This window comes from Paraplanobispora siamensis (genome assembly GCF_016863175.1).
GTDB classification, from domain to species: domain Bacteria; phylum Actinomycetota; class Actinomycetes; order Streptosporangiales; family Streptosporangiaceae; genus Planobispora; species Planobispora siamensis.
In genome coordinates this window covers 1-82,517 of record NZ_BOOJ01000048.1, presented here as the reverse complement: position 1 = coordinate 82,517, position 82,517 = coordinate 1, and the positions used below count along the sequence as shown (strand labels likewise).

The window sequence follows — 82,517 nt, the reverse complement described above, 5'->3', positions numbered from 1 at the left end:
GCCCGTCGCCGCTCCTCCGGCGGCCGTGTGCGGGGCCGGGACGAGAACGGTGCGCCGTGCTCCCGTGGGGGAAGGAGAGCACGGCGCACCGGGAGGGAGCGCCCGGGGTCAGGAGACCCCGGCCTCGCGCATGTCGCGGACTTCGCGCTTGAGCTCCTTGATCTCGTCGCGGAGGCGAGCGGCGACCTCGAACTGCAGGTCGGCGGCGGCCTGGTGCATCTGCTCGGTGAGGGACTCGACCAGCGCCTCCAGCTGGGCGCGGGGCATCTCGCCCGCGATCGCCTTGGCGTGCTGGCCCGCCGCCTGCTTGGTGCCGAACCCGGGGACGGGAGCCTTGCCGCGGGACTGCTGGCGGCCGCTGCCGCCCAGGAGCTGGGCGGTGTCGGCATCCTCGCGGTTGAGGGAGTCGAGGATGTCGGCGATCTTCTTGCGGAGCGGCTGCGGGTCGATGCCGTGCTCCTCGTTGTAGGCGACCTGCTTGGCCCGGCGCCGGTTGGTCTCCTCGATCGCCCGCTCCATCGAGGGGGTCACCCGGTCGGCGTACATGTGCACCTGGCCGGAGACGTTACGGGCGGCGCGGCCGATGGTCTGGATCAGCGAGGTCTCCGAGCGCAGGAAGCCCTCCTTGTCGGCGTCGAGGATGGCCACCAGCGACACCTCGGGCAGGTCGAGGCCCTCGCGGAGCAGGTTGATGCCGACCAGGACGTCGAACTCGCCGGTGCGCAGCTCGCGCAGGAGCTCGATGCGGCGCAGGGTGTCGACCTCGCTGTGCAGGTAGCGGACCCGGATGCCGAGCTCCAGGAGGTAGTCGGTGAGGTCCTCGGCCATCTTCTTGGTCAGCGTGGTGACCAGGACCCGCTCGTCCTTCTCGGTGCGCAGGCGGATCTCGTGGACCAGGTCGTCGATCTGGGACTTCGTCGGCTTGACGATGACCTCGGGGTCGACCAGGCCGGTCGGGCGGATGACCTGCTCGACCACCTCGCCCTTGACCCGGCCCAGCTCGTAGGGGCCGGGGGTGGCCGACAGGTAGACGGTCTGGCCGATCCGCTCCAGGAACTCCTCCCACTTCAGCGGGCGGTTGTCCAGGGCCGAGGGCAGCCGGAAGCCGTGGTCGACCAGGGTGCGCTTGCGGGAGGCGTCGCCCTCGTACATCGCGCCGATCTGCGGGACCGTCTGGTGCGACTCGTCCAGGACCAGCAGGAAGTCCTCGGGGAAGTAGTCGAGCAGGGTGTTGGGTGCGCTGCCCGGGGCCCGGCCGTCCATGTGGCGCGAGTAGTTCTCGATGCCGGAGCAGGTGCCGATCTGGTGCATCATCTCCAGGTCGTAGGTGGTGCGCATGCGCAGCCGCTGGGCCTCCAGCAGCTTGCCCTGACGCTCCAGCTCCTCCAGCCGCCCGGCCAGCTCGGCCTCGATGCCCTGAATCGCCCCGGCCATCCGCTCGGGACCGGCGACGTAGTGGGAGGCGGGGAAGATGTAGAGCTCCTCGTCCTCGGTGATCACCTCGCCGGTCAGCGGGTGCATGGTGGACAACCGCTCGATCTCGTCGCCGAACATCTCGATCCGGACGGCGAGCTCCTCGTACTTCGGGATGATCTCGATCGTGTCGCCGCGCACCCGGAAGGTGCCGCGGGTGAAGGCGAGGTCGTTGCGGGTGTACTGCATGTCGACCAGGCGGCGCAGCAGCTGGTCGCGCTCGACCTCCATGCCGACCTTCACCCGGGTCATGCGGTCGACGTACTCCTGCGGGGTGCCCAGGCCGTAGATGCACGAGACCGAGGCGACCACGATCGTGTCGCGCCGGGTGAGCAGGGAGTTGGTCGCCGAGTGCCGCAGCCGCTCGACCTCGTCGTTGATCGAGGAGTCCTTCTCGATGTAGGTGTCGCTCTGCGGTACGTACGCCTCGGGCTGGTAGTAGTCGTAGTAGGAGACGAAGTATTCGACCGCGTTGTTGGGCATCATCTCGCGCAGCTCGTTGGCGAACTGCGCGGCGAGCGTCTTGTTGGGCTGCATGACCAGGGTGGGGCGTTGCAGCCGCTCGATCAGCCAGGCGATCGTGGCGGTCTTGCCCGTGCCCGTGGCGCCGAGCAGGACGCTGTCCTTCTCGTCCGCCCGGACGCGCCGCTCCAGCTCGGCGATGGCCGCGGGCTGGTCACCCGAGGGGGTCATGTCGGTGATGACCTCGAAGGGGGCCACCTTACGCTGCAAATCTGTTACCGGCCTCACCTGTTCCACTGTAGGCGGCGGGACCGACAATCTTTATTCAACCGTTCGGCAAGCGGCTCGCAAGCCCGATGCTCTTGAATCCCACACGTACCCCGTCTCACCGAGAACCACATGAGCCACATATCGGGCTTTCAGCGCATAACTACCTCGGAGGTGTGATGTCCCGGCCACGAGAGGCCGTCCGGCAGTCGGCCATGGCGGCCGCCCAGGCGATCGCGCAGGGAAACGACCCGCGGCAGGTCATCGGGCAGGCCGTGGGGCAGATCGCCGGGCAGATTCCGGGACAGGCCCCCGGAGACAAGGGCTTCGCCCTCAACCCGGCCGACTTCCTCGCCGCCCGCGACCAGGGCGTGTCCACCGGCACGATCATCGAGGCCCGCAGCGCGTCGCTGAACGAGGCCGGCGAGATCGTCAACCGCAGCTTCAGCGAGCGCGGTGAGAACGGCGAGGCGGTCCACGTGATCTCCCCCGTCGTGATCCCCAAGGGGACCACCGCGCGGGTCGTCCTCCCGCTGATCCTGCTGGCCGCGCTCGGCGTGGTCGGCCTGGTCGCCACCGGCCTCCCGGACAGCGCGCGGGTGCTGTTCGGCGTGCACTACTGGGTCGTGCTGGTGCTGGCCGCCACCTTCCTGTGGTGGCGGCGCAGCGTGGTGATGGTGCCGGAGGGCTGTCAGGCCCTGATCACCAAGTTCGGCAAGCTCGTGCACACCGCCGACCCGGGCCGGGTGACGCTGTTCAACCCGTGGAAGCGGGTCAGCTACATCGTCAACACCACGCGCGAGTACCCCTTCAACGCCCCCATCCGCGAGGCCCCGACCCAGCAGGGCGTCAAGGCCAGCGTCGACCTGTTCCTGCAGTTCCGGATCGAGAACCCGGCCGAGTTCATCTTCGTGCTCGGCTCGGTCAGCGGCTTCCAGGCCAAGCTGCAGAACGCCATCAGCGAGGTCACCCGCTCCCTGATCTACTCCCAGCGGGCCGAGGAGATCTACGACCTGGTGGGCGAGAGCACGCTGGGCATGCTGGAGAGCCTCAACCAGCAGTTCCTGCCCGCCGTACGGCTCACCGACGTGAACATCACCCACGCCGAGCCCTCCAGCCAGGAGTACCGGATGGACCTGGCCGCCCCGGAGATGATCCGGGTGGCCAAGGAGGCCTACACCTACGAGTACGAGCTCCAGCTGCGCAAGGAGCAGAACGAGGGCGACCTGGTCAAGGAGCTCGCCGGGCTGCAGGAGCAGCTGTCGGCCATCCACGCCGAGATCGCCGGCTACCAGGCGCGGATGGACACCGCGCTGGAGCGGGCCTCCCACCAGGCCAAGGCGCAGGCCGGCCAGAGGCTGGTGGAGGCCGAGTCGACCGCCAAGGCCAACGCGGCGCTGCTGGAGGCCCAGGCGCTGGACATCCGGGCGCTGAGCGCCGCCGAGGCGCCGGAGATCCTGGACTACCGCTTCCAGCAGGACATGCTCGACAAGCTGGAGGCCGTGGCCTCACACCTGCCCCGCATGGTGCAGGTCGGCGAGACCGTCGACCTCGACCTGCTGGCGCTGGCCCAGCAGCTCGTCGGCAGCCGCGAGACGGCGCTGTTCTCCGAGGCCGACATGGCCGCGATCCGCGCCAGGGTCGCCGAGATCGGCCAGCGGGTCGCGTCCCGGGAGGCGGAGATCTCCGCCCTTCTCAACCCGGTCGCCGACCCCGCGGCGTCCGCCGCTCCCGCTGCTCCCGCTGCTCCCGCCGTACAGAACGATGACGAGGTGAAGGACGTGAAGGACCTGTGAGCAGGGAATTCTCGAAGATCAAGGAATCGCTCGCGGCCTGGTCCGACATCCGCCAGCTGCTGCGCGGCGGTGAGGCCGGGCAGCTCGTCCCGGTGGTCATCCCCAAGGACCGCCGCGGCTTCGCCTGGGTGACGCTGCTGTTCCTCGCCCTGTACCTGGCCGGCACCGCGGTGTTCGCCGACGGGTTCCTGCGCACCCTGGCCGCCGCAGGGGCGGTGTTCTCCCTGCTCGCGGCGGCCGTCTGGCTCTGGCGCCGGGCGATCATCGAGATCGAGGAGGGCACCACCGGCGTGCGCAGCCGCTGGGGCGCGATCACCGGCACCCTGCCGCCGGGCCGGCACTACCTGTGGCTGCCGTGGGACCGGGTCGACGCGGTGGTGGACACCTCCACCGAGATCCCCTACTCGGCGCCCATCGTCGCCTGCCCGACCGCCGAGAACGTGCCGCTGAAGTCCATCGAGTTCTTCCTGAAGTTCCGCATCGTCGACCCGGTCGCCTTCGTCCGGACGATCGGGGCGGGCAACTTCGACCTCGTGCTCAGCAGCGCCGTACAGGACGCCATCCGCCAGCGCAGCCGCCGGGTGAACACCGAGCGCGCCTACGACCTGCGCGGCTCCGACGTGGACGACATGCAGGACGCGCTGAACAACCAGCTCGGCCGGTACGGCGTGCGCATCACCGGCGCCAACATCCCCGACGTCCAGCTCCCCGACACCTACCAGCAGCACCTGGCCACCCGCGAGAAGGTCGCCAAGGAGATGTCGGCCTTCGAGCGCGAGTGGGAGCTGACCCGCAAGCGGCGCATCGACACGCTGCTCATGGAGATCGAACGTTCCAAGAAGACGCGGGACGCACGTATCGTCGAGGTGAGGGCGGCCGCCAACACCGCACGCAAGGACGTGGCCCGCATGCTGGAGGAGCACGAGACCGAGGCGCAGCGGGTGCGCTGGGAGATCGAGGCCAGGGGAAGGGCCGAGCTCACCTCGGCGGAGAACGAGGCCAAGGCGCTGCGCCGCCTGGCCGAGTCCTACCGTGACAACCGGGCGGTGCTCAAGTACGAGCTGGCCCGCCGCCGGCTGGACGTGGGCGCCCGGCTCGCCGAGAGCGCGCCGCGGCCGGTCGTCGTTCGCACCGCCGGCGGGCAGGGCGATTCGTCGGCCCTGTCCACCCTTCTCATGGCCCAGCTCCTTCCGCAGCTCGGCGGCGGGAACGGCCGGCTGGAGCCCTCCGTTGGTAACACTGAAACCCACTGAAACCTTCTCTACCTCTGGGAGTCTCCCGATGGTGTTCCGTAAGCTGAAAGCCGCGTTCGGCGCCGGTGTCGAGGTCGACACCGTCCTGCAGAACTCCAACGTCCGGCCCGGCGAGATCCTCCGCGGCCAGGTCAACTTCCGCAGCAGCAGCTCCGACTACCAGGTCGAGGGCATCTTCATCGACTTCACGGCGGTCGTGGAGGTGGAGAGCGGCGACAACGAGTACAAGACGACCTACAGCTTCCTGCGCCAGCAGGTCGCGGGGCCGTTCCACCTGCCCTCCGGCGCCGCCCAGTCGGTCCCCTTCGAGATCCCCGTCCCGTGGGAGACCCCGATCAGCGCGATCGCCGGCCACCCGCTGCGCGGCATGCAGCTGGGCGTCGCCACCGAGCTGGCCCTGGCCGGCGCGCTCGACAAGGGCGACCTCGACCCGCTGTTCGTCAACCCCCTGCCCGCCCAGGACCACGTCCTGGCCGCGCTGGACAACATGGGCTTCCGCTTCAAGAAGGCCGACCTGGAGCGCGGCACCCTGCACGGCTCGCGCATGCCGTTCTTCCAGGAGATCGAGTACTACGCGGGCCACGAGTACGCCCGTCACTTCAACGAGCTGGAGCTGACCTTCATCGCCGGTCCCAGCGCGATGGACGTCATCCTGGAGGCCGACACGCGCGGCGGCTTCCTGAACTCCAGCCACGACACCTACAACCGCTTCACGGTCCACTACAACGACCACCCCGGACAGGTGGAGCAGTCGCTGCGCGCGGGCCTGCACGCGATGGCCCAGAAGCGCGGCTGGTTCTAACCCCCGCTCCCGCCGTACGGCACGCGCGGCCCGGTCGTCCCCGACGGCCGGGCCGCCGCCGTTCACGGGGCCCTGCGGGAGGCACGGCCCGCAGCGGGCCCGGCCCGCGGGAGACGCGGCCCTGGGAGACGCGGCCCTGGGAGACGCGGCCCTGGGAGACGCGGCCCTGGGAGACGCGGCCCTGGGAGACGCGACTTGCCCGGCTACGGCGTGGCGGCCGACAGCCGTCGCCAGACCTCCTCGACCCGGGCCTCCAGCTCCTCCAGGGAGCCCTCGTTGGGGATCACGATGTCGGCGATCGCGAGACGCTCCTCCCGGCCCGCCTGGGCGGCGATCCGGGCCCGGGCGTCCTTCTCGCCCATGCCGCGCACCCGTACCAGCCGCTCCAGCCGCACCTCGTCGGACGCGTCGACGACGATCACCACGTCGTACATCGGGGCGAGCTTGTTCTCGGCCAGCAGCGGCACGTCGTAGACGACGATCGCGTGGTCGTCGGCCTGCTCCTGCAGTTCGGCGACGCGCCGCCCGACCAGGGGGTGCACGATGCCGTTGAGCGCCGCCAGCTTCTCGGAGTCGGCGAAGACGATCGAACCGAGCTTCTCCCGGTCGAGCGAGCCGTCCTCGCGGAGCACCTCCTCCCCGAAGACCGCGACCACCCGCGCCAGTCCCTCGGTCCCCGGCTCCACCACCTCACGGGCGATCTTGTCGGCGTCGATCACCACCGCGCCCCTGGCCGACAGCCGCCGCGACACTTCGCTCTTGCCCGACCCGATTCCGCCCGTCAGCCCCACCTTCACCATGAGCGGCAGCATACGGGTACGGAGCGCCCCGTGGCGCGGCCCCCGTGACGGGGTAGTCAGGCCGAGGGTCATCTCGCGCCGGACGCAGCGGCGGGACGGCTGATGCGGCCGACGCGGATCCCGGGAGGCGTCAGACCCAGCGGCGCAGGTGCACCAGGGTCAGGTGGTCGCTCATCCGTTCCCTGCGGGTCTCGCGGTAGCCGTGACGACGGTAGAGCCTCAGGTTGCCCTCCGACAGGTGCCCGGTGAACAGGTCGAACGCCAGGGCGTCGGCGCTCTCCTCGTGCAGGGCCGTCAGCAGCGCCCCGCCGATCCCCCGCCCCTGCATGTCGGGGGCGACGACCAGGCGTCCCACCAGACAGGTCGTCCCGGACAGCCGGCCGCGGACCGCCCCGACGACGCGGCCGCCGTCGCGGGCCACGAGCACGGTCCCGGTCTCGACGACCTTGCGGACCTGCTCCACCGACTCGACCAGCGGCGGGATGAACGGGTCGCCGTACAGCTGCGCCTCGCTCACGTAGGCCGCGCGCTGCACGGTGAGGATCTCACCCGCGTCCCCGGGCTCCGCCCGCTCGATCGCCGTCACGGGACCACCTTAGGGCCTGCCGTGCACGTCCTGGGCGCACCCCCGCGGTGGGCGGAAACGCCGAGGGCCCCGCCGTGGCGGGGCCCTCGGGTGGAACAGATGGTGCTCGGCAGGCCCGTCTCCGGGCGCTCAGAGACTCAGCTCCGAGTGCTCCGGAGACGTGCTCCGTCGCTCAGAGGCTCAGCTCTGGCCGCCGGCGAGCTTCTCGCGCAGAGCCGCGAGGGCCTCGTCGGAGGCGAGGGCGCCACCCGCCGGAGCGGAGGAGCCGCCGGTGCTGCTGCTGGAGGCCGGGGTCTCACCGGAGTAGGACGTCGGGGCGGCCTCGCCCGCCTCGGCCTCGGCCTTGCGGGCCTCCTCGACCTGGCGCTTGTGCGCCTCGAAGCGGGTCTGGGCCTCGGCGTACTGCCGCTCCCACTCCTCGCGCTGACGGTCGAAGCCCTCGAGCCACTCGCCCGTCTCCGGGTCGAAGCCCTCGGGGTAGATGTAGTTGCCCTGGTCGTCGTAGGTCGCCGCCATGCCGTACAGCGTGGGGTCGAACTCGACGTCGGAACCGATCGCGCCCTCGTTGGCCTGCTTGAGCGACAGCGAGATCCGGCGACGGTCGAGGTCGATGTCGATGATCTTCACGAAGATCTCGTCGCCGACCTGGACGACCTGCTCGGGGATCTCGACGTGGCGCTCGGCCAGCTCGGAGATGTGGACCAGGCCCTCGATGCCCTCCTCGACGCGGACGAACGCACCGAACGGCACCAGCTTGGTGACGCGGCCCGGCACGACCTGGCCGATCTGGTGGGTGCGGGCGAACTGCTGCCACGGGTCTTCCTGGGTCGCCTTGAGCGACAGGGAGACGCGCTCGCGCTCCATGTCGACGTCCAGGACCTCGACCGTGACCTCCTGGCCGACCTCGACGACCTCGGACGGGTGGTCGATGTGCTTCCAGGACAGCTCGGAGACGTGAACCAGGCCGTCGACGCCGCCGAGGTCCACGAACGCACCGAAGTTGACGATCGAGGAGACGACGCCCTTGCGGACCTGACCCTTCTGCAGGGTGTTGAGGAAGGTCTGGCGGACCTCGGACTGGGTCTGCTCCAGCCAGGCACGGCGGGACAGGACCACGTTGTTGCGGTTCTTGTCCAGCTCGATGATCTTGGCCTCGAGCTCACGGCCGACGTACGGCTGCAGGTCGCGCACGCGGCGCATCTCGACGAGGGAGGCCGGCAGGAAGCCACGCAGGCCGATGTCGAGGATGAGACCACCCTTGACGACCTCGATGACGGTGCCGGTGACGATGCCGTCCTCGTCCTTGATCTTCTCGATCGTGCCCCAGGCGCGCTCGTACTGGGCGCGCTTCTTGGACAGGATCAGGCGACCCTCCTTGTCCTCCTTCTGGAGGACCAGGGCCTCGACGTGCTCTCCAACCTCGACGACGTCCGCCGGGTCGACATCATGCTTGATCGAGAGCTCACGCGAGGGGATGACACCCTCGGTCTTGTAGCCGATGTCGAGCAAAACTTCGTCTCGATCGACCTTGACGACGGTGCCCTCGACGATGTCGCCGTCGTTGAAGTACTTGATGGTCAGGTCGATCGCTGCGAGGAACTCTTCCTCGGACCCGATGTCGTTGACCGCTACCTGCGGGGTGCTCGAGGTGGCCTCAGTGCTGCTCGTCATGTGTGGAATTGCTCCGAACGCGGACAGATGTCGATGTGGGCGAACGCGCAGCAGGCCTCTTATCGTTCAGCCGAAGGAGTTTTGACATCGACGTGATCGAGCGCGAGCCCACTCCGTCCGAGACACGCGCGAGCCCACAGCGCAGCGATCAGCATATGAGACTGGACGGGCCTGGTCAATCCGAAGACGGCAGGCGCCACGGGACGCACAGGGACGAAAACGACGGCAGGAACGGCTAATAGGCGTTGACCTGCTGCCTCCGCTTGGAGCTGATATTACCCCGAAGTTTGCCCGGTATGGAGATGCGCTCCGGATCCCCGTCCGCCGTGTACAGCTGATCGGGGTGCCTGCGGAGCCATTCGAGCCAGTACTGCGAGCACCATCTGCGGCACTCGCCCTTCTTGCCGTTGCTCTGGATCCGCTGGATCGAGCGCCAGTCGTAGGACTTGTCGAAGGGCGAGACCGACGGCTGCGCGCCGGCCAGGAAGACCCCCTTGAACCCGAACCGGGTCCCGTCCCACTTGCCGTGCTGCACGGTGGACCTGGCCCGCGGCATCCCGCCGTACGGCAGCGCCAGCGTCTCGGAGGGGCCCAGGCCGAAGCTGCCCAGCATGCGCTCGACCCGGACGAGCTGCTCGGCGATCCGCTTCCTGGACAGCGACGGCAGGAACGGGTGGCTCCAGGTGTGGTTGGCCACCTCGAAGCCTCGCGAGGCCAGCCACTGCACGGCGCGCGCCTGGTCGTCCCGGTCCTTCAGGCCGAACGGCTCGCGGTTGACCCAGAAGGTGGCCACCGGACGGAACTCCGGATACTGGCGCGCCACCTCGTAGATGATCCCGACGGCGGTGTCGCGCGCCGGCATGCCCGTCTCGTCCAGGGCGAAGTGGCTGGGGTGGCCGTCGTCGAAGGTCAGCACGACCGGGTGCTTGCCGGCCGGGATGTTGATCTGCCCGGTGGCGAACTCCCTGGCGGTGATCGGCACGTAGCCGTCCCTGGCCAGTTTCTCCATCTCTCCGCGCACCTGGCTGGGGGTGCGGTCGATGGAGGCGGTGCGCTTCTTCACGATCCGGTGGTACATGATCACCGGTACCAGTCCCAGCTCGTTGGCCCCCACCTGCCGGGCGAACTCGGGCGTGGCGATGACCGCAGGGGGCAGCTCGGAGGAGGGCAGCTCCACCTTCGCCGGCGCCGGGCTCCCGCTGGGTTCCACCGCGGCCGAGGTGTGCCGGGCGGGCTGCTCGTCGGGGGTGGGAAGCAGCAGCAGGACCCCGAGAGCGATGACGATCACAACGGCGTTGGCCACCATGAGGATCCGCGTGAGAAGGGTTGGACTCCGCACAAGACTCCCACTGCCCGTCGAGGTGTCGGCTGCCTTCCAACCCTAGAACAGACCCGGACAAGCCTGGTCACTTCCCCGGCCATGCCCACCAGCGGCCATGCACCCCCGCGAACCCTCCGAAAGGTTCACCACCTCGGCGGACGCCCACGGCACGCACGCCGGCGGAGGCCGCCTCCCACCCGCCGCAGACGGCCTCGACGAATAAGCCCTGAGGCTGCAAGCGGGTACGGCGGTGCATGGCGGGCCGGGTGTCGCCCACCCGTGGGGCGCCGCACGACAGCCGAGCCCGCCCCCGCCCGCCACGCACCGCCGCTCCCGCCTCCGGACGGCGTTCTCCGGCCGCGTGGACGCCGTTCGCGACGGCCCCCGGGGGGAGGGGCGGTCAGTGGCCGGCGTCCTCCCACGTGCGGCCCACGCCCACCGAGACCTCCAGCGGGACGCGCAGCGAGTAGGCGGCGTTCATCCGGTCGCGGACCAGCTCGCGCAGGGGCTCGAGCTCCCCCGGGGCCACTTCGAACACGAGCTCGTCGTGGACCTGCAGCAGCATCCTGGAGGCCAGGCCCGCCTCTCTGAGCGCCTTGTGCACGTGGAGCATGGCGACCTTGATGATGTCGGCCGCCGAGCCCTGGATCGGCGCGTTGAGGGCCATCCGCTCGGCCATCTCGCGGCGCTGGCGGTTGTCGCTGTTGAGGTCGGGCAGGTAGCGGCGGCGGCCCATGATGGTCTCGGTGTAGCCGTCCTGGCGGGCCTGGGCGACGATCGCGTTGAGGAAGTCGCGGACGCCGCCGAACTCCTCGAAGTACTCCTCCTTGAGTGACCTGGCCTCCGCCACCGGGATGCCCAGCTGCGCGGAGAGCCCGAAGTCGGACAGGCCGTAGGCCAGGCCGTAGTTCATCGCCTTGATCTTGGCGCGCATCTCGCCGTTGACCTGGTCGGGCGCGATGTCGAAGACCCGCGCCGCGGTCGCCTGGTGGAAGTCGTGCCCGGACTCGAAGGAGGCGATCAGCGACTCGTCGCCCGACAGGTGCGCCATGATGCGCAGCTCGATCTGGCTGTAGTCGGCCGTCAGCAGCGTCTCGTAGCCGGAGCCGACCACGAAGCCCTGCCGGATCCGGCGCCCCTCGGCCGTGCGGATCGGGATGTTCTGCAGGTTGGGCTTCTCCGAGCTCAGCCGCCCGGTGGCCGCCACGGTCTGCTTGAGGGTGGTGTGGATCCGGCCGTCGTCGGAGATCTCCTTGATCAGGCCCTCGACCGTGACCCGCAGCTTCTCCTGGTCGCGGTGGCGCAGCATGATGGTCGGCAGCTCGTGGTCGGTCTGCGTGGCCAGCCAGGCCAGCTGCTCGGCGTCGGTGCTGTAACCCGTCTTGATCTTCTTGGTCTTGGGCAGCGCCAGCTTGGTGAACAGGATCTCCTGCAGCTGCTTGGGCGAGCCCAGGTTGAACTGCTCGCCCACGGAGGCGTGGGCCGCCTCGACGGCCTGCCTGACCGCCGCGCGGAACTCGGCCTCCAGGCCCTCCAGGTGGGCTCGGTCGGCGGCGATGCCGTCGCGCTCCATCTCGGCCAGGACGGTCACCAGCGGCAGCTCCACATCGCTCATCAGGTGGGCGCCGCCGCGCGGCTCCAGGAAGGCCTCCAGCGCCAGGGCAAGGTCGCGCACGGCCAGGGCCCGCAGGCCGAGGTCGCGGGCCGCGTCGGCCTCCTGGTCGTCGAACAGGCTGACCTGGCCGTCGCCGGCCCCGCCGCGCAGCTCGCGCTTGAGGTAGACCTGGACGAGGTCCTCCAGCGGGAAGGACTTCTGGCCGGGCGTGGCCAGATAGGCCGCCAGAGCCGTGTCACAGGACAGCCCGCGCAGCTCCATCCCCTGGGCCCACAGCCCCAGCATCGGCCCCTTGGCGTCGTGCACGACCTTGGGCCTGGACTCGTCGGCCAGCCAGGCGCGCAGCGCCGCCTCGTCGCCCTCGGTCAGCTTCGCCGGATCGACGAACGCCGCCCGGGGTCCGCCGTCCGCGCCGTCCGGAGCGGCGATCGCGATGCCCTCGACGCGGCCGGTGCCGCTGCCGTAGGCGCCCGTGAAGGCCAGGCCGACCCGGCCCTCGGGCAGCTCGCCCAGCCAGCCGGACACCTCGTCCGCGCCCAGCACGACGACCTCGATCTCGAAACCGTCGGCGGCCTCGGGCTCGGGCGCGCCGAGGGTCTTGAAGAGCCGGTCGCGGATCTCGCCCCGGAACTCCAGGGCGTCCAGGATCTTGTCGATCTCCTCGCGGTCCCACTGGCCGACCTTCAGCTGGGAGACCTCCTGATCCAGCGGGACGTCCCGGATCAGCTGGGTGAGGCGGCGGTTCATCAGCACCTGGTCGAGGTGCTCGCGGAGCTTGTCGCCGACCTTGCCCTTGACCTCGTCGACCCGGTTGACCAGCTCCTCCAGCGAGCCGAACTCGCGGATCCACTTGGCCGCGGTCTTCTCCCCCACGCCGGGGATGTTCTTGAGGTTGTCGCTGGCGTCGCCGCGGATCGCGGCGAAGTCGGGGTACTGCGCCGGGGTGAGCTCGTACTTCTCCAGCACGACCTCGGGCGTGAACCGGGTCATGTTGCTGATCCCCACCCGGGTCATCAGGACCGTGATCCGCTCGTCGACCAGCTGCAGCGCGTCGCGGTCGCCGGTGACGATCAGCACGCTCATGTCCTGCGCGGCGGCCCTGGTCGCCAGCGTGGCGATCAGGTCGTCGGCCTCGTAGCCGGGCATCGACAGGTGCGGCACGCGCAGCGCGTCGAGCATCTCGTGGATCAGGCTCATCTGGCTGCGGAAGGTGTCGGGGCTGGCGCTGCGGTTGGCCTTGTAGTCGGTGTACTCCTCGTGCCGGAAGGTCGGCTCCGACCGGTCGAAGCAGACCGCCACGTGGGTGGGCTGCTCGTCACGGAGCACGTTGACCAGCATCGACGTGAAACCGTAGATCGCGTTGGTGGTCTGCCCCGTCGAGGTGGAGAAGTTCTCCTCGGGAAGCGCGTAGAACGCCCGATAGGCCAGTGAATGCCCATCGAGGAGCAGGAGACACGGACGAGTGGGGGTCGCTTCGCTCTTCGGCACAGCAGAAGCCTAGTCTCCTGGTGCGACAGAAAACCCGACCTCGCACGACAGGAGACGCCCCCTTGACTCTGACCGGCCCCGATGACACCACCCGCCTGGAGGAGCTGATGGGCGCTTCGTACAAGAACAGCCTCGTGGAGCGGATGGGTATCGAGATCACCGAGGCGAGCGCCGAGCGCGTCGTGGCGACGATGCCCGTCGACGGCAACACCCAGCCGTACGGCCTGCTGCACGGCGGCGCCTCCTGCGTGCTCGCCGAGACCATCGGCTCCACCGGGGCGGCGCTGCACGCCGGCCCCGGCCGCATCGCCGTCGGCATCGAGATCAACGCCACCCACCACCGCTCGGCCACCGCCGGACGCGTCACCGGCGTGGCCACCCGCCTGCACGGCGGCCGGACGGTCGCCACCTACGACATCGAGATCACCGACGAGCGGGGGCGCCGCGTGTGCACCTCCCGGCTGACCTGCATGCTCCGCGACGCCTGACCCGTCCCGCCACGCATGGCGAGACACTCATGCGCGAATGCCCTCCGGATCACGGGCGGCATGCTTATAGTGGGACCGAAATCCTCGCCGCGTGGGCGGGAGGAATCGCGAAAACTCAACCGCGATGCGGAGGATTCCCGCTCCGTGAAGAGGGGTAGGGGAATCAACGCGAGTGGCTCCGGCGTCCGTGGGGAGACCGAGTAGAAAACGTACAGGGTCGGGGAAGCTCTGTACGGCGCCAAAGGCTCCCTCGGATCCGGGGCCCACTCGTGGAACCGGGACCACAGACCTCGCACACGCCAGTGCCGGGAGGGTGGTCCCGGTTCTTTCGTATCTCCGGGTGCCTTTCGCAGCCCCGTCTCGCCGTGACCCCGACTCCGGCCCCGGCCCCGGCGCCGTCCGCCCCCGCACAGCCGTACGGCCCGCGCCGGGCGGGCGCGGGCCGTACGGGAGCGGACGGCGAGACCCCGGGACGGCACGGCGCCCCGGCAGGGATCAGACGTCGGTGTGCGTCGGGTCGAGCACCCGGCGCAGGAACGACTTGGTCCGCTCGTGCTGCGGCGCGCCGATCACCTGGTCCGGCGGGCCGTCCTCGACGATGACGCCGCCGTCCATGAACACCACCCGGTCGGCCACGTCACGGGCGAAGGCCATCTCGTGGGTGACCACCAGCATGGTCATGCCCTCCTCGGCCAGCTTGCGCATGACCGTGAGCACGTCGCCGACCAGCTCCGGGTCGAGCGCGGAGGTGGGCTCGTCGAAGAGCATCAGGGAGGGGCTCATGGCCAGCGCGCGGGCGATCGCCACGCGCTGCTGCTGGCCGCCGGACAGCTGCGCCGGGTAGGAGTCCGCCTTCTCGCTGAGGCCGACCCTGTCCAGGTTCTCCCGCGCGATCCGCTCGGACTCGGCCTTGCCGCGCTTGAGCACCCGGCGCTGGGCGATGGTGACGTTCTCCAGCACCGTCATGTGGGGGAACAGGTTGAACTGCTGGAAGACCATGCCGACCCGGCGGCGGGCGGCGTCGATGTCGACGTCGATGTGGGTCAGCTCGACGCCCTCGACGAACACCTTGCCCGAGGTGGGCTGCTCCAGCAGGTTCACGCAGCGCAGCAGGGTGGACTTGCCCGACCCGGACGGGCCGATGACGCAGACCACCTGGCCGGGCTCGACGGTGAAGTCGATGCCCCTGAGCACCTCCAGCCTGCCGAAGTGCTTGTGCAGATCGCGAATCTCGACCGCGTGGTTCACCGGGGTCACCGTCCCTTCCCCTGACGCTTCTCCAGCCGGGTCGCAAGATAGCCCAGCGGGATGGTGACGAGCAGGTAGGTCACGCCGACCACCAGGATGGGCGTGGCGTTCGCGTACGTCGAGGCCAGGTCGTTGCCGAACTTCGTCAGCTCGACGTACTCGCCGGAGACGCCGAGGAACAGCACCAGCGACGAGTCCTTGAGCAGGGACACGAACTGGTTGGTCGTCGGCGGGATCACGATGCGCACGGCCTGCGGGATGATGATCGAGATCATCGCCCTGCTGTACGACATGCCCAGCGAGCGGGCCGCCTCCATCTGCCCCTTCGGCACCGCCTGCAGACCCGCGCGGAGCGTCTCGGCCATGTAGGCCGAACCGACGATGGTCAGGCCCAGGATGCCCTGGCCGTACAGGCCGCCGGGCACCTCGAAGCCGGGCAGCGCCAGCGGCAGGAACAGGATCATCAGGAAGATCAGCAGCGCCGGCAGGCCCCGGAAGATCTCGATGTAGGCCAGCGACAGCCAGCGGTACGGCCGCACCGACGACAACCGCATCAGGGCCAGCACGAGACCGATCAGGAACGCGAAGACGAACCCGCCGATCGAGTAGATGAGCGTGTTCTTCAGCGCGATCGTGAACAGCTCGGGCAGCGTCTCCTGGGCCACCTCGGGCTTGGCGAAGTTCTGGGCCAGGCTCGCCCAGTCGACGAACAGCACGACGGCGAGCGCCGCGACCACCAGGATGACGTACTGGACGGCCCGGCTGATCTGCTGCCTCTTACGGGGACTGAACCGGGCCCTGGCGGGAGGGGGCCCGCCAGGGCCGGAGGGCTCAGTCGCGGTTGACTGGTCGGTCATGGATCAGCCGAGCTCGCCGGGCTTCTTGCCGAACCACTTGACGTAGATCTGCTCGTAGGTGCCGTCGGCCTTGGCCTCGGTGATCGCGTCGTTGACCGCCTTGAGGATGACCGGGTCGGCGCCCTTCTTCAGGCCGATGCCGTACTGCTCACCGGTGTCCAGGCTGGCGATCAGCTCGAACTTCTCGGCGATCTCCGGCTTCTTCAGCCAGGTGAGCACGACCGGCAGGTCCTGGACGATCACGTCGACCTGGCCGGACTGCAGGCCCAGCAGCTCCTTGGAGGAGTCGGCGAACTCGCGGGGGTTGAAACCCTGCTCCTTGACGTAGTCCAGGCCGGTGGTCGAGGCCTGGGCGCCGAGCTTGAGGTTCTTGGCCTTGACGTCGTCCAGCGACGTGGCGCCGGTGCCCTTCTTGGCCAGCAGCGCCTGGGTGGCGTCGAAGTACGGCACCGAGAAGTCGATGTTCGCCTTGCGCTCGTCGGTGATGGTCATGCCCGCGGCGGCGAGGTCGCACTTGCCGGCGGCCATCGCGGCGCCGCTCTTGATGACGGCGAAGTCGATGTCGACGATCTCCTGCGTCACGCCGAGCTTCTTGGCGGCCAGGTCGACGATGTCGACGTCGAAGCCGACGATCTTGTCGCCCTCCTTGAACTGGAAGGGCTCGTAGGGGATGTTGGTGCAGGTCGTCAGCTTGCCGGCGGCGACCAGCTTGGGCCCGCCCGCGGCGGCCGGAGCGGACGAGGCACCCGCACTCTGGCTCGCGCTGGTGGTGTCGCCACCACTACCGCAGGCCGACAGGCCGAGCGCACCGGCGACGACCATCGCGCCCACCGCCAGCGCGCGACGGGAAACAAAACTCAGGCCCACAACGGCCTCCTTCGGTCAACGTCGCTTCTTTTGTATGGATACCTCAGTGCAGGTGATGCTGCCTCATGTCCGTGACCACGACGGTCACCGCTGTGACACGATTCGGACAACAAGCACTGTCACAAGTACTTTCTCAGCCTGGCACTGCTTAGCGTGATCTTCATGTCGCGCCTCGCCGCATTCCCAGTGATCGCCGTGATAATCACCGTCCTGACCGGCGGCTGCTCCGGCGAACCGCAGCAGGCCGCGCGGACCCCGGCGGCCACGCCCTCCCCCACCTACGACCTGCCCGCCCGCGCGGTCCGGCCGGGCGAGATCGCCGTGACGGCCCCGCCCGCGCAGGACGGGGAGATCCGCTTCCAGGTCATCGGCCTGCAGAAGGGGCTCAGCGGGTTCTTCGGCAGCCACGCCGAGTGGCAGGCCAAGGGGCAGTACGTGGTCGTGCGGATCCTCATGGAGAATCCCGGCCGCACCAACTCCCGCTTCGAGGCCGGCAAGCAGCGGCTGGTCGCCGCCGACGGCACGGCTCACGCGATCGACCCCTTCACCCAGGCCACCAAGCGGCAGCCGGACAGGTTCCTGCTGGGCGCCGGGGTCAGGGTGGAGATGGACCTGTGGTTCGACATCCCGAAGGACGCCCGGCCCGCCTCCGTGAAGCTGTTCGGCGACCCGCCGCTCGGGCTGGCCGCCACGGACGGTGTCACGGTCCCCCTGCCCTGACCGGCTCGAGCGGTCCGGGCGGGACGACCCCTCCGGCGGGGGTACGGCAGGCCGGGCCCGCCGCGCGCGACGCACGGCGGGCCCGCCTTCACGCGGTACGGCTCACGCGCGCTCGCCCGGCGCCTCGTGCCCGAGCCCGCCGCCGAGGTAGGCGGCCCGCACGTCGGGGTCGTCCAGCAGCTCCGCGGCCGGAGCGCTCTTGACCACCGAGCCGGTCTCCAGGACGTAGGCCCGGTGCGCGAGGCTCAGCGCCTGCTGCGCGTTCTGCTCCACCAGCAGCACCGTGGTGCCGCGCCGGTTGATCTCCTCGATGATGGAGAAGATCTGCTGCACCAGCAGCGGCGCCAGACCCATCGAGGGCTCATCCAGCAGCAGCACCTTCGGCTTGGCCATCAGGGCCCGGCCGATGGCCAGCATCTGCTGCTCGCCGCCGGACATGGTGCCGGCCGCCTGGTTCCTGCGCTCGGCCAGCCGCGGGAACAGCTCGTAGGCCTCGGCGAGCTCCTTGTCGAAGTTCCCCGAACGCGCGTAGGCGCCCATCAGCAGGTTGTCGTGGACCGTCATGCCGGGGAAGATCCCGCGGCCCTCGGGAGCCTGTCCCAGACCCGCCATCACCCGCTTGTGGCCGGGCATCTTGCTGATGTCCTTGCCGTCGAAGAGGATGCGGCCCGAGGTCAGGCCGCGCAGGCCCGAGATGGTCTTCAGGGTCGTGGTCTTGCCCGCCCCGTTCGCCCCGATGAGGGTGACGATCTCACCCTCGTTGACCTCGACGGAGATGCCCTTGAGAGCGGCGATCTTTCCGTAGTGGACGTGGATGTCCTTGACCTCAAGAAGCATCTGCGGGAGCCCCCAAATACGCCTCGACGACCCGGGGGTCGTTGCGAACCTCGTCCGGCAGGCCATCGGCGATCTTCTGGCCGAAGTCCAGCACCGCGATGCGGTCGCTGATGCCCATGATGAGGCTCATGTCGTGCTCGATGATCAGAATGGTCCGCCCGGAGTCCCGGATGTCGCGGATGAGCTGCTGCAGCGCCTCCTTCTCCGCCGGGTTCATGCCCGCGGCGGGCTCGTCGAGCAGCAGCAGCTTCGGGTTGGTGGCCAGCGCCCGGGCGATCTCCAGGCGGCGCTGGTCGCCGTAGGGCAGGTTCTTGGCGTAGTCGTCCGCGCGGTGCGCGACGCCGACGAACTCCAGCAGTTCCCTCGCCAGCCTGCGGCCCTCACCCTCGGCCTTGCGGTGCCAGGGCAGGCCCAGCGCCACGCTGACCATGCCGGCGCGGTGGTGGGCGTCCGAGCCCACCATGACGTTCTCCAGCGCCGTCATGTTGTGGAACAGCCGGATGTTCTGGAACGTCCGGGCGATGCCCCGCTTGGTGATCTTGAACCGCTTGACGCCGCTGATCTTCTCGCCCTGGAAGAGGACCTGGCCCTCGGTCGGCTGGTAGACCCCGGTCACCACGTTGAACACCGTGGTCTTGCCGGCGCCGTTCGGGCCGATGAGCGCGAAGATCTCACCCTCGTCGACCCGCAGGTTCACCTCGCGCAGGGCGGTGACGCCGCCGAAGCGCATGACGAGGTTCTGCAGCTCCAGCATCGGCCGGCCAGTGCGCTCCTGACCCACCGCGACGCTCGTTTCGGTGCTCACTTCGACGCCACCTCCTCGCCCCGCGACTCCGGCCCGGGAACCTCAGCTCCGAGCGTACCCATTCCGCCCGTTCCTTCTTTCAGCTCCGCCTTACGTTGACGCGACGGCAGCAGGCCCTCGGGGCGGAAGATCATCAGTGCGACGAGCACCGCGCCGAAGATCAGCATGCGGTACTCCTGCAGGCCGCGGAAGCGCTCGGGCAGCCACGCCACGAGGAACGCGCCCAGCATGACTCCCGGCAGGTTGCCCGAACCGCCCATGACCACCGCGGCCAGGATCGTCGCCGACAGCAGGAACTGGAAGTCGTTGGGGTTGATCGAGATCGACTTCGCCGCCCACAGCACGCCCATCGCGCCACCGATGGAGGCGCCGATGGCGAAGGCGAGGATCTTGAAGCGGAACGTCGGCACGCCCATGACCTCGGCCGCGTCCTCGTCCTCGCGGATCGCCGCCCAGGCGCGCCCGACGCGGCTCTTCTCCCAGCGCTTCACCAGGATGATCACGACGACGGCCAGCGCGACCAGCAGGTAGTAGTACGGCCGCGGGTCCAGCACGCCGTACTTGAGGGGGTCCACCCCGAACGTGTCGGAGAAGTTGATGCCGAAGAGGACGAGGTCCTCGTAGCTCGGCGGGTGAGGGATGCCGCGGATGCCGTTCGGGCCGCCGATCTCGTCGGTGTTGCGCGCGGTGATGCGGATGATCTCACCGAAGCCCAGCGTGACGATCGCCAGATAGTCACCGCGCAGCCGCAGCGTCGGCGCGCCCAGGGTGATGCCCGACAGGGCGCAGATGCCGATGCCCACGATGAGGATGACCCAGAAGTTCCAGCCCAGCCGGGTGCCCAGCAACGCCATCGCGTAGCCGCCCACCGCGTAGAAGGCCACGAAGCCCAGGTCCAGCAGACCGGCCTGGCCGACCACGACGTTCAGGCCGATGGCCAGCAGCACGTAGGTGCCGATCGGGAAGAACAGGATGCTCGCCCAGTCGGTGTCCGGCGACATGAAACTGCCGATGGACTCCGAGGGCAGCAGAATAGCCCCGATGATCAGGGCGACGTAGACGATCCAGCGCTGCCAGCCCGGCGTGTGCGCCCAGCGGTCGCGGATCACGTCGCTGGAATGACCGAGCTGGTGCCGGAAGCGTGCCAAGGGATTCTTCTCGTTCATGCGCGCGCCTGCTGGAGTGATTCACCGAGGATTCCGGTGGGACGGAACATCAGGACCAAGACGAGGATGGTGAAGGAGATCACGTGCTTCCAGTCGGAGCCGAAGAAGATGGCTCCGTAGTTCTCCACCAGGCCGAGGACGATACCGCCGACCAGGGCGCCGCGCAGGTTGCCGATGCCGCCCAGGACCGCCGCGGTGAACGCCTTGATGCCGAAGAGGAACCCGATGAAGTAGTTCGTGTTCTCATACGAGATCAGGTAGAGCGCACCGGCCACACCGGCCATGGCGCCGCCGATCAGGAACGTCATCCGGATGATCTTGTCGATGTCGACGCCCATCAGCACGGCCGACTCGGGGTTCTGCGCGGTGGCGCGGATACCACGGCCGATCTTCGTGGCGTTCACCAGCCGGTCGAGCACCACCATCATGCCCAGCGCCGCCACGATCACCAGGACCTGGTCCACCCGGACCGTGTGACCGAAGATCGAGAACAGCTCGGTGCGCTCCATCAGACGGGGCAGGCCCATCTGGACGCGCCCCTGCTGGGGACGGTCGAAGACATTCGGGATGATGACGAGCGCGAACAGCTCCTGCAGGAAGATCGAGGCGCCGATCGCCGAGATCAGGGCCGCGAGCCGGGAGGCGCCGCGCTTGCGCAGCGGCCGGTAGGCGATACGCTCCAGCGCCACCGCGGTACCGGCGGAGGCCAGCATGCCGGCCAGGATCATCAGCACGATCACGCCCACGAGGGCGAAACCGGTGAGAGCCGAATTGATGCCCAGCGTGAAGGGCACGAACATCGCACCGAAAGTGCCGATCATGAACACTTCGGAGTGGGCGAAGTTGATCAGCCTGAGCACGCCGTACACCATCGTGTACCCGAGCGCGATCAGGGCGTAGATCGAACCGAACGCCAGGCCGTCGATTGTCGCCGGCCAGAACTGATTAATGAAGTCATTGAACACTAGGGATTACCACTTCTAGCGGGGATCGCCTGCACTGTCCGGTAGCTCCCTGCGGACCTGGTCTCGTGGACCGGCCAGCAATCACGCGGGGAGCGGGACCGCATCACGCGTCCCACTCCCCGCGCGTCGACTACCTAACTCTTCAGAGCTCCGGACCTCAGCCCAGCTTCGCCTCCGCGGCCTTGCCGAGCAGCGTGATCGCGCCGCCCTTGACCTGGTAGATGTAGATGTCCTTGGCCTCGACCTCACCGTTGGCCTGGAACTTGATCTGCTTGGAGACACCCGCGATGTTCGCCGAGGCGATGAACTCGTTGATCTTCTCCGGGGTGGTGTTGCCGGCCTTGACCGCCTCCACGAAGACCGTCGCGGCGTCGTAACCCTCGGCGGCGTAGATCGCCGGGTCGGCGCTGAAGGCGGCCTTGTAGGCGTCGGCGAAGCCCTTCACCTTGGCGTCGGTGACGTCCGGGGTGGCGATGTAGCAGGGGCAGCCCACGAGCGCGCCCTCGGCGTTGGCCGCACCGGCGCCCTCGATCAGGCCCTTGTCCAGCGAACCGTCACCGGAGAAGAACTTGGCGTCCTTGACGCCCTTGTCACGCAGCTGCTTGAGCAGGTTGCCGCCGGCCGCGTAGTAACCACCGAAGAAGATCGCGTCCGGCTTGGCCGCCGCGACCTTGTTCACGACCGAGGAGAAGTCGCTCTCGGTCGGGTCCAGCGAGTCGTTGGTCACCTGGACGCCCTTGGTGCCCAGCTGGGCGCGGACGGCGTCGGCCAGCGGCTTGCCGTACTCGGACTTGTCGTCAATGACGAACACGTTCTTGGCCGCGGCGCCGCCGGCGATGAAGTCGGCGATGCTCGGGCCCTGGACACCGTCGTTCGGCAGGACGCGGTGCCAGAACTTCCAGCCGTTCTCGGCCAGCTTCGTGTTGGTGGCGGAAGCCGAGATGCTCGGGATCTTCGCCTCCTCCAGCACCGGCGCCACCTGGGCGGACTCGCCCGAGAAGGCCGGGCCCACCAGACCGACGATCTTGTCGTCCTTGATGGCCTGCTGGGCGAGGGCGACGGCCTTGGAACCGTCACCCTGGCTGTCGTACTCGACCAGCTCGATCTTCACAGCCGGGTTGGTCTTGTTGTACTCGTCGATGACGAGCTTGGCACCATTCCTCGGCGGGATGACGATGCCCGAGTTCGGGCCGGTCAGGTCACCCATGAAACCAATCTTGATGGTGCCAGGAGCGGCAGCGCTGGAGCCGCCCTCCGGCGTGGTCCCCGTGTCACCGCCACTGCTGCAGGCGGCGAGACCAAGGGTGAGCGCCACGCCGGCAGCAAGCACTCCACCGAGGCGAGCAGTCTTAGGCCGCAAGGTTGCCTTCCTTTCACCCGGTCCACTGTCAGGACCAGGTTCACAGATGCCCTCCCCTGGCGGAGTGGCCAGGGGGTGTGTCGGTTAGTACAGCCAGCGGATGTCACAGGTCGATACAGTAGAGGCCTACGTTACCGCTTCGTTATTACACCGATTCATTTCGGCTACTAGGTACAAAAGCCATGGTCACCGCCGACCTGCGATCTTTCCAACCCGACACACCGAAGACGCCGAAGCCCGTGCCGATCTCGTCCTCCGAGACGGGCACGGGCTTCCCGACGTCACTCCCCGCCACGGCCACACCGCGCGGGCACCCGACAGACCCCTGTCAGGACCGTCCGTCAAGCCTCCTTCGCCCCGGAAGCCTCACCGACGACGATCTGCGCCACCTGGCGCATGCTCAGCCGGCGGTCCATCGACGCCTTCTGGATCCACCGGAACGCCTGCGGCTCACTCCACCCGTGCTCGGCCATGAGCAGCCCCTTGGCCCGCTCCACCAGCTTGCGCGTCTCCAACCGCTCCGACAGCGAGCCGACCTCCCGCTCCAGCGCGGCGATCTCCTCATGGCGGCTCACCGCCATCTCGATCGCCGGAACCAGATCGGACTTCGTGAACGGCTTGACCAGATAGGCCATCGCCCCGGCGTCCCGGGCCCGCTCCACCAGATCCCGCTGCGAGAACGCCGTCAAGATCAGACACGGCGCGATCCGCTGCGAGACGATCTGCTCAGCGGCCGAGATCCCATCCAGGATGGGCATCTTCACGTCCAGGATCACCAGATCGGGTTTGAGCTCCAGCGCCAGCTTGACCGCCGCCTCACCATCCCCGGCCTCGCCGACGACGGCATACCCGTCCTCTTCCAGCATCTCCTTGAGGTCGAGGCGGATCAACGCCTCGTCTTCCGCGATCACCACTCGCCGCTGCGTACTCACGAGCAAGAGAGTACCGACGTCCGCTAGATTAGGACCACGCCGGTGCCGCCGAGTGATCGCCATCGGCTACGCTACACACAGGCGTTTTGGACAAATCCAGACAGGTCTGGATTCCTGCCCCGGTACCCCAATTGGCATGAGGGAGCGGATTCAAAACCCGTACAGTGTGGGTTCGAGTCCCACCCGGGGCACAAGCAGCAGGGCCGTCCGACCTCGAATCGGGCGGCCCTGACATATCAGCACCTTCCGTAGTCGGCAAAAAACTGTCGGTGACGGCTGGCATGGTTGGACCATGCACCCCCGCGAAACGGTCGACCGCGCGCTCCGTCTCTCCGCCCTCGGGCTGGTTGACCGCCAGGTCGCCGAGCTCTGCGGCGTCTCCCTCGGTGCAGTACAGAAGTGGCGAATGGGATCACGTCGTGCCCAGGAGAGGGAAACCCCGTGTCCTCGCTGCCGTGGAGATGCGCCGCCTCTTGAGGCCTACGCCTACCTGCTCGGCCTCTACCTCGGCGACGGACACATCGTCCATCATCGGAGAGGCGTCTATCGCCTGATGATCGCTTGCTCCAACACCTGGCCTGGCCTCATCCAGGCGGCCACGGATGCGATGGGTGCAGTCCTTCCCGTCAGTGTGGGTCGTCTCCGCCGCGTCGGGTGCGTCAGCGTGAACGCCTATTCCAAACACTGGCTGTGCCTGTTCCCCCAGCACGGTCCCGGCAAGAAGCACGACCGCGAGATCGCGCTGGAGCCCTGGCAGTGTCAGATCGTCGATGAACAGCCGGGACCTTTCGTCCGGGGGCTGATGCACTCCGACGGCTACCGTGGCATGAACCGGGTCCGCCGCCAGGTCAACGGCAGTGACCACTGGTACGAATATCCGCGTTACCTCTTCAAGAACGAGTCAAGGACATCCTCCGGCTCTGTGGTGAGGCGCTGGACAGGCTGGACGTCGCCTGGCGCCACAACAAGCGCAACGAGATCTCCGTGGCCCGGAGGGAGGCTGTGGAGCGGCTGGACGAGTTCGTGGGGCCGAAGTACTGACCTGCCGTCAGGCGCCGCTCAGGGACGCGTGTCGGGGTCCGCGCTTCTCTGCGAGTGGCGCGGGCTTCGGCTCCCAAGGGGCTGCGCCCGCCGGTCACATATCGGCCTCACTCCCATCGCCGCCTCCACACCCACGTCGAGGGCCGGACCCGCGTGCCGTACGGCGCAGCCCGGGTGGGCGACACCCGCTCTGCCCCGGACGCGCCCCACGGGCGGGTCCGTCGGCCCCCGTGCGTCACGACTCGCCCGTCCAAGGGCGTGGAGAGCACACCGGCCGGGGCCTGGGCCGTCCCGGTGGACGGCGCAGGCCCCGAGGTGTGGTGCGGGAGCCGTGCCCGGCGCGGGTCAGCCCGGGTGGGCGACGGCGGAGCCGATGGTGTGCACGCGCAGGGCGTTGGTGGAGCCGGCGGTGCCGGGCGGGGAGCCGGCGACGATGACGACCTTGTCGCCCTTCTCCAGGCGGGCGTGGGCGAGCAGGGAGGCCTCGACCTGGCGGACCATGTCGTCGGTGTGGTGGACGAAGGGGACCTCGAAGGTCTCCACGCCCCAGGTCAGGGCGAGCTGGTTGCGCACGTGGGGCGAGGAGGTGAAGGCCAGGAGCGGGATGGGCGAGCGATAGCGGGCCAGGCGGCGGGCGGTCTCGCCGGACATGGTGAAGGCGACCAGGGCCTTGGCGCCGACGATGGCGCCGACCTCGGCGGCGGCGCGGGCGATGGCGCCTCCGGTGGTCTCGGGGAGCCGGTCGAGGCGGTGGGTGGCCTCCAGGACCGACCGCTCGGCGGCGGTGGCGATGCGGCTCATCGTGTTGACGGACTCGATGGGGTAGTTGCCCACGGAGGTCTCGCCGGAGAGCATGACGGCGTCGGCGCCGTCCATGACGGCGTAGGCGACGTCGGAGGCCTCGGCCCGGGTGGGGCGGGGGGCGTTCATCATCGAGTCGAGCATCTGGGTGGCGACGATGACCGGGCGGGCCTTCTCGCGGCACAGCTCGATGGCGCGCTGCTGGACGATCGGGACCTCTTCGAGGGGGAGCTCGACGCCGAGGTCGCCGCGGGCGACCATGATGCCGTCGAAGGCTTCGATGATCTCGGGGAGGCGGTCGACGGCCTGGGGCTTCTCGATCTTGGCGAGCAGCGGGAGGCGGACGGCCTCCTGCTCCATGATGTTGCGGACCACGTCGGCGTCGGAGGGGCGGCGCACGAAGGACAGGGCGATGAGGTCGAAGCCGGTGCGCAGGGCCCAGCGCAGGTCGGCCTCGTCCTTGTCGGTCAGGGCGGGGGCGCTGACGTTGACGCCGGGCAGGTTGAGGCCCTTGTTGTCGGAGATCATGCCGCCGATGACGACGCGGGTGGTGACGCGGGGGCCGTCGACGCGGGTGACCTCCAGGTGCACGCGGCCGTCGTCGACGAGGATGCTGTCGCCGGGGCGGACGTCCTTGGGCAGGCCCAGGTAGGTGGTGGAGACCTGTTCGCGGTCGCCGGGGACCTCTTCGGTGGTGATGGTGAAGACGTCGCCGAAGCCGAGGCGGACGGGGCCCTCTTCGAACTTGCCGACGCGGATCTTGGGACCCTGCAGGTCGGCGAGTACGCCCACGCCGCGGCCGAGGTCGGCGGCGACCTCCCTCACCCTGTCGTATACCTCCTTGTGCAGCTCGTGGCTGCCGTGGCTGAGGTTGAAACGGGCCACGTCCATGCCTGCCGCGATGAGCTCGCGGAGGCGTTCGGGTGAGGACGTGGCAGGGCCGAGAGTGCAGACGATTTTCGCGCGACGAGTCACGGGTCCTACCTTAATTGGTACAGACCACTGGGGAGTGACGAGGGTCATATCACGGGCGAAAAACTCGGTGACGTGATGCTACTCGCGGGTGATGCGAGGTGGTGAGCCGGCTCGCGCCCGCAGTCGCAGGAAGCCCGCCCAGGAGACGATCACGAGGGCGGCGACGGCCAGCCGGGCGAGGTTCGTGTGCTCCTCGGGGTAGACGACCCCTTCGATGTAGTGGTCGATGAATCCGGAGGGCGGCAGGCCCTGCTCTCCGGCGTTGCGCCGTCCCCAGTCCTCCACGACGGTCAGCGGGCATTCCATGCCGGTGATGACGGAGAGCACCCCCCAGGCGGCGACGGCGAGGTGGGCCCAGATGAGGCGGGGCCAGCGCCAGGCGAGGAATCCGCCGACGGCCATGAAGGCCAGGAACAGGAAGTGCACCACCATCGCGGCCTGCCCGATGAGGTGATACGTCATGGTTCCACGCTATGCGGTACGGCCGGGCGGCAGGCCCGGTCCGGGGCGCCGGCCCGGCGGGGAGGGACTCCCGGCCGGGCCGGCGGCCGTCAGTCGCCCCTGCCGACCGGGGCGGTGGGTCCGTCGGCGTGGATGGTGGCGGCCTTGGCGGCGCTGACGATGCCGTGGCCGTAGAAGCCGTTGCGGGACTTGGAGCCCTCGCAGGTGTGGGTGGTCTTCTGGTCCTCGAAGCGGTAGACGTACTTGCGGGGCGAGGGGCAGGCCTTCTTGGTGGCGCTGGCGTACAGCAGGCGCTGGACCTCGGCGGGCGGCATGGTGACGCCGTCGGTGGAGGGGGCGCCGAAGCGGCCGATCAGGATGGCGGCCACGCCGGTGACGTGCGGGGCGGCCATGGAGGTGCCGGCCAGGTACTGGTAGTAGGCGCACACGCCGCGCTGGCAGTCGCGTACGACCATGGGGGTCTTGGGGGTGCCGTCGGAGGCGAGCAGGCCCTGCTTGTCGAGCAGGCGCTTGGGGACGGCGGCGAGGATGAGCCTGGTGACGTCGGGCTTGGAGCCGCCGTCGTACTCGTCGCCGCCGGGGGCCGACAGGTCGGCCTGCTCGATGCCGTAGTCGGAGAAGTAGGACTTGCGCTTGCTGGGTCCCAGGGCGGTGACGGAGATGACGCCCTTGGACTCGGCCGGGACGTTGAGGCAGGAGTTGTCGACCTTGCGGACGCGCTCGGTCTCCAGCGGGTAGTCGGGGCTGCTGGTGTCGCGCTTGGGCTTGCCCAGGTCGGTGGAGCCGTTGCCGATCGCGCTGATCAGGGTGACGCCGTGTTTGCGGGCGTAGTCGAGGGCGCGCTGCATGCCGGTGATGATGCCGCGCTGTTCGAGCTGCTCGGCCTTGGAATCGGCGGGGTTGGCGGTGCAGTTGAACAGCCACGGGTCGACGTAGTAGCTCATGTTGACCACGTCGATGCCGTTGTCGGCGGCGTAGGTGAGGGCGTCGAGGCTGGGCTTGAGGAAGAACAGGCCCGAGTCCTGGCCGGCGCGCAGGTTGACGATCGTGACGTCGGGGGCGACGCCGGCGATGCCCAGGCCGTTGGCCGGGGAGCCGATCGTGCTGGCCACGTGGGTGCCGTGGCCGTCGTCGTCCCAGTCGACGGGGTCCTTGCAGCCGGGGAACTCGCAGGGGCCGTCGAGTTCGGCGCCGTTGGGGTCGTCGGGCCGGTCGGTGACGAAGTTGCGGCTGAGGGCGCGGTCGAAGTTGGGGGCGATGTCGGGGTGGTTGCCGTCGACGCCGGTGTCGATGATGCCGACGCGTACCTTCCGGTGGCCGGGCGCGCTGGCGTGGGAGCGGTCGGCGGTGGCGCCGATCATCTTCATGTCCCACTGCCGTCCGGCGAGCGGTTCGGGCCGGCTGGAGGCGACGGACAGGGCTTGGCTGTCGGGGAAGGCGGTGGCGGCCGGGCCGATCGAGGCCGGTGAGGCGGCGGGGAGCGCGGTGGCGTAGCCGATCTTGCGGTCGGAGGAGATTCCGGCGACGGCGTCGCTGTCGGCGAGGCTCTCCACGAAGCGGGAGCCGGGGCCTCTGGCGATGATGTAGCGGAGTTTGCCCTCGGTCGACAGGGCGGTGCCGCCGGCGGCGGTGATGGCCCGCATCGCTCCGGTGTGGGCGCCGTCGGCGTAGAAGACGAGATAGTCGCGGACCTGTGGGGCGGCCGTCGCTCCGCTGGCCGTGCCGCCGGTGGTGAGGGTGCCGGCCACGGTGACGGCGGTCACCATCGCTGCCAGACGCCCGATTGCGCGCTTCATCGACTCTCCATGCCTGCCGGAACCAAGAAGAAGCATCTTTCAGGCATATAGCCACCAAAGCAATTTGAAATCGAGATATAGCTATATCTCCGACCTTACGCGCCTGGCGGGTCCCGGTGCCCCCGTCATGGCGGATCGGCACGGGTACGGCCCGCCGTACCCCTGCCCAGAGAGCCCTCCCGGGGAGCCTCCCGGAGACCTCGGGCCCGTCCCCTCCCGGAAACGCGGAACCCGTCCCCCCGCTCCCCCGCCGGAGGGCGGGACGGAGCACGGGGACGGGTCCGGTGAACCGGGGTCCGGTGAACCGGGGTCCGGGGTCCGGGGTCCCGCGGAGGGGACCCCGGAGGGTCAGACCAGCGGGCGGGCGGTCGGCGGGATCGCCACCGGCAGGGCGGTCTGCCCGGTGAGGTAGCGGTCGGCCGCCGCGGCGGCCGAGCGGCCCTCGGCGATCGCCCAGACGATCAGCGACTGGCCGCGGCCCATGTCACCGGCGACGAAGACGCCCTCCACCTTGGACTGGTAGTCCCTGTCGCGGGCGACGTTGCCGCGCGCGTCGTAGAAGTCGTCGCCACCCTCGGCGGCCAGGTCCTGCAGCAGCGCGCCCTTCTCCGGGCCGAGGAAGCCCATCGACAGGGTGACCAGCTCGGCCGGGATCTCCCGCTCGGTGCCGGGGATCGGCTTGAAGCCGGTCTGCGGGCCCTCGACCTCGACCAGGCGCAGCGCCCGGACGTTGCCGTCGGCGTCGCCGACGAACTCGGTGGTGGAGACCGCGTAGACCCGGTCGCCGCCGCCGTCGGCCAGCTCCTCGTGGGCGCTCTCCATCTTGAACAGGATGGGGAAGGTGGGCCACGGCTGGCTGCCGGGGCGGGCGGCCGGCGGCTGCGGCATGATCTCCAGCTGGGTCACCGAGGCGGCGCCCTGGCGGATGGCGGTGCCGATGCAGTCGGCGCCGGTGTCGCCGCCGCCGATCACGACCACGTGCTTGCCCTCGGCCGAGATCGGGGACTCGGCGAAGTCGCCCTCCTGGACCTTGTTGGCCGGCGGGAGGTACTCCATCGCCTGGTAGACGCCCTTCAGGTCGCGCCCGGCGACGGGCAGGTCGCGCCACTGGGTGGCGCCGCCGGCCAGCACGACGGCGTCGAACTCCTCGCGGAGCCGGGCGGCGGTGACGTCCACGCCGACGTTGACGCCGGTGCGGAACTCGGTGCCCTCGGCCCGCATCTGCTCGAGCCGGCGGTCGATGTGCCGCTTCTCCATCTTGAACTCGGGGATGCCGTAGCGCAGCAGGCCGCCGATGCGGTCGGCCCGCTCGAAGACCACCACGTCGTGCCCGGCGCGGGTGAGCTGCTGGGCGGCGGCCAGGCCCGCGGGGCCCGAGCCGACGACCGCCACGCGCTTGCCGGTCCTGGTGGCCGGGATCTGCGGGGTGACCCAGCCCTCGTCGAAGGCGCGGTCGATGATCTCGACCTCGACCCGCTTGATGGCCACGGGGTCGGAGTTGATGCCGAGGACGCACGCCGCCTCACACGGAGCCGGGCACAGGCGGCCGGTGAACTCCGGGAAGTTGTTGGTGGCGTGCAGCCGCTCGATCGCCTCGCGCCAGTCGTCGCGGTAGACCAGGTCGTTCCACTCGGGGATGAGGTTGCCGAGCGGGCAGCCGTTGTGGCAAAACGGGATGCCGCAGTCCATGCAGCGGGACGCCTGCTTGGTCAGCTTCTCGGCGGGGAAGTCCTGGTAGACCTCACGCCAGTCGCGGATGCGGACGTCCACCGGGCGGCGCGCCGGCAGCTCGCGCCCGTGGTTCAGGAAACCCTTCGGGTCAGCCATCGGTGTTACCTCCCTTATCCCTGGACCGCAGCGGTCATGACCGCCTCGTCGATGTCCCGGCCCTCCAGGCGCGCGGCCTCGGCGGCCTGCAGGACCCGCTTGTAGTCGGTGGGCATGATCTTGCTGAAGCGCGCCGGGTCCCAGTCGGCGAGCAGGCGCTTGGCGATCGTGGAGCCGGTCTCGGCCAGGTGGGTCTCGACGATCTCCCGCAGTTCGTCGGCGTCGGCCTCGCCGAGGGTCTCGATCTCGACCATCTCGCGGTTGACCCGCGCCGGGTCGAGGTCGAGCAGGTAGGCGACGCCGCCGGACATGCCGGCCGCGAAGTTGCGGCCGGTGGGGCCGAGGACGACGACCTTGCCGCCGGTCATGTACTCGCAGCCGTGGTCGCCGACGCCCTCGACGACCGCGGTGGCGCCGGAGTTGCGGACGCAGAAGCGCTCGCCCATGACGCCGCGGACGTAGACCTCGCCGGAGGTGGCGCCGTAAAGGGCGACGTTGCCGGCGATGATGTGGCCCTCCAGGGGGGCCACGTCGTGCGGCTGGACGGTGATCCGGCCGCCGGACAGGCCCTTGCCGAGGTAGTCGTTGGCGTCGCCGGTCAGGCGCAGCGTGATGCCCTTGGGCACGAAGGCGCCGAAGGAGTTGCCCGCCGAACCGGTGAAGCGTACGTCGATGGTGTTGTCGGGCAGGCCGGCTCCGCCGTACCGCTTGGTCACCTCGTGGCCGAGCATGGTGCCGACCGTGCGGTTGACGTTGCGGATGGGCAGGTCCAGCGTGACCCGGCGGCCCTCGTTGAGGGCGCCCTCGGCGAGCTGGATCAGGGTGTTGTCCAGCGCCGCGGCCAGGCCGTGGTCCTGCTCGACCGTACGGCGCAGCGCCGCGCTCTCGGGCAGTTCGGGCCGGTGCAGGATGGGCGACAGGTCCAGGCCCGAGGCCTTCCAGTGGTCCTCGGCCGAGGCGGTGTCGAGCAGTTCGGCGTGGCCGATGGCCTCGTCCAGGGAGCGGAAGCCCAGCTGGGCGAGGTACTCCCGGACCTCCTCGGCGATGAACTCGAAGAAGTTGACCACGAACTCCGGCTTGCCGGTGAAGCGCTTGCGCAGCTCGGGGTTCTGGGTGGCGACGCCGACCGGGCAGGTGTCCAGGTGGCACACGCGCATCATGACGCAGCCCGAGACGACCAGCGGGGCGGTGGCGAAGCCGTACTCCTCGGCGCCGAGCAGGGCGGCGATGACGACGTCGCGGCCGGTCTTGAGCTGGCCGTCGACCTGGACGACGATGCGGTCGCGCAGGCCGTTGAGCAGCAGCGTCTGCTGGGTCTCGGCCAGGCCGAGCTCCCAGGGGGCGCCGGCGTGCTTGAGGGAGGTCAGCGGGGAGGCGCCGGTGCCGCCGTCGTGGCCGGAGATGAGCACGACGTCGGCGTGGGCCTTGCTGACGCCCGCCGCGACCGTGCCGACGCCGACCTCGGCCACGAGCTTGACGTGCACGCGGGCGACCGGGTTGGCGTTCTTCAGGTCGTGGATGAGCTGGGCGAGGTCCTCGATGGAGTAGATGTCGTGGTGCGGCGGCGGCGAGATGAGGCCGACGCCGGGGGTGGAGTGCCGGGTCTTGGCCACCCACGGGTAGACCTTGTGGCCGGGCAGCTGGCCGCCCTCGCCGGGCTTGGCGCCCTGGGCCATCTTGATCTGCAGGTCGTCGGCGTTGACGAGGTACTCGCTGGTGACGCCGAAGCGGCCGGAGGCCACCTGCTTGATCGCGGAGCGGCGGGCCGGGTCGTACAGGCGCTCGGGGTCCTCGCCGCCCTCACCGGTGTTGGACTTGCCGCCCAGCCGGTTCATCGCGATGGCGAGGGTCTCGTGGGCCTCCCGGGAGATGGAGCCGTAGGACATGGCTCCGGTGGAGAAGCGCTTGACGATCTCGCTGACCGGCTCGACCTCCTCGACCGGGACCGGCGGGCGCAGGCCCTCGCGCAGGCGGAACAGGCCGCGCAGCGTCATCAGCTTCTCCGCCTGGGAGTCCACGAGGTTCGTGTACTCCTTGAAGATCTCGTAGCGGCGGGTGCGGGTGGCGTGCTGCAGCTTGAAGACGGTCTCGGGGTTGAACAGGTGGGGCTCGCCCTCGCGGCGCCACTGGTACTCGCCGCCGACCTCCAGGCGGCGGTGGGCGTTGCCGGCGCGCGGGTAGGCGCGGCGGTGCCGCTCGGCGGTCTCGCGCGCCAGGACGTCGAAGCCGACGCCGCCCAGGCGGGAGGTGGTCCCGGCGAAGCAGGCGTCGATGACGTCCTGGCCGAGTCCGAGCGCCTCGAAGATCTGCGCGCCGGTGTAGGAGGCGACCGTGGAGACGCCCATCTTGGACATGACCTTCAGGACGCCCTTGCCGTACGCCTTGATGAGGTTGCGCACGGCCTTGTGCCGGTCGACGGCCAGGACGCCGGAGGCGACGAGGTCCTCGACGGTCTCGATGGCGAGGTAGGGGTTGACCGCGCCGGCGCCGTAGCCGATGAGCAGCGCCATGTGGTGGCACTCGCGGGCGTCGCCGGCCTCGATGACCAGGCCGACGCGGGTGCGGGTCTTCTCGGCGATGAGGTGGTGGTGGACCGCGCCCGTGAGCAGCAGCGACGGGATCGGGGCGAGGGTCTCGGTGGAGCCGCGGTCGGACAGCACGATGATGCGCGCGCCGTCGCGGATGGCCTGGGAGACCTCGGCCCGGATCTCCTCCAGGCGGCGCAGCAGGGCCTCGCCGCCGCCGGCGACCTCGTACAGGCCGGAGACGACGTACGGCTGGAAGCCCGGCAGGGCGCCCTCGTCGTTGATGTGGATGATCTTGGCGAGCTCGTCGTTGTCGATCACCGGGTACGGCAGGACCAGCTGGCGGCAGGAGGCCGGGCCCGGGTCGAGCAGGTTGCCCTCGGGGCCGAGGGTGCTGGCCAGGGAGGTGACGAGCTCCTCGCGGATGGCGTCCAGCGGCGGGTTGGTGACCTGGGCGAACAGCTGGCTGAAGTAGTCGAACAGCAGCCGGGGCTTCTCGCTGAGCACGGCGACGGGCGTGTCGGTGCCCATCGAGCCGATCGGCTCGGCGCCGGTCCTGGCCATCGGGGCCAGGATGATGCGCAGCTCCTCCTCGGTGTAGCCGAAGGTCTGCTGACGCTTGACGAGCGCCTCGCGGGTGTCGCCCTCGACGCCGTCGGGCTGCACGCCGCGGGTGCGGGCGGGCAGCTCCTCGAAGCGGACCAGCCCGGCGTGCAGCCACTCCTCGTAGGGGAGTTCGGCGGCGAGCTCGGACTTGATCTGGTCGTCCTCGATGATCTTTCCGAGGGAGGTGTCGACCAGGAACATCCGGCCCGGCTGCAGACGGCCCTTGCGGACCACGCGCTCGGGGGCGATGTCCAGGACGCCGGCTTCGGAGCCGAGGACGACGAGGCCGTCGTCGGTGACCCAGAAGCGGCCCGGGCGCAGGCCGTTGCGGTCGAGGACGGCGCCGACGAGGGTGCCGTCGGAGAAGGTGATCGAGGCGGGGCCGTCCCAGGCCTCCATCAGGGAGGCGTGGAACTCGTAGAAGGCCCGCCGCGCGGGGTCCATCTCGGTGTGGTTCTCCCACGCCTCGGGGATCATCATCAGCACGGCGTGCGGCAGCGAGCGGCCGGCGAGGTGGAGCAGCTCCAGCGCCTCGTCGAAGGAGCCGGTGTCGGAGCTGTCGGGGTCGCAGATCGGGAAGAGCCGTGACAGGTCGCCGGGGATGTTCGCGGTGGCCAGCATGGCCTCGCGGGCGCGCATCCAGTTGCGGTTGCCCTTGACCGTGTTGATCTCGCCGTTGTGGGCGATGTAGCGGTAGGGGTGCGCCAGCGGCCACGACGGGAAGGTGTTGGTGGAGAAGCGGGAGTGGACCAGCGCGATCGCGCTCTCGTAGCGCTCGTCGCTCAGGTCGGGGAAGAACGGCTCGACCTGGCCGGGGGTCAGCATGCCCTTGTAGACGATCGTCCGCGACGACAGCGAGGGGAAGTAGACGTCCGCCTCGTGCTCGGCCCGCTTGCGCAGGCAGAAGGCCAGCCGGTCCAGCGCCAGGCCGGACTCTCCGCCCGGGGAGGAGACGAACAGCTGGCGGAAGAACGGCATCACGGCGCGGGCGCTCGGGCCGGGCAGGTCGGGGGTGACCGGCAGGTCACGCCAGCCGAGCACGGTCAGGCCCTCCTCGGCGGCGATCTCCCCGATCATCCGCTCGGCGGTGGCGCGGGCCTCGGGGTCGCTCGGCAGGAAGGCCGTGCCGGCGGCGTAGTGGCCGGCGGCGGGCAGCTCGAAGGACACGGCCGCGCGCAGGAAGGCATCGGGGATCTGCGTGAGGATGCCGGCACCGTCACCGGTGTCCGGTTCGCTACCCTGGGCCCCCCGGTGGTCAAGGTTGCACAGCGCCGTCAGGGCCTTCGTGACGATGTCGTGGCTGCGTCGTCCGGCCACGTCGGCGACCATGGCGACACCGCAGGCGTCATGCTCGTGCGAAGGGTGATAGAGGCCCTGGGGCTCGGGAAAGCCGAGGCGGGCAGCAGGCATTGAATCCCTCCCGTCGTCTTCTGCTTTGGCTTGGCAAGCGAAGGGACGACGTTGGCCCTGCTGCGTGGTGTGTAGACATTACCGTACCCTGCCGGAAAGCTGCCTACCCGGTCCACATAGCGACCATTTCACACTGCTTCCAGCGATTTGGCCAACGGGTGGTGAAGGGCGGTTATTCCGGGGCGGACCTCTAGGGTTGGGCCCATGAACGGGATCGATGAGCTGCTCGGACAGGCCGGCGTGGACGGCAGGCGGTTGCGGACGGCGCTGGCCCTGCTCGGCGACGGGCGGTGGTGGACGCTGGCCGAGCTCGTACGGGAGACCGCGACCTCGCGGCGGGCGATCGAGGCCCTGCTGCGGGCGGTCGAGCTGGAGCGCTCCGGCGACCGTTTCCGGCTCCGCGAGCCGCTGCCTGCGGGGCTGGGCGGGGACGCCCAGGGCCCGGCCGACCCGGTCGCGCACCTGCTGGGCGGGCACGCCGAGCTGCTGGCCCGGATGGAGGAGCTGATCGCCAAGGCCCCGCGCGGGCGGCAGGCGCTCGACCACGTGGCCGCGACCGCCGACACGGTGGTACGGCGGGCGCTGCTGATGGAGACCCGGTTCTGGCTGCCCGGCGCCCGGGTGCTGTGCGTCGGCGACCACGACCTGACCTCGCTGGCCACGGCGATGCTGCAGCCGCGCGCCGAGGTGGCCGTGGTGGACATCGACGAGCGCATCCTCGCCTACATCGCCGAGCAGGCCGACCGGTTCGGGCTGGACATCCGCACCCGCTGGACCGATCTGCGCCTGGGCCTGCCTCCCTCGGTGCGGGGCTGGGCCGACCTGGCCGTCACCGACCCGCCGTACACCCCGGAGGGCATCGGCCTGTTCGCCGCCCGCGCGGTGGAGGGGCTCGGCGACCGCGACCGGGGACGGATCCTGCTGGCGTACGGCGCGGGCGAGCACACCCCGGCACTGGCGCTGAAGGTCCAGCACGCGCTGTCGGCGCTCAACCTGGTCAACGAGGCGATCTATCCGGATTTCAACCGCTATTTCGGCGCCGAGGCCATCGGCTCGGCCGCCGACCTGTACATCCTGCGCCCCACCACCAAGACCTGGCCCGCCGTCGCCGCCCGCGTCGACGCCCTGAGCACCGCCATCTACACCCACGGCCCCCAGTCCATCGAGTCCCACCCCACCCCGGAGACCCCGGGGACGCCCTCCCCTGTCAGCGCCTCCCGCCCCGCCGCCGGGGCGGGCTCTTCCGCACCCGGGCCGGAGGAGGGGTCCGAGGCCGGGGCCGGGGGGGTGTTCCGACCGGCGGTGCTGGTGGGCGAGTGGGCGCGGGACGTGCTGCCGAAGGTGCCGCGGGCCCGGTTGACGACCTGGCTCGCCAAGCCGTACGCCGGTGATCCCGCCGACGTCGCGGTGGCCGTACCGGCCGGGCTGGAGGCCGCGCTGCCCCGGCTGCTCCTGGCCGCCCGGGCCCGCCGCGTCCAGGTCACCCTCGCCGCCCCGCCGAAGGACCTGCCCACCGCGCTGCTGTCCCCCGTCTACGACCTCACCGTCACCGGTTCGACGGTCCATGCCGTACGGCGGCCGCTCCCCGCGACGGACGAGGAGCGCGTCCTGCGCCGCGTCCTCGACAACGCCCACGGAAAGATCGCCAACACCTGGCGCGAGGCCCTCATCAAGGCGCGCGACGGCCTGACCAAGAAGCAGGCGCGAGCGATCGTCGCCCGGACCGCCCCCTGGAGCGAGGACGTCACCGTCCTGGAACTGCCCGTCCACCGCCTGGCCGAGCTCCCCGCCGCCGTGGCCCGGTCCCTGGCCGCCCCGGCAGAGCCCGCGTCCTGACGGGCTCGGCCGGGGCGGTCAGACCAGGCGCTTCTGGATCACCAGGCCGAGACCGTCGACGGCCAGCTGCGGGTGGGTCAGATCGACCCGTCCCCCGGGGCCCACGGGGGCGACCCAGCTCACGGTGACGTAGTGGCCGAGCGCCCGGGCGTAGGCCCAGCTCCGTGAGCCGTCGAAGGCCTCGGGGGTGCCGGGCGTCGGGCGTACGAAACCGCCCTCCTTCAGGGCGGTCACGAGCTTGTCGGCGGCGGCCGAGTCGGCCAGGTTGAAGATGAGGAACTGCCCGGAGACCCGCCCGTCCGGGGTGGCGTAGTGAGCGCGGAGCGCCTGGGTGCATCCGGCGACGGCGCTCTGCACGCTCCCCCACACGGCCTCGGCGCAGTCGGTCAGGGCCTCGGCGCCCTTCCTGTCCAGCGTGACCTCTCCCGAGGTCACCGTGTCGCCGGGGAAGATCTCCTCGACCGTCAGCGGCTCGGGATCGAGCGCGCGGGTGGCGATCGGGGCGTAGTGGTCGGTGGTCGGCTCGCCGCGGAAGACGGCCGCGCGCGGGCTGTCGTCGCCCTGCGCCGCCGACCACCAGAACGCCGCCGCCCCGGCGGCCACGAGCACGGCGACGACGGCGATCCACTTGCGCATGGGAACCGAGTTTACCTGGGCGCGAGCCCGGACCGGCGGCGATCCGCCGGGCCCGGGACCGGCCTACCGGGTCGGCGCGGAAGTGGGCGTGGCCGCGACGACGCGGCGGAACACGCCCTTCTCCACACCCCTGACGGTCAGCGCCAGCGAGATGAAGTCGTCCTGGGCGGTGGGCTCGGCGCCGTCGGCCCGTCCGATCCAGACCAGACCGGCGTAGTGCCCCATGGCGTGCCCGCTGCCCTCGGTGTATCCGCCCGCGGGGAAGGCCGCGGAGTTCAGCGCCAGCGCCCAGCCGCCCCGGTGCAGGGTCTTCAGGGAGGTCACCAGCGCCTCGGCCGAGGCGACGTCGCGCAGGTTGAACAGGGTGTACTGGGCGACGTAGCGGCCGTCGGCGCTGACGTACAGGCCGCGGGCCGCCTGCAGGCACCCGGCCTGGGTGAGCCTCTGGGCGAGCGCCTGGCCCCACACCGCCGTCGAGCAGCCGGTGTCGAGCGCGCTGTCGGTCAGCTTCAGCGTGATCCGCCCCTCCTTCAGGGTCTTCTCGCCGAAGACCTCCTTCAGGGTCAGCGGTTTGGAGTTGTCGGCCCGGCGCGCGATCGGCGTGAACACCTTCGAGGAGACCCAGCCCTGGTAGGAGTCGGGCCGGGGCTGGGTGCCGACGGCCGAGGTGGCGTTCTGCTCCGGCACGTAGTCGCTGCCGATCATCGAGACCACGAACATGAACGCGGCCAGGGCCAGCACCAGCCCGGCCGCCGAGCCGCCGTACACGACGAGCTTCTGCTGGCGCCGGCTCAGGCCCCGCGCCTCCAGCCAGGAGATGCTCCAGTCGTCCGTCCCCGCCTGGGCCCGCCGCTCCCGCTGCCTGCCGGGAGTGCGGCGCTCCCGCGTGGCGGCGGCCCGCCGTTCCTGCCCACCGGCCTGGGCGGGGTGCCCACCGGCCTGGGCGGGATGCTGCACCCGGGGCCCGGCCTGCGGGGACCCCTCCCAGGTCCCGCCCTGCGCGGACCGCTCCCACAGCTCCTCCTGGGCGGGACGCCGCTCCCTGGGTCCGCCCTGGACGGGCCGCTCCCGCGGTCCGGGCGGGACCTGGCGGTTGGCCGGCCCGACTCCCGTGGAGGCGGGGTGCTCCTGCGGCCGGGGGGAGGTACGGCGACGCTTTCGGGGAGGACGCGGGGGGGTGGTCACAGGCTGATCCCTCCCAGGAGGTTGCCCAGGGCGAAGGTCAGTGCGGCGGCGACCGCGCCCACGACGAGCTGGCGCAGCCCGCTGTACCACCAGTTGCGCGCGGTGACCCTGGACACCAGCGCGCCCGCGCCGAACAGCGCCAGGCAGGACAGCACCGCCGAGGTCACCAGGCTGGTGACCCCCAGCAGGTACGGCAGGAGCGGCAGCAGCGCCCCCACCGCGAAGGACAGGAACGAGGAGACCGCGGCGGTGCGCGGCGAGGGCAGGTCGCCGGGGGTGACGCCGAGCTCGGCCCGGGCGTGCACCTCCAGCGCCTTCTTCGGGTTGCGGGAGATCTGCCGGGCGACCTCGGCGGCCAGGCCGGGCTCGACGCCCTGCGCCTGGTACATCTGCGCGAGCTCCTGCTCCTCGGACTCGGGGTGACGCTGCAGCTCGCGCCGCTCGACGTCGATCTCGGCGAGGGCGAGCTCACGCTGGCTGGCCACCGAGACGTACTCGCCCCCGGCCATGGAGAACGCGCCCGCCGCCAGCCCGGCCACCCCGGCCAGGGCGATGACCCCGGTGTCGCCGGTGCCGCCGGCCACGCCCGCGATCAGGGCGAAGTTGGAGACGAGCCCGTCCATCGCGCCGAACACCGACGGCCGCAGCCAGCCGCCGTTGACATCACGGTGCTCGTGATGGATCTCGGCGCGTTCCCCCGAACCGCCCTCGCTCACGATGTGCCTTTCTCACCCTCTGCGGTCGCGTTCGCCGACTGGGGGGTCCTGCCCGCCTTACCGGCGGCTTCGGCGGAGGAGTTCTGCCCCTCGGCCTCGTCGGCCTGATCGGCCGGGTGCGCGGGGTCGGCCGAGGCGCTGGGGTCCGCAGCCGTCTCCGACTCCGAGTCCACGGCGGCGGCGGTCGCTCCGGCCGCGGGCGCCGTCTCGTCCGGCGCGCTCTCCGTGCTCTCGTCCGCGGCCGTCTCGTCGGAGGCGGACTCCTCCGACGCCGTCTCCGCCGGGGCGGCCTCTTCCGAAGCGGGTTCGTCCGAGGAGGGCTCGACCGGGGAGGACTCCTCCGACGCCGTCTCGGCCGTCTCCGCCGCGACCGCCTTCTCTCCGGCGGTCTCGTCGTCGCCCTCGTCCGCGGCCCCGGCGTCGGCCTGGTCCGCCGGGTGCGCGGGGTCGACGGAATCGTCGTCCGCGGCATCGCCGGTCGGCGCGGCAGCCGTACCGGCCGCCCCGGAGGACTCGGAGGAGGAACCGGCCGCAGTGGAGCCCGCCGCGGCGGATCCGGCGGCGACGCCCGCGCCGACGAGCGCCCTGTCGTCCTCGTCCCCGGGCACGACGCCGAGCGACTCCTCGTCGGTCCTGTCGCGGTTCAGCCAGAAGTAGGCGAGCGCGCCGACCAGCAGGATGATCGAGGTCCACTGGTTGAGCCGCAGGCCCAGGATGTGGTGGGCGGTGTCGACGCGCAGCCCCTCGATCCAGAAGCGGCCGACGGTGTAACCGGCGACGTAGAGCGCGAACAGCCGGCCGTGGCGCAGCGCGAACTTGCGGCCCGCCCAGATCAGCACGAGGGCCAGGCCCAGGTCCCAGATCGACTCGTACAGGAACGTGGGGTGGTAGGTGTCCTCGCCCGGGATCGTGCCCGGCCGGTCGGGGTCGATCTCCAGGCCCCACGGCAGGTCGGTCGGGCTGCCGAACAGCTCCTGGTTGAAGTAGTTGCCCCAGCGCCCGATGGCCTGGGCCACCGCGATGCCGGGGGCGACGGTGTCGGCCACCGCGGTCAGGGAGATCCCCCGGGTCCGGCAGCCGATCCACACGCCCACGCCCCCCAGCGCGATGGCGCCCCAGATGCCCAGCCCGCCGTTCCAGATGTACAGCGCCTCGATCGGCCTGTTGGGCGCGTCGGCGGCGAAGTAGAGCTGCCAGTCGGTGATGACGTGGTAGAGGCGGCCACCGATCAGACCGAACGGCACCGCCCAGACGGCGAGGTCCACGATGGTGCCCGGGGCGCCGCCCCGGGCACGCCAGCGGTATTCGCCGATGACGACGGCGACGACGACGCCGAGCACGATGCAGAGCGCGTAGGCCCGGATGGGGACTACGCCGAACAGATGCCAGACCCCTTGGGAGGGGCTGGGAATCGAGGCGAGGGGCATGTCAGGTGACGTTACCGTGTCGGCGGCTACTTGGCGGCATCAAGCACCGCTTGGCGCAGCGCCGACGGGTTGAAAGCCGTCTCCTGCTCCACGTCGGTGCCGTTGAGCTTCAGCGTCGGGGTGCCCTGGAGCTGGGCCGCCTTCAGCGTCTGGTCGCTCTGGGTGAGGTGGGCGTTGGCGTGCTGCTGGTTGCGCACGCACGTCTCGAAGCCGGGATCGGTGACCCCCGCCTCCTTGCCCCAGGCGATCAGGTCGTCGATCGCGAAGCCCTCGGCGCCCTCCGTCGGCTGCTCCTTGTAGAGCCGGTCGTGGAAGGTCATCCACGCCGGCCCGGCGGGCACGCAACGGGCCGCGGCCGCTCCCCGGACGGAGTTGGCGTGGATCACGCCGGTCTCCTTGCCGAAGATCGTGACGGTGTGGAAGACCACCTTGGCCCTGCCCTCGGCCGCCAGGTTCTTCAGCGTGGGCCCGCTGACCTCCTCCAGCGACTTGCACGCCGGGCACTGGAAGTCCTCGTAGACGTCGATGACCGGCTTGTCCACTCCCGCCTTGGCCATCACGATCGAGCCGTCGGCGGCCTGGGTGATCGGCGCGAGCGCCGTGGTCGTCTGCTCGGACTCGCTGCTGCGGGCGGAGAACCACCAGCCCGCCCCGATCGCGACGACCGCGACGACCGCGACCGTGACGATGGTCGCGATGCGCTTGCGCTGCTCCTGCCTGCGCTCCGCCTCGCGTTGCGCCTTCATCTTCTCGCGGGCCGAGTCTCGCGCGGCCTTGCCCATCAGTCGTTCTCCTTCACCGCGGGCTCCTCATCGTCGCCCTCAAGATCATCATCGTATGGCTCCGGGTCCCGTCCGGGGGTCAGGCCGAGGACCGAGTCGAGCGCGAACCGTCCCGGCGGGAACCAGGCGACGATCACACCGAGCGCGAACAGACCGAAGTCCCGCAGGATGTCGACGAGATAGCTGGGCTCCTGCCCCGCCGGGAGCTGACCGCCGCCGCCGAAGCAGCCGCAGTCGATCCGCAGGCCCCGCGCCCAGGCGGAGGCGATGCCGATGACGAACGCCAGCATGAGCAGGGCGGAGACGACGCCCGCGGCCCGGGTGAGCAGGCCGACGACCAGCAGCACGCCGACGACGATCTCCAGGATGGGCAGGCCGTAGCCCACCGCCGTGGCGACCGGCTCGGGCAGCAGCTGGTAGGCCTTGACCGCCTGCACCGACAGGACCGGAGTCGCGATCTTCCCCCAACCGGCGACGATCAGCACGCCCGCCAGCACCAGCCGCGAGACGGTCGTCACCCAGGGCAGCGCCGTACGGATCACGCGACGCCGCCGCAGGACGGTTCGTCACAAGTCACGAGCACCATCGTCTCCCATTCCCTGTCCCGTGGTCGTGGCAGCCCCCGCGGATGGGCACAGTATCCGAGGAGAACCCCATCACGGGCCGGATAAGTGCCGAATAAGCCGGCCCGCGGGCGGGAATCCCCGGCCCGCGGGCCCATGCGACGACACGACGGCCCGGACCACCGGGCGCGGGTTGTCAGGCGCGCACGCCCGCCGCGAGCTCGGCGCCCAGCTCGCGGACCGCCGCCAGGCCGGAGGCCTCGTCGGGGGCGTCCAGGATGCGGCGGATGAAGGCCGAGCCCACGATGACGCCGTCGGCGTAGCCGGCCACCTCGGCGGCCTGCTTACCGGTGCCGACGCCCAGGCCCACGCACACCGGCAGGTCGGTGTGCACGCGGGTGCGCTCCACCAGGCCCCTGGCGGCCGAGCTGACCGACTCGCGGGCGCCGGTGACGCCCATCAGCGAGGCCGCGTAGACGAAGCCGGTGCAGCAGTCGGCGACGGCCTTGATGCGCTCGTCGGTGGAGCTGGGGGCGACCAGGAAGACGGTGTCGATCCCGGCCTCGGCGCTGGCCTGCCGCCAGAGGCCGGACTCCTCGGGGGTCAGGTCGGGGGTGATGGTGCCCACCCCGCCGGCAGCAGCCAGGTCGCGCGCGAAGCGCTCGGCGCCGTAGCGGTCGATCGGGTTCCAGTACGTCATGACCAGGGTGGCGGCGCCCGTCTTGGCCACCCCCTCGACCGTGCGCAGCACGTCGGCGATGCGGGTGCCGTTGGTCAGCGCCCGGTGGACGGCGTCCTGGATCGTCGGGCCGTCCATCAGCGGGTCGGAGTACGGCAGGCCGATCTCGATCACGTCGCAGCCCGCCTCGACCATGGCGGTGGCGGCCGCGATCGCGCCGTCCTTGGTGGGGAACCCGGCGGGCAGGTATCCGACGAGAGCGGCGCGGCCGTCCGCCTTGGCCTTGGCGAACACCGTCTGGAGAGTCGTCATCGTATGTTCCGTACCGGTCGTCAGAGGTTGAAGTACTTCATCGCGGTGCCCATGTCCTTGTCACCGCGGCCCGAGAGGTTGACCAGGATGGTCGCCTCGGGGCCCAGCTCGCGGCCGAGCTTGAGGGCTCCGGCGAGCGCGTGCGAGGACTCGATCGCCGGGATGATGCCCTCGGTCCTGGCCAGCAGGGCGAAGGCCTCCATCGCCTCGGCGTCGGTGACGCCGTGGTAGGTGGCGCGGCCGCTGTCCTTCAGCCAGGCGTGCTCGGGGCCGACGCCGGGATAGTCGAGGCCGGCGGAGATCGAGTGCGACTCGATCGTCTGGCCCTCCTCGTCCTGCAGGACGTAGGTGCGCGAGCCGTGCAGCACGCCGACCGAGCCCGCGGTGAGCGTCAGCGCGTGCTCGCCGGTCTCCAGGCCCCGGCCGCCGGCCTCGTAGCCGTGCAGCGCGACGTCCTTGTCCTCGATGAAGGCGTGGAAGATGCCGATCGCGTTGGATCCGCCGCCGACGGCCGCGCAGACGGCGTCGGGCAGGGCGCCGGTCAGCTCCAGCATCTGGCGGCGGGCCTCGACGCCGATGATGCGGGCGAAGTCGCGCACGATCTCCGGGAACGGGTGCGGGCCCGCGATCGTGCCGAACAGGTAGTGGGTGGTGTCGACGTTGGTGACCCAGTCGCGGAAGGCCTCGTTGATGGCGTCCTTGAGGGTCTTGCTGCCGTTGTGGACCGGGACCACGGTCGCGCCGAGCAGCTTCATCCGCGCGACGTTCAGCGCCTGGCGCTCGCAGTCGACGGCCCCCATGTAGATGACGCACTCCAGGCCCATCAGGGCGGCGGCGGTCGCGGTGGCGACGCCGTGCTGGCCGGCGCCGGTCTCGGCGATCACCCGGTCCTTGCCCAGGCGCTTGGTCAGCAGGGCCTGGCCGAGCACGTTGTTGATCTTGTGCGCGCCGGTGTGGGTCAGGTCCTCGCGCTTGAGGATGATCCGGGCGCCGCCCGCCTGCTCGCCGAAGCGCGGCACCTCGGTGAGGGTGGTCGGCCGGCCGGCGTAGGTGCGCAGCAGGTGGTCGAACTCGCGCAGGAAGGCGACGTCGTTCCTGGCGCGTTCGTACTCGGCCGCGACCTCGTCCAGCGCCGGGATGAGCGCCTCGGGCACGTACCGGCCGCCGAAGATGCCGAACTTGCCGTGCACGTCCGGGTCGTCGCCGTGGACGCCGTTGCCGGCCAGGTCGGCGGCGGTGAGGAGGGTTCCCTCTGTCGATGTCACTTGTCTCACTGTCCCTCGGGTCGGGATGCGGGGTGGGCACCGGCGGTGACCAGGTCCACCACGGCGGCGCGGGGGTCCTTGCCGGTGACCAGGCTCTCACCGACGAGGACGGCGTCGGCGCCGGCTCTGGCGTAGGCGAGCAGGTCATGGGGGCCACGCACGCCCGACTCGGCGATCTTGATGATGCCTTCGGGGATCTCCGGGGCCAGCTTGGCGAACACCTCGCGGTCCACCTCGAGGGTCTTGAGATCCCGCGCGTTGACTCCGATGATCTTCGCCCCGGCGTCGAGCGCCCGCCGGAGCTCCTCGGCGGTGTGCACCTCCACCAGCGGCGCCAGCCCGATCGACTCGGCGCGCTCGATGAGGGAGACCAGCGCGTTCTGGTCGAGCGCGGCCACGATCAGCAGCGCGAGGTCGGCGCCGTGGGCGCGGGCCTCCCACAGCTGGTAGGAGGTGACGATGAAGTCCTTGCGCAGCACCGGGATGTCGACGACCGCGCGCACGGCGGCCAGGTCCTCCAGGCTGCCGCCGAAACGGCGCTGCTCGGTCAGCACGCTGATGACGTGCGCGCCGCCGGCCTCGTAGTCGGCCGCCAGCGCCGCGGGGTCGGCGATCGCGGCCAGCGCGCCCTTGGAGGGGCTGGAACGCTTCACCTCGGCGATGACCGCCACCTGGTCGCCGCCCAGCGCCCTGTAGACGTCGCGGGGCGCGGGCGCGCGCTCGGCGCGCTCCTTGAGCTCGGCCAGGGAGACGGCCTTCTGCCGCTCGGCCAGGTCGGCGCGGACCCCTTCGATGATGTCGTCCAGAACGCTCACTTGGCCTCCTCGTGAAGCTCGTCGATCAAGTTCGCGAACACCGCCGTGTCCGCGGTCCGCTCGCTCCGCTCGCCCACGAGACAGGTCCCTCCCGATCGATTGCCCTTGTCCCGCCGATGGTATCGGCCTTGCCGAGGTCACTCGGCCACGGGGGTGAGCCGTATAGGGCCCTATGGGGCGAGAAAATCCGCAAAAGGCAGGTTTCTCGCTATCCAGAAACCGATCATTAAAGCCAGCAGAATCCAGGCGTATACCGCGCGCGGGGCTTTGCGGGCGAACGGCTCGCCCTTCCACGACCGCAGCGTCCAGTGCCCCCACAGCACGGCCAGCGCGGGGACCATGAGCACGAGGAGGGGGTTCAGGCCGAGGGCCGCGACCGGGTCGCCGTTCGCCAGGGCGTGTACGGCGCGCAGGCCGCCGCAGCCGGGACAGTAGAGCCCGGTGAGCACGAGGAACGGGCAGGAGGGATAGTGGCCGGGCTCGTTCGGGTCCACGGCGGCCACGTAGGCGACCGCGGCCGCGGCCGCCGCGGCGGTGGCCAGGGGCGCGGCGACCCGCATCCCGCGCCGCCGCGTCAGCGCCGTTTCCCCCCGCGCCGTCTCTCCCCCCGACACTTCCCCCCGCGCCATCTCTCCCCGTGCCGCCCGTCCCCGTGCTGTCTGTCCCCGTGTCGACCGTCCCCGTGCTGTCTCCCCCACGGATCCGCCTCCCTCCGGGTTCCCCGCCGGCGGCCACCCGTCTCCGGTCACGCTACCCGGCCGGCGGGGGACGGGTCAGGCGCCCGAGTACGAGGAGACGGCCGCCCCGCCGAACAGGATGCCCAGCAGCCCGAGCCAGACCAGCAGGACGATGACCCAGCAGGCGACGCCGAAGTAGGACAGGACCAGGCCCGCGATGGCCATGCCCCGTCCCTCCTCGCCCGTCCTCTTGATCTGGCCCAGCGAGACGTGGCCGAGCACGATGCCCACCAGGGAGGTGATCCCGCAGACGAACAGGCCGGCGATGCCCATGACCAGCGCGGCCACGGCCATGCCGTTGTTGGGACGGGGCTGGGGGGCGCCGTAGCCGTAGGGGTCGTAACCGCCGCCGCCGTACCCTCCGCCGTACCCCCCGGGAGGCCCGTAGCCGCCTCCCTTCGGCGGTCCGTAACCGCCTGAGTGATTGTCATAGCTCATAAATGATTCCCCTTTATCCGAGTCGCGGGCGGAAGCCTAGCGACTGCCCGCGCTCACGGAAGGTCCACGGCCAGTCTGTGGACAAGTTGTGACCACCATAAAACGGATATGGCAGACACATCACTGACATGTCCGCCACTGCTCCGCTTTTGCGGTACGGCCTCGGCCCTCGCGCGGTACGGCCCCAGCCCTCGCGCGGTGCGCCCTCAGCCCTCGCCGTCGCGCGGCCCGGCCGTCGGGTCGGCGCCGCGGTCGATCGCGTCCCACAGCGCCCGCTCGCTCACCGGCCCCCGCTCCGCTCCTCGGGCGGAGCCGCTCACGGCACCGCCGGAGGACGGCCCCGTGCGGTCGTAGCGGTCGGACATCCCCGGCCAGCGGTGGCCGCGCAGCGCGGCGGCCGCACCCGCCGCCAGCAGCAGCAGACCGCCGGAGGCGGCGACCGCCGGCCAGGTCCAGGCGACCGCGGCGGAGGAGGCGCCGCCGGACGTCATGGCGAGACCGGCCTGACCGGACAGCGCGTCGGTGATCGCGGTCATCCTGGTCCCGGTCCGGACCCCGGCGATCGCGCCGAGCCCGCAGAGCGCGACCACCACGCCCACCGCCCGGCGCGCGACCCCGCGCGTGGCCAGCAGCGCGACCACCGCGGCCAGGGCCGCCAGGGCCACCGGGCTCAGGAAGGGCGCCAGCCGGTCACCCTGCACGGAGACGACCTGGGAGGAGCCGCCGATCGAGCCGGCCCGGACGGTGGCCCATTCGCGCCCGGCCGCCAGCAGGACCAGCCCGGCGCCCGCCGCGCACGCGAGCACCCACGTCCACAGTGCCCGCCTGGCGTTCACTCCGGGACCACCGCCAGCTCCGTGGCGTCGAAGCAGGTCCGGTCGCCGGTGTGGCAGGCCGCGCCCACCTGGTCGACCTTGAGCAGGATGGTGTCGCCGTCGCAGTCGAGGGCCGCGGACTTGACGTGCTGGACGTGACCGGAGGTGTCGCCCTTCACCCAGTAGGAGGCCCGGCTGCGCGACCAGTAGGTGGCCCGTCCGGTGGTCAGTGTGCGATGCAGGGCCTCGTCGTTCATCCAGGCGAGCATGAGAACCTCGCCGGTGTCGTACTGCTGGACGACGGCCGGCACCAGTCCGTCGGCGGTGCGCTTCAGCCGGGCTGCGATCGCGGGGTCAAGGGGCATGCGGCAATTGTGCCGCAACCAGGGACAGGGGCAGTTCCCGGCATGGGTGGGACACCGTTCCCGGGGCCCCGCGGAAGATCGATCCGGTGAGCTGCCTGGCGGTGGCGGAGGCCACCACCCGGCCCTGCCGGTTGACCAGGAACGCCGGTCCCGGCAGCGCGCGCAGCACCGGCAGCACCGCGACCTCGAAGCGGCGCACGAACACGTCGGCCGCGGCGACCCCGGCGAAGCCCCGCTCCCCGGACACGGGCACGGCCAGGGTCAGGGAGTACTCGTCGGTGCACAGGATGTCGACGTACGGCCCCGCCACCGTGTGCCCGTCGCCGGAACGCGGCCCGGCGAACCACTCCCAGTGCGTGTAGTCGTAGAAGGCGCTGCTGGCCGGGTCCATGTCCCTGACCAGGTGCACCGGCTCGCCCGAGGGGCCCTCCTGCCACCACTCCAGGAACCACGGCGCGTCGGCGAGCAGGCCGGGCTCGGCGATGAAGCCGATGCCGGAGATCAGGCCCCCGAGGCGCGGCAGGAGCAGGGGGCGCAGCGCGGCCAGGTCGCCGCTCACCGGCGCCGGTCCCATGATCCGGACCACCGCGTCGCGCACCTGGTGGAGCTCCTCGAAGACCCCCTCCACGATGCCGGCGACGGTGTCGGCCGCCCCGGCCACCGTGCCCGGCGCCGGCAGCGTCCGGAAGTCACCCACGTCGATCCACCGCCTTAGCCACGATCACGCTCACGGCTCGCGCAGCCGCAGTTCGATGAGGTGTTCCACCGCGTCGAGCACGTGCCGTTCCGCCAGTTCCCTGGCCCGGTCACCGTCGCCGTGCTGGATGGCCCCCACGATGGCGCGGTGCTGAGCCGACGGCCCATGTTCTCCCGTGTGGGCGAGCCAGAGCAACGGTCCGATGTCGGCCTGTAACCGGATCTCCTCCCGAGTGAGTCGTGCGGACTGCGAGACGGCCGCGACCTCGATGTGGAAGCGGCCGTGCAGCCTGCGCAGGTGCGCCTCGTCCCGGGTGGCGGCCATCTCCTCCAGCGTGCGCCGCAGCGGGGCGATGTCCTCGGGCAGCGCCCGCTGGGCGGCCAGCCGGGCCGTGGCCCCGGCGATGGCCGCGTAGTGGTCGCCCAGGTCGCGCAGTTCCTCCACGGTCAGGTCGCGCAGCCGGTCCAGCAGCGCGGGGGCCTCCTGCGGCACCCGCACGAAGCTGCCCCCGCCCCGGCCGCGGCGGGTCTCGACCATGCCCTGCTGCCGCAGGGCCATCAGGGCCTCCCTGAGGGTGACCGTGGAGACGCCGAGCTGGGCGGCGAGCTCGGCCTCGCTCGGCAGCTGTTCCCCGTCGGCCAGCAGTCCCAGGACGATCGCGTCGGTGAGCCTGCGGACCACGGCGTCCACCCGGGCGGTGTTGTCGACCGGGGCGAAGGCGGCCAGCCTGGCACCGCCGGAGATCTCCGTCACGGTCCAGCGCCCCTCTCACCAGTTCTCGGCTCGCCCACCCGCGAACACCTCATTTCCCGGAGTCCGCCCCAGTGATACCGGATTCGCTCTTGCAGTTAAACATTTAAAACCATATGTTTCCGGTCATGTCAGACCCAGCGGTGAGGCTGAGCGGTCTCCGCAAGAGCTTCGGCGCGGTCCACGCCGTCACCGGCGTGGACCTCGACATCGCCGACGGCGAGTTCTTCGCCATGCTCGGGCCCTCGGGCTCGGGCAAGACGACCGTGCTGCGGATGATCGCCGGCTTCGAGACCCCCACGTCGGGCACGGTCGAGCTCGGCGGCGCGGACGTCACCCGGCTCGCCCCCTTCGAGCGCGACGTCAACACCGTCTTCCAGGACTACGCGCTGTTCCCGCACATGAGCGTGCTGGACAACGTCGAGTACGGCCTGCGCGTCAAGCGCGTGCCCCGGGCCGAACGGCGCGAGCGGGCCCTGGCCGCGCTGGCCTCGGTCCGGCTGGAGGGCTACGAGCGGCGCAGGCCCGGGCAGCTGTCGGGCGGCCAGCGCCAGCGGGTCGCGCTGGCCCGCGCCCTGGTCAACCGGCCCCGGGTGCTGCTGCTGGACGAGCCGCTCGGCGCGCTGGACCTCAAGCTCCGCGAGGAGATGCAGGTCGAGCTCAAGTCCATCCAGCGCGAGGTCGGCATCACCTTCCTGTTCGTCACCCACGACCAGGAGGAGGCGCTGACCATGAGCGACCGGGTCGCGGTCTTCAACGAGGGCCGCGTCGAGCAGGTCGGCACCCCCGCCGAGATCTACGAACGGCCCTCCAGCGCCTTCGTCGCCGGGTTCGTCGGCACCTCCAACCTCATCTCCGGCGAGGCGGCGCAGGCCGTACTCGGCAAGGAGGGTACCTTCAGCGTGCGGCCGGAGAAGCTGCGCGTGACCGGGCTCGGCGAGCCGGTGGACGGCGCCGAGCACAGCGCGACCGGCACCGTCAGCGAGGTCGTCTACGCCGGGCCGGCGACCCGGTTCGTGGTCGAGCTCGACGCGGGCGGCCGGCTCATCGCGCTCCAGCAGAACCTGCAGGTCTCGTCCATGGACGTGATGAGCCTGCGCGGCACCAGGGTCCGGCTCGTCTGGCACCGCCGGCACGAGTTCGCGATCGTCTCGTGAGAAAGGTCGTCATCTGATGCGATCCACCCCCCGCCCGGCCACCGCCCGTCTCGCGGTCGCGGTCTCCGCGCTCGCCCTCGCCGTCGCCGCCTGCGGTTCCGCCTCCGAACCGACCGGCGCCTCCGCCGCGCCCGGCCAGAGCGGCTTCACCCCGCCCAAGATCGAGGCGCTGCAGTCGCTCGGCGCGGGCGAGGGCCAGGTCAACCTGGTCCACTGGGCCGGATATGTCGAGGACGGCTCCAACGACCCCAAGGTCGACTGGGTCACCCCGTTCGAGCAGGCCACCGGCTGCCAGGTCAACTCCAAGGTCGCCGGGACCTCCGACGAGATGGTGAACCTGATGAAGACCGGCGAGTACGACGCGGTCTCCGCCTCCGGCGACGCCTCGCTCCGGCTGATCGCCGGCGGGGACGTGGCACCGGTCAACACGGCGCTGATCCCCAACTACGCCGACGTCTTCGAGGGCCTGAAGAACAAGACGTGGAACTCGGTGAACGGGGTCGCCTACGGCGTGCCGCACGGCCGGGGCGCCAACCTCCTCATGTGGCGCACCGACGTCGTCAAGCCCGCGCCCGACTCCTGGAGCGTGGTCTTCGACCCGGCCTCGCCGTACAAGGGGAAGATCACCGCCTACGACTCCCCCATCTACATCGCCGACGCCGCGGTCTATCTGATGGCCACCAAGCCCGACCTCGGCATCAAGAACCCCTACGCGTTGGACGACACGCAGTTCCAGGCGGCGGTTGACCTGCTCAAGCAGCAGCGGCAGATCATCGGCGAGTACTGGTCGGACTACACCAAGGAGGTCCAGGCCTTCAAGAGCGGCGACTCGGTGGCCGGCACCACCTGGCAGGTCATCGCCAACGTCGCCCAGGCGGACAAGACCCCGGTGGAGGTGACGCTGCCCAAGGAGGGCGCCACCGGCTGGTCGGACACCTGGATGGTCGCGGCCGACGCCAAGCACCCCGTCTGCGCCTACAAGTGGCTCGACTGGATCATCTCCCCCAAGGCCAACGCCCAGGTCGCCGAGTACTTCGGCGAAGCGCCCTCCAACGCCAGGTCCTGCGAGATGACCGCCGACCCGAAGCACTGCGAGACCTTCCACGCCACCGACGAGGAGTACTTCTCGAAGGTCTGGTACTGGACGACCCCGATCGCCCAGTGCCTGGACGGCCGCACCGATGTGAAGTGCAAGGACTACGCGGAGTGGACCCGCGCCTGGACCGAGATCAAGGGCTGAGCCCCGGAGCCAGGAGTCCCGGGGCGTCGGCGGGCCCCGCCGCCCGCCGGCGCCCCGGGCACGGGAACGAGCACGCCGTACCGGCACAGGAGCGAGCACGTCGTTGAACACCACCGCGAACACCACCCCGCCCGGCCCTCCGCCGCCCGCCGCGCCGGGCGCCGCCCCGCGGGGCGCCGCGGCCCCCGCGCCCGGCGGCCCCCGGCGGCGCCTGGCGGCCTTCCTGCACCGGCACGCCCCTCTGCGGCTGTCGCTGCTGCTGTCGGCGCCCATGCTCTGGCTCGGCGTCGCCTACCTGGGCGCGCTGGCCGCCATGTTCATATCGGCCCTGTGGCGCACCGACACCTTCACCGGCGACCTGGTCAGGGAGCTGACCTGGGCCAACTTCCAGGAACTCCTCACCGCCGAGGTCTACCGCACGATCGCGCTGCGCTCGGTGGGCGTGGCGGCCGCGGTGACGCTGATCGACCTGGTGGTCGCCTTCCCCATGGCGTTCGCGATGGCCAAGCTCGCCTCGCCGCGCGCGCAGCGCTGGCTGGTCATCGCGGTGCTGACCCCGTTGTGGGCCTCCTACCTGGTCAAGGCCTACGCCTGGCGGGTCCTGCTGTCGGCCGACGGCCTGCTGGGCTGGGGGTACGGCCTGACCGCCACGATCATCACGCTGTCCTACCTGTGGCTGCCGTACATGATCCTGCCGATCTACGCGGGGCTGGAGCGGCTGCCGAACTCGCTGCTGGAGGCGGCCGGGGACCTGGGGGCGCGCGGCTGGCGGACCTTCCGCACGGTCGTGTGGCCGCTGACGTTCCCGGCCGTGGTCGCGGGGTCGATCTTCACCTTCTCCCTGTCGCTCGGCGACTACATCACCGTGAAGATCGTCGGCGGCAGGTCCCAGCTCATCGGGAACGTCGTCTACGACAACATCGGCGCGGCCAACAATCTCCCGTTCGCCGCCGCGGTCGCCACCGTCCCCGTGCTGATCATGCTGGCCTACCTCGCCGCGGTCCGCCGCACCGGAGCCCTGGAGAACCTGTGAACCTCTCTCGTACGGCCCGCGCGATGCTGTGGGCCGCCCTGGCCGGCGGCCTGGCCGTCGTCTACCTGCCGCTGCTGGTCGTGCTGCTCAACTCCTTCAACGCCGACCGCACCTTCGGCTGGCCGCCCTCCGGGTTCACCGTGCGCTGGTGGGAGGCGGCCTGGAACTCCACCGGCGTGCGCGAGGCGCTGTGGACCTCGATCCAGGCCGCGCTGGGCGCGACGGCGATCGCCCTGGTGCTGGGCACCATGGTGGCCTTCGCCCTCCAGCGGCACTCCTTCTTCGGCCGGGACGCGGTCTCGCTGCTGATCATCCTGCCGATCGCGCTGCCCGGCATCGTCACCGGCATCGCGCTGAACAACGCCTTCCGCGCGGTGCTGGAGCCGTTCGGGCTGGGGCTCGGGATGTTCACGGTGATCGTCGGGCACGCCACGTTCTGCGTGGTGACCGTCTACAACAACGTGCTGGCCCGGCTGCGCCGTACGGGATCGTCGCTGGAGGAGGCCTCGGCCGACCTGGGCGCCGACGTCTTCACCACCTTCCGGCTGGTCACCTTCCCGATGATCCGCTCGGCCCTGCTGGCGGGCGGGCTGCTGGCCTTCGCGCTGTCGTTCGACGAGATCATCGTGACCACCTTCACCGCGGGCGCCGGGGTCAAGACCCTTCCCTTGTGGATCTTCGAGAACCTGTTCCGGCCCAACCAGGCGCCGGTGGTGAACGTGGTCGCCGCCGCCCTGATCGTGCTGTCGGTCGTCCCGATCTATTTCGCCCAGCGCCTGTCCGGCGGCGAGGCGAGCAACCGGTAGGGACCGTCTATCGAGGGCTCGGCTCCGGCTCCGCCCGGCCGGGCCAGGTCGCCAGGAGGGCGAAGTCCTCGGCGAGCAGGCCGATGCGGGCGTCGACCCGGTGCAGCAGCGCCGGTCCCGGGTGGTGGGCGGCCACGAAGTCCCGGTCGGCGTCGCCGATCTCGTCGTCGACCCAGGCGAACGCCCTGCCCCGCGCCCACTCCACGATCTGGCGGGTCTTCCAGTGCACGCCGTCGCCCCCGCCGGCCGTGTGCGGCTCCCGCCATTCGACGACCGGCAGCCGGGGCAGGCCGATCCTGGGGGCGATCCAGACGTTGGCCTCCTCCCGCCAGGTGGTGGCCCAGACGAGCTCGTACGGCAGGGCGAGCAGGGCGGGCCCGTGACCGGGGTTGAGCCAGACGCGCAGCGGCCGCAGGCGGGGGTCGTCCCAGCCGGCAGGGCGCATCCGGTGCGTGGTGTACCCGGCGGGACGCCGGTTCGGCTTGGCCGCGTACGGGTTCAGCGGCCCGTCCACGTCCAGCATCAGGAGGGGCCGGGTCTCGTGCACAGGCGTGACCCTAACGGATCGGGCCCCGGCGGCCTCCGGGGGCCCGGCCCGCCCGGAAGGTGTGCGGCCCGGCGGGTGGGCGCCGACCACCGCCGGGGTCAGGGCACTGCGGCTAACGGTCGCGGTCGGCGTCGAGCACGTCGGCGGCCTGGACCACGATCTTCGGGTCGGCGTCGCCGACGATGTCGTGGTCCTTGTTGTCGTACTCGAACAGGCTCAGGACGTACCGCATGGCCTCGACCCTGGCCCGCTTCTTGTCGTTGCTCTTGATCACCGTCCAGGGCGCCTCGTCGGTGTCGGTGTGCAGGAACATGTCCTCCTTGGCCTCGGTGTACTCATCCCACTTGTCGAGCGACTGCAGGTCCATCGGCGACAGCTTCCACTGCCGGACCGGGTCGACCTGGCGGATGATGAACCGGGTGCGCTGCTCCCTGCGCGACACCGAGAACCAGAACTTCACCAGGTGCATCCCGTCGCGCACCAGCATCCGCTCCAGCTCGGGCGCCTGCTTCATGAACTCCAGGTACTGCTCCTCGGTGGCGAAGCCCATCACCCGCTCCACCCCGGCGCGGTTGTACCAGGAGCGGTCGAAGAAGACCATCTCCCCGGCGGAGGGCATGTGGGCGACGTAACGCTGGAAGTACCACTGGGTGCTCTCGCGCTCGCTGGGCTTCTCCAGGGCGACCACGCTCGCCCCGCGCGGGTTGAGGTGCTCCATGAACCGCTTGATCGTGCCGCCCTTGCCCGCCGCGTCGCGTCCCTCGAACAGGATCACCAGCCGCCCGCCGGTGTCCTTGATCCAGTACTGGAGCTTGAGCAGCTCGATCTGGAGCAGCCGTTTGACCTTGTCGTACTCGTCGCGGGACATGCGCTCGCTGTAGGGATAGTGCTCCCGCCAGGTGTCGACGGGACTGCCGTCTAGCCGCCGCAGAATCGGGTCGTCATCGTCGTCGTCGTCGACCAGGAGGTTCTCCATGTCCTCCATCAGGTCGGTCTCGGCCACAGCCGACTGCACGCCCGGAGGCAACAGGTTCGCGTCCATGCCTGGTCCCTGCCACCTACGCGCCCCCGCTAACCCTCCGGGGCCGTGAGTGGTCAGGAGGAGTGGGCCGCGCTGATCCAGGAGGCGTGCAGGTCGGCGTAGACGCCCGGTTCGGCGACGAGTTCGGCGTGGGGGCCGCGCTGGACGATCCGGCCGTGTTCGAAGACGAGCACCTCGTCGGCCGCCTCGGCGGTGGACAGCCGGTGGGCGATGGAGACCGCCGTGCGGCCGCGCGTGACGCCCTCCAGGGCCCGCGCCAGCCGTACCTCCGTGGCCGGGTCCACCGCGGAGGTGGCCTCGTCCAGCAGGAGCAGGTCGGGATCGGCCAGGTAGGCGCGGGCCAGCGCGACGAGCTGGCGCTCGCCGGCCGACAGCGACTCGCCGCGCTGGCCGACCGGGGTGTCCAGGCCCGCGGGCAGGCCCTCCACCCAGTCGGCCAGGCCCAGCTCGGTCATGGCCAGCGCGATCTCGGCGTCGGTGGCGTCCGGCTTGCCGAAGCGCACGTTGTCGGCCAGCGTGCCGTCGAACAGGAAGCCGTCCTGCGGCACCATGACGATCCGCTCGCGCAGCGAGGAGAAGCGCACCCGGCGCAGGTCCTCGCCGTCCACCGTGACCTGCCCGGAGACGGGGTCCATCAGCCGGGTCAGCAGCTTGGCGAAGGTCGTCTTGCCCGAGCCCGTCTCGCCCACCACCGCGATCCGCGAGCGCGGCGGGATGTCCACGGTGACCTCGCTGAGCACCGGCGGGCCGCCGGGGTAGGCGAAGCCGACGTCCTCGAAGGAGACCGAGATCGGGCCGCGCGGCAGCTCCACGCCCTGCGGGCCGGGGTCGGCGACGTCCGGCGGGGTGTCGAGCACGCCGAGGATGCGCCGCCAGCCCGCGATCGCGTTCTGCGCCTCGTTGAGCACCTCGGTGGCGATCTGCATCGGCGAGACGAACAGGGTGATCAGGAACAGGAAGGCGATCAAGTCGCCCTTGGTGATGCCGCCGCCGACGCCGAGTCGGACGCCGAGCAGCACGATGGCGGCCAGGGCGATCGCGGCGACGATCTCGGTCAGCGGGAAGACCGTGGCGACGATCCGCTGGGTGCGCGCCTGGGCGGCCTTGTTGGCGTCGATCGCGGTGTCCAGCCGCTCGGCGGTACGGGACTCCGAGCCGTAGGCCCGGATCACCGCCGCGCCGACGACCGACTCGCTGACGGCGGCGAGCATGTCGCCGGTGCGCTCGCGGACCCGCGTGTAGGCGGCCGACAGCCACCGCTGGAAACGGGGCAGCGCGATCATGAGCGGCAGGAAGCAGGCCCACACCAGCAGCGCCAGCTGCCAGGACAGGAAGAACATCACCACGCTGGCGACCAGCAGCTGGCCCAGCGCGACGATGATCATCAGTCCGCCCCACTGCATGAAGGCGCTGATCTGGTCGACGTCGCCGGTGACCCGGGAGACCAGGGCGCCGCGCCGCTCGGAGTTCTGGGTGAGCACCGACAGGTCGTGCACGTGCCGGAAACCGCGCACCCGAAGCGTCGCCAGCGAGGACTCGGTCGCCTTGTAGAGGCGGACGTTCATCAGATAGCCGCACAGCGCGGTGAACACCACGGCCGCGGCGCACACCAGGACCATGTCGCGGATGAACGGCACGTCGGGCACCGCGTCCTTGAGCCCGCGGTCGACGGTCTGCTGGACGGCGATCGGCACGATCACCTTGCCGACGGTGGCGAGCATGGCCAGCGCGAACGTCCCGGCCAGCCCTTTGCGGAACTCCGGGGTGAGGGACAGGCCCCTTCGCACGGTCGCCACAGCCGACCGCTGCACCCCCTGAAGCGCACTCACTTGCTCTCCTCCGTCGCCGTCATCCCCGAACCGCCCCGCCGTCCTGCGAATCCCGTCCGTCCCGCGAGCTCCGTCGGCTCCACAGGCCCCGTCCGCCCGCTCACGCGCTGACCTCCTCGTCCGACTCGAGCGCCTCGCGCTCGGCCTCCTCGCGCTCGTAGGCGGTCACCAGGTTGCGGTAGCCCTCGCAGCGGGCGAGCAGCTCGTCGTGGGTGCCCCGGTCGGCGACCCGGCCGTGTTCGAGGTAGACGACCTCGTCGGCCAGGGCGATGGTGGCCATCCGGTAGGCGACGACCACCACGGTCGAGGCCGACGACATCGCGGCCGCGTCCCGCAGGCCGTACAGGATCCTCGCCTCGACCTGCGGGTCCACGCTGGAGGTGGCGTCGTCCAGGACGAGCAGCCGGGGGCGGCGCACCAGCGCGCGGGCCAGGGCCAGGCGCTGGCGCTGGCCGCCCGACAGGCTGGTGCCTCGCTCGCCGACCATGGTGTCCAGGCCCGAGGGCAGGGCGCTGACGAAGCCGTCGGCCTGGGCCAGCCGCAGCGCCTGCCAGACGTCCTGGTCGGGGATCGGCAGGCCGAGGGTGACGTTGCCGCGCACCGTGTCGTCGAACAGGAACGTCTGCTGGGGCACCAGCGACACCACGTCGCTGACCCCGCCGCGCGCGACCTCGCGCAGGTCCGTGCCGTCGACGAGGACGGCCCCCCGCACCGGGTCGACCAGGCGGACGAAGGTCTGGACCAGGGTGGACTTGCCGGAGCCGGTGGGGCCGACGAGCGCGACGGTACGGCCGGGCTCGACCTCGAAGTCGACCCCGTGCAGGACCGTGAAGTCGCCGTAGGCGTAGCTCAGGTCGCGCACCCGCAGCCGGGCCGGGCCCTCGGCGGCCAGCGCGGCGGCGCCGTAGTCCATGGAGCCGGTGGCCGAGAGCACGGCGTGGATCCGCTCGTAGCCGACGACGGCACGGGGAAGCTCGGCCAGCACCCAGCCCAGGGCGCGGATCGGGAAGGCGAGCAGGGTGAACAGGTAGGCGACCTGGACCAGGACGCCGGCGGTGATCGCGCCGCTCTCCAGCCGCGCCGCGCCGACCAGCAGGACGGCCAGCACCCCGAGGGTGGGCAGGGCCTCCAGCACCGGGTCGAACAGGCCGCGCACGCGTCCCACCGCGATGTTGGCGTCACGCAGTTCCTCGGCCTTGGCCCGGAACCTGCCGGTCTCCTCGTCCTCGCGGCCGAGGGTCTTGACGACCAGGGCGCCGTCGAAGCTCTCGTGCGCGATCTCGCTGACCTCGGCGCGCAGCTGCTGGGCGCGGGTCGCCAGGGGGCTGAGCCTGCGCTGGTAGACCAGGTTCATCAGGGCGATCGCCGGGAAGATCAGGAAGCCGACGACGGCGAGCACGGGGTCGGTGATCACCATCGCGACCGCCGCGGTGAACAGCATGACGATCACGCCGACCGCCATCGGCAGCGGGGCCAGCGGGGCCCAGGCGGCCTCGGCGTCGGCGTTGGCGTTGGACAGCAGCTGGCCGGTCGGGTGGCGGTGGTGCCAGGCCAGCGGGAGCCTCAGGTACTGCCGGGTGACGTCCCGGCGGGAACGGGCCTGCATGCGGTACTGCATGACTCCGGCGAAGTAGCGCCGCCCGGCGACCCCGAGCGCCTTGAGCAGCGCGGTGCCGAGGATGAGGAGCAGACCCGTGGTCATCGCCCCGGCTGCGGTCTCCCCGGCGTCGAAGGCGGGCAGCACGACGTTCTCGGTGGCCCAGCCCAGCGCCCAGGCGGACGCGACCGTCATCGCGCCGTACACGGCGCTGGACAGCACGGCCGCGCTGAACACGGCCTTCTCGGCCCGGATGGCCACCCCGAGTACGCGGAGCCCCTTGCGCATGACGGCGGACGTCACCTTGCTCGCCACTCGGGATGTGTCCTTTCATCGGGGGCATTGCTACATAAGTGAGTATCACGCCGGATCGAACGCTTATTCCCGATGCGAGATGATCGGCCCAGATGATCAATGAGTCTCCTCCCGCCCTGGTTGCTCGCGCAACGGCATTGTTAGGATCGGGGGATGACACACGCCCGCGCCGAACGCGCCGCGCTCAGCGACCTGTTCGCCCGGATCGGCCCGGACTCCCCCACCCTGTGCGAGGGCTGGACCACCTTCGACCTGGCCGCCCACCTCGTCCTGCGCGAGCGCCGGCCCGACGCCGCCGGAGGCATCGCCCTGGCCCCGCTGGCCGGCTACACCGCCCGGGTGCAGGAGTCGCTGAAGACCAAGCACGGCTTCGACGGGCTGGTGGAGCTGGTGCGCTCCGGCCCCGGCGGGGTCTACGGCCTGGTCCCCGGTCTCGACCAGGCCGTCAACACCATGGAGTTCTTCATCCACCACGAGGACGTACGGCGCGCGCAGCGGGTCTGGGAGCCCCGCGAGCTGCCCGCCGACCTGGAGGAGACCTTCTGGAGCCGGGTGCGGGCGGGACGCGGGCTGTTCCTGCGCAAGGCCCCGGTGGCCGTCGTGCTGCACCGCATCGGCGGCGGGGTCGCCCTGGGCGGGACCAAGGACGGCCCCAAGGTCGAGGTGACCGGCCCGGCGAGCGAGCTGCTGCTGTTCTGCTTCGGCCGTCAGGCGCACGCCAGGGTGGACCTCAGCGGCGACGAGGCCGCCGTGGCCCGGCTGATGGACGCCTCCCTCGGCGTGTGAGCCCCGCCCCCGGGCGCCGCACGGGGTGCCCCGTCACGTGATCCGCCACATGATCTGTCACGTGATCCGTCCCACCGCGTGATCCATCGCCCCGCGTGATCCGTCATGCGGGGCGATCCGTCACGCGGGACGATCCGCACACGGTGTGATCCGTCACGCGGGGCGATCCGCACACGGTGTGATCTGCGGCACTGTGATCTGCGGCACGACGTGGCCGCCGGCCGGTGGACGCCTTTCCGCCATCGTGCTCTCTGTCCCTGCCTGTCCCCATCAGGGAAGTACGCCGCATTGGACATGGGCGGCCTCGCCCCGCACCATGGCAGGAGCGGTCCAAGCAATCCCCCGAAGGGTCGATGGTCCCCCCGGACCTGCCCGGTATGATCACCATATCCGGGAGCCACTCGGGTCCAGAATGCCAAAGGTCTTTAAAATCCGGGTATATACGGCTGGGAATGGAACTGCAGGAGGCCCCCATGCAGGTCAAGAAGGTCCTCACCTACCTAGCGGTGGCGTTCGTGGTCTTCTACCTTTTCACCAAGCCCGCCGAGGCGGCGAGCGCGGTCAACGGCGTCTTCGACGGGATCGTCCGTGGCGCCGACCAACTGGCTGTATTCGTCACACAAGTACTGAGCTGACCGTCGGCGGGGGGTTGCCCCGCCCCTGACCTGTTGTCCCCGGTGCTCCCGTCCGGCCCGCGCGGGAGCACGGCACCCCACCCCCGATGTTCCCTCCGGCATCCCCGCAGACGTCACCGCGGACGTCCGCGCCGGCCCCTCATGCCCTCGCCGGAGAGTCCCCGCCCGGAGTCGATCAGGTGATCCCCAGAATCCGGGCCAGCTGAGTGCGATCACCGACCCCCGCCTTCTCGTAGACCGAGTAGAGGGTGTTGGCGACCGTGCGGACGGACACCACCAGCCGCTCGGCGATCTCCCGGTTGCTCAGCCCCTGGGCGGCCAGGGTCGCGATCTCCCGCTGCCGGGGAGTCAGCCGGGGCGCCGCCAGCTCCGTGAGCGCCACCGTGCGCGCCCCCTGGCACGCGCCGGCCAGGACCGCGGCCCGGGTCTGCGCGGCCCGCTCGCCCCGCCGCAGTCCCGCCTTCCGATACAGCGCGGCCGCCTGGGCAGCCGCCTCGGCCGCGTACAGCACCATGCCGAGCCCCTCGAAGTCCCGGGAGACCTCGTCGAGCCGCTCGGGGTCGCGGGCGGCGGCGTGCCGGGCGAACAGCGAGGCCAGCGGCCCCTCGATCCCCAGGCCGGCCAGGCGCCCGGCCACCAGGTCCGCGCGGCCGAGCCGTACAGCGTCGTGCAGGAGGAACAGCGCGTAGGGCGGGGGCGCGGTCTCCGCCGCCGCCAGCGCGGCCCCGACCGCCCCGGCGACGTCGCCCCGCACGGCCGTCGTCCACACCCGGGCCGACTCCACGGGGAGGGCGGCGTGCGGGCCGATCGGCAGCCCCGTGGTCTCAGCCGCCGCCAGCGTCTCCTCCGCCGCCGCCACGTCCCCGAGCAGCGCCTGCGCGCGGGCCAGCTCTCCCAGGCACAGGCCGGCCAGGCCGCTCGGGCGCGGCGGCAGCCGCAGGGCGGCCTCCCGGCAGCGCGCGGCCGCCTCGGCGACCCGGCCGCGCAGCATGAGCACGTGGGCCTTGAGTGCGCCGAACCGCACGATCGCGGCGCTCCACTGCCCGTAGTCGCCCTGCATCCGGTAACCGGCCTCGGCGCACCGCTCGGCCTCCGCCAGGTCACCGAGCGTCAGGGCCGCCAGCATGCCGACCTCCATCAGCGAGACCATCATGCTGGGATATCTCTCCGGCACGTCGGCCGTCCCGGTGAGCACCTCCTCCACCATCGCCCGGCACTCCCGCGCGCGCCCCTCCATCGCGAGCAGGCCCGCCTGCGCCGACCTGGCCGCCAGCAGATTGCGGGCGCTGAACGGTCCCAGCCGCTCCGCCTTCTCCAGCGTGGCCCCGGCCGCCCCGGAGTCACCCGTGAAGTGCTCCAGAGCCGCCCTCGTGATGAGGATGCCCTGGCGCGTCTCCACCTCGCCGACCAGGCGGTACGTCTCGTCGAACACCGCGAACGCCTCGGCCTTCCGGCCCAGGCCCCAGAACAGGTTGAAGGCCCGGCCCACGCCGCACTCGGTGCGTTCGCGATCGTCCATCCCGGGCCACCGCGCGGCCAGGAACTCCGCCTCCGCCTCCTCGCACCGGTCGGCGTAGTAGAGCGCCCTGGCCAGCAGGACGTGCGCCCAGGACCCGCCGCCCGCCGCCACCGCGGCCCGCCCCAGCCGTACGGCCAGCGCGAGGTCCCGCATGGCCCTGGCGCGATCGCACGCGGCCATGAGCAGCGCGGAGTCTCCGGCCACGCCGCCGTCCAGCCGCCACACGGCGACCCGGAGCACGTCCTCGCGCCGCCCCATCCCCGCCGCCGAGACCGCGTCGGCCAGCTCGCGCAGCGTGGCGCGCTCGCGCAGCAGCCCGCACCCGGAACGGATCACCTCTCCGTAGAGGGGGTGGGCGAGGCGCACCTGGAGCCTGCGGCCGTCCCGCGTGACGGTGACGAGCCTGCGGTCCTCCAGCCGCTCGACCGCCGGGGCGCAGACCAGCGCGGCCAGCAGGTCGGCGCCGAGCGGCTCGCCGTAGGCCAGCAGTTCCAGCACCCGCCGCTCGTCCGCCGCCAGCTCACCGATCCGGGCCGCGACCGTCTCCCGCAGCGACGGGGTCATCGCCGCGGAGCCGCCCCAGCGCCACAGGCCGCCGGACTCCTCCAGCACCCCGGACAGCACCAGCTCCCGCAGGTAGAGGGCGTTGCCCTGGCTGACCCTGCGGAGCCGCTCCACGCTCTCCGGCTCGACCCGTCCGCCGAGGGCCTCCGCGAGGATGCGCGCGATGTCCTCCGGTGAAAGGGACACCAGGTCCAGCCGCGGCAGCAGCCCGTCCTTCCACAGCGCCCGCACCGCGTCGGGCGCGGGCGCGTCGCCGCGGACGGTGACGATCACCCGGGCCCGCTCCCGGGCCACCAGATGGTGGACGAGCGCCGCCGAGGCCTCATCGAGCAGGTGCGCGTCGTCGACGACCAGCACGGACGCGCCGAGCGCGGCGGCGGCCCAGCCCAGCGGGTTCCCCTCGGGCGGCGCGGGCGGGAGCAGGTGCGCGAAGGCCCCGAACGGGATCTCCGCCGCGGACGCGGTCGCCCGCACCCACGCCACCCCTTCCAGATCCCGTACGGCCTGGGCCACCAGGCGGCTCTTGCCGATCCCCGCCTCACCCGCCACGACCACGCCCGCGTGGGCGGAGCGGACCTCCGCCAGCTGGGTCGCGCGGCCGGCGAACGGCCAGGGCCTCCACACAGTGCGAGGATATTTGAGTAGGCCGTGCTCATGCGAGGAGGCCCGTCACGCGGAGACGGTGGCTCCATGACTTCTGTGACGGCCTCTACGACTGTGACGGCCCCTATGACTGTGACGGCCCCTATGACTGTGACGGCCCCTATGACTGTGACGGCCCCTATGACTGTGACGGCCTCGATGACGACGGACCTGACGACCACCGCCGGCCTGACGGAGCTCGTCCGGGAGAGCCTGGACGACCCGATGGCCGAGATCGCGCGCCGGCACGTCGAACCCGTCGTCCACGCCTCGAGCTCGCTGTCCACCGCGGGACTCCACCGGGTCCGGGGCACGACCACCGACGGCAGGCCCTGGTCGTTCTTCGTCAAGTCGGTCCACTCGGCCAGGCACTGGCCGATGCTCGCGACGATGCCGGAGTCCCTGGCGGCGGACATCGTCAGCACCTTCCCCTGGAGGGTGGACGCGGATGTGTACCTGACCCCTCCCCCGCTGCCCGACGGGCTCCGGCTGCCCCGCCTGTACCGGATCGACGACCTGGGCGACGACCGGCTGGTGATGTGGATGGAGGACGTCCAGACCGTCTCCACCGGCTGGGACCTCGACCGCTACCGGCGCGCGGCCCGGCTGCTGGGCGCCCTGGCGGCCATGCGGCCGGTGCCGCCGCCCCGGGAGCAGGGGCCTCCGCTGGACATCGGGTTGCACGTCTTCTGCACGGGCGTGGTCCGGCACTTCATGTCGAGCCTGCGCGACCCGGCGGCGTGGCGGCACCCGCTGGTCGCCGCCCACGCCGACGACCTCCTCCGGGCCGACCTGCTGGCCCTCGCCGACCGGATCGACCCCCTGCTCGCCGCGGTCGAACGGCTGCCGCACGCGCTCGCCCACGGGGACGCCAGCCCGCAGAATCTCCTGGTCCCGGCGGACGGGTCGGCCGAGTTCGTGGCGGTCGACTGGGGCTGGGGCTCGCCGACGGCCCTCGGCTTCGACCTCGGCCAGCTCCTGGTGGGCCTGGCCCACGACGGCGTCGTCGAGCCCTCGGACCTGCCCGAGATCCACGCGGCCATCGAGCCCGCCTACGCCGCGGAGGTGGACGCGGACCCCGGGACGGTCTCCTTCGGCTACGCCGCCACGCTCGTGCTGCGCAGCGCGTGGACCGCCCTGCCAGTCCACGACCTGGACCGCCAGCCCACCCCCGAGCTGCACGAGCTGTTCCGCAAGCGCGCGGGCCTGGCCCGCTTCATCGTCGACATCGGCCGCTCCCTGGACGTCTGACCCCCCGATCGAGCCGCACGGAGACGACGAGCGGCCGGCCGGCGGCCAGTTATGAACGGCCGGCGATGGTGACGCGGTCGCCGACGCCGACGCCGAGCGCGGTGGCGAAGCCGCGTTCGAGGACTGCGCCGCCGGAGCGCACCCACCGGCCCGAGGTCATCAGCGGCCGGTTGACCGCGCCGGGCGTCTCGGCGAAACCGTGCACCACCGGGGACGACGTGGAATCGCGCACGGTGAGGTCGGCGTAGACGATGCGGTAGGGGCCGTGGTGGGCGATCACTTCGGGATCGTCCGCCGGCGAGGCCAGGGCCGAGGTCACGGCGGGGCCCGTGTCGCCGGAGAGCGCCACCACGTCCGGCCCGGCGGTGGCCGCGCGGGTCTGCTCGTACAGCGCGTCGCTCACGCCGCCCAGGGACAGGCCCAGGGTCATCGTGGCGGTGACCGTGGTGACCGCGAGCAGGAGCATCACGGCCTGGATCCGGTGCCGGCATACGTCGGCCGGCACCAGGCGCACGACGAGCACGGCCCGGCCCATGACGCCCCTCCTCCAACGGTTAGCCGATAGGTAGCGGTTAGCCGTAAGAGGTGTCGAACAGGGCAACCGGCACCGCGGGCTTGACGGCGATGAGGATAACCGTTAGACGTAATGGCTAACGGTTAGAGGAGGCCCGATGCAGCAGGAAGTGGTCCTGGCGATGCTGGCCAAGGAGCCCTCGCACGGCTACCAGCTGCGCGCGCGGCTGCGCGACGCGCTCGGCCCCCTCGGCGAGGCGATGAACGCCGGGCACGTCTACGTCACGCTGACCCGGCTGGAGAAGGCCGGTCTGATAGCGGTCGAGAGGTCCGCCGACGGCGCCGACCGGTCGGACCGCAAGGTGTACGCGCTCACCCCCGACGGCCAGCAGCGGGTCGCCGAGTGGATCGCCGAGGTGAGCTGGCCGAAACCCGACCTCGCGGAGTTCCATCTCAAGCTGATCGCGGCCGCGTCGGCCGGGCTGGCCGACCCGCTCACCATCGTCGACACCCAGCGCCGCGAGCTGCTGCGCCGCCTGCGTGACGCCCAGCGCGCCGCCATGGCCGAGCCGGGCCACTCGGAGGCGGCGCTGCTGCTCGAGGGCATCGTGCTCCGGCTCCAGGCGGACCTGCGCTGGCTCGAGGCATGCGAGAAGAACTGGACCCACCGAAGGAGTGGATCGTGAGCAACGCCGCCGACACGCCGGTGCTCCGCGCCCGCGGGCTGCGCAAGGAGCACGGCGAGGGGGAGGGACTGGTCCGCGCCGTCGACGAGGTCGATCTCGACATCGGCGCGGGAGAGACGGTGGCGATAATGGGCCCCAGCGGCTGCGGGAAGTCCACGCTGCTGCACCTGCTCGGAGGCCTGGAGCGGCCCTCGGGCGGGCAGGTGTGGCTGAACGGCCGCCGCATCGACGACATCGGCGAGAAGGACCTGGCCCGGATGCGCCGCACCGGCATCGGCTTCGTCTTCCAGTCCTTCCACCTGATGGAGGAGCTCACCGCCGTCGAGAACGTCGAGCTGCCCGCCCTGCTGGCCGGACGCTCGCCACGGGCCGCCAGACGGCGTGCGGAGGAACTGCTGGAGCGGGTGGGGCTCGCCGGCAGGGCGCGTTTCCTGCCCTCCGCGCTGTCCGGCGGCCAGCGGCAGCGGGTCGCGGTCGCCCGGGCGCTGAGCAACGAGCCGTCGGTCGTCCTCGCCGACGAGCCGACCGGAAATCTGGACAGCGCCGCCACCCTGGACGTCCTGCAGCTCTTCGAGGGCCTGCACGGGTCCGGGCAGACGCTGGTCATCGTCACCCACGACGCGCGGATCGCGGCCACCGCGGACCGGATGATCTCGATGCGCGACGGCGCGTTCGTGGACGAGACCTGGTTGACCGGTGGCACCACCGGGCAGCTCGGCGCCCTCATCGGGCTGGAGGACTGAGAGCGGTGGGCCGTCTTCTGCTCGTGGGCCGCCTCGCCGTACGGGACCTCCGGCGGCGGCGCACCGAAACCGCGCTTCTGCTGCTGGCCATCATGGCGGCCGCCACGACGCTGACGCTCGGCCTCGTCCTGCGCGACGCGGCCGGCGACCCGTACCACAGCACCCGGGCGGCGACCGGCGGACCCGACGTGGTCGCCAGCGTCGGCCGGACCGCCGGGCCTCCCGGGGTATCCGGCCCCGCGGAGCCCGCGGGTCTCGCGGAGCTCGCGGAACTGGCCGGTGCTCCCGGCGTCGTCGACCACGGCGGGCCGTACCCGGTCACCGCGGCGAGACTCCAGGCCTCCGGCCGGACCTCGGATGTGCAGGCCGTGGGGCGCGACGCCGCGCCCGCGCCGGTCGACCAGCCCGAACTGCTCCAGGGCAGCTGGGTCGGCGACGGCGGCGTGGTGCTCGAGGCGGCCTTCGCCGACGCGATCGAGGCGCGCGTCGGCGATCCGGTCACCCTGGACGGCCGGTCGTTCGAAGTCGTCGGCGTCGCGGTCACCGCCGCCATGCCGCCCTATCCGAAGGCGTCCTGCATCGTCCCCTGCATGAACGGCGCCGTTCCCGGCGACGAGGCCGACACCGGACCGCCCGCGGGGGTGTTGCGCAATCCCGGCCTGGTCTGGCTCACCCGGGCGGACGTGCGGAGCCTCGCACCGGATCCGGACTCCCTGGCCCACGTGATGAACCTGAAGCTGGCCGACCCCGACGGAGCCCGGGCGTTCGTCGAGGCGAACCGCGGCGCAATACCCATGCAGCCCTGGCAGGACATCCTCGACGACGCCACCGAGCTGGCCGGGGACTCCCAGATCCTGCTGCTGATCGGAGCCTGGCTGCTCGGCCTGCTCGCCGTGGCCAGTCTTTCGGTGCTGGTCGGCGGCCGGATGGCCGACCAGACCAGACGCGTCGGGCTCCTCAAGGCGGTCGGCGGCACACCGGGCCTGGTCGCCGCCGTGCTGCTGGCGGAGTACGTCCTCGTGGCCGTCGTCGCGGCCGCGGCCGGGCTGACGGCCGGATCGCTGACCGCTCCGTTGCTCACCGACTCCGGCGCCGGCCTCGTCGGCAGCGCGGGCACGCCGTCGATCACCATGTCCACGGCCGGCCTGGTGATCGCCGCGGCACTCGGAGTCGCGGTGGTCGCGACCGCCGTCCCGGCCCTGCGCGCCGCCCGCTCCAGCACCGTCGGCGCGCTGACCGACTCGGCACGCCCGCCCCGCCGCGTCGGCTGGCTGATCGCGATCTCGGCGCGGCTTCCCGTCCCGCTGCTGCTCGCCCTGCGGGTCGCCGCCCGCCGGCCGCGCCGGGCCGTGCTGGCCGTGGCCAGTATCGCGATCACGGTCAGCGGGGTCTACGTCCTGCTGGTCCTCAACGCCTTCCTCGCCGCCCAGCCGCTCGCCGGCGGATACGGCGACGCCCAGGTGGAGCTGCTGAGGCGGGTGCTCCTCGTCGTGACGGTCGTCCTGCTCTCCCTGGCGGCGGTCAACGCCGTCGTCATCACCTGGGCGACGGTGCTCGACAACCGGCATTCGTCGGCGCTGGCCCGCGCCCTCGGCGCGACCCCCCGTGAGGTGAGTACGGCGCTGGCGGCCGCTCAGGTGCTCCCCGCGCTCGCCGGCGCCGTCCTGGGCGTCTTCCCGGGAGGCTACGCGCTGTTCGCCGCCGTCAACGCCACCACCGGCGGCGACGGCGGCAGAGCCCCGCTCCCCCCGCCCTGGCAACTGCTCGCAGTGGTGCCGGCGACCGTACTCGTGGTGGCGGCGCTCACCGCCGTCCCCGCCCGCCTCGGCGCCCGCCGCCCCGCGGCCGAGTCCCTGCAGGCCGGGCTCTCATGATCCGACGGGGGCGGCGGGTCCGTCATGACGTCAGCGGACGGGGACTCCCGCCGCACGGAGGGTGTCCTTGACGTCGGAGATCTTGAGCTGGCCGAAGTGGAACACCGACGCCGCCAGGACCGCGTCGGCCCCCGCCTCCACCGCCGGGGGGAAGTGCTCCAGCGCGCCCGCGCCGCCGCTGGCGATCACCGGGACGGAGACGGCCGCGCGCACCGCGCGGATCATCTCCAGGTCGTAGCCGTCGCGGGTGCCGTCACCGTCCATGGAGTTGAGCAGGATCTCCCCCACGCCCAGCTCCTCACCCCGGCGGGCCCACTCGACCGCGTCGATGCCGGTGCCGCGCCGGCCGCCGTGGGTCGTCACCTCGAAGCCCGAGGGCGTCGGCGGGCCGTCGACGACCCGCCGGGCGTCCACCGACAGCACCACGCACTGCGCGCCGTACCGCCGCGAGGCCTCGGTCAGCAGCTGCGGGCGGGCGATGGCGGCGGTGTTCAGCGACACCTTGTCCGCCCCCGCCCGCAGCAGCAGGTTCACATCCTCCACCGAGCGCACCCCGCCGCCGACCGTCAGCGGGATGAACACCTGCTCGGCCGTACGGCGCACCACGTCGTACATCGTGGAGCGGTCGGAGCTCGACGCCGTGATGTCGAGGAACGTCAGCTCGTCGGCCCCCTCGGCGTCATAGCGCCGGGCCAGTTCGACCGGGTCGCCCGCGTCGCGCAGGTTCTCGAAGTTGACGCCCTTGACCACCCGCCCGGCGTCCACGTCCAGGCAGGGGATCACTCGTACAGCGACGCTCACGTGGGGTTCCTCATCGTTGTCTATCGTTCTCTGTAGGCCTCGACCTCGACCTCGACCAGCATCCGGGGATCGATCAGGCCCGCCACCCGCACACCGGTGCAGGTCGGGCGGACCTGGCCGAAGAGCTCCGCATGGGCTCGGCCGACCTCGTCGTAGTGGTCGTCGTCGACCACGAAGTAGCGGACCCTGACGACGTCGTGCCGCGTCAGGCCCGCCTTCTCGATGGCGTCCAGCGCGACGCCGAACGCCGTGAGCGCCTGCTTGTAGGGGTTACCGACGTGAAGGACCTCACCGTCGACGGTGGCGGTGCAGCCGGAAACGATCACCCATGGGCCGGCGACCACCGCACGGGCGTAGCCGTACCGCTCCTCCCATACGCCCCCGCTGAACACCCTGGAACCCGTCCGGTGAATCACCCTGTCTCCTCTATGCGCGCGGAAAGCTAGGAAACCGCCGCCAAGGCCTCCTCGAGCGTGAAGGCCTGGGCGTACAGGGCTTTGCCCACGATTGCCCCCTCGATGCCGATCGGAACCAGGGAAGCGAGAGCGCGCAGGTCATCGAGGGAGGAAACGCCTCCGCTGGCGACCACGGGCTTGTCGGTACGGGCGCAGACCTCGCGCAGCAGGTCCAGGTTCGGGCCCCGCAGGGTGCCGTCCTTGGTGACGTCGGTGACGACGTAGCGGGGGCAGCCGTCGGCCTCCAGGCGCTCCAGCACCTCCCACAGGTCGCCGCCCTCCTGGGTCCAGCCGCGGGCGGCCAGGGTGGTGCCGCGCACGTCCAGGCCGATGGCGATGCGGTCGCCGTACTCGGAGATGATCTTCGAGCACCAGGCCGGGTTCTCCAGGGCCGCGGTGCCGATGTTGACCCGGCGGCAGCCGGTGGCCAGCGCGGCCTCCAGCGAGGCGTCGTCGCGGATGCCCCCGGACATCTCGACCTTGATGTCGAGCGCCTTCACCACCGAGGCGAGCAGTTCCCGGTTCGACCCCCGGCCGAAGGCGGCGTCGAGGTCGACCAGATGGATCCACTCGGCCCCGGCCTCCTGCCAGGCCAGCGCCGCCGACAGCGGGTCGCCGTAGGAGGTCTCGGTGCCGGCCTCGCCCTGGACCAGGCGGACCGCCTGGCCGTCGGCGACGTCCACGGCGGGCAGCAGCTCTAGCGACATCTGATCAGGACCTCCGGTCAAAGGCGACGGTGACCAGCACCGGCACCAGCAGTAGGGACAGGATGAGGACGCCCAGCCGCGCCGACCACGAGGACCAGAGCAGCCAGGCGATCACCTGGACGATGAGGAACAGGACCGCCACGACCCCGTTCTGCGTGCGGCGGCGACGGGCCATGATGCCACGCTGGCCGGCGATCCGGACCGGCCGCCCCGGCAACAGGGCGGCCAGCCGGCCCGCGCGCTCGCGCCGCCGGGCGAGCCGGGCCTCCCGCTCGGCGCGCACGGCCGCCTGGCGGGCCTGCTCGGCCTCCCGCTCGGCCCGCCTGCGGGCCCGCTCCTTGCTCATCGGGAACTCACGGGGATCATCGGATGCTCACGGGACTCGATCGGACCTCGGCAGGGTGGGGCGGGGTTCGTCGGGACGCTCACGGGCGCGTGGTCACCCGACGGTCTCCAGCCAGTTCGCCAGCAGCTGGGCCCCGGCGTCACCCGACTTCTCCGGATGGAACTGGGTGGCCATCAGCGGGCCGTTCTCCACCGCCGCGACGAACGGCACCCCGTGCTCGGCCCAGGTCACCAGCGGGTCGGTGAACCCGGGACCGGCCTTCAGCTCCCAGTTGCGCACGCCGTAAGAGTGCACGAAGTAGAACCGCGTGTCGGCGTCGAGACCGGCGAACAGCACCGACTCGGCGGGCGCCTTGACCGTGTTCCAGCCCATGTGCGGCAGGACCGGGGCGTCCAGGCGCTCGACCGTGCCGGGCCACTCGCCGCACCCCTCGGTCGTGACGCCGTGCTCGACCCCGGTCCCGAACAGGATCTGCATGCCCACGCAGATGCCGAGCACCGGCCGCCCCGCGGACAGGCGGCGGCCGACGATCCGGTCGCCGTGCACCGACTTCAGCCCGCTCATGCACGCGGCGAACGCGCCGACCCCCGGCACGACGAGACCGTCGGCCTCCATCGCCGCCTCGTAGTCGGCGGTCACCGTGACGTTCGCGCCGACCCGGGCCAGCGCGCGCTCCGCCGAGCGCAGATTGCCCGAACCGTAGTCCAGGACCGTGACGTTCTTCACCACCAGAGCACCGCCGCCGTGGTCGCCAGGGCCGCGAGGGCGGCCAGCAGCACCGCGCCCTTCTTCAGGCCCTGTTTGAGGAAGGAGATGATGCCGCCCACCAGGAACAGGGCGACGAAGGCCATCGCGATGGCCGTCCAGTTGTCAGTCATCCGTTACCCATCGCCGATCACAGCACTCCCTTGGTGCTGGGCACGCCGCTGGCCCGCGGGTCGGGCTCCGACGCCTCGCGCAGCGCCCGCGCCAGAGCCTTGAACTGCGCCTCCACGATGTGGTGGGCGTTGCGGCCGTAGGGCACGTGCACGTGCAGGCAGATGGCGGCGTGCGCGACGAAGGACTCCAGGATGTGCCGGGTCAGCGTCGTGTCGTAGTCGGGGCCGATCATCGGGGCCATGTTCTCGGGCTCGCTGTGCACGAGGTACGGCCGGCCGGACAGGTCGACGGTGACCTGCGCGAGGGACTCGTCCAGCGGGCACGACGCGCTGCCGAACCGCCGGATGCCCGACTTGTCGCCCAGCGCCTCGCGGAACGCGACGCCCAGCGCGATCGCCGTGTCCTCGATCGTGTGGTGCGAGTCGATGTGCAGGTCGCCCTCGGTCTTCACCGTCAGGTCGAACAACCCGTGCTTGCCGAGCTGGTTCAGCATGTGGTCATAGAACCCGACGCCGGTGGACACCTCGACCACGCCGGTGCCGTCGAGGTTCACCTCGACCAGCACCGAGGTCTCCTTGGTGGCGCGCTCGACGCGGCCGACGCGCGGCCCGCCTCCGGCAAGACTCATCACAAGATCCCTTCCAGAGCGGCGCGGAACGCCGCCATCTCCTCTGCCGTGCCGATGGACACCCGCAGCCACTCGGGCGGGCCGACCTCGCGGATCAGCACCCCCCGCTCCAGCAGGCCCTCCCACACCGCGCGCCGGTCGGGGAAACGCCCGAAGAGCACGAAGTTGGCGTCGGAGTCGGCCACCGCCAGTCCCCGGTCCCGCAGCCACCGCACCGTGGCGTCCCGCTCCTCGCGCAGCATGTCGACGGTGCCGAGCAGCTCGTCGCGGTGGGCCAGCGCCACGCGCGCCGCCGTCTGGGTGAGCGTGGACAGGTGGTACGGCAGCCGCACCAGCAGCAGCGCCTCGATCACCGCCGGGCAGGCGGCGAGGTAGCCCAGCCGGGTGCCGGCCATCGCGAACGCCTTGGACATGGTCCGGGTCACGATCAGCCGCGGGTTGTCCGGCAGCAGCGTCAGCGCGGACGGCGTGCCGGTGCGGGCGAACTCGAAGTAGGCCTCGTCCACCACCACCATGCCGGGCGCGGCCTCGACGACACGGGCGATCACCGCCGGGTCGAGCGCGGTGCCGGTGGGGTTGTTGGGCGAGGTCAGGAAGACGACGTCGGGCCGGTGCTCGGCGATCGCGGCGACCGCCTTGTCCGGGTCGATCCCGAAGTCCTCCTCGCGTGTCCCGGAGATCCACTCGGTGGAGGCGCCGCCGGCGATGATCGGGTGCATCGAGTAGGACGGCTCGAAGCCCAGCGCGCTGCGGCCCGGACCGCCGAAAGCCTGCAGGATCTGCTGGATGATCTCGTTGGAGCCGTTGGCGGCCCACACCTGCTCCGTCGTCAGGCCGTGGCCGAGATAGGCGGCCAGCTCCGCGCGCAGGCCGAGCGCGTCGCGGTCGGGATAGCGGTTGAGCTCGGCCGCGGTGTGCCGCACCGCCTCGGCCAGGTCGGTGACCAGGGAGGCGGAGGGGCCGTAGGGGTTCTCGTTGGTGTTGAGCCGCACCGGGACGTCGATCTGCGGGGCGCCGTACGGCGTCCGCCCCCGCAGGTCCTCGCGCAGGGGCAGGTCCTGCAGCCTCATGAACGCCCCTCCCAGTCGCTGAGCTCGGCCAGCTCGCCCTCGGCGAACCTGACGCGGACCGCCGCGCCGTGCGCGGGCAGGTCCTCGGCGTCGGCCAGGACCGACACGTGGGCCGCGGCGCCGGCCAGGGCCTCGCGGGTGTACTCGACGACGTGGATGCCGCGCAGGAAGGTCTGCACCGACAATCCCGAGGAGTGGCAGGCGCAGCCGCCGGTGGGCAGCACGTGGTTGGACCCGGCGAGGTAGTCGCCGAGCGAGACCGGCGCGTAGGTGCCGACGAAGATCGCTCCGGCGTTGCGGACCCGGGCGGCCAGCGCGGCCGCGTCGGCGGTGTGGATCTCCAGGTGCTCGGCGGCGTAGGCGTCCACGACGCGCAGCCCGGCCTCCATGTCGTCCACCAGCAGGATGCCCGACTGGCGGCCCGACAGGGCCGTGGCGATGCGCTCGGAGTGCTTGGTCGCGGCCACCTGGCCGGGCAGCTCCTTCTCCACGGCCTCGGCCAGCTCCGCCGAGTCGGTGACCAGCACCGCCGCGGCGATCTGGTCGTGCTCGGCCTGGCTGATCAGGTCGGCCGCCACGTGCGCCGGGTCGGCGGTGGAGTCGGCCAGGATGGCGATCTCGGTGGGCCCGGCCTCGGAGTCGATGCCGATGCGGCCCTTGAGCAGGCGCTTGGCCGCGGCGACCCAGATGTTGCCCGGGCCGGTGACCATGGTCACCGGGGCGCACTCCTCGGTGCCGTAGGCGAACATCGCCACGGCCTGGGCGCCGCCGACGGCGTAGACCTCCTCCACCCCGAGCAGCGCGCACGCGGCCAGGATGGTCGGGTGCGGCAGCCCGCCGAACTCCTTCTGCGCCGGCGAGGTCACCGCCAGGGAGGTCACCCCCGCCTCCTGGGCGGGCACGACGTTCATGACCACGCTGGAGGGATAGACCGCCTGGCCGCCGGGGACGTACAGGCCCACGCGCTCGACGGGCACCCACCGTTCGGTGACGGTGCCCCCGGGCACCACCCGGGTCGTGACGTCGGTGCGGCGCTGGTCGCGGTGGACCAGGCGGGCGCGGCGGATGGACTCCTCCAGGGCCGCGCGGACCCGGGGGTCGAGCTCCTCCAGCGCGCGGGCGATCGCCTCGGCGGGCACCCGGGTGGACTCCAGCTCCACCCCGTCGAAGCGGGCGGTCAGCTCCCGGACCGCGGCCACCCCGCGATGATGCACGTCCTCGCAGATCGGCCGGACCTTCTCCAGGGCGGCTTCGACGTCGAGTTCGGCACGGGGCAGCACGTCGCGCAGGTCCTCGGGGAGGGCGCCGCGCAGGTCGGTACGGGAAATCACCCATACAGTTTACGGAGCCGGGGCACCCAGTCTGGTCTTGTCCACTATCCGGACATTCGTCGTGGGTGATGAGCCATGCCCTTTACGTTGTAGATTCGCCGGGTACTCTACCCTGCCCTTCATGAGCAAGAAGGGAACCAAGGGCCAGGGCACCCCCGCGACGGTGGCGCTGACCCAGGCCAAGGTGGAGTTCACGCTGCACCCCTACGAGCACGACGCCGACTCCCAGGCCTACGGCGAGGAGGCGGCCGACGCGCTCGGCGTGCCGTACGAGAGGATCTTCAAGACGCTCGTGGCCGAGGTGGAGGGCGGGCTGGCCGTCGCGGTGGTGCCGGTGGCGGGCAAGCTGGACCTCAAGGCGTTCGCGGCGGCGCTGGGCGGCAAGCGGGCGGCGATGGCCGAGGCGGCCAAGGTGGAGCGGGTCACCGGCTACGTGGTGGGCGGCATCAGCCCGCTGGGGCAGCGCAAGCGGCTGCCGACCGTCGTCGACTCCTCCGCGCTGGAGTTCCCCACCGTCTACTTCTCCGCCGGGCGGCGCGGGCTGCAGATCGAGACCGCCCCGCAGGAGCTGGTACGGCTCACGCAGGCCACCACGGCCTCCATCGGCCGTACCGGGTAGTCCCCGCTGGGTAGTTCTGTCGAAGGTTGCCGAGGCGCGGCCGCCGCCGCCCGGCCAGACTGGGCGGGCCGTACGGACCGGGAGGACGGATGCACTACCTGACCGCCGTCGAGATGCTGGAGCTGCTGCGCACCCGGCAGATCTGCGCGACCGAACTGCTCGACGCCCACCTGCGCCGCATCGAGGAGGTCAACCCCCGGGTCAACGCGATCGTCACGCTCACGGCCGAGCGCGCCCTCGACGAGGCCGAGGCGGCCGACCGCGACCTGGCCAAGGGCGTGTGGCGCGGCCCGCTGCACGGGCTGCCGGTCGCCTACAAGGACCTGACCGACACCGCGGGCATCCGCACCACGTACGGCTCGCGGATCTTCGCCGACCACGTGCCGGAGCGGGACGCCCTGATCGTGCGGCGCATGCGCGAGGCCGGGGCGATCACGGTCGGCAAGACCAACACCCCCGAGTTCGGCACCGGCTCGCACACGGTCAACGAGATCTTCGGTGCCACCCGCAACCCCTACGACCTGTCGCGCTCGGCCGGCGGCAGCAGCGGAGGGGCCGCGGCGGCGCTGGCCTGCGGGATGATCCCGCTGGCCGACGGCTCCGACATGGGCGGATCGCTGCGCAACCCGGCCTCCTTCTGCAACGTGGTGGGGCTGCGGCCGACCCCGGGGCGGGTCCCCTCCCCCACGCCGAGGGCCGCCTGGTTCACCCTGGGCGTGTCCGGGCCGATGGCCAGGACCGTGGAGGACCTGACGCTGCTGATGAGCGTGGTGGCCGGCTTCGACCCGTCCTCCCCGCTGTCGATCGCCGAGAGCGGCGCCGTCTTCACCGAGTCGCTGGACCTGCTGGATCTGACCGGGCTGCGGATCGCCTGGAGCCCCGACCTGGGCGGGCTGCCGGTGGACGCCGAGACGGCCAAGGTCACCGCCGGCGCCCCGGCGGTGCTGGCCGGACTGGGGGCGCACGTCGAGCGGGTCGAGCTCGACCTGTCCGACGCCGAGGAGGCCTTCCGCACCTACCGGGCGTGGTACTACCTGCTGTCCTACGGCGACCTGCCGCAGGAGGAGCTGGGCGAGAACGTGCGCTGGAACGTCGAGCGGGGCCGCGCGGTGACCGGGGCGGACCTGGCCCGCGCCGAACGGCTGCGCAGCGGCCTCTACCAGCGGATGAGCGCCTTCTTCGACACCTACGACTTCCTGATCGCACCGGTCAGCCAGGTGCCGCCGTTCCCGGTGGACGCGCCGTACGTCACCGAGATCAACGGCGAGGAGCTGCCCGACTATCTGGCGTGGATGCGCTCGGCCTACTGGGTCAGCGTGCTGCACGCCCCCGCCGCGTCGGTGCCGTGCGGCTTCACCTCCGCGGGGCTGCCGGTGGGCGTGCAGATCGTCGGGCGTCCCTTCGCCGACCTGCGGGTGCTGCGGCTGGCCCACGCCTTCGAGCGGGCCACCGGGCACGGCTCCCACCGCCCCGCCCTGACGTGACGGCCGTGACCGGCTAGGGGGCCTTCGGTCCCGGCGGCGGCTCGGACGGCGATTCGGACGGCGGCTCAGAGGGCGGTCCGGACGGCGGTCCAGGCGGTGATCCAGGCGGCGGTCCGAGCGGCGGTTCGGGCGGCGGTTCGGGCGGCCCGAACGGGTCGTGCCCGCCGAACGGGCGGCGCAGCGGCGAGTCGCGGTAGCCCGCGATCCCCTCCAGGGCGAAGCACAGGCCGACGGCGAACAGCGGCCAGGCGACGACGACGCCGTGCGCGGTCAGCCGCAGCGGCCCCGGCACCACCGGGACCTGCACACCGGCGGCGGCCACGGTCACGGCGCCGATGTTCACCGCCCCGCCGACCCACAGGGCGAGGTAGGAGGCCAGCAGGCCGCCCGCGGTCAGCGCGAGCGGCATGACGGCCGGGTGGGTCCGGTGCGACAGGCGGTAGCCCACGGCGCCGCACACCAGCCCCAGCACGCCCGTGACGAGGGCGAACCAGCCGTCGGCGGCGATGAGCGCCTGGGTGGAGGGATCGGCCAGCAGCGGGCCCCTGTCCGTCACGACGTACGGCGGGCGGGGCGCCAGGAACGACCACAGGACACCGGCCGCGGCCCCGAGGACGGCGAGCACGAGCACGGTCACGGCGACATCGCGCGCGTACCGCACCGTGCGTCTCACCTCACTTCACCTGGACGGGCCGATGCTACCCGTTCATCCGCTTTCGCAATATCAAGGCATCGATCGAATCCCTTACGCTGTCGGGGTGAACGAAGAGGTATGGCTGATCGAGCCCTCCGGCCCGCTGCGCGGGGACGTCGAGGTCCGCGGATCCAAGAACGGCGTTTCCAAGCACATGGTGGCGGCCATGCTGGGATCGGGGGAGAGCGTCATCCACAACGCCCCCGACGTGGGCGAAGTGGGGATCACCGCGCAGATGCTGCGGGCGCTCGGCATCAACGTGGAGATCACTCCCAAGGAGATCTCCATCGAGCGCGGCCCCGAGATCAACCCGCACGTCCCCTCCGCGTTCACCGGGCTCAACCGCATCCCCATCCTGATGCTCGGCCCCCTGCTGCACCTGGCGGGCGAGGCGTTCGTGCCGCTGGTCGGCGGCGACCCGATCGGCCGGCGCCCGGTCGACTTCCACGTCGAGGCGCTGCGCGCCATGGGCGCGGAGGTCGAGGTGAGCGACACCGGCATCTACGCCAAGGCCAAGCGGCTGCGCGGGACCCGGCTCGAACTGCCCTACCCCAGCGTCGGCGCCACCGAGACGATCCTGATGTCGGCGGTGCTGGCCGAGGGCAAGACCGTCCTGAAGGGCGCGGCCACCGAGCCCGAGGTGGTGGAGCTGGCCCTGTTCCTGCAGCGGATGGGCGCGCTGATCGAGCTCAGCCCCGACCGCCGCATCGTGATCGAGGGCGTGGAGAAGCTGCACGGCGCCTCCACCTGGCTCAACGGCGACCGCATCGAGGCGTTCTCCTACCTGGCGGCCGGCCTGATCACCGGCGGTGAGGTGCGGGTCCACGGCTGCCCGCAGGACCGGCTGGTCACCGCCATCACCACCCTGGCCAGGATGGGCGCCCAGCTCGACATCACCGACGACTACCTGTCGGCCTCGGCCCCCGACGGCCTGCGCGCCGCGGCGGTGCAGACCGACACCCACCCCGGCTTCATGACCGACTGGCAGACGCCGCTGATGGTGCTGTTCACCCAGGCGCAGGGCATGTCGGTGCTGCACGAGACCGTGTTCGAGAACCGGCTGGTCTACGTGCCCGCGCTGCAGAAGATGGGCTGCGAGATCGAGGTCTTCGACGTGTGCCTCGGCGGTCCCGCCTGCCGCTACCACGACACCAACGCCAAGCACTCCGCGGTCGTGCGGGGCGTGTCCAAGCTGCGCGGCGCCGACGTGACGCTGCCCGACATCCGGGCCGGCTTCTCGGCCGTGCTCGCCGCCGCCGCCGCGGAGGGCACCTCCACGCTGCGGGGGGTGCACCACATCGAGCGGGGATACCACCGGCCGTTCGAGCAGTTCGCCTCCCTCGGCCTGAAGATCAGTCGAGAGAAGGTGCGAAACGATTAAGGATTGGCAAACAGGTGTTTGTGCCTGATCATCCGGTTGCACCTTACTATGCGTGACTTCCCGACGTGATACCAGACGTGGGCCCGTCGCCTGCCTGCGTACCCTGACGGTGTGCGGAACAGCCGGCGGGCTGCTGGCGGCGGTGATCGCGCTGCCGATCGTCGGCACGGCGGGCGTCACGGCGAAGAACGTCGCGGGCGTCTTCACCGACCTGCCGGCCGCCCCGCCGGAGAACCCGCTCCCGCAGCGCACGGTGCTGCTGGACCGGCACGGCAAGCCGTTCGCCCAGTTCTACTCGCAGAACCGGAAGATCGTCAGCCTCGACGCGGTCGCGCCGATCATGCGCAAGGCGATCGTGGCGATCGAGGACTCCCGCTTCTACGAGCACGCGGGACTGGACATCAAGGGGACGTTGCGCGCGCTGGTGACCAACACCCAGGCCGGCGGGGTACGGCAGGGCGGCTCCTCCCTCACCCAGCAGCTCGTCAAGAACATCCTGGTCGAGAACGCCGAGACCGACGCCGAACGCGACCAGGCCCGGGCGCCCAACCTGAAGCGCAAGATCACCGAGCTGCGTTACGCGCTGGCGATGGAGGACAAGTACACCAAGGCCGAGATCCTGGAGCGCTATCTCAACATCGCCTACTTCGGCGCCGGCGCGTTCGGGGTGGAGGCCGCGGCCCAGCGGTTCTTCTCGGTCCCGGCCTCGGAGCTGTCCCTTCCGCAGGCGGCGGCCCTGGCCGGGGCGGTGCGCACGCCGTACGGGACGGACCCGTCGCTGGGCGCGGGACACCGCGAGCGGCTCAAACAGCGCAGGAACCTCGTGCTGACCCGGATGGCCGAGACGGGGACCGTCACCCGGGCCGAGGCGGACGCCGCCCGGCGCACGCCCCTGGGCATCCGGCTGAAGCCCGAGCCCGGCGGCTGCGCCGGCAGCCCGTACCCCTACTTCTGCGTCTACGTCCAGCGGGAGATGCTCAGCAACCCCCTGTTCGGACGCACCCGCGAGGAACGCGAGGCCCGCCTGGCCAAGGGGGGCATCATCCTGCGCACCACCCTGGACCCGGCCGCCCAGGAGGCCGCCGAGCGCGCCATCTCCGCACGGGTCGACCCGCGCGACACCGAGGTCGCCGCCGAGGCCATGATCGAGCCCGGCACCGGGCGCATCCGCGCCCTGGCCACCAGCAAGAAGTACGGCCGCAACCCCCGCAACAGCAACCTCGGCCCGCGCACCACCTTCAACCTGGCCGCCGACGTCGCCCACGGCGGCGGGATGGGCTTCCAGGCCGGGTCCACCTTCAAGGTGTTCACCCTGGCCGCCGCGCTGAGGAAGGGCTGGCGGTTCAACCAGGGTTTCGTCACCCCCGGCGTGTTCGTCCCCGCCAACGGCTTCGCCGACTGCGCGGGCCGCTCGGTCAACGCCCCCAACGCCAAGATCTTCAACTCCGACGGCAGGCGCCGCCCCGGCGCGTACAGCCTCTCCAGCGGCACGTGGAAATCGGTGAACGTCTTCTTCATGAAGCTGGAGCGCCGGGTCGGCCTGTGCCCCGTGGTGAAGACGGCCCGGGCTCTCGGCATCGTCCGGGCGGACGGCACGCCGCTGCGCGAGGTGCCGACGTTCACCCTCGGGATCAACGAGATGGACCCGCTGACGGTGGCCGGGGCCTTCGCCACGTTCGCCGCGCGGGGCCTTCACTGCCGCCCGGTCGCGATGACCGAGATGGTCGACCGGAACGGCGTCCGCGTGCCCGTCCGGCCGGTCTGCCGCCAGGTGATCGACCGGAAGGTCGCCGACGCGGTCAACTACGTGCTGGCCGGGGTGTTCCAGCGGGGCACGATGAGCGGCCAGGGCATCGGCCGGTCCGCCGCCGGCAAGACCGGGACCAACAACGGCTACACCTCGGCCTGGTTCGCCGGTTACACCCCCGACCTCGCCGCGGCCGTCAGCGTCGGCGACATCCGCGGCTCCTACCGTCACCCGCTGCGGAACGTCGAGATCGGCGGGCGGTTCTACAGCCGGGTCGAGGGCGCCGCCCTGCCTGGTCCGATCTGGGTGGCCTCCATGTCCGCCGCCTTGAAGGGCGTCCCGGCCTCCTCCTTCCAGCGCCCCGACATGTCCCGCTTCGGCGGCGGCCACACCCCGGTCCTCACCCCGCCCCGCGCCGCCAAGGGCCCCCGTGGCGACCGCCCCGGCCTCCGCGGGTCCCCGTTCCGCAAGAAGCCCCGCTTCCGCCCCTGGCAGAACATCCTGAACCGTTGAGCCGCCGGCACGGGGTTGGCGCCGGGTACGGCGCAGGTTCGAGCCAGGAGCCGGCGCCGGTGCGGCGAGACGCTGGACGGCGGTGCTCGGCGCCGTTCTGTACGGCGGGCGGGCCGGGGTGAGCGGGGACGAGGGCGGGTGTTCGGCAGCGGGGCGCGTGCTGGGGGCATGGTCGTGCTGTGCGGGCGGGTGTTCCGGCCGGCCGTCTCAGCGGGGCTCTGGTGCGTTCAGGCCTTCGGCCTGCCCGGGCGCGGGGGGTGCGGTCCTTTTCCACGCCGGCCTGCACACCCGCCCGCTCCGCACTCCTTGTGGCCCGCCGTACCCATGCGGGCCGCATGGTGCGCGCCTTTACCGGACGACCGGTGTGCTGTGGGTGGCTGAAGCGGGAGTGCGGGGCCGTTCAGGGGTGCTCGCCGTTGCCTTGCGGCCATGCTTGCGGGAAGGAGCTCAGGGCGGGCCGCCGTAGTCGGCGCCCGCCGGCGTCTTCCTGATCATGGGTCGGCATATGGGCACCGAGGGTTCGTGGGCTGACACCCGGGAGGCGTCCGTCACGGCCTTCCGGGTCAGGCAGGTTCCTCTTCGGGGGCGTAGAAGGCGATGGTGTTGGCGACCGTGGCGGCGATCCGGTCGGGCGGGCCGCCTGCGGTCTCGTGGGCCCGGCCCCAGGCCTGGCAGGCGGCGGTGATGAAGCGCCGGCCCTCGTCGGTCTGGTGGAAGGTGTTCTCGTCGATCCGGGGCGCGCCCGACAGGTGCAGGCCGAGGCCCAGGAAGGCCAGGTCCCAGCCCACGCCGACGGCGCCGGGGCCGTAGTCCGACCACATCTCCGGCGGCACCTCGGCGGTGTGGCGCAGCTCGAACAAGGTGCCGCCGTCCTGGCTCGACAGGAGCACCTCCACCTCGGAGAAGCCGGGGTCCTCGCCGTACAGCCAGCTGACCTTCAGCAGGCGGGGCGGCTCGCAGCGCAGGATCTCGCCGCCCGCGTTGCCTTCGAGCTGATAGGCGCCTCCCTGCCGAAGGTCCCCCGTGACGGGCAGGAACCAGCGGCTCAGCCGGTCGGGCTTCGTGCAGGCGTCCCACACGTCCTCGACCTCCGCCTCGTAGCGCCGCCGCAGCGTCACGACCTTGCGCTCGCCGTCGAGCAGTTCGCGATGCGCCTGGTTGATCTCCTCAACGATGCCCATCAGGGTCCTCCGTCTCGTCCGTCACGCGGTGGGCGCGTACGCGACCGGATCATTTCAGGATGCACTTATATAAGTCAAACACGGGATTAGAGGCTGATCGCCAGGCCGTTCCGAGAACGGATCGTCGAGAGCAGGTGGTGCCCGTGTAACAACCTGGCGTTGCGGCCGAAGTAGGAATAGCCGGGATCTGTGCATCGACGGGCCACGATGAGGTGGCGGGATCCGCTGCAGGAGGCGAAGTTGCCGGAGCGACCGGAAACCCTTGCCGGCGATCCGTTCGGTGGTCGGTGACCGAGCACGGTGGGATCCTGTACGTGTTGTGCTTCAGCGACGAAGGCCCGGACACCGGCCCGCACCCTGTCAGCCGGGAAGAGCTGAGGGCGGCGTTCGACCCCGGCGACGGATGGAATCTCGTCGCCGTCGAACCGGCTCGGATCCAGACGAGATACCACGACGACGGCGCACCGGCATGGCTCGCGACGATCAAACGCATCTGAGCGATGTCCCGTAACTCGATCGGGCGTCGCCTGCGGCCGGTCCTCAGGGTCAGCCGCCCAGAATTCCGCAGGTCCCGGGTCGGGCGATGAGACGCACCAGCCGGCCGCAGCCCGGTGAGCGGGTGGATCATCTACGAGACGTCGGGCCGGGTCATCAGCGGCGAG

General features: G+C 71.3%; 74 protein-coding genes and 1 tRNA gene. 22 read left to right on the top strand and 53 right to left on the bottom strand.

The features are described 5' to 3' along the window. Positions 1 to 108: 108 nt before the first annotated feature. Complete coding sequence (uvrB, locus tag Psi01_RS28060; RefSeq protein WP_204067116.1) at positions 109 to 2,223, bottom strand: excinuclease ABC subunit UvrB; 2,115 nt, start codon at positions 2,221 to 2,223, stop codon at positions 109 to 111. Between the two features lie 158 nt (positions 2,224 to 2,381). On the opposite strand from uvrB, the gene Psi01_RS28055 reads away from it, so the two are divergent. The 3 genes from Psi01_RS28055 to Psi01_RS28045 are packed head-to-tail and all read left to right on the top strand — an operon-like array spanning position 2,382 to position 6,053. Then, complete coding sequence (locus tag Psi01_RS28055; protein ID WP_204067115.1) at positions 2,382 to 3,998, top strand: SPFH domain-containing protein; 1,617 nt, start codon at positions 2,382 to 2,384, stop codon at positions 3,996 to 3,998. Beyond that, positions 3,995 to 5,251, top strand: coding sequence for an SPFH domain-containing protein (locus Psi01_RS28050; RefSeq protein ID WP_204067114.1), 1,257 nt, complete (start codon positions 3,995 to 3,997; stop codon positions 5,249 to 5,251). The genes Psi01_RS28055 and Psi01_RS28050 overlap by 4 nt, the downstream gene beginning before the upstream one ends. 28 nt (positions 5,252 to 5,279) lie before the next feature. After that, complete coding sequence (locus Psi01_RS28045) at positions 5,280 to 6,053, top strand: sporulation protein (RefSeq protein ID WP_204067113.1); 774 nt, start codon at positions 5,280 to 5,282, stop codon at positions 6,051 to 6,053. A 203-nt stretch (positions 6,054 to 6,256) separates the two neighbouring features. On the opposite strand, the gene coaE is transcribed toward Psi01_RS28045, so the two are convergent. From coaE to polA, 5 genes are all read right to left on the bottom strand, one after another. After that, the gene (coaE, locus tag Psi01_RS28040; protein ID WP_204067112.1) at positions 6,257 to 6,853 is read right to left on the bottom strand and encodes a dephospho-CoA kinase; all 597 of its coding nucleotides are present in this window, start codon (positions 6,851 to 6,853) and stop codon (positions 6,257 to 6,259) included. Positions 6,854 to 6,983: 130 nt separating this feature from the next. Beyond that, a complete protein-coding gene (locus Psi01_RS28035; protein ID WP_204067111.1) occupies positions 6,984 to 7,439 on the bottom strand; it encodes a GNAT family N-acetyltransferase in 456 nt (151 codons plus the stop codon). A 180-nt stretch (positions 7,440 to 7,619) separates the two neighbouring features. Next, positions 7,620 to 9,110: a 30S ribosomal protein S1 gene (gene rpsA / locus Psi01_RS28030; RefSeq protein ID WP_204067110.1), complete on the bottom strand. Its 1,491-nt coding sequence runs from the start codon at positions 9,108 to 9,110 to the stop codon at positions 7,620 to 7,622. Positions 9,111 to 9,345: 235 nt separating this feature from the next. Next, positions 9,346 to 10,416, bottom strand: a complete 1,071-nt coding sequence (locus Psi01_RS28025) for a polysaccharide deacetylase family protein (protein WP_204067109.1) — start codon at positions 10,414 to 10,416, stop codon at positions 9,346 to 9,348. A gap of 415 nt (positions 10,417 to 10,831) precedes the next feature. Continuing rightward, the gene (polA, locus tag Psi01_RS28020) at positions 10,832 to 13,534 is read right to left on the bottom strand and encodes a DNA polymerase I (protein WP_204067108.1); all 2,703 of its coding nucleotides are present in this window, start codon (positions 13,532 to 13,534) and stop codon (positions 10,832 to 10,834) included. A 107-nt stretch (positions 13,535 to 13,641) separates the two neighbouring features. Here polA and Psi01_RS28015 point away from each other — a divergent pair, with 107 nt between their 5' ends. Beyond that, positions 13,642 to 14,022 carry a hotdog fold thioesterase gene (locus tag Psi01_RS28015; RefSeq protein WP_204067128.1) on the top strand — a complete coding sequence of 127 codons (381 nt, stop codon included), beginning with the start codon at positions 13,642 to 13,644 and terminating at the stop codon, positions 14,020 to 14,022. A 495-nt stretch (positions 14,023 to 14,517) separates the two neighbouring features. Here the strand turns inward: Psi01_RS28015 and Psi01_RS28010 are convergent, their stop codons facing one another. The 3 genes from Psi01_RS28010 to Psi01_RS28000 are packed head-to-tail and all read right to left on the bottom strand — an operon-like array spanning position 14,518 to position 16,994. Further along, positions 14,518 to 15,279: an amino acid ABC transporter ATP-binding protein gene (locus Psi01_RS28010; protein WP_204067107.1), complete on the bottom strand. Its 762-nt coding sequence runs from the start codon at positions 15,277 to 15,279 to the stop codon at positions 14,518 to 14,520. Further along, positions 15,276 to 16,127 (bottom strand): amino acid ABC transporter permease, encoded by an 852-nt coding sequence (locus Psi01_RS28005; protein WP_204067106.1) that lies wholly within the window; start codon positions 16,125 to 16,127, stop codon positions 15,276 to 15,278. The genes Psi01_RS28010 and Psi01_RS28005 overlap by 4 nt, the downstream gene beginning before the upstream one ends. A gap of 3 nt (positions 16,128 to 16,130) precedes the next feature. Then, positions 16,131 to 16,994 carry an ABC transporter substrate-binding protein gene (locus Psi01_RS28000; protein WP_204067105.1) on the bottom strand — a complete coding sequence of 288 codons (864 nt, stop codon included), beginning with the start codon at positions 16,992 to 16,994 and terminating at the stop codon, positions 16,131 to 16,133. A gap of 195 nt (positions 16,995 to 17,189) precedes the next feature. Between Psi01_RS28000 and Psi01_RS27995 the strand changes: the two genes are divergently transcribed. Then, entirely contained in the window at positions 17,190 to 17,714 is a 525-nt protein-coding gene (locus Psi01_RS27995) for a DUF4352 domain-containing protein (protein ID WP_239128079.1), read from the top strand. Between the two features lie 102 nt (positions 17,715 to 17,816). Here Psi01_RS27995 and Psi01_RS27990 read toward each other — a convergent pair whose 3' ends face one another. The 6 genes from Psi01_RS27990 to Psi01_RS27965 all read right to left on the bottom strand — a co-directional run bounded on the left by Psi01_RS27990 (position 17,817) and on the right by Psi01_RS27965 (position 23,761). Further along, positions 17,817 to 18,551: an ABC transporter ATP-binding protein gene (locus tag Psi01_RS27990; protein WP_204067103.1), complete on the bottom strand. Its 735-nt coding sequence runs from the start codon at positions 18,549 to 18,551 to the stop codon at positions 17,817 to 17,819. After that, positions 18,541 to 19,305 (bottom strand): ABC transporter ATP-binding protein, encoded by a 765-nt coding sequence (locus Psi01_RS27985; RefSeq protein WP_204067127.1) that lies wholly within the window; start codon positions 19,303 to 19,305, stop codon positions 18,541 to 18,543. Before Psi01_RS27985 ends, Psi01_RS27990 begins: the two co-directional genes overlap by 11 nt. Positions 19,306 to 19,352: 47 nt before the next feature. Further along, the gene (locus Psi01_RS27980; RefSeq protein WP_204067102.1) at positions 19,353 to 20,522 is read right to left on the bottom strand and encodes a branched-chain amino acid ABC transporter permease; all 1,170 of its coding nucleotides are present in this window, start codon (positions 20,520 to 20,522) and stop codon (positions 19,353 to 19,355) included. Continuing rightward, positions 20,519 to 21,487, bottom strand: a complete 969-nt coding sequence (locus Psi01_RS27975) for a branched-chain amino acid ABC transporter permease (RefSeq protein WP_204067101.1) — start codon at positions 21,485 to 21,487, stop codon at positions 20,519 to 20,521. Before Psi01_RS27975 ends, Psi01_RS27980 begins: the two co-directional genes overlap by 4 nt. Positions 21,488 to 21,644: 157 nt before the next feature. Next, entirely contained in the window at positions 21,645 to 22,802 is a 1,158-nt protein-coding gene (locus Psi01_RS27970) for a branched-chain amino acid ABC transporter substrate-binding protein (protein ID WP_275424606.1), read from the bottom strand. 386 nt (positions 22,803 to 23,188) lie between these two features. Next, positions 23,189 to 23,761, bottom strand: a complete 573-nt coding sequence (locus Psi01_RS27965; protein WP_204067126.1) for an ANTAR domain-containing response regulator — start codon at positions 23,759 to 23,761, stop codon at positions 23,189 to 23,191. 134 nt (positions 23,762 to 23,895) lie between these two features. On the opposite strand from Psi01_RS27965, the gene Psi01_RS27960 reads away from it, so the two are divergent. Next, positions 23,896 to 23,970, top strand: a tRNA-Leu gene (locus Psi01_RS27960). 221 nt (positions 23,971 to 24,191) lie between these two features. Here the strand turns inward: Psi01_RS27960 and Psi01_RS44425 are convergent. The 6 genes from Psi01_RS44425 to gltB form a co-directional block, all read right to left on the bottom strand. Further along, positions 24,192 to 24,644, bottom strand: a complete 453-nt coding sequence (locus tag Psi01_RS44425; RefSeq protein ID WP_204067099.1) for a hypothetical protein — start codon at positions 24,642 to 24,644, stop codon at positions 24,192 to 24,194. 521 nt (positions 24,645 to 25,165) lie between these two features. Beyond that, the gene (pyk, locus tag Psi01_RS27950; RefSeq protein WP_204067098.1) at positions 25,166 to 26,596 is read right to left on the bottom strand and encodes a pyruvate kinase; all 1,431 of its coding nucleotides are present in this window, start codon (positions 26,594 to 26,596) and stop codon (positions 25,166 to 25,168) included. 78 nt (positions 26,597 to 26,674) lie between these two features. Continuing rightward, on the bottom strand, positions 26,675 to 27,058 hold the full coding sequence (locus tag Psi01_RS27945) for a DUF2784 domain-containing protein (protein WP_204067097.1): 384 nt from the start codon (positions 27,056 to 27,058) through the stop codon (positions 26,675 to 26,677). Positions 27,059 to 27,147: 89 nt separating this feature from the next. Next, entirely contained in the window at positions 27,148 to 28,854 is a 1,707-nt protein-coding gene (locus Psi01_RS27940; protein WP_204067096.1) for a S8 family peptidase, read from the bottom strand. Positions 28,855 to 29,202: 348 nt separating this feature from the next. Then, positions 29,203 to 30,681, bottom strand: coding sequence for a glutamate synthase subunit beta (locus Psi01_RS27935; RefSeq protein ID WP_204067095.1), 1,479 nt, complete (start codon positions 30,679 to 30,681; stop codon positions 29,203 to 29,205). Between the two features lie 14 nt (positions 30,682 to 30,695). Then, entirely contained in the window at positions 30,696 to 35,222 is a 4,527-nt protein-coding gene (gene gltB, locus Psi01_RS27930) for a glutamate synthase large subunit (RefSeq protein WP_204067094.1), read from the bottom strand. Between the two features lie 204 nt (positions 35,223 to 35,426). On the opposite strand from gltB, the gene Psi01_RS27925 reads away from it, so the two are divergent. Then, complete coding sequence (locus Psi01_RS27925; RefSeq protein ID WP_204067093.1) at positions 35,427 to 37,058, top strand: bis-aminopropyl spermidine synthase family protein; 1,632 nt, start codon at positions 35,427 to 35,429, stop codon at positions 37,056 to 37,058. Positions 37,059 to 37,076: 18 nt separating this feature from the next. Here Psi01_RS27925 and Psi01_RS27920 read toward each other — a convergent pair whose 3' ends face one another. The 15 genes from Psi01_RS27920 to Psi01_RS27850 form a co-directional block, all read right to left on the bottom strand. After that, positions 37,077 to 37,694: a hypothetical protein gene (locus tag Psi01_RS27920; RefSeq protein ID WP_204067092.1), complete on the bottom strand. Its 618-nt coding sequence runs from the start codon at positions 37,692 to 37,694 to the stop codon at positions 37,077 to 37,079. Between the two features lie 63 nt (positions 37,695 to 37,757). Further along, the gene (locus Psi01_RS27915; protein WP_204067091.1) at positions 37,758 to 38,879 is read right to left on the bottom strand and encodes a proline-rich domain-containing protein; all 1,122 of its coding nucleotides are present in this window, start codon (positions 38,877 to 38,879) and stop codon (positions 37,758 to 37,760) included. Then, the gene (locus tag Psi01_RS27910; RefSeq protein WP_204067090.1) at positions 38,876 to 39,595 is read right to left on the bottom strand and encodes a VIT1/CCC1 transporter family protein; all 720 of its coding nucleotides are present in this window, start codon (positions 39,593 to 39,595) and stop codon (positions 38,876 to 38,878) included. The genes Psi01_RS27915 and Psi01_RS27910 overlap by 4 nt, the downstream gene beginning before the upstream one ends. Then, a complete protein-coding gene (lgt, locus tag Psi01_RS27905) occupies positions 39,592 to 41,022 on the bottom strand; it encodes a prolipoprotein diacylglyceryl transferase (protein ID WP_204067089.1) in 1,431 nt (476 codons plus the stop codon). The genes Psi01_RS27910 and lgt overlap by 4 nt, the downstream gene beginning before the upstream one ends. 26 nt (positions 41,023 to 41,048) lie before the next feature. Beyond that, on the bottom strand, positions 41,049 to 41,804 hold the full coding sequence (locus Psi01_RS27900; RefSeq protein ID WP_204067088.1) for a DsbA family protein: 756 nt from the start codon (positions 41,802 to 41,804) through the stop codon (positions 41,049 to 41,051). After that, a complete protein-coding gene (locus Psi01_RS27895; RefSeq protein WP_239128077.1) occupies positions 41,804 to 42,346 on the bottom strand; it encodes a MauE/DoxX family redox-associated membrane protein in 543 nt (180 codons plus the stop codon). The genes Psi01_RS27900 and Psi01_RS27895 overlap by 1 nt, the downstream gene beginning before the upstream one ends. Positions 42,347 to 42,563: 217 nt before the next feature. Next, positions 42,564 to 43,358: a tryptophan synthase subunit alpha gene (gene trpA / locus Psi01_RS27890; RefSeq protein ID WP_204067087.1), complete on the bottom strand. Its 795-nt coding sequence runs from the start codon at positions 43,356 to 43,358 to the stop codon at positions 42,564 to 42,566. Between the two features lie 20 nt (positions 43,359 to 43,378). After that, positions 43,379 to 44,584 (bottom strand): tryptophan synthase subunit beta, encoded by a 1,206-nt coding sequence (trpB, locus tag Psi01_RS27885; RefSeq protein ID WP_204067124.1) that lies wholly within the window; start codon positions 44,582 to 44,584, stop codon positions 43,379 to 43,381. Positions 44,585 to 44,628: 44 nt separating this feature from the next. Next, the gene (gene trpC, locus Psi01_RS27880; protein WP_204067086.1) at positions 44,629 to 45,438 is read right to left on the bottom strand and encodes an indole-3-glycerol phosphate synthase TrpC; all 810 of its coding nucleotides are present in this window, start codon (positions 45,436 to 45,438) and stop codon (positions 44,629 to 44,631) included. Between the two features lie 170 nt (positions 45,439 to 45,608). After that, positions 45,609 to 46,067, bottom strand: a complete 459-nt coding sequence (locus tag Psi01_RS27875; RefSeq protein ID WP_239128076.1) for a DUF2752 domain-containing protein — start codon at positions 46,065 to 46,067, stop codon at positions 45,609 to 45,611. A 144-nt stretch (positions 46,068 to 46,211) separates the two neighbouring features. Continuing rightward, positions 46,212 to 46,613: a DUF4190 domain-containing protein gene (locus Psi01_RS27870; protein ID WP_204067085.1), complete on the bottom strand. Its 402-nt coding sequence runs from the start codon at positions 46,611 to 46,613 to the stop codon at positions 46,212 to 46,214. A gap of 206 nt (positions 46,614 to 46,819) precedes the next feature. After that, positions 46,820 to 47,449: a Trp biosynthesis-associated membrane protein gene (locus tag Psi01_RS27865; protein WP_204067084.1), complete on the bottom strand. Its 630-nt coding sequence runs from the start codon at positions 47,447 to 47,449 to the stop codon at positions 46,820 to 46,822. Beyond that, entirely contained in the window at positions 47,446 to 47,793 is a 348-nt protein-coding gene (hisI, locus tag Psi01_RS27860) for a phosphoribosyl-AMP cyclohydrolase (protein ID WP_204067083.1), read from the bottom strand. Before hisI ends, Psi01_RS27865 begins: the two co-directional genes overlap by 4 nt. Next, positions 47,783 to 48,490: a cache domain-containing protein gene (locus Psi01_RS27855; RefSeq protein WP_204067082.1), complete on the bottom strand. Its 708-nt coding sequence runs from the start codon at positions 48,488 to 48,490 to the stop codon at positions 47,783 to 47,785. The genes hisI and Psi01_RS27855 overlap by 11 nt, the downstream gene beginning before the upstream one ends. A 30-nt stretch (positions 48,491 to 48,520) precedes the next feature. Continuing rightward, positions 48,521 to 49,243, bottom strand: a complete 723-nt coding sequence (locus Psi01_RS27850; RefSeq protein ID WP_204067081.1) for a FadR/GntR family transcriptional regulator — start codon at positions 49,241 to 49,243, stop codon at positions 48,521 to 48,523. A 125-nt stretch (positions 49,244 to 49,368) separates the two neighbouring features. On the opposite strand from Psi01_RS27850, the gene Psi01_RS27845 reads away from it, so the two are divergent. From Psi01_RS27845 to Psi01_RS27830, 4 genes are all read left to right on the top strand, one after another. Continuing rightward, on the top strand, positions 49,369 to 50,397 hold the full coding sequence (locus tag Psi01_RS27845) for an ABC transporter ATP-binding protein (RefSeq protein ID WP_239128075.1): 1,029 nt from the start codon (positions 49,369 to 49,371) through the stop codon (positions 50,395 to 50,397). A 16-nt stretch (positions 50,398 to 50,413) separates the two neighbouring features. Next, entirely contained in the window at positions 50,414 to 51,637 is a 1,224-nt protein-coding gene (locus Psi01_RS27840; RefSeq protein ID WP_204067079.1) for an ABC transporter substrate-binding protein, read from the top strand. Between the two features lie 103 nt (positions 51,638 to 51,740). Next, positions 51,741 to 52,670 carry an ABC transporter permease gene (locus tag Psi01_RS27835; RefSeq protein ID WP_239128074.1) on the top strand — a complete coding sequence of 310 codons (930 nt, stop codon included), beginning with the start codon at positions 51,741 to 51,743 and terminating at the stop codon, positions 52,668 to 52,670. Beyond that, the gene (locus Psi01_RS27830) at positions 52,667 to 53,476 is read left to right on the top strand and encodes an ABC transporter permease (protein WP_204067078.1); all 810 of its coding nucleotides are present in this window, start codon (positions 52,667 to 52,669) and stop codon (positions 53,474 to 53,476) included. The genes Psi01_RS27835 and Psi01_RS27830 overlap by 4 nt, the downstream gene beginning before the upstream one ends. Before the next feature lie 7 nt (positions 53,477 to 53,483). Here Psi01_RS27830 and Psi01_RS27825 read toward each other — a convergent pair whose 3' ends face one another. The 4 genes from Psi01_RS27825 to Psi01_RS27810 all read right to left on the bottom strand — a co-directional run bounded on the left by Psi01_RS27825 (position 53,484) and on the right by Psi01_RS27810 (position 58,779). Next, entirely contained in the window at positions 53,484 to 54,023 is a 540-nt protein-coding gene (locus Psi01_RS27825) for an HAD domain-containing protein (protein WP_239128073.1), read from the bottom strand. A 112-nt stretch (positions 54,024 to 54,135) separates the two neighbouring features. Further along, positions 54,136 to 55,065 (bottom strand): polyphosphate kinase 2, encoded by a 930-nt coding sequence (gene ppk2 / locus Psi01_RS27820; protein WP_239128072.1) that lies wholly within the window; start codon positions 55,063 to 55,065, stop codon positions 54,136 to 54,138. 53 nt (positions 55,066 to 55,118) lie between these two features. Further along, complete coding sequence (locus Psi01_RS27815) at positions 55,119 to 56,894, bottom strand: ABC transporter ATP-binding protein (RefSeq protein ID WP_204067077.1); 1,776 nt, start codon at positions 56,892 to 56,894, stop codon at positions 55,119 to 55,121. Between the two features lie 100 nt (positions 56,895 to 56,994). Next, a complete protein-coding gene (locus Psi01_RS27810; RefSeq protein ID WP_204067119.1) occupies positions 56,995 to 58,779 on the bottom strand; it encodes an ABC transporter ATP-binding protein in 1,785 nt (594 codons plus the stop codon). A gap of 180 nt (positions 58,780 to 58,959) precedes the next feature. Between Psi01_RS27810 and Psi01_RS27805 the strand changes: the two genes are divergently transcribed. Beyond that, positions 58,960 to 59,592, top strand: a complete 633-nt coding sequence (locus tag Psi01_RS27805; protein ID WP_204067076.1) for a TIGR03085 family metal-binding protein — start codon at positions 58,960 to 58,962, stop codon at positions 59,590 to 59,592. A gap of 452 nt (positions 59,593 to 60,044) precedes the next feature. Continuing rightward, a complete protein-coding gene (locus Psi01_RS27800; protein WP_203876906.1) occupies positions 60,045 to 60,227 on the top strand; it encodes a hypothetical protein in 183 nt (60 codons plus the stop codon). Positions 60,228 to 60,402: 175 nt separating this feature from the next. On the opposite strand, the gene Psi01_RS27795 is transcribed toward Psi01_RS27800, so the two are convergent. After that, complete coding sequence (locus Psi01_RS27795; protein ID WP_204067075.1) at positions 60,403 to 62,934, bottom strand: LuxR C-terminal-related transcriptional regulator; 2,532 nt, start codon at positions 62,932 to 62,934, stop codon at positions 60,403 to 60,405. A gap of 177 nt (positions 62,935 to 63,111) precedes the next feature. Between Psi01_RS27795 and Psi01_RS27790 the strand changes: the two genes are divergently transcribed. Further along, positions 63,112 to 64,203 carry a phosphotransferase gene (locus Psi01_RS27790; protein WP_204067074.1) on the top strand — a complete coding sequence of 364 codons (1,092 nt, stop codon included), beginning with the start codon at positions 63,112 to 63,114 and terminating at the stop codon, positions 64,201 to 64,203. A gap of 49 nt (positions 64,204 to 64,252) precedes the next feature. On the opposite strand, the gene Psi01_RS27785 is transcribed toward Psi01_RS27790, so the two are convergent. Next, the gene (locus Psi01_RS27785) at positions 64,253 to 64,738 is read right to left on the bottom strand and encodes a hypothetical protein (RefSeq protein ID WP_239128071.1); all 486 of its coding nucleotides are present in this window, start codon (positions 64,736 to 64,738) and stop codon (positions 64,253 to 64,255) included. A 136-nt stretch (positions 64,739 to 64,874) separates the two neighbouring features. On the opposite strand from Psi01_RS27785, the gene Psi01_RS27780 reads away from it, so the two are divergent. From Psi01_RS27780 to Psi01_RS27770, 3 genes are read left to right on the top strand one after another with little or no spacing between them, the layout of a single operon-like run. Further along, positions 64,875 to 65,402, top strand: coding sequence for a PadR family transcriptional regulator (locus Psi01_RS27780; protein WP_204067073.1), 528 nt, complete (start codon positions 64,875 to 64,877; stop codon positions 65,400 to 65,402). Further along, positions 65,399 to 66,145 carry an ABC transporter ATP-binding protein gene (locus Psi01_RS27775; protein WP_239128070.1) on the top strand — a complete coding sequence of 249 codons (747 nt, stop codon included), beginning with the start codon at positions 65,399 to 65,401 and terminating at the stop codon, positions 66,143 to 66,145. Before Psi01_RS27780 ends, Psi01_RS27775 begins: the two co-directional genes overlap by 4 nt. A 5-nt stretch (positions 66,146 to 66,150) precedes the next feature. Then, positions 66,151 to 68,019 carry an FtsX-like permease family protein gene (locus tag Psi01_RS27770; RefSeq protein ID WP_239128069.1) on the top strand — a complete coding sequence of 623 codons (1,869 nt, stop codon included), beginning with the start codon at positions 66,151 to 66,153 and terminating at the stop codon, positions 68,017 to 68,019. A 30-nt stretch (positions 68,020 to 68,049) separates the two neighbouring features. On the opposite strand, the gene hisF is transcribed toward Psi01_RS27770, so the two are convergent. The 9 genes from hisF to hisD all read right to left on the bottom strand — a co-directional run bounded on the left by hisF (position 68,050) and on the right by hisD (position 74,236). Next, on the bottom strand, positions 68,050 to 68,820 hold the full coding sequence (hisF, locus tag Psi01_RS27765; RefSeq protein WP_204067071.1) for an imidazole glycerol phosphate synthase subunit HisF: 771 nt from the start codon (positions 68,818 to 68,820) through the stop codon (positions 68,050 to 68,052). 20 nt (positions 68,821 to 68,840) lie between these two features. Beyond that, positions 68,841 to 69,236, bottom strand: coding sequence for a RidA family protein (locus Psi01_RS27760; protein ID WP_203876805.1), 396 nt, complete (start codon positions 69,234 to 69,236; stop codon positions 68,841 to 68,843). 26 nt (positions 69,237 to 69,262) lie between these two features. Further along, positions 69,263 to 69,982 carry a bifunctional 1-(5-phosphoribosyl)-5-((5-phosphoribosylamino)methylideneamino)imidazole-4-carboxamide isomerase/phosphoribosylanthranilate isomerase PriA gene (gene priA, locus Psi01_RS27755; RefSeq protein WP_204067070.1) on the bottom strand — a complete coding sequence of 240 codons (720 nt, stop codon included), beginning with the start codon at positions 69,980 to 69,982 and terminating at the stop codon, positions 69,263 to 69,265. Between the two features lie 4 nt (positions 69,983 to 69,986). After that, positions 69,987 to 70,328 carry a hypothetical protein gene (locus Psi01_RS27750; protein ID WP_204067069.1) on the bottom strand — a complete coding sequence of 114 codons (342 nt, stop codon included), beginning with the start codon at positions 70,326 to 70,328 and terminating at the stop codon, positions 69,987 to 69,989. Positions 70,329 to 70,421: 93 nt separating this feature from the next. Next, on the bottom strand, positions 70,422 to 71,057 hold the full coding sequence (gene hisH, locus Psi01_RS27745) for an imidazole glycerol phosphate synthase subunit HisH (protein WP_204067068.1): 636 nt from the start codon (positions 71,055 to 71,057) through the stop codon (positions 70,422 to 70,424). After that, positions 71,051 to 71,206: a CG2302 family histidine operon protein gene (locus Psi01_RS27740; RefSeq protein WP_203876801.1), complete on the bottom strand. Its 156-nt coding sequence runs from the start codon at positions 71,204 to 71,206 to the stop codon at positions 71,051 to 71,053. Before Psi01_RS27740 ends, hisH begins: the two co-directional genes overlap by 7 nt. 17 nt (positions 71,207 to 71,223) lie before the next feature. After that, positions 71,224 to 71,835 (bottom strand): imidazoleglycerol-phosphate dehydratase HisB, encoded by a 612-nt coding sequence (gene hisB / locus Psi01_RS27735; protein WP_203876800.1) that lies wholly within the window; start codon positions 71,833 to 71,835, stop codon positions 71,224 to 71,226. Continuing rightward, entirely contained in the window at positions 71,835 to 72,905 is a 1,071-nt protein-coding gene (locus Psi01_RS27730) for a histidinol-phosphate transaminase (RefSeq protein WP_204067067.1), read from the bottom strand. The genes hisB and Psi01_RS27730 overlap by 1 nt, the downstream gene beginning before the upstream one ends. After that, positions 72,902 to 74,236, bottom strand: coding sequence for a histidinol dehydrogenase (gene hisD / locus Psi01_RS27725; RefSeq protein ID WP_204067066.1), 1,335 nt, complete (start codon positions 74,234 to 74,236; stop codon positions 72,902 to 72,904). Before hisD ends, Psi01_RS27730 begins: the two co-directional genes overlap by 4 nt. 121 nt (positions 74,237 to 74,357) lie before the next feature. Between hisD and ybaK the strand changes: the two genes are divergently transcribed. Both ybaK and Psi01_RS27715 read left to right on the top strand, forming a co-directional pair. Next, a complete protein-coding gene (ybaK, locus tag Psi01_RS27720) occupies positions 74,358 to 74,855 on the top strand; it encodes a Cys-tRNA(Pro) deacylase (protein ID WP_204067065.1) in 498 nt (165 codons plus the stop codon). A gap of 89 nt (positions 74,856 to 74,944) precedes the next feature. Next, positions 74,945 to 76,339 (top strand): amidase, encoded by a 1,395-nt coding sequence (locus tag Psi01_RS27715; protein WP_204067064.1) that lies wholly within the window; start codon positions 74,945 to 74,947, stop codon positions 76,337 to 76,339. A 13-nt stretch (positions 76,340 to 76,352) separates the two neighbouring features. On the opposite strand, the gene Psi01_RS27710 is transcribed toward Psi01_RS27715, so the two are convergent. Beyond that, positions 76,353 to 77,012 (bottom strand): hypothetical protein, encoded by a 660-nt coding sequence (locus Psi01_RS27710; RefSeq protein WP_204067063.1) that lies wholly within the window; start codon positions 77,010 to 77,012, stop codon positions 76,353 to 76,355. A gap of 85 nt (positions 77,013 to 77,097) precedes the next feature. Between Psi01_RS27710 and murA the strand changes: the two genes are divergently transcribed. Continuing rightward, positions 77,098 to 78,414 (top strand): UDP-N-acetylglucosamine 1-carboxyvinyltransferase, encoded by a 1,317-nt coding sequence (gene murA, locus Psi01_RS27705; protein ID WP_204067062.1) that lies wholly within the window; start codon positions 77,098 to 77,100, stop codon positions 78,412 to 78,414. Positions 78,415 to 78,523: 109 nt separating this feature from the next. After that, positions 78,524 to 80,674 carry a transglycosylase domain-containing protein gene (locus Psi01_RS27700; RefSeq protein WP_239128068.1) on the top strand — a complete coding sequence of 717 codons (2,151 nt, stop codon included), beginning with the start codon at positions 78,524 to 78,526 and terminating at the stop codon, positions 80,672 to 80,674. A 563-nt stretch (positions 80,675 to 81,237) separates the two neighbouring features. Here the strand turns inward: Psi01_RS27700 and Psi01_RS27695 are convergent. Then, the gene (locus tag Psi01_RS27695; protein ID WP_239128067.1) at positions 81,238 to 81,855 is read right to left on the bottom strand and encodes an SRPBCC family protein; all 618 of its coding nucleotides are present in this window, start codon (positions 81,853 to 81,855) and stop codon (positions 81,238 to 81,240) included. 287 nt (positions 81,856 to 82,142) lie between these two features. Here Psi01_RS27695 and Psi01_RS27690 point away from each other — a divergent pair, with 287 nt between their 5' ends. After that, entirely contained in the window at positions 82,143 to 82,352 is a 210-nt protein-coding gene (locus Psi01_RS27690) for a hypothetical protein (RefSeq protein ID WP_204067060.1), read from the top strand. Positions 82,353 to 82,517: the final 165 nt, after the last annotated feature.

Coding starts and splice junctions, on each gene's coding strand:
- Psi01_RS28055 (WP_204067115.1), top strand. CDS start 2,382: ATGTCCCGGCCACGAGAGGCCGTCCGGCAGTCGGCCATGGCGGCCGCC.
- Psi01_RS28045 (WP_204067113.1), top strand. CDS start 5,280: ATGGTGTTCCGTAAGCTGAAAGCCGCGTTCGGCGCCGGTGTCGAGGTC.
- coaE (WP_204067112.1), bottom strand. CDS start 6,853: ATGGTGAAGGTGGGGCTGACGGGCGGAATCGGGTCGGGCAAGAGCGAA.
- rpsA (WP_204067110.1), bottom strand. CDS start 9,110: ATGACGAGCAGCACTGAGGCCACCTCGAGCACCCCGCAGGTAGCGGTC.
- Psi01_RS28025 (WP_204067109.1), bottom strand. CDS start 10,416: ATGGTGGCCAACGCCGTTGTGATCGTCATCGCTCTCGGGGTCCTGCTG.
- Psi01_RS28015 (WP_204067128.1), top strand. CDS start 13,642: ATGGGCGCTTCGTACAAGAACAGCCTCGTGGAGCGGATGGGTATCGAG.
- Psi01_RS28005 (WP_204067106.1), bottom strand. CDS start 16,127: ATGACCGACCAGTCAACCGCGACTGAGCCCTCCGGCCCTGGCGGGCCC.
- Psi01_RS27990 (WP_204067103.1), bottom strand. CDS start 18,551: ATGCTTCTTGAGGTCAAGGACATCCACGTCCACTACGGAAAGATCGCC.
- Psi01_RS27985 (WP_204067127.1), bottom strand. CDS start 19,305: ATGCTGGAGCTGCAGAACCTCGTCATGCGCTTCGGCGGCGTCACCGCC.
- Psi01_RS27980 (WP_204067102.1), bottom strand. CDS start 20,522: ATGAACGAGAAGAATCCCTTGGCACGCTTCCGGCACCAGCTCGGTCAT.
- Psi01_RS27945 (WP_204067097.1), bottom strand. CDS start 27,058: ATGACGTATCACCTCATCGGGCAGGCCGCGATGGTGGTGCACTTCCTG.
- Psi01_RS27940 (WP_204067096.1), bottom strand. CDS start 28,854: ATGAAGCGCGCAATCGGGCGTCTGGCAGCGATGGTGACCGCCGTCACC.
- Psi01_RS27935 (WP_204067095.1), bottom strand. CDS start 30,681: ATGGCTGACCCGAAGGGTTTCCTGAACCACGGGCGCGAGCTGCCGGCG.
- gltB (WP_204067094.1), bottom strand. CDS start 35,222: ATGCCTGCTGCCCGCCTCGGCTTTCCCGAGCCCCAGGGCCTCTATCAC.
- Psi01_RS27925 (WP_204067093.1), top strand. CDS start 35,427: ATGAACGGGATCGATGAGCTGCTCGGACAGGCCGGCGTGGACGGCAGG.
- Psi01_RS27920 (WP_204067092.1), bottom strand. CDS start 37,694: ATGCGCAAGTGGATCGCCGTCGTCGCCGTGCTCGTGGCCGCCGGGGCG.
- lgt (WP_204067089.1), bottom strand. CDS start 41,022: ATGCCCCTCGCCTCGATTCCCAGCCCCTCCCAAGGGGTCTGGCATCTG.
- Psi01_RS27900 (WP_204067088.1), bottom strand. CDS start 41,804: ATGGGCAAGGCCGCGCGAGACTCGGCCCGCGAGAAGATGAAGGCGCAA.
- trpA (WP_204067087.1), bottom strand. CDS start 43,358: ATGACGACTCTCCAGACGGTGTTCGCCAAGGCCAAGGCGGACGGCCGC.
- Psi01_RS27875 (WP_239128076.1), bottom strand. CDS start 46,067: ATGGCGCGGGGGGAAGTGTCGGGGGGAGAGACGGCGCGGGGGGAAACG.
- Psi01_RS27870 (WP_204067085.1), bottom strand. CDS start 46,613: ATGAGCTATGACAATCACTCAGGCGGTTACGGACCGCCGAAGGGAGGC.
- hisI (WP_204067083.1), bottom strand. CDS start 47,793: ATGCCCCTTGACCCCGCGATCGCAGCCCGGCTGAAGCGCACCGCCGAC.
- Psi01_RS27845 (WP_239128075.1), top strand. CDS start 49,369: ATGTCAGACCCAGCGGTGAGGCTGAGCGGTCTCCGCAAGAGCTTCGGC.
- Psi01_RS27840 (WP_204067079.1), top strand. CDS start 50,414: ATGCGATCCACCCCCCGCCCGGCCACCGCCCGTCTCGCGGTCGCGGTC.
- ppk2 (WP_239128072.1), bottom strand. CDS start 55,065: ATGGACGCGAACCTGTTGCCTCCGGGCGTGCAGTCGGCTGTGGCCGAG.
- Psi01_RS27810 (WP_204067119.1), bottom strand. CDS start 58,779: ATGCGCAAGGGGCTCCGCGTACTCGGGGTGGCCATCCGGGCCGAGAAG.
- Psi01_RS27805 (WP_204067076.1), top strand. CDS start 58,960: ATGACACACGCCCGCGCCGAACGCGCCGCGCTCAGCGACCTGTTCGCC.
- Psi01_RS27800 (WP_203876906.1), top strand. CDS start 60,045: ATGGAACTGCAGGAGGCCCCCATGCAGGTCAAGAAGGTCCTCACCTAC.
- Psi01_RS27790 (WP_204067074.1), top strand. CDS start 63,112: ATGACGACGGACCTGACGACCACCGCCGGCCTGACGGAGCTCGTCCGG.
- Psi01_RS27785 (WP_239128071.1), bottom strand. CDS start 64,738: ATGGGCCGGGCCGTGCTCGTCGTGCGCCTGGTGCCGGCCGACGTATGC.
- Psi01_RS27780 (WP_204067073.1), top strand. CDS start 64,875: ATGCAGCAGGAAGTGGTCCTGGCGATGCTGGCCAAGGAGCCCTCGCAC.
- priA (WP_204067070.1), bottom strand. CDS start 69,982: ATGTCGCTAGAGCTGCTGCCCGCCGTGGACGTCGCCGACGGCCAGGCG.
- Psi01_RS27750 (WP_204067069.1), bottom strand. CDS start 70,328: ATGAGCAAGGAGCGGGCCCGCAGGCGGGCCGAGCGGGAGGCCGAGCAG.
- Psi01_RS27740 (WP_203876801.1), bottom strand. CDS start 71,206: ATGACTGACAACTGGACGGCCATCGCGATGGCCTTCGTCGCCCTGTTC.
- hisB (WP_203876800.1), bottom strand. CDS start 71,835: ATGAGTCTTGCCGGAGGCGGGCCGCGCGTCGGCCGCGTCGAGCGCGCC.
- Psi01_RS27730 (WP_204067067.1), bottom strand. CDS start 72,905: ATGAGGCTGCAGGACCTGCCCCTGCGCGAGGACCTGCGGGGGCGGACG.
- ybaK (WP_204067065.1), top strand. CDS start 74,358: ATGAGCAAGAAGGGAACCAAGGGCCAGGGCACCCCCGCGACGGTGGCG.
- Psi01_RS27715 (WP_204067064.1), top strand. CDS start 74,945: ATGCACTACCTGACCGCCGTCGAGATGCTGGAGCTGCTGCGCACCCGG.
- Psi01_RS27695 (WP_239128067.1), bottom strand. CDS start 81,855: ATGGGCATCGTTGAGGAGATCAACCAGGCGCATCGCGAACTGCTCGAC.